Annotated in this window: 121 protein-coding genes and 1 other RNA gene (2 of these 122 cut by a window edge); 76 read left to right on the top strand and 46 right to left on the bottom strand. The window is 31.1% G+C overall.

The window, feature by feature from the left end:
• Nucleotides 1-2,638, bottom strand: the 5' portion of a protein-coding gene (locus tag FHG05_RS12635) for a PAS domain S-box protein (RefSeq protein WP_140998389.1). Its footprint begins 203 nt before the window's first position; only the first 2,638 of its 2,841 coding nucleotides appear in the window; the start codon lies at nt 2,636-2,638; the stop codon falls past the left edge of the window.
• Nucleotides 2,639-2,839: 201 nt separating this feature from the next.
• On the opposite strand from FHG05_RS12635, the gene FHG05_RS12630 reads away from it, so the two are divergent.
• From FHG05_RS12630 to FHG05_RS12610, 5 genes are all read left to right on the top strand, one after another.
• Entirely contained in the window at nt 2,840-3,559 is a 720-nt protein-coding gene (locus FHG05_RS12630) for a YebC/PmpR family DNA-binding transcriptional regulator (RefSeq protein ID WP_140998388.1), read from the top strand.
• A gap of 135 nt (nt 3,560-3,694) precedes the next feature.
• Entirely contained in the window at nt 3,695-4,348 is a 654-nt protein-coding gene (locus FHG05_RS12625; protein WP_140998387.1) for a TetR/AcrR family transcriptional regulator, read from the top strand.
• Nucleotides 4,349-4,406: 58 nt separating this feature from the next.
• Nucleotides 4,407-5,723: an ABC1 kinase family protein gene (locus FHG05_RS12620; protein WP_140998386.1), complete on the top strand. Its 1,317-nt coding sequence runs from the start codon at nt 4,407-4,409 to the stop codon at nt 5,721-5,723.
• Nucleotides 5,713-6,147: a hypothetical protein gene (locus FHG05_RS12615; protein ID WP_140998411.1), complete on the top strand. Its 435-nt coding sequence runs from the start codon at nt 5,713-5,715 to the stop codon at nt 6,145-6,147. The genes FHG05_RS12620 and FHG05_RS12615 overlap by 11 nt, the downstream gene beginning before the upstream one ends.
• The gene (locus tag FHG05_RS12610; protein WP_140998385.1) at nt 6,125-6,403 is read left to right on the top strand and encodes a TIGR03643 family protein; all 279 of its coding nucleotides are present in this window, start codon (nt 6,125-6,127) and stop codon (nt 6,401-6,403) included. The genes FHG05_RS12615 and FHG05_RS12610 overlap by 23 nt, the downstream gene beginning before the upstream one ends.
• A gap of 1 nt (nt 6,404) precedes the next feature.
• On the opposite strand, the gene FHG05_RS12605 is transcribed toward FHG05_RS12610, so the two are convergent.
• Nucleotides 6,405-6,977 carry a dual specificity protein phosphatase family protein gene (locus FHG05_RS12605; RefSeq protein WP_140998384.1) on the bottom strand — a complete coding sequence of 191 codons (573 nt, stop codon included), beginning with the start codon at nt 6,975-6,977 and terminating at the stop codon, nt 6,405-6,407.
• Between the two features lie 2 nt (nt 6,978-6,979).
• The gene (locus FHG05_RS12600; RefSeq protein WP_140998383.1) at nt 6,980-8,920 is read right to left on the bottom strand and encodes an LTA synthase family protein; all 1,941 of its coding nucleotides are present in this window, start codon (nt 8,918-8,920) and stop codon (nt 6,980-6,982) included.
• A gap of 339 nt (nt 8,921-9,259) precedes the next feature.
• On the opposite strand from FHG05_RS12600, the gene FHG05_RS12595 reads away from it, so the two are divergent.
• The 7 genes from FHG05_RS12595 to FHG05_RS12565 all read left to right on the top strand — a co-directional run bounded on the left by FHG05_RS12595 (nt 9,260) and on the right by FHG05_RS12565 (nt 18,336).
• The gene (locus tag FHG05_RS12595) at nt 9,260-11,035 is read left to right on the top strand and encodes an AMP-dependent synthetase/ligase (RefSeq protein ID WP_140998382.1); all 1,776 of its coding nucleotides are present in this window, start codon (nt 9,260-9,262) and stop codon (nt 11,033-11,035) included.
• 104 nt (nt 11,036-11,139) lie between these two features.
• Nucleotides 11,140-11,907, top strand: a complete 768-nt coding sequence (locus FHG05_RS12590; protein ID WP_140998381.1) for a DUF4382 domain-containing protein — start codon at nt 11,140-11,142, stop codon at nt 11,905-11,907.
• 80 nt (nt 11,908-11,987) lie between these two features.
• A complete protein-coding gene (locus FHG05_RS12585) occupies nt 11,988-12,446 on the top strand; it encodes a MarR family winged helix-turn-helix transcriptional regulator (protein WP_140998380.1) in 459 nt (152 codons plus the stop codon).
• An 8-nt stretch (nt 12,447-12,454) separates the two neighbouring features.
• Nucleotides 12,455-14,845 (top strand): 3-hydroxyacyl-CoA dehydrogenase/enoyl-CoA hydratase family protein, encoded by a 2,391-nt coding sequence (locus tag FHG05_RS12580; RefSeq protein ID WP_140998379.1) that lies wholly within the window; start codon nt 12,455-12,457, stop codon nt 14,843-14,845.
• Between the two features lie 77 nt (nt 14,846-14,922).
• Nucleotides 14,923-16,110, top strand: coding sequence for an acetyl-CoA C-acyltransferase (locus tag FHG05_RS12575; RefSeq protein ID WP_140998378.1), 1,188 nt, complete (start codon nt 14,923-14,925; stop codon nt 16,108-16,110).
• 39 nt (nt 16,111-16,149) lie between these two features.
• Nucleotides 16,150-16,500, top strand: a complete 351-nt coding sequence (locus FHG05_RS12570; RefSeq protein WP_140998377.1) for a four helix bundle protein — start codon at nt 16,150-16,152, stop codon at nt 16,498-16,500.
• A 45-nt stretch (nt 16,501-16,545) separates the two neighbouring features.
• Nucleotides 16,546-18,336 (top strand): acyl-CoA dehydrogenase family protein, encoded by a 1,791-nt coding sequence (locus tag FHG05_RS12565; RefSeq protein ID WP_140998376.1) that lies wholly within the window; start codon nt 16,546-16,548, stop codon nt 18,334-18,336.
• An 85-nt stretch (nt 18,337-18,421) separates the two neighbouring features.
• On the opposite strand, the gene FHG05_RS12560 is transcribed toward FHG05_RS12565, so the two are convergent.
• The gene (locus tag FHG05_RS12560; RefSeq protein WP_140998375.1) at nt 18,422-19,642 is read right to left on the bottom strand and encodes a cation:proton antiporter; all 1,221 of its coding nucleotides are present in this window, start codon (nt 19,640-19,642) and stop codon (nt 18,422-18,424) included.
• Between the two features lie 90 nt (nt 19,643-19,732).
• On the opposite strand from FHG05_RS12560, the gene FHG05_RS12555 reads away from it, so the two are divergent.
• Nucleotides 19,733-20,929, top strand: coding sequence for an LETM1-related biofilm-associated protein (locus FHG05_RS12555; protein WP_140998374.1), 1,197 nt, complete (start codon nt 19,733-19,735; stop codon nt 20,927-20,929).
• A gap of 5 nt (nt 20,930-20,934) precedes the next feature.
• On the opposite strand, the gene can is transcribed toward FHG05_RS12555, so the two are convergent.
• From can to FHG05_RS12535, 4 genes are all read right to left on the bottom strand, one after another.
• Nucleotides 20,935-21,570, bottom strand: a complete 636-nt coding sequence (can, locus tag FHG05_RS12550; RefSeq protein ID WP_140998373.1) for a carbonate dehydratase — start codon at nt 21,568-21,570, stop codon at nt 20,935-20,937.
• Nucleotides 21,571-21,588: 18 nt separating this feature from the next.
• The gene (locus tag FHG05_RS12545) at nt 21,589-23,166 is read right to left on the bottom strand and encodes a SulP family inorganic anion transporter (protein ID WP_140998372.1); all 1,578 of its coding nucleotides are present in this window, start codon (nt 23,164-23,166) and stop codon (nt 21,589-21,591) included.
• A 43-nt stretch (nt 23,167-23,209) separates the two neighbouring features.
• Nucleotides 23,210-23,506 (bottom strand): hypothetical protein, encoded by a 297-nt coding sequence (locus FHG05_RS12540; protein WP_140998371.1) that lies wholly within the window; start codon nt 23,504-23,506, stop codon nt 23,210-23,212.
• Between the two features lie 64 nt (nt 23,507-23,570).
• Nucleotides 23,571-24,047, bottom strand: a complete 477-nt coding sequence (locus FHG05_RS12535) for a Dps family protein (RefSeq protein ID WP_140998370.1) — start codon at nt 24,045-24,047, stop codon at nt 23,571-23,573.
• 107 nt (nt 24,048-24,154) lie between these two features.
• Here FHG05_RS12535 and FHG05_RS12530 point away from each other — a divergent pair, with 107 nt between their 5' ends.
• On the top strand, nt 24,155-25,096 hold the full coding sequence (locus FHG05_RS12530) for a LysR substrate-binding domain-containing protein (protein WP_140998369.1): 942 nt from the start codon (nt 24,155-24,157) through the stop codon (nt 25,094-25,096).
• A 24-nt stretch (nt 25,097-25,120) separates the two neighbouring features.
• Here FHG05_RS12530 and FHG05_RS12525 read toward each other — a convergent pair whose 3' ends face one another.
• The 4 genes from FHG05_RS12525 to FHG05_RS12510 form a co-directional block, all read right to left on the bottom strand.
• Nucleotides 25,121-25,315 (bottom strand): hypothetical protein, encoded by a 195-nt coding sequence (locus tag FHG05_RS12525; protein ID WP_140998368.1) that lies wholly within the window; start codon nt 25,313-25,315, stop codon nt 25,121-25,123.
• Nucleotides 25,316-25,467: 152 nt separating this feature from the next.
• A complete protein-coding gene (gene mnmD, locus FHG05_RS12520; protein ID WP_140998367.1) occupies nt 25,468-26,133 on the bottom strand; it encodes a tRNA (5-methylaminomethyl-2-thiouridine)(34)-methyltransferase MnmD in 666 nt (221 codons plus the stop codon).
• Nucleotides 26,134-26,184: 51 nt separating this feature from the next.
• Entirely contained in the window at nt 26,185-26,610 is a 426-nt protein-coding gene (locus FHG05_RS12515; protein WP_140998366.1) for a hypothetical protein, read from the bottom strand.
• The gene (locus FHG05_RS12510) at nt 26,610-27,113 is read right to left on the bottom strand and encodes a DUF4920 domain-containing protein (RefSeq protein ID WP_140998365.1); all 504 of its coding nucleotides are present in this window, start codon (nt 27,111-27,113) and stop codon (nt 26,610-26,612) included. Before FHG05_RS12510 ends, FHG05_RS12515 begins: the two co-directional genes overlap by 1 nt.
• Before the next feature lie 194 nt (nt 27,114-27,307).
• Between FHG05_RS12510 and FHG05_RS12505 the strand changes: the two genes are divergently transcribed.
• From FHG05_RS12505 to FHG05_RS12350, 33 genes are all read left to right on the top strand, one after another.
• Nucleotides 27,308-28,375, top strand: a complete 1,068-nt coding sequence (locus FHG05_RS12505) for a branched-chain amino acid aminotransferase (protein WP_140998364.1) — start codon at nt 27,308-27,310, stop codon at nt 28,373-28,375.
• Between the two features lie 629 nt (nt 28,376-29,004).
• On the top strand, nt 29,005-30,657 hold the full coding sequence (locus tag FHG05_RS12500; RefSeq protein WP_140998363.1) for an ATP-dependent nuclease: 1,653 nt from the start codon (nt 29,005-29,007) through the stop codon (nt 30,655-30,657).
• Nucleotides 30,658-30,820: 163 nt separating this feature from the next.
• Complete coding sequence (locus tag FHG05_RS12495; protein WP_157504249.1) at nt 30,821-31,330, top strand: SMI1/KNR4 family protein; 510 nt, start codon at nt 30,821-30,823, stop codon at nt 31,328-31,330.
• Nucleotides 31,331-31,526: 196 nt separating this feature from the next.
• A complete protein-coding gene (locus FHG05_RS12490) occupies nt 31,527-32,003 on the top strand; it encodes a DUF3805 domain-containing protein (protein ID WP_181369175.1) in 477 nt (158 codons plus the stop codon).
• A 69-nt stretch (nt 32,004-32,072) separates the two neighbouring features.
• The gene (locus FHG05_RS12485; RefSeq protein WP_140998361.1) at nt 32,073-32,696 is read left to right on the top strand and encodes a hypothetical protein; all 624 of its coding nucleotides are present in this window, start codon (nt 32,073-32,075) and stop codon (nt 32,694-32,696) included.
• Between the two features lie 210 nt (nt 32,697-32,906).
• Entirely contained in the window at nt 32,907-33,410 is a 504-nt protein-coding gene (locus FHG05_RS12480; protein WP_140998360.1) for a hypothetical protein, read from the top strand.
• Between the two features lie 56 nt (nt 33,411-33,466).
• Nucleotides 33,467-34,096: a hypothetical protein gene (locus FHG05_RS12475; protein WP_140998359.1), complete on the top strand. Its 630-nt coding sequence runs from the start codon at nt 33,467-33,469 to the stop codon at nt 34,094-34,096.
• A 164-nt stretch (nt 34,097-34,260) separates the two neighbouring features.
• Complete coding sequence (locus FHG05_RS12470; RefSeq protein WP_140998358.1) at nt 34,261-35,019, top strand: DUF6882 domain-containing protein; 759 nt, start codon at nt 34,261-34,263, stop codon at nt 35,017-35,019.
• 349 nt (nt 35,020-35,368) lie between these two features.
• Nucleotides 35,369-36,178, top strand: a complete 810-nt coding sequence (locus FHG05_RS12465; RefSeq protein WP_140998357.1) for a HEAT repeat domain-containing protein — start codon at nt 35,369-35,371, stop codon at nt 36,176-36,178.
• Nucleotides 36,179-36,458: 280 nt separating this feature from the next.
• The gene (locus FHG05_RS12460) at nt 36,459-36,914 is read left to right on the top strand and encodes a hypothetical protein (RefSeq protein WP_140998356.1); all 456 of its coding nucleotides are present in this window, start codon (nt 36,459-36,461) and stop codon (nt 36,912-36,914) included.
• 166 nt (nt 36,915-37,080) lie between these two features.
• Complete coding sequence (locus tag FHG05_RS12455; RefSeq protein ID WP_140998355.1) at nt 37,081-37,773, top strand: hypothetical protein; 693 nt, start codon at nt 37,081-37,083, stop codon at nt 37,771-37,773.
• A 147-nt stretch (nt 37,774-37,920) separates the two neighbouring features.
• Nucleotides 37,921-38,652: a M949_RS01915 family surface polysaccharide biosynthesis protein gene (locus FHG05_RS12450; protein WP_140998354.1), complete on the top strand. Its 732-nt coding sequence runs from the start codon at nt 37,921-37,923 to the stop codon at nt 38,650-38,652.
• Between the two features lie 312 nt (nt 38,653-38,964).
• Nucleotides 38,965-39,345: a hypothetical protein gene (locus FHG05_RS12445; RefSeq protein WP_140998353.1), complete on the top strand. Its 381-nt coding sequence runs from the start codon at nt 38,965-38,967 to the stop codon at nt 39,343-39,345.
• A gap of 308 nt (nt 39,346-39,653) precedes the next feature.
• Nucleotides 39,654-40,265, top strand: coding sequence for a CpXC domain-containing protein (locus FHG05_RS12440; protein WP_140998352.1), 612 nt, complete (start codon nt 39,654-39,656; stop codon nt 40,263-40,265).
• A 206-nt stretch (nt 40,266-40,471) separates the two neighbouring features.
• Nucleotides 40,472-40,882, top strand: a complete 411-nt coding sequence (locus FHG05_RS12435) for a hypothetical protein (protein ID WP_140998351.1) — start codon at nt 40,472-40,474, stop codon at nt 40,880-40,882.
• Between the two features lie 172 nt (nt 40,883-41,054).
• Nucleotides 41,055-41,471 (top strand): hypothetical protein, encoded by a 417-nt coding sequence (locus FHG05_RS12430; RefSeq protein WP_140998350.1) that lies wholly within the window; start codon nt 41,055-41,057, stop codon nt 41,469-41,471.
• Nucleotides 41,472-41,712: 241 nt separating this feature from the next.
• Nucleotides 41,713-42,141, top strand: a complete 429-nt coding sequence (locus FHG05_RS12425; RefSeq protein ID WP_140998349.1) for a hypothetical protein — start codon at nt 41,713-41,715, stop codon at nt 42,139-42,141.
• Nucleotides 42,142-42,216: 75 nt separating this feature from the next.
• The gene (locus FHG05_RS12420) at nt 42,217-42,765 is read left to right on the top strand and encodes a hypothetical protein (protein ID WP_140998348.1); all 549 of its coding nucleotides are present in this window, start codon (nt 42,217-42,219) and stop codon (nt 42,763-42,765) included.
• A 120-nt stretch (nt 42,766-42,885) separates the two neighbouring features.
• Nucleotides 42,886-43,272, top strand: coding sequence for a hypothetical protein (locus tag FHG05_RS12415; protein ID WP_140998347.1), 387 nt, complete (start codon nt 42,886-42,888; stop codon nt 43,270-43,272).
• Between the two features lie 51 nt (nt 43,273-43,323).
• The gene (locus FHG05_RS12410) at nt 43,324-43,824 is read left to right on the top strand and encodes a hypothetical protein (RefSeq protein WP_140998346.1); all 501 of its coding nucleotides are present in this window, start codon (nt 43,324-43,326) and stop codon (nt 43,822-43,824) included.
• 105 nt (nt 43,825-43,929) lie between these two features.
• Nucleotides 43,930-44,061: a hypothetical protein gene (locus tag FHG05_RS18645; RefSeq protein WP_262710452.1), complete on the top strand. Its 132-nt coding sequence runs from the start codon at nt 43,930-43,932 to the stop codon at nt 44,059-44,061.
• Entirely contained in the window at nt 44,058-44,432 is a 375-nt protein-coding gene (locus tag FHG05_RS12405; RefSeq protein WP_140998345.1) for a hypothetical protein, read from the top strand. Before FHG05_RS18645 ends, FHG05_RS12405 begins: the two co-directional genes overlap by 4 nt.
• 17 nt (nt 44,433-44,449) lie before the next feature.
• On the top strand, nt 44,450-44,791 hold the full coding sequence (locus FHG05_RS12400) for a hypothetical protein (protein WP_140998344.1): 342 nt from the start codon (nt 44,450-44,452) through the stop codon (nt 44,789-44,791).
• Between the two features lie 41 nt (nt 44,792-44,832).
• Entirely contained in the window at nt 44,833-45,954 is a 1,122-nt protein-coding gene (locus FHG05_RS12395; protein ID WP_140998343.1) for an ankyrin repeat domain-containing protein, read from the top strand.
• Between the two features lie 367 nt (nt 45,955-46,321).
• Complete coding sequence (locus FHG05_RS12390) at nt 46,322-47,164, top strand: hypothetical protein (RefSeq protein ID WP_140998342.1); 843 nt, start codon at nt 46,322-46,324, stop codon at nt 47,162-47,164.
• Between the two features lie 12 nt (nt 47,165-47,176).
• Nucleotides 47,177-47,620, top strand: coding sequence for a DUF1801 domain-containing protein (locus tag FHG05_RS12385; RefSeq protein ID WP_232338091.1), 444 nt, complete (start codon nt 47,177-47,179; stop codon nt 47,618-47,620).
• A gap of 78 nt (nt 47,621-47,698) precedes the next feature.
• Nucleotides 47,699-48,331, top strand: coding sequence for a LysE family translocator (locus FHG05_RS12380; protein ID WP_140998341.1), 633 nt, complete (start codon nt 47,699-47,701; stop codon nt 48,329-48,331).
• A 146-nt stretch (nt 48,332-48,477) separates the two neighbouring features.
• Nucleotides 48,478-49,356, top strand: a complete 879-nt coding sequence (locus FHG05_RS12375) for a mechanosensitive ion channel family protein (RefSeq protein ID WP_232338090.1) — start codon at nt 48,478-48,480, stop codon at nt 49,354-49,356.
• Between the two features lie 8 nt (nt 49,357-49,364).
• Nucleotides 49,365-49,727 carry a hypothetical protein gene (locus FHG05_RS12370; RefSeq protein WP_140998340.1) on the top strand — a complete coding sequence of 121 codons (363 nt, stop codon included), beginning with the start codon at nt 49,365-49,367 and terminating at the stop codon, nt 49,725-49,727.
• A gap of 22 nt (nt 49,728-49,749) precedes the next feature.
• Nucleotides 49,750-50,223, top strand: a complete 474-nt coding sequence (locus tag FHG05_RS12365) for a hypothetical protein (protein WP_140998339.1) — start codon at nt 49,750-49,752, stop codon at nt 50,221-50,223.
• An 11-nt stretch (nt 50,224-50,234) separates the two neighbouring features.
• Entirely contained in the window at nt 50,235-51,200 is a 966-nt protein-coding gene (locus FHG05_RS12360; RefSeq protein WP_140998338.1) for a hypothetical protein, read from the top strand.
• 105 nt (nt 51,201-51,305) lie between these two features.
• Nucleotides 51,306-51,515, top strand: coding sequence for a hypothetical protein (locus tag FHG05_RS12355; RefSeq protein WP_140998337.1), 210 nt, complete (start codon nt 51,306-51,308; stop codon nt 51,513-51,515).
• 21 nt (nt 51,516-51,536) lie between these two features.
• Nucleotides 51,537-52,613, top strand: coding sequence for a ligand-binding sensor domain-containing protein (locus FHG05_RS12350; RefSeq protein WP_140998336.1), 1,077 nt, complete (start codon nt 51,537-51,539; stop codon nt 52,611-52,613).
• Between the two features lie 174 nt (nt 52,614-52,787).
• Here FHG05_RS12350 and FHG05_RS12345 read toward each other — a convergent pair whose 3' ends face one another.
• Nucleotides 52,788-53,171 (bottom strand): pyrophosphohydrolase domain-containing protein, encoded by a 384-nt coding sequence (locus FHG05_RS12345; protein ID WP_140998335.1) that lies wholly within the window; start codon nt 53,169-53,171, stop codon nt 52,788-52,790.
• A 75-nt stretch (nt 53,172-53,246) separates the two neighbouring features.
• On the opposite strand from FHG05_RS12345, the gene FHG05_RS12340 reads away from it, so the two are divergent.
• Both FHG05_RS12340 and FHG05_RS12335 read left to right on the top strand, forming a co-directional pair.
• On the top strand, nt 53,247-53,435 hold the full coding sequence (locus FHG05_RS12340; RefSeq protein ID WP_140998334.1) for a hypothetical protein: 189 nt from the start codon (nt 53,247-53,249) through the stop codon (nt 53,433-53,435).
• Between the two features lie 37 nt (nt 53,436-53,472).
• A complete protein-coding gene (locus tag FHG05_RS12335; RefSeq protein ID WP_140998333.1) occupies nt 53,473-54,558 on the top strand; it encodes an SRPBCC family protein in 1,086 nt (361 codons plus the stop codon).
• On the opposite strand, the gene FHG05_RS12330 is transcribed toward FHG05_RS12335, so the two are convergent.
• Nucleotides 54,555-55,067 (bottom strand): NUDIX hydrolase, encoded by a 513-nt coding sequence (locus FHG05_RS12330; RefSeq protein WP_140998332.1) that lies wholly within the window; start codon nt 55,065-55,067, stop codon nt 54,555-54,557. The two genes, FHG05_RS12335 and FHG05_RS12330, sit on opposite strands and share 4 nt — an antisense overlap.
• Before the next feature lie 109 nt (nt 55,068-55,176).
• Between FHG05_RS12330 and FHG05_RS12325 the strand changes: the two genes are divergently transcribed.
• Entirely contained in the window at nt 55,177-56,409 is a 1,233-nt protein-coding gene (locus FHG05_RS12325; protein WP_140998331.1) for a glycosyltransferase, read from the top strand.
• Between the two features lie 68 nt (nt 56,410-56,477).
• Here FHG05_RS12325 and miaE read toward each other — a convergent pair whose 3' ends face one another.
• The gene (miaE, locus tag FHG05_RS12320; protein WP_140998330.1) at nt 56,478-57,059 is read right to left on the bottom strand and encodes a tRNA-(ms[2]io[6]A)-hydroxylase; all 582 of its coding nucleotides are present in this window, start codon (nt 57,057-57,059) and stop codon (nt 56,478-56,480) included.
• A gap of 179 nt (nt 57,060-57,238) precedes the next feature.
• Between miaE and FHG05_RS12315 the strand changes: the two genes are divergently transcribed.
• Complete coding sequence (locus tag FHG05_RS12315) at nt 57,239-57,475, top strand: hypothetical protein (RefSeq protein WP_140998329.1); 237 nt, start codon at nt 57,239-57,241, stop codon at nt 57,473-57,475.
• Nucleotides 57,476-57,543: 68 nt separating this feature from the next.
• Here the strand turns inward: FHG05_RS12315 and FHG05_RS12310 are convergent, their stop codons facing one another.
• The 7 genes from FHG05_RS12310 to FHG05_RS12280 all read right to left on the bottom strand — a co-directional run bounded on the left by FHG05_RS12310 (nt 57,544) and on the right by FHG05_RS12280 (nt 63,721).
• A complete protein-coding gene (locus tag FHG05_RS12310; protein ID WP_140998328.1) occupies nt 57,544-58,587 on the bottom strand; it encodes an o-succinylbenzoate synthase in 1,044 nt (347 codons plus the stop codon).
• 117 nt (nt 58,588-58,704) lie between these two features.
• The gene (locus tag FHG05_RS12305; RefSeq protein ID WP_140998327.1) at nt 58,705-59,382 is read right to left on the bottom strand and encodes a metal-dependent hydrolase; all 678 of its coding nucleotides are present in this window, start codon (nt 59,380-59,382) and stop codon (nt 58,705-58,707) included.
• Between the two features lie 27 nt (nt 59,383-59,409).
• Nucleotides 59,410-60,300 (bottom strand): 1,4-dihydroxy-2-naphthoate octaprenyltransferase, encoded by an 891-nt coding sequence (menA, locus tag FHG05_RS12300; RefSeq protein ID WP_140998326.1) that lies wholly within the window; start codon nt 60,298-60,300, stop codon nt 59,410-59,412.
• A 14-nt stretch (nt 60,301-60,314) separates the two neighbouring features.
• Nucleotides 60,315-60,698: a hypothetical protein gene (locus FHG05_RS12295; protein WP_140998325.1), complete on the bottom strand. Its 384-nt coding sequence runs from the start codon at nt 60,696-60,698 to the stop codon at nt 60,315-60,317.
• A 13-nt stretch (nt 60,699-60,711) separates the two neighbouring features.
• Nucleotides 60,712-62,217 (bottom strand): PH domain-containing protein, encoded by a 1,506-nt coding sequence (locus tag FHG05_RS12290; RefSeq protein WP_140998324.1) that lies wholly within the window; start codon nt 62,215-62,217, stop codon nt 60,712-60,714.
• Complete coding sequence (locus tag FHG05_RS12285; RefSeq protein WP_140998323.1) at nt 62,198-62,821, bottom strand: PH domain-containing protein; 624 nt, start codon at nt 62,819-62,821, stop codon at nt 62,198-62,200. The genes FHG05_RS12290 and FHG05_RS12285 overlap by 20 nt, the downstream gene beginning before the upstream one ends.
• Before the next feature lie 60 nt (nt 62,822-62,881).
• Nucleotides 62,882-63,721, bottom strand: a complete 840-nt coding sequence (locus FHG05_RS12280) for a 1,4-dihydroxy-2-naphthoyl-CoA synthase (protein ID WP_140998322.1) — start codon at nt 63,719-63,721, stop codon at nt 62,882-62,884.
• A 133-nt stretch (nt 63,722-63,854) separates the two neighbouring features.
• On the opposite strand from FHG05_RS12280, the gene FHG05_RS12275 reads away from it, so the two are divergent.
• The 4 genes from FHG05_RS12275 to FHG05_RS12260 are packed head-to-tail and all read left to right on the top strand — an operon-like array spanning nt 63,855 to nt 66,994.
• Entirely contained in the window at nt 63,855-64,973 is a 1,119-nt protein-coding gene (locus FHG05_RS12275) for a C1 family peptidase (protein WP_140998321.1), read from the top strand.
• Nucleotide 64,974: 1 nt separating this feature from the next.
• Nucleotides 64,975-65,421 (top strand): PH domain-containing protein, encoded by a 447-nt coding sequence (locus FHG05_RS12270; protein ID WP_140998320.1) that lies wholly within the window; start codon nt 64,975-64,977, stop codon nt 65,419-65,421.
• Entirely contained in the window at nt 65,411-66,580 is a 1,170-nt protein-coding gene (locus FHG05_RS12265) for a serine hydrolase domain-containing protein (protein WP_140998319.1), read from the top strand. Before FHG05_RS12270 ends, FHG05_RS12265 begins: the two co-directional genes overlap by 11 nt.
• Before the next feature lie 30 nt (nt 66,581-66,610).
• Nucleotides 66,611-66,994: a VOC family protein gene (locus FHG05_RS12260; RefSeq protein WP_140998318.1), complete on the top strand. Its 384-nt coding sequence runs from the start codon at nt 66,611-66,613 to the stop codon at nt 66,992-66,994.
• A gap of 15 nt (nt 66,995-67,009) precedes the next feature.
• Here the strand turns inward: FHG05_RS12260 and ygiD are convergent, their stop codons facing one another.
• The 9 genes from ygiD to FHG05_RS12215 form a co-directional block, all read right to left on the bottom strand.
• Complete coding sequence (ygiD, locus tag FHG05_RS12255) at nt 67,010-67,843, bottom strand: 4,5-DOPA-extradiol-dioxygenase (RefSeq protein WP_140998407.1); 834 nt, start codon at nt 67,841-67,843, stop codon at nt 67,010-67,012.
• A gap of 112 nt (nt 67,844-67,955) precedes the next feature.
• Nucleotides 67,956-70,655, bottom strand: coding sequence for a T9SS type B sorting domain-containing protein (locus FHG05_RS12250; protein WP_140998317.1), 2,700 nt, complete (start codon nt 70,653-70,655; stop codon nt 67,956-67,958).
• 228 nt (nt 70,656-70,883) lie between these two features.
• Nucleotides 70,884-72,317, bottom strand: a complete 1,434-nt coding sequence (locus FHG05_RS12245) for a TolC family protein (RefSeq protein ID WP_140998316.1) — start codon at nt 72,315-72,317, stop codon at nt 70,884-70,886.
• Between the two features lie 22 nt (nt 72,318-72,339).
• Nucleotides 72,340-75,534, bottom strand: coding sequence for an efflux RND transporter permease subunit (locus tag FHG05_RS12240; RefSeq protein ID WP_140998315.1), 3,195 nt, complete (start codon nt 75,532-75,534; stop codon nt 72,340-72,342).
• Between the two features lie 24 nt (nt 75,535-75,558).
• Complete coding sequence (locus tag FHG05_RS12235) at nt 75,559-76,641, bottom strand: efflux RND transporter periplasmic adaptor subunit (protein WP_140998314.1); 1,083 nt, start codon at nt 76,639-76,641, stop codon at nt 75,559-75,561.
• A 147-nt stretch (nt 76,642-76,788) separates the two neighbouring features.
• Nucleotides 76,789-77,211, bottom strand: a complete 423-nt coding sequence (locus tag FHG05_RS12230) for a hypothetical protein (protein WP_140998313.1) — start codon at nt 77,209-77,211, stop codon at nt 76,789-76,791.
• A gap of 70 nt (nt 77,212-77,281) precedes the next feature.
• Complete coding sequence (locus FHG05_RS12225) at nt 77,282-78,250, bottom strand: YheT family hydrolase (protein WP_140998312.1); 969 nt, start codon at nt 78,248-78,250, stop codon at nt 77,282-77,284.
• Between the two features lie 8 nt (nt 78,251-78,258).
• Nucleotides 78,259-79,101 (bottom strand): CvfB family protein, encoded by an 843-nt coding sequence (locus FHG05_RS12220; RefSeq protein WP_140998311.1) that lies wholly within the window; start codon nt 79,099-79,101, stop codon nt 78,259-78,261.
• Nucleotides 79,102-79,150: 49 nt separating this feature from the next.
• Nucleotides 79,151-80,368, bottom strand: coding sequence for a porin (locus FHG05_RS12215; protein ID WP_140998310.1), 1,218 nt, complete (start codon nt 80,366-80,368; stop codon nt 79,151-79,153).
• Nucleotides 80,369-80,456: 88 nt separating this feature from the next.
• Here FHG05_RS12215 and prmA point away from each other — a divergent pair, with 88 nt between their 5' ends.
• Nucleotides 80,457-81,293: a 50S ribosomal protein L11 methyltransferase gene (prmA, locus tag FHG05_RS12210; protein ID WP_140998309.1), complete on the top strand. Its 837-nt coding sequence runs from the start codon at nt 80,457-80,459 to the stop codon at nt 81,291-81,293.
• Nucleotides 81,294-81,324: 31 nt separating this feature from the next.
• Nucleotides 81,325-81,600 (top strand): ATP-dependent Clp protease adaptor ClpS, encoded by a 276-nt coding sequence (locus tag FHG05_RS12205; RefSeq protein ID WP_140998308.1) that lies wholly within the window; start codon nt 81,325-81,327, stop codon nt 81,598-81,600.
• A 51-nt stretch (nt 81,601-81,651) separates the two neighbouring features.
• Here FHG05_RS12205 and FHG05_RS12200 read toward each other — a convergent pair whose 3' ends face one another.
• The 3 genes from FHG05_RS12200 to FHG05_RS12190 form a co-directional block, all read right to left on the bottom strand.
• Nucleotides 81,652-82,071, bottom strand: coding sequence for a lipocalin-like domain-containing protein (locus tag FHG05_RS12200; protein ID WP_140998307.1), 420 nt, complete (start codon nt 82,069-82,071; stop codon nt 81,652-81,654).
• A 176-nt stretch (nt 82,072-82,247) separates the two neighbouring features.
• On the bottom strand, nt 82,248-82,661 hold the full coding sequence (locus FHG05_RS12195) for a DUF6691 family protein (protein ID WP_140998306.1): 414 nt from the start codon (nt 82,659-82,661) through the stop codon (nt 82,248-82,250).
• Nucleotides 82,662-82,663: 2 nt separating this feature from the next.
• The gene (locus FHG05_RS12190) at nt 82,664-83,221 is read right to left on the bottom strand and encodes a YeeE/YedE family protein (RefSeq protein WP_140998305.1); all 558 of its coding nucleotides are present in this window, start codon (nt 83,219-83,221) and stop codon (nt 82,664-82,666) included.
• A gap of 87 nt (nt 83,222-83,308) precedes the next feature.
• Here FHG05_RS12190 and FHG05_RS12185 point away from each other — a divergent pair, with 87 nt between their 5' ends.
• The 4 genes from FHG05_RS12185 to FHG05_RS12170 all read left to right on the top strand — a co-directional run bounded on the left by FHG05_RS12185 (nt 83,309) and on the right by FHG05_RS12170 (nt 86,033).
• Nucleotides 83,309-83,791 (top strand): DUF4199 domain-containing protein, encoded by a 483-nt coding sequence (locus tag FHG05_RS12185; protein WP_140998304.1) that lies wholly within the window; start codon nt 83,309-83,311, stop codon nt 83,789-83,791.
• Nucleotides 83,792-83,794: 3 nt separating this feature from the next.
• The gene (locus FHG05_RS12180; protein ID WP_140998303.1) at nt 83,795-84,241 is read left to right on the top strand and encodes a 2-dehydro-3-deoxyphosphooctonate aldolase; all 447 of its coding nucleotides are present in this window, start codon (nt 83,795-83,797) and stop codon (nt 84,239-84,241) included.
• A gap of 109 nt (nt 84,242-84,350) precedes the next feature.
• On the top strand, nt 84,351-85,169 hold the full coding sequence (gene kdsA / locus FHG05_RS12175; RefSeq protein ID WP_140998302.1) for a 3-deoxy-8-phosphooctulonate synthase: 819 nt from the start codon (nt 84,351-84,353) through the stop codon (nt 85,167-85,169).
• Between the two features lie 18 nt (nt 85,170-85,187).
• A complete protein-coding gene (locus tag FHG05_RS12170) occupies nt 85,188-86,033 on the top strand; it encodes a hypothetical protein (RefSeq protein WP_140998301.1) in 846 nt (281 codons plus the stop codon).
• A gap of 51 nt (nt 86,034-86,084) precedes the next feature.
• Here the strand turns inward: FHG05_RS12170 and FHG05_RS12165 are convergent, their stop codons facing one another.
• Nucleotides 86,085-86,435 carry a DUF1801 domain-containing protein gene (locus FHG05_RS12165; RefSeq protein ID WP_140998300.1) on the bottom strand — a complete coding sequence of 117 codons (351 nt, stop codon included), beginning with the start codon at nt 86,433-86,435 and terminating at the stop codon, nt 86,085-86,087.
• A gap of 269 nt (nt 86,436-86,704) precedes the next feature.
• Entirely contained in the window at nt 86,705-88,081 is a 1,377-nt protein-coding gene (locus FHG05_RS12160) for a M20/M25/M40 family metallo-hydrolase (protein WP_140998299.1), read from the bottom strand.
• A gap of 149 nt (nt 88,082-88,230) precedes the next feature.
• Here FHG05_RS12160 and FHG05_RS12155 point away from each other — a divergent pair, with 149 nt between their 5' ends.
• The 9 genes from FHG05_RS12155 to FHG05_RS12115 all read left to right on the top strand — a co-directional run bounded on the left by FHG05_RS12155 (nt 88,231) and on the right by FHG05_RS12115 (nt 93,369).
• Nucleotides 88,231-88,842 carry a hypothetical protein gene (locus FHG05_RS12155; protein ID WP_140998298.1) on the top strand — a complete coding sequence of 204 codons (612 nt, stop codon included), beginning with the start codon at nt 88,231-88,233 and terminating at the stop codon, nt 88,840-88,842.
• Nucleotides 88,843-88,853: 11 nt separating this feature from the next.
• Nucleotides 88,854-89,477, top strand: coding sequence for a SanA/YdcF family protein (locus tag FHG05_RS12150; RefSeq protein WP_140998297.1), 624 nt, complete (start codon nt 88,854-88,856; stop codon nt 89,475-89,477).
• Nucleotides 89,478-89,495: 18 nt separating this feature from the next.
• Entirely contained in the window at nt 89,496-89,792 is a 297-nt protein-coding gene (locus tag FHG05_RS12145) for a winged helix-turn-helix domain-containing protein (RefSeq protein WP_140998296.1), read from the top strand.
• Nucleotides 89,793-89,936: 144 nt separating this feature from the next.
• The gene (locus FHG05_RS12140) at nt 89,937-90,389 is read left to right on the top strand and encodes a hypothetical protein (RefSeq protein WP_140998295.1); all 453 of its coding nucleotides are present in this window, start codon (nt 89,937-89,939) and stop codon (nt 90,387-90,389) included.
• Nucleotides 90,390-90,393: 4 nt separating this feature from the next.
• Nucleotides 90,394-91,044: a DUF1361 domain-containing protein gene (locus FHG05_RS12135; protein ID WP_140998294.1), complete on the top strand. Its 651-nt coding sequence runs from the start codon at nt 90,394-90,396 to the stop codon at nt 91,042-91,044.
• Nucleotides 91,034-91,336: a hypothetical protein gene (locus FHG05_RS12130; protein WP_140998293.1), complete on the top strand. Its 303-nt coding sequence runs from the start codon at nt 91,034-91,036 to the stop codon at nt 91,334-91,336. Before FHG05_RS12135 ends, FHG05_RS12130 begins: the two co-directional genes overlap by 11 nt.
• Before the next feature lie 4 nt (nt 91,337-91,340).
• Entirely contained in the window at nt 91,341-91,661 is a 321-nt protein-coding gene (locus tag FHG05_RS12125; protein ID WP_140998292.1) for a hypothetical protein, read from the top strand.
• 20 nt (nt 91,662-91,681) lie between these two features.
• Nucleotides 91,682-93,043 (top strand): cell envelope integrity protein CreD, encoded by a 1,362-nt coding sequence (creD, locus tag FHG05_RS12120; RefSeq protein WP_140998291.1) that lies wholly within the window; start codon nt 91,682-91,684, stop codon nt 93,041-93,043.
• 11 nt (nt 93,044-93,054) lie between these two features.
• Nucleotides 93,055-93,369 (top strand): hypothetical protein, encoded by a 315-nt coding sequence (locus FHG05_RS12115; protein ID WP_140998290.1) that lies wholly within the window; start codon nt 93,055-93,057, stop codon nt 93,367-93,369.
• Nucleotides 93,370-93,395: 26 nt separating this feature from the next.
• Here the strand turns inward: FHG05_RS12115 and FHG05_RS12110 are convergent, their stop codons facing one another.
• The 10 genes from FHG05_RS12110 to FHG05_RS12065 form a co-directional block, all read right to left on the bottom strand.
• Complete coding sequence (locus tag FHG05_RS12110) at nt 93,396-94,241, bottom strand: endonuclease/exonuclease/phosphatase family protein (protein WP_140998289.1); 846 nt, start codon at nt 94,239-94,241, stop codon at nt 93,396-93,398.
• Complete coding sequence (locus FHG05_RS12105) at nt 94,242-96,005, bottom strand: discoidin domain-containing protein (RefSeq protein WP_140998288.1); 1,764 nt, start codon at nt 96,003-96,005, stop codon at nt 94,242-94,244.
• Between the two features lie 62 nt (nt 96,006-96,067).
• Nucleotides 96,068-98,371: a beta-glucosidase BglX gene (gene bglX / locus FHG05_RS12100; protein WP_140998287.1), complete on the bottom strand. Its 2,304-nt coding sequence runs from the start codon at nt 98,369-98,371 to the stop codon at nt 96,068-96,070.
• Between the two features lie 22 nt (nt 98,372-98,393).
• Nucleotides 98,394-99,083 carry a carboxylesterase family protein gene (locus FHG05_RS12095; RefSeq protein ID WP_232338088.1) on the bottom strand — a complete coding sequence of 230 codons (690 nt, stop codon included), beginning with the start codon at nt 99,081-99,083 and terminating at the stop codon, nt 98,394-98,396.
• Nucleotides 99,084-99,091: 8 nt separating this feature from the next.
• Nucleotides 99,092-100,450: a glucoamylase family protein gene (locus FHG05_RS12090; protein WP_140998285.1), complete on the bottom strand. Its 1,359-nt coding sequence runs from the start codon at nt 100,448-100,450 to the stop codon at nt 99,092-99,094.
• A 49-nt stretch (nt 100,451-100,499) separates the two neighbouring features.
• On the bottom strand, nt 100,500-101,363 hold the full coding sequence (locus tag FHG05_RS12085) for a LamG domain-containing protein (protein ID WP_140998284.1): 864 nt from the start codon (nt 101,361-101,363) through the stop codon (nt 100,500-100,502).
• A gap of 35 nt (nt 101,364-101,398) precedes the next feature.
• Complete coding sequence (locus tag FHG05_RS12080) at nt 101,399-102,880, bottom strand: RagB/SusD family nutrient uptake outer membrane protein (RefSeq protein ID WP_140998283.1); 1,482 nt, start codon at nt 102,878-102,880, stop codon at nt 101,399-101,401.
• Between the two features lie 11 nt (nt 102,881-102,891).
• Nucleotides 102,892-105,888 carry a SusC/RagA family TonB-linked outer membrane protein gene (locus FHG05_RS12075; RefSeq protein ID WP_140998282.1) on the bottom strand — a complete coding sequence of 999 codons (2,997 nt, stop codon included), beginning with the start codon at nt 105,886-105,888 and terminating at the stop codon, nt 102,892-102,894.
• A gap of 256 nt (nt 105,889-106,144) precedes the next feature.
• The gene (locus tag FHG05_RS12070; protein WP_140998281.1) at nt 106,145-108,892 is read right to left on the bottom strand and encodes a helix-turn-helix and ligand-binding sensor domain-containing protein; all 2,748 of its coding nucleotides are present in this window, start codon (nt 108,890-108,892) and stop codon (nt 106,145-106,147) included.
• A gap of 92 nt (nt 108,893-108,984) precedes the next feature.
• Nucleotides 108,985-110,190, bottom strand: a complete 1,206-nt coding sequence (locus tag FHG05_RS12065) for an NAD(P)-dependent oxidoreductase (protein ID WP_140998280.1) — start codon at nt 110,188-110,190, stop codon at nt 108,985-108,987.
• 196 nt (nt 110,191-110,386) lie between these two features.
• Between FHG05_RS12065 and ssrA the strand changes: the two genes are divergently transcribed.
• The 6 genes from ssrA to FHG05_RS12035 all read left to right on the top strand — a co-directional run.
• Nucleotides 110,387-110,785, top strand: a transfer-messenger RNA (tmRNA) gene (gene ssrA / locus FHG05_RS12060).
• Between the two features lie 247 nt (nt 110,786-111,032).
• Nucleotides 111,033-112,292, top strand: a complete 1,260-nt coding sequence (locus tag FHG05_RS12055; protein ID WP_140958935.1) for a site-specific integrase — start codon at nt 111,033-111,035, stop codon at nt 112,290-112,292.
• Between the two features lie 104 nt (nt 112,293-112,396).
• Nucleotides 112,397-113,233, top strand: coding sequence for an RteC domain-containing protein (locus FHG05_RS12050; RefSeq protein ID WP_140958933.1), 837 nt, complete (start codon nt 112,397-112,399; stop codon nt 113,231-113,233).
• Nucleotides 113,234-113,457: 224 nt separating this feature from the next.
• Nucleotides 113,458-113,760 (top strand): helix-turn-helix domain-containing protein, encoded by a 303-nt coding sequence (locus FHG05_RS12045; RefSeq protein ID WP_140958931.1) that lies wholly within the window; start codon nt 113,458-113,460, stop codon nt 113,758-113,760.
• 220 nt (nt 113,761-113,980) lie between these two features.
• Entirely contained in the window at nt 113,981-114,850 is an 870-nt protein-coding gene (locus FHG05_RS12040) for a transcriptional regulator (RefSeq protein ID WP_140998279.1), read from the top strand.
• Nucleotides 114,834-115,343, top strand: the 5' portion of a protein-coding gene (locus FHG05_RS12035) for a P-loop NTPase family protein (protein WP_157504247.1). Its footprint extends 150 nt past the window's final position; only the first 510 of its 660 coding nucleotides appear in the window; its start codon is at nt 114,834-114,836; the stop codon falls past the right edge of the window. Before FHG05_RS12040 ends, FHG05_RS12035 begins: the two co-directional genes overlap by 17 nt.

Here is a 115,343-nt window from a genome sequence, read left to right as displayed (position 1 = left end):
CAATTATTTTAAACTCATTCTCTAGATAATATCGTATTGTAATTGTTGGTTTACGGTCTGGATGACTGTAACGAATAGCATTGGAAAGAATATTATAAAGTATACTTTCCATGTAAGCCGAATTATAATTTACTTCAATATGCGGACTAATTTCGTGTATTACACTTACTTTTTTCTCTTTAATTAATGGCGCTAACAATTGCAAAGTTGCCTCTATATAATCTAAAAGATTAATTTTTTCAATAGTCAAACTAATATTTGTCTGAATATTAACCACTTCATTTAAATTAACCATCGTCTCATTTAAGGAATCCGAAACCGTTTTTAGCATTCCTAACATTTCTTCTTTTTCCTTTTCATCTTCTGTAACTTCAATTAATCCTATCAAAGAAGTTATATTACTCGTGTGTGATCTTAAATTATGAGAAACAATATACGAAAAATTTAAAAGTCTTTTATTTTGTTCCGAGACCAAATTAAAGGAATTATGCAAATCTTTCTCTATTTCTTTGTTTTTGGTAATGTTAATCATAATCCCTCTTAAACTCACTACGTTATTATTTTCAGAAACGACATTAATAATATCTCGCAACCAAACAACCGAACCGTCTTTGGCTATCATTCGGTATTCAAAATCATGATCTAAATTATTTTTGGTTTGTTCTGAACAAAAATTAATGACGGTTGCTCTATCCTCTTCATGAATATGATTTTTCCAAAAATCTTTTTCAGACAACCATTCTTCTGCTGTATAGCCTAAAATATGCTCTACTTTTTTGCTAATAAACGTAAATTCAAAAGTCATTGCATCACATTCCCAAACAATACCATCAATTGTATTAATTAAAGATGCAATACGTTGTTGGGAATTTAATATAATTTGTTCATTAGACTTTCTATCTGTAATATCTTCAGTTGATACAATAATTCTATTTAGAGAGTCTTCATAACCCCGAATTACATTCCATCTTAAATCGATATATCTTAATTCCCCTTGAGCATTTTTAATTATTGTGTCTAGTACAAATTGTTTTTTATTTTGAGTAATCGCTATCAATTGATTTTTAAAATCGGTAAAAGCTCTTTTATTAAACAAAGCGGGTTTATAGGAAATAAGTTCTTGAATCGTCTTCACTTGATATAAGTTTAAACACGCCTGATTTACATTATTCAATCGAATTAAAGCATAAGCTTCTTCTACCACTTTTTTATTCTTTTCTAAATAGTTATTCACAAAATCGACATCCTTTCCTAATAATTCTAAATTTTTCAAATACTTTTTTACTTGCGAAAAATTTTCTTCTCTTAAGGGTAAAGGAGAATCCTCAAAAAGACTTTTAAAGTGATTCTCGCTCTTTTTTATTAATTCTTCTGTTTCTTTTTTAAGGGTTATGTCTTCAACAATTGAAATTAATGTAAAAGTATTTGAATCATTATCAATTAATAAAGGAGTCACGGTCAGATTTACCCAAACAATTTTTCCTTCACTATCAAAATATCTTTTTTCTAGAGAATATTGTTTGATTATTCTTTTATTTACTTTCTCAAGTAATTCTAAATCTTTAGGTAAGTCATCAGGATGCGTTATTTCTTGAAAGCTCTTTTCTTTCATTTCACTTTCAGTATAACCCACTATTTTGCAAAATTTATCATTAATTTCAATAAATTTACCAGTTGCTCCATCAACATTTGCAATTCCTAATGCAGCTTGTTCAAAAATAGTCTTAAAGCGCAGTTCACTACTTACTAATTTATTGGCCTGTTCTTTTACCAATTGTTCCAATTGCTCAGGTTTTTTCAATAATAAAATGATAAAAAAAGTAAACGTTAATGCCAGTAAAACACCTAATGCAATTTTTAACAAAAAACGGTAAAACAACATATTAGCTTTCTTATCCAAAATGTATAAATTCCAATCGCCATCAGGAACAAAACTACTCACATAATTGTCTTTTTTGAAAGGAACGCTTTGCTGTAAAAAAAAGACTTCTTCTTCCGTTTTAGGATTAATTTTAGACAATTGAAAACTAAAATTCTGACTATTGATAGCATTAATCCCTGAAGTTTCAAGTAGCCTATCCATTTTAATAATTACAGCAGAAAAACCCCAAAATTTATCTTTTATATATACAGGCAGCCTTCCTACAATGCCTTGACCACCTTGTTTGAGTTCAAAAGGTCCAGCAAAATACATTTTTTGAGTTTCAATAGATTTTAAGGCTTCCTCTTGTAAGTAATCTGATTTTAAGATATCCAATCCTGTAGCTTTTTCATTACCTGCTAAAGGATAAGTGTATTTAATGATACCATTAGGAACCATTTGTACCGCATTAATACTACTATTTGATGCTAAAAGCTTTCTTCCAATTACATCAAAATCTTTAGGAATTCCATTACTATCAATCGTTAAAGCTAATGTTAATGTGGTAGTGTAACAATTTTTGAGGGTTTGATCAATATTTTGAGTAATCGCATGCAACGTATTTGTCATTTCTACTCGTCTATTCTCTTTATCGATTTTATATTGTTGAAAAGCGATATAGCTAAAAATAAGAGATAAACTAATAAAAACGATTAAACCCGAAGCTCTTGGTTTTCTAAAAAACCAATTGATTAAATTGTAAATATTTTTACCCATTCATTTTTTATTTATCGAAATTATTTGCCAATAGTATAAAATTATTTAAAAAAAATGGATTATTTGCATTTAATCTATTATTGAATTAGAATAACTTTCTTTCAAATTACCTTAAAAGTATCCAAACATGCTTTATTTTTTAACTTATTTTGATATTGACAGTAAAAAAATTATTTTTGCTGCGATTAAAACAATTTAGAAATGGGAAGAGCATTTGAATTTAGAAAAGCACGTAAAATGAAACGTTGGTCTGCAATGGCTAAAACGTTTACTCGAATCGGAAAAGATATAGTTATTGCTGTAAAAGAAGGTGGTCCAAATCCAGAAACGAATGCTAGACTAAGAGCCGTTATACAAAATGCTAAGGCTGCAAATATGCCTAAAGATAATGTTGAACGTGCTATCAAAAAGGCATCTGATAAAGATACTGCTAACTATAAAGAAGTATTGTTTGAAGGCTATGCACCTCATGGAATTGCCATTTTAATTGAAACAGCAACCGATAATAATAATAGAACTGTAGCAAATATTAGAAGTTACTTCAATAAATGCAATGGAACTATGGGAACTCAAGGTTCCGTTGAATTTATGTTTGATCACACTTGTAATTTTAGAATACCAGCTGAAGGTCAAGATGTAGAGGAACTAGAATTAGAAATGATTGACTTCGGTGTAGAAGAAATTTTTGCTGATGAAGATGGCATTGTAATGTATGCTCCTTTTGAAAGTTTTGGGGCTATCCAAAAAGAATTAGAAAATAGAGGTTTAGAAATTTTATCTTCTGGTTTTGAACGTATTCCTCAAGTTACCAAAGAACTTACAGCTGAACAAGTTGCCGATGTGGAAAAATTATTAGAAAAGATCGAAGAAGATGATGATGTGATGAATGTATATCATACGATGCAAGAAACTATGGAATAAAATTCTTTCTATTTATAAATTCAAAGCTCAGATTGCAATCTGGGCTTTTTTTATCTACAAAATTTATACTTTGTTTAACTGTTTTTAAATTACACTTAAACAATTATTTCGTATCTTTGAGATAAAATATCGGTTATGGCAAAGAAATTAAATCTCACCAAAGAACGCATTCTTTCAGAATATTCAAAGTTTGTATTAACTGAAGGAAAAAAACCAAGTTCTATTTATCAGTTCTGTGAATATCTTAAAGTTGATGAAAGTAAATTTTATAGCTTTTTTACCAATTTTGACCAATTAGAAGCAGCTGTTTTTACCACTTTTTTTGATTCCACTTTATCTCTTTTGGAAGCCAGTGAAGAATATGCAACTTATGATGCAAAAACTAAATTATTAAGTTTCTATTATACTTATTTTGAACAAATGACTGCTAATAGAAGTTTTGTAATGCAGTTACTTCATGAAGATAAAAACCAGTTAAAAAATCTTAAGAAATTAAGTCTTCTTAGAATTCAGTTTAAAAATTTTGTGGATGCATTGGGTATTGAAACTTTAAAAATACCGCAAGAAACCCTTGAAAAATTCCAACAAAAAAGCATTTCGGAATTGAGTTGGATTCAATTTTTAATGACTTTAAAATTTTGGATAGACGACACCTCACCTTCTTTTGAAAAAACGGATGTGTTTATTGAAAAATCAATTCATGCCAGTTTTGACCTTATCGATATGACGCCGTTGAAAAACATTATTGATTTCGGAAAATTCCTCTGGAAAGAAAAGGTTTCCATATAACAACTTCATTTATTTCACTCGTTTAATTTTTTAAAACGTAATTTCAAAAATAGCCTTTATGAAATCTATCGATAGTATACCAACTTCCAAAATACAACGTGCCTCAAAATTAATTCAAACCGGAGCAAAAGTTGGTGTGAATTATTTGAAATATTATGGTGATAAACTAACAAAAACAGAAGAAGAAGCTAAAGAGAATTTAAACCTTTCTAATGCGGAAGATATTTATGACAGCTTGAAACAAATGAAAGGAAGTGCTTTAAAAGTGGCACAAATGCTCAGTATGGAAAAAAGCATCTTACCTAGAGCTTATGTAGAGAAGTTTTCATTATCTCAATTTTCTGTACCTCCTCTTTCCGCTCCACTAGTTTTAAAGACTTTCAAAAAGTATTTTGGTAAAAGTCCAAATGAAATTTTTGATGCATTTAATTTAGAAGCCATTAATGCTGCTAGCATTGGTCAAGTACATCAAGCAACATTAAATGGAAAAAAATTAGCTGTAAAAATTCAATATCCTGGTGTTGCTGAAAGTATTTCCTCCGATTTAGCTTTGGTAAAACCGATTGCAATTAAAATGTTCAATATTAAGGGAAAAGATTCTGATAAGTATTTCAAAGAAGTGGAAGAAAAACTTATTGAAGAAACCGATTATATCAACGAAGTAAAGCAAAGTAAAGAAATAGTAGGAGCATGTCAACATTTACCCAATCTTCAATTTCCAAATTATTATGAGAAATGGTCTTCGGAACGAATCATAACTATGGATTGGATGAGTGGCAAACACCTTTCAGAGTTTAGTATTTCAAATACGAATTCAGAATTAGCAAATACTATCGGACAAGCTTTATGGGATTTTTATATGTACCAAATACACATACTTAGAAAAGTACATGCTGATCCTCATCCAGGAAATTTTTTGGTATCTGAAGAAGGAAAATTAATTGTTCTCGATTTTGGCTGTATGAAAACGGTTCCTAATGACTTTTACATCCCTTATTTTGAATTGGCTAAAAAAGAAAATATAGATAATCCCGTTGTTTTTGAAGAAAAACTATACCAACTTGAAATTTTAAAACCAGAAGATACAGCTAAAGAGAAAAAATTCTTTTCCGAACTTTTCCATGAAATGTTGAGTCTCTTTACACAGCCTTTCCATCAAGAAACATTTGATTTTGCTGACGAAACTTTTTTTGGTCAAATTGCCGAATTAGGTGAACGTTATTCTAAAAGTACAGAAATAAGAAACATGAATGGAAATCGAGGTTCTAAACATTTTATTTATATCAATAGAACCTTTTTTGGCTTATATAATTTAATGCATGACATAAAAGCAAATGCAATTCAAATTAATAACTTTAAGAATTATGTTGTTTAATACCACTTATGTAGATAATGCTATAACAAGAGAAATCAATACCTTATTAGGTAAACCTTACTCTTTTTTAAAAGCGATACAATTAAAAGGGACTGGTTCGCATCGAATGATGATTGAAGAAGTGAGTCCTCATTTTAGGAATGTGTTAAATACCAATTCAGATATTAATTATGCAAATATTGAACTAAGACCCAAAGGCATCATTTTGCATATTAATAAAGGCTTACAAAATTACTCTTGGATCATTCCTTATTTCAAACTTGCTCTTTTTCAATCTGAAACACTAAGCATTCACGCAGATGGCATGTTCATCAAATTTAGAAACAATCAATATGTAAGAAAAAACTATAGTTTTTTAGCGAAGATTTTACGTTTAAAAGAACAATTCATTCAATCTGATTATGTCAATATCTCTAACACCTGAACAAATTGATCGTATTATAGAAATGGCTTGGGAAGACCGAACTCCTTTTGAAGCCATTACATTTCAATTTGGTATAACCGAAATGGAAACCAAAGCATTAATGCGCAAAGAATTAAAACGTTCTAGCTATGAATTGTGGAGAAAAAGAGTTACCAATCGTAAAACCAAACATCAAAAATTAAGAAATTTTGAAGAAGGCAGATTTAAATGTACCCGACAAAGACAGATTTCAAATAACAAAATCGCAAAAAGATAATTTACTTTACGCTATCTTTTCTTTTGGTATAATTGAATAAATAATCGCCTTTAGGTTTTCCTAAATCAAACGAACTCCATTTGGTTAAAAAACGTGTACTTTGTCTTGCTTCATTTGGGTCCATTCCTTCATATTCAATTCGATAAATAGCAGAATACATTTCCGCTCTACCTACTCCATGGTAACAGTGTATTAAAACAGGATAATTATCTGGGTTATCCATAATTTCAAAAAACATTTTTAAATTATGTTCTTGTGGTACTTGGTCTGAACCATTATTAAAATATTGAACACCATCTAGTTTTGCAATGGCTTCTTTTTCGGCAGTTAATTCTTCTGGAATTTCAGGATTATTCACATCATCACCAGTACCAGGAAAACGTAAATCCACCACACTTTTAATGTGATGTTCTTTAATATATTTTGGTAATTCATCAGGTGGAATAACCCCACTCTTATATACTTTCCCTTCAGTAATTGTCTCAAAATTATGATTAATATGCATATCATAATAGTATTTCCCACCAAAAATGGCAGCTACTACAATTACTAAAATTATTATTTTCTTTTTCATTTTTATTTTTGAGTTGTTAAGTTTTTATCTAAAATTCGATCAAAATAATCTTGAATAAATGCTTTACATTGTTGCTCTAAACGATTCATTTTTTCATTTCTTTGATTAATGAGATTATGAGATAAAGTAACATCTTGTACCTCATAAAAACCAATAGCATTAGTTCCATCAAACAAACAAATATATCCATCTTTCATAAAATAATAAATGTTTGAATTGAAATTAATTAAATAAGGTTCAATATCGTCCTCAGTAGTTAACAAACTTCTGCCCCAACTTCTAAAAGGTTTATCGTAACCAATCATATCCATTACTGTTGGGTAAATATCGATATGTTGTGCAATTTCATTACTTTCTCCAACAAAATCACTATTTGGTTTATAAATTAATATCGGAATTGCGTTTCGATTCATAATATTATCGTAAAAATGCTCTTTATAACTTACTTGGTTACAATGATCTGCAGTAATAATAAAAATAGTGTTAGAAAACCATGGCTCTTTCTTAGCGGCTTCAAAGAATTTCTTAAAAGCGTAATCGGTATATCCAACACATTGATGCATTTGTACATTCCCTTTTGGAAACTTTCCTTCAAATTCTTTAGGAATAACATAAGGTTCATGAGAAGTAACTGTAAAAACGGTACCAAAAAATGGTTGCTGTTTTTTACTTAAAGTAGCATTCATGAACTGTAAAAAAGGTTCGTCCCAAATTCCCCAAGAACCATCAAAATCGGCATCATTCCCATATTCTGTTTTGCCGTAATAATGATCAAAACCTAGAATATTACTGTATCCTAAAAAGCCCATAGAACCATTTGGTGCACCATGAAAAAAAGAAGTATCATAGCCTTTACTATTCAAACAAGAAACCATCGACTCAATTTTTTGCTGTGCAAAAGGTGAAGAGGTAAAAGCATCTTTAAATGAGGGTATTCCAGAAATAATAGAAGACATACCATGAATGGATTTATATCCATTAGAATATGCATTAGTAAAAATCATACTATGCTGTGCTAAAGAATCTAAGAAAGGTGTATAACTCACATAATCCTTAATCCCTGCATTTTTATTAAAAGCTCCAATATATTCTCTCCCCATACTTTCAGTTATAATCAGAACAATATTAGGTTTTGAAGGCGAATTAGAATGATAGAATTTAATAGGTTTAAAATTTTCTTCAATCACATTTTGAGCAATATTAAAATCTTGCTTTTTGAATGATTTTACTCTAATGGTTCGCAAAAAAGTAAAAGGAGAATTTAATACTAAATCCGCTTGCTTAATTTTCTTAACATGTCGGTTGGCATCCACTAAATTAATAGGACGCGTACTTTTTTTAAAGTCTCCACGAATACCTCCAACACATAAAGTCGTAATGATTAAAACACCAATTACAGATTTCATAATGTATTTCACTTTAGAATCCTCTCTCAAGTTATGTTTTATCTTAACTTTTTTGTAAAGGAAAATCCATAATACAGCCATTGCAACATATAGTAAAAATACATGCCAATACGTAATTAAAAACCTAAAAAGCATACTTCCTTTTCCTTCTTCGTGTTTAATAATGTCCCAAGCAGCTAATGTTAATCTTGCAAAATTATACTTGTAATAAATAAAGTCAATAAAATTCAAAGCATAAAAAACAAGATTTGTGATGAAGTAAAACCAAAATAAAAAGTTTTGGTAACTGGCTTTGGTATTTATAAAAAAAGGAAAAATCGAGAGTAGAATAAAAAGTCCGTTTATATATAAAATTGCAGTAGTATCAAATGCCAAACCATGATAGGCAATTTTTAAAAACTCTCCTATTGAATCTACTTCAACAATGTTTGCATTATAAATATAAAATAAAATTCGGGCAATAAAATAAAATAAATATACTAATCCTACTCGATATAATACTACTTTGTATTCCTCTAATCTAAAAAATGACTTCATTAATTATTTAATCTTAATTTAATGCAAAAATAATAATATATAATGAAGTTACTGATACATTTAACGTAGTATTTAAAATTTTAAAACGTAGGAATGAAAGCTAAAATAAAATAATCTGTATTGTTACAATTGCATAAAATGACCCTAATTTTTTCATTAAAATGATTTTTTTATAGTTTTTTATTTTAAAAATAGGGTACAAAATAAATTTATCAAAAATACTATGCATGCATAATATATTAACTATCAAATAATTAATTAAAATATTTAACATATTCATAAATAATTGGTTAATTAATAATAATTTTATAATTTGCATACTATTAAAAATGTAAATTTATGTCTACCATTACCCGCTTGTTTGATTTCCCTTATCATCAACTTGAAAAATATAATTTATCGGATGCATTAGTAACAAAATATGGTGAAGAATGGATCAAAACTTCTACAAAAGAATATTTAGTTAAAGCCAATACCATTTCTAGGGCTTTCCTGCGTTTAGGAGTTCAAAAAAATGATAAAATTGCTGTTATTTCTTCTAACAATAGAACAGAATGGCATATTTGTGATATTGGTATTTTACAAACTGGTGCTCAAAATGTTCCTATTTACCCTACTATTACTTCTGAAGATTATGAATATATCTTAAATCATTCTGGTTCATCTTACTGTTTGGTTTCTGATGAAGAAGTTTTTGAAAAAGTAAAGTCAATTAAGAACAATGTTCCTACTTTAAAAGAAATTTATTCTTTTAATACTATTCCTGGCTGTAAAAATTGGAATGAATTATTAGAGTTAGGTAAAGATGAATCGAATCAAGATGTTGTTGAAGATAGAAAAAATAATGTTGTTACTACAGACTTAGCTACTATTATTTATACTTCTGGAACTACTGGTAGACCAAAAGGTGTTATGTTATCCCATCAAAATATTGTTTCAGATGTATTACTAAGTTCTTCTAGGGTACCTTTACATTCGGGAAATTCAATAGCATTAAGTTTTTTACCTATCTGTCATATTTTTGAAAGAATGCTTACTTATTTGTACCAACATCATGGTATATCCATCTATTTTGCAGAAAGTATCGAAAAAATAAGCGATAATTTAAAAGAGGTGAAACCCCATGTAATGTCGGTTGTTCCCAGACTTTTAGAGAAAGTATATGATAAAATCTATGCTAAAGGAGCTGATTTAACTGGAATTAAGAAAAAACTTTTCTTCTGGGCTTTAGATTTAGGTATGGATTACAAACCTTATGGTGAGAATGGATTCTTATATGAACTAAAATTAAAAGTTGCCCGAAAACTTATTTTTTCTAAGTGGCAAGAAGGATTAGGAGGTCGTTTAGAATTATTAGTGTGCGGAAGTGCCGCTTTACAAACGCGATTATCCAAAGTTTTTTGCGCTGCCAACATTCCTGTTATGGAAGGATATGGTTTAACAGAAACCTCTCCAGTAATATCAGTTAATGATATGAGAAATCATGGTTTTAGAGTTGGAACTGTCGGAAAAGTACTCGATGGTGTTGAGGTGAAAATAGCAGAAGACGGTGAAATTTTATGCAAAGGCCCTAATGTAATGATGGGATATTATAAAGATGAGGAGAAAACCAATGAAGTACTAGAAAATGGCTACTTCCATACGGGAGATATTGGAGAAATAGACCAAGATGGCTTTTTAAAAATTACAGATCGTAAGAAAGAAATGTTCAAAACTTCGGGTGGAAAATATGTAGCCCCTCAAATTTTAGAGAATGCTTTTAAACAATCTCGTTTTATTGAACAAATAATGGTTATTGGTGAAGGTGAAAAAATGCCAGCTGCTTTTATTCAACCAAATTTTGAATTCATTAAAGATTGGGCAAATAGAAAAAATATTTCCATTGGTGCTACAGATGCAGAAATTGCTTCTAACGAAAATGTAATTCAAAGAATACAAGAAGAAATTGATCATGCGAATGAAAAATTTGGAAATTGGGAAAAAGTAAAACGTTTCGAATTAACTCCAGATGTGTGGTCTATTGAAGGAGGTCATTTAACACCAACTATGAAATTAAAGAGAAAAATAATTATTGAGAAATATAAAGATTTATATACTAAGATATACGGAAATTAATTTTTTTGTTATTAGAATTATATAAACATTGATAAAAATACTGTAAGGCAATTTGTTGCAAATTAAATGACCTTTGTATCATTAACATTTAAAAACAAATTGCAATGAAAAAGATTTTTTTATTATTTACAGCAGCAGCATCCTTATTTTTAGCATCTTGTAACGACGATGATTCAAGTTCAAATGCGCAATATAGTTATAAAGTAAGAATGACAGATGCTCCTGGCCCATATGATGCAGTATATATTGATGTAAGAGGCGTTGAAGTTATTGGTTCAAATGGTACAACCATGACATTAGATACTGAAGCACAAGTTTACAACTTATTAGATTTATCTAATGGTGTAAGCATAGAAATTGCCTCAGACATGGTAGAAACTCCAAATGTAAATCAAGTACGATTAATATTAGGTACAAATAACTCAGTAGTAGTTGACGGTCAAACCTATCCTTTGAGCACTCCTAGTGCACAACAATCAGGTTTAAAAATCAATGTAAATCAACAGTTAGAAGCAAATGTAGCGAATACTTTATTAATAGATTTTGATGCACATCAATCAGTAGTTGAAGAAGGAAACGGAACCTACTCATTAAAACCAGTTTTAAGAATGGTTGAGTCAGACATTCAAGGTTCAATAAGTGGTTCTTTATCTGTTACCGCTGTTAATGCAACCATTACAGCTGAATCTACTACAGGAGCAACATATACAACAGTAGTAAATGAAAATGGAGCTTTTCAATTGGTAGGATTAAATGCAGGTACATACACCGTTACAATAACACCGGAATCGCCTCTATTACCTGAAATTATTACAAATGTTCAAGTTACTGCTGGCTCAGAAACCGCATTAGGAATAGTTAGTTTAGACTAATCAAAAAAATATTTAAAATAAATTAAAAAATACTATGCATGCATAGTATTTTTTTTTATATTTGCTAAAACGTTTTCGAAATGCAAGATAAAACAATCGATTATATTTTAAGATATACATGGCAAGCAGTAGCAAGAATGTATAACGAAGAAGCTTCTAAATATGGAGCAACAATGGCTACTGGTTTTGCTTTACTAAGTATTGATAAAGAAAAAGGAACTCCTTCTACTATGCTAGGTCCAAAAATGGGAATGGAAGCTACAAGCTTAACTAGAACCCTAAAATCTATGGAAGAAAAAGGGTTAATTACTCGTAAAAAAAATCCTTCAGATGGTAGAGGTGTAATTATAGAACTCACAAAAGAAGGTCAAGAAAAAAGAGAACTTTCTAAAAATACCGTATTAAAATTCAATGAAACCATTAAAGAACATGTTTCAGAAGAAAAACTGATTCATTTTATGCAAGTGGCAGAAGTGATTAATGAATTAATTGCGGATAAGAAAATTTATTCAGAAAAGGAATTTGAAAACAAATTATAACCAAGTATATGAAACGTAATATTAAAAAAGTTGCTGTTATTGGTTCTGGAATTATGGGAAGTGGAATTGCTTGCCATTTTGCAAACATCGGTGTAGAAGTATTATTATTAGACATCGTTCCAAGAGAATTAACAGAAGCTGAACAGAAAAAAGGATTAACTTTAGAAAGTAAAGTGGTTAGAAATCGTTTAGTAAATGAACATCTAGCAAACGCTTTAAAATCGAAACCCTCTCCTATTTACCATCCAAGCTTTGCCAACAGAATTACTACGGGTAATACTACTGATGACATGCCAAAAATAGCAGATTCTGACTGGGTAATTGAAGTAGTTGTTGAAAGATTAGATATTAAAAAATTAGTCTTTGAACAAGTTGAAAAATACAGAAAACCAGGTACCTTAATTACGTCTAACACTTCTGGTATTCCTATTCATTTTATGAGCGAAGGAAGAAGTGAAGATTTCCAAAAACACTTCTGTGGCACACACTTCTTTAACCCTGCGCGTTACTTAAAATTATTCGAAATTATTCCTGGACCAAAAACGTCACAAGAAGTATTAGATTTCTTAAACGCTTATGGTGAAAAATTCTTAGGAAAAACTTCAGTTGTTGCAAAAGACACTCCTGCTTTTATTGGTAACAGAATTGGAATTTTCGGAATTCAAAGTTTATTCCACCAAGTAAAAGAAATGGGATTAACTGTTGAAGAAGTAGATAAATTAACGGGGCCAGTGATTGGTAGACCAAAATCAGCTACTTTCAGAACAGTTGATGTGGTTGGTTTGGATACATTAGTACATGTGGCTAACGGTATTTATGAGAACTGCCCGAATGATGAATCTCACGAATTATTCAAATTACCTGCTTTCGTACAAACCATGATGGATAACAATTGGTTAGGAAGTAAAACAGGACAAGGTTTCTATAAAAAAGAAGGAAAAGATATTCTCACTTTAGATTTAGATACATTAGAGTACAGACCTAATAAAAAAGCTTCTTTTGCTACTTTAGAATTGACTAAAACTATCGATAAACCGATTGATCGTTTTAAAGTATTAGTAAAAGGTAAAGATAAAGCGGGAGAATTTTACAGAAAGAATTTTTCAGCAATGTTCCAATATTGTTCTAACCGAGTTCCTGAAATAACAGAAGATTTCTACAAAATCGACGATGCAATGAAAGCTGGTTTCGGTTGGGAAAATGGTCCTTTTGAAATTTGGGATGCCATCGGTGTTGAAAAAGGTATTGAATTAATGAAAGCAGAAGGTTATGAACCAGCTGCTTGGGTTACTGAAATGATTGCTTCAGGAAACACTTCTTTTTATTCTGTTAAAGATGGAGCAACTTATTACTACAATATTCAGTCTAAAAAAGCAGAAAAAATTCCAGGACAAGATGCTTTTATTATCTTAAATAACATTCGCGAAAGCAAAAAAATATGGAATAATAGCGACTCTATTATTACGGATTTAGGAGATGGAATCATCAACTTAGAATTTACTTCAAAAATGAATTCTATTGGTGCTGGTGTACTTCAAGGTATTAATAAAGCAATTGATATAGCTGAAAAAGAATATAACGGTTTAGTTATTGGTAACCAAGGAGCGAATTTCTCTGTTGGAGCTAATTTAGGAATGATTTTCATGATGGCTGTAGAACAAGAATATGACGAATTGAACATGGCTATTAAAATGTTCCAAGACACCATGATGCGTTGTCGCTATTCTGCAATTCCAGTTATTGCTGCTCCTCATGGCATGACATTAGGTGGTGGTTGTGAATTAACAATGCATGCTGACCGCGCTGTTGCAGCTGCAGAAACATACATTGGTTTAGTAGAATTTGGTGTAGGTGTCATCCCTGGTGGTGGTGGTTCTAAAGAAATGGCTTTAAGAGCTTCTGACTTGTTCCGTAAAAATGATGTGGAATTAAATGTTTTACAAGAATACTTCTTAACTGTAGGTATGGCTAAAGTGGCTACTTCTGCTTATGAAGGATTTGATACAGGAGTTCTTCTTAAAGGAAGAGATATGGTTGTTGTAAACAAAGATCGTCAAATTGCTACTGCGAAACAAGTGGCTTTACAAATGGCAGAACAAGGTTATACGCAAGCTCCTAGAAGAAAAGACATTAAAGTATTAGGGAAGCAAGCTTTAGGTATGTTTTTAGTTGGTACTGACAGTATGGAAGCTGGAAAATACATCTCAGAACATGATAAGAAGATAGCCAATAAATTAGCTTACGTAATGGCTGGTGGTGATTTATCTGAACCAACTCTAGTTACGGAACAATATTTATTAGACCTTGAAAGAGAAGCTTTCCTATCCTTAACTGGTGAAAGAAAATCTTTAGAGAGAATTCAATACATGTTAACGAAAGGGAAACCTCTTAGAAATTAGAAACAAGAAAAAAGAAGCAAGAAAAAGTAACTCTCTTTTCTCTTTTCTCTTTCTTCTTTCCTCTAAAAATAAAAATTATGAAAACAGCATATATAGTAAAAGCGTATAGAACTGCAGTAGGTAAAGCACCTAAAGGTGTTTTTCGTTTCAAAAGACCAGATGAATTGGCTGCAGAAACTATAGAACACATGATGAAAGAATTACCTAATTTCGATAAAACACGTATCGATGATGTAATGGTAGGTAATGCAATGCCAGAAGCAGAACAAGGATTAAATGTAGGTCGTTTAATTTCATTAATGGGATTAAAAGTAGAAGATGTTCCTGGTGTAACTGTAAACAGATATTGTGCTTCTGGAATTGAAACAATTGGAATGGCCACAGCCAAAATTCAAGCTGGAATGGCCGACTGTATTATCGCAGGTGGTGCAGAAAGTATGAGTTATATTCCAATGGGTGGTTATAAACCCACTCCAGATTATAAATTGTCTAAAGAAGGGCATGAAGATTACTACTGGGGAATGGGATTAACAGCAGAAGCTGTTGCAAAACAATTTAATGTTTCTCGTGAAGATCAAGATGAGTTTGCGTATCATTCTCACATGAAAGCTTTAAAAGCACAAGCAGAAGGACGATTTGATGACCAAATCGTACCGATTACAGTAGAAGAAACTTTTGTAAATGAAAATGGAAAGAAAGAAACACGTTCTTACGTAGTAACAAAAGACGAAGGTCCTAGAGCAGGAACTTCAGTTGAAGCTTTATCAAAATTAAGACCTGTATTTGCTGCAGACGGAAGTGTTACAGCGGGTAACTCATCTCAAATGAGTGATGGGGCTGCTTTTGTTTTAGTCATGAGTGAAGAAATGGTAAAAGAATTAAATTTAGAACCTATTGCTCGTTTGGTAAATTTTGCTTCAGCTGGTGTAGAACCAAGAATTATGGGTATCGGACCTGTAAAGGCTATTCCAAAAGCCTTAAAACAAGCTGGTTTAAAACAATCAGATATCGATTTAATTGAATTAAATGAAGCTTTCGCTTCACAATCATTGGCAGTAATTCGTGAGTTAAATCTTAACCCTGAGATTATCAATGTAAATGGTGGTGCCATTTCCTTAGGACATCCTCTAGGTTGTACAGGTGCAAAATTATCCGTTCAATTGTTTGACGAAATGCGCAAACGTGGTAATGCAAAATACGGAATGGTAACTATGTGTGTAGGAACCGGACAAGGTACTGCAGGAATTTATGAGTTTTTAAAATAAAAAACAGAAAAAAGAGGCAAGAAGAAAGATAAAAGACTGATGAAGCATAACTTTAAAAATCTTAAAATATGGATTTTAGCAATGGAGATTGCACATGATATTCATAGTATAAGTTTAGATTTTCCAAATAATGAAGTTTATGGTTTAACCAATCAAATGAAAAGGGCTTCGGTTTCAATACCGTCTAATATTGCTGAAGGATCAAATAGAGAAAATACTCATTTTAAACATTTTCTAAATATTAGTTTAGGCTCTTCTTTCGAATTACAAACTCAATTATTAATAGCATTACAAAACAATTATATAACTCAAGAAAAAACGACTGAAATAGAAAATAAGATTATTGAATTCCAAAAAATGACAACTGGTTTTATCAGTAGATTGGAATAATCTTTTTTCTTGTTTCTTTCTTCTTTTCTCTAAAAAAAATAAAATATGTCAGATATTATCAGAGGAGGTCAATTCCTAGTTAAAGAAACAAAATGTGAGGACATCTTCACACCTGAAGATTTCTCAGAAGAGCAAGTTATGATGCGTGATTCTGTTATCGAATTCGTAGATAAAGAATTATGGCCAAATAAAGAGCGTTTTGAGAAAAAAGATTATGCACTTACTGAAGAAGTAATGCGTAAAGCAGGAGAATTAGGTTATTTAAGTGTTGCAGTTCCTGAAGCATATGGAGGAATGGAAATGGGGTTCACCAATACCGTTTTAGTTTGTGACTATATTTCTGGAGCAACCGGATCTTTTTCAACAGCTTTTGGAGCTCATACAGGAATTGGAACAATGCCAATTACTTTATATGGAACGGAAGAGCAAAAACAAAAATATGTTCCTAAATTAGCTTCTGGGGAGTGGTTTGGTGCCTACTGTTTAACAGAACCAGGAGCAGGTTCTGATGCTAATTCTGGTAAAACAAAAGCGGTTTTATCTGAAGACGGGACTCATTATAAAATTACAGGTGGAAAAATGTGGATTTCGAATGCAGGTTTCTGTTCGGTTTTCATCGTTTTTGCACGTATTGAAGATGATAAAAACATTACTGGTTTTATCGTTGAAAACGACCCTTCAAACGGAATTTCTTTAGGAGACGAAGAGCACAAATTAGGGATTCGCTCCTCTTCTACGCGTCAGGTTTTCTTCAACGAAACCAAAGTTCCTGTAGAAAATATGTTAGCAGGTCGTGGTGAAGGATTTAAAATTGCTATGAATGCTTTAAACGTAGGACGTATTAAATTAGCTGCAGCTTGTTTAGAAGCGCAAAGAAGAACAATTTCTGGCGCAGTGAACTATGCAAATGAAAGAATTCAGTTTAAAACCCCTATTGCTAACTTTGGTGCTATCCAATCTAAATTAGCTGAAATGGCAACCAATGCTTATGCTGGAGAAAGTGCTACTTATAGAGCAGCTAATGACATTGAAAAAAGAATTGATATTAGAGTAAATGAAGGAAACTCGCACCAAGAAGCAGAATTAAAAGGTGTTGAAGAATTTGCAATTGAGTGTTCTATCTTAAAAGTAGCGGTTTCAGAAGATGTACAAAGCTGTACAGATGAAGGAATCCAAATTTTTGGAGGTATGGGATTCTCTGAAGATGCTCCAATGGAAAGTGCATGGAGAGATGCACGTATTGCTCGTATCTATGAAGGAACTAATGAAATCAACAGAATGCTTTCTGTAGGTATGTTAGTGAAAAAAGCTATGAAAGGTCATGTTGATTTATTAGGTCCTGCAATGGCTGTAGCTGAAGAATTAATGGGTATTCCATCTTTTGATGTGCCTGATTATTCAGAATTATTTGCTGAAGAAAAAGAAATGATTGCTAAATTGAAAAAAGTATTCTTAATGGTTGCTGGTGCTGCTGTTCAAAAATTCGGACCAGAATTAGAGTCACACCAACAATTATTAATGGCTGCTTCTGATATTTTAATCGAAATTTATATGGCAGAAAGCACGATTCTTAGAACTGAGAAATTAGCTAAGAAAGAAGGTGCTGCTAAAGTACAAGAACAAATTGCTATGGCTCAATTATACTTATACCATGCGGTTGATACCGTGAACCAAAAAGGAAAAGAAGGAATTGTTTCTTTTGCTGAAGGTGACGAACAACGCATGATGTTAATGGGTCTTAAGCGTTTTACAAAATATACCAATATGCCTAACGTAATTGGTTTAAGAGAAAAAATTGCAGCAAAATTAATTAGCGAAAATAAATATTGCTACTAAAAAACAACTGTAATTTTTTGGTTTAGTTTGTTTAAAAATCCACTTTTATAAAGTGGATTTTTTTTATTCTTTAATTTTTAGTCACCTATATTGGAACATCCATATCAATGGTTAGGTTCTCTCCTTTTCCACCTTCTTTTGGATCTTCTTTCTTATTAAAGATTAAACCAAACATCATAATTAAAGCTGTTAAAACAATAACTTGAATAATTAAAGCTTTATTAACCAAAGGAATTTTACTATCGTCTGGAATGCTTAAAAATAATAAAATGGTAATTAATCCTCTTGGAGCAATGTACAATAAAGGCATTAACTTTACTTTAAATATTTTTAATTGAATGGCTCTTACTAAATAAATTAAAATCACAATTCCTATCGCTAACTCCAAAGTATGTGGATTTAAAATATCTTCTGTTTTCATTAGAAAACCAAACAATAAAAAGAAAAGTGAACGTACTAAAAAGGCTGCTTCAATAATTAATTCTTTAAATTTTTTAACCTCTTTATCTAACGAACGTGGTTTTAAATATTGAATGGCTCTAAAGCGCTCTAACTCATCAAAATTTCCAATAAACAAACCAAATAGCATAATAAAGATTAAAGCTGGCAAATGATAAATTTCAGAAATAGCAAAGATTAAAATAATTAAAAGTACAATGGGTGCAAACTTAATATGATGGTCTATTCGACTTAATAAAAATGCCAAGAATGCGGATGCAATAAACGAAATCAATAACATCAATAAAATTTGTAAACCAAAATGCCCTAATGTATCTAAATTAATTACCGAGTTTAACGCAATAAAGTTAAAAAACAATACTCCAATAATATCGGAAAGACTACTTTCGTAAATTGCAAATTCTTTATTGAATGCATTTAAATGTCCTACACTGGAAATCGCAATTGCACTACTTATAATACACAACGGTACCGCATTGATTAAACCGTCTTTATAACTGGAATCTAAAAAATAATAAAAGAAATGTCCAATGACAAAAGCGGTTACAAATAAAGGAATAATTGCCGTAACCAATGTTTTCCCTACAAAAGGAAGCTTCTTTTTATTTAATTCTAACTCTAAGGAACCTTCTAAAACAATCAACACTAATCCTAATGTTCCAAAAAAGGGTAATAAGGAATTCAAATCGGGAATAACAATATGAAAAACATCTGTAATTTGTTTTACTAACCAACCCAATAGCAACAATAAAATTACTGAAGGAATTTTAGTTTTAGAGGAACTTATCGTAAACGCATAAGCCAATAACAGTAAGACACAGATAGTTATAATTATGGCAAAATTCATACAAGAATATTTTTTAGCAAGATATAAATACTTTGCAAATTTAACAGTATAGAAACAAGAAATTTTTAACTTTGCTTCAATATTTTTAAAATGATAAACCCTTCAATTAACGGTTGGATTGACAAATTTTTTACAGAAAATCAAAGTAATTTTAAAGCTTATTTTGATTATGAATCTTTTTATCAAGATTTAAGAAATTCTGGCTTCATTTATGGACATCCCGTAAGCATCATTTTAAAAAAACCGATTGACCTTTCTGGACTTTCGTTAGACGAAATTACAAAAATTGCTTTTTTAAATACGTTGTATGCTACTTTTTGTCTCAAAACAAATGATACAGATACTTCCGTATTTCTAAAAAGTATTAATTCTTTCTATAAATCAGTACAAAATGAAAATTATACATTTCTAACCAAACTACTTCCTACAGCTTCTAAAAGTTCGCAATTAGAAAGTATCATTAACGATCGTATTCAAACCAATCAAAATATCATTACGAAAAGTTTTTCACACATTGTTATCAATGCCATGCTTTTCGTAGACGTTTTAGGCTATGCTAATTTTATAAATAATCCTGATTTTTCAGATAAATATTTAAAAGATTTTGAATCGAGTTGCATGAAAGTCGTTTCAATCGCTTTTAAAACCAAGGTAAATAAATCAAAATACGATGAACTTTTAGTGAAGTTATTTGAAAACTCATTGCGGTACACTAAGTTTCAAAATATTGAAGAGTTAACGCTAGAAGAAATTAATTTCAAACGATTCGAATCTATAATTGAAAAATTATATCTTTTGGATGTAGTCGAAATGGCGATGTGGAGTGATCAAAAATTAGAAGCTAAGGAACTGGATTTATTACACGTATTGGTTGACAAATTAAACTTAAAAAAAGTGTATTTAGAAACTAGTTTACTTGCTATTGAACATTTCATTACTACTTATAAAGATGAAATATCGTATTTCAATTTTTCAAATCCAGTAAAGCATTTCTACGATCAAACAAACAAAACGGTTACCAAATTAATTACACGCAATAAAAAAAGACTGATTAAGGAAATTTCAGAAAGCAAAGAATTAATGGTGCTTTTAGCAAAATCGACCACGAAAGAATTGGATAAAGATGAAAAAAAGAAAGTAAAAAAACAGTTACTCGATATTTGTAAAACCATACCATCGTTAACTATCTTTTTACTTCCTGGTGGCGGTATCTTATTACCTATTTTAGTAAAGTATATTCCGCAACTCTTACCTTCTGCTTTTAATGAAAACTTAGAAGAAGACTAAGTTATTTAAAATTTTAATTGGTATACTTCATCCAAATCTTCGTTTGAAGTAATATTTACCCCTAAATCGGTTACATAACCCGAATTTAAACCGTACACCCAACCGTGTAAAAATAATTTTTGCCCATTTTTCCAAGCGCCTTGAACAATTGAGGTTTTGGCCAAATCATATACTTGTTCTTTAACATTTAACTCTACAAAACGATTGAATCGGTCTTTTTCATCTGTAATAGCATCTAATTCTTGTTGGTGAAAACGATACACATCTTTAATATGACGAATCCAATTGTCAATTACGCCAATGGAACTATTTCCCATCGCCGCTTTTACACCACCACATCCATAATGGCCACAAACAATAACATGTGTCACTTTTAAAGCATTTACAGCGTAATCCAAAACACTCAACATATTCATATCGCTATGTACTACCATGTTTGCAATGTTTCTATGTACAAAAACTTCTCCTGGCTCAGCACCAATAATTTCATTTGCAGGAACGCGACTATCTGAACATCCAATCCAAAGAAGTGGTGGTTGCTGGCCTTCCGCTAAATGATTAAAATAATCAGGGCTTATTTTTAGTTTATCTTCTACCCATTTCTTATTGTTCTCTAGTATTTTTTTATAAAATTCTGCCATACTATTTTTTCTAATTATTTATGTTGATTGTTTTTTTAATTTAAAAAATTCGATAAAACTTGCTGGATTATCTACTATTCCTCGCTCTGATTTTAAATGTACAAAAATGTTTTTATTCTTAGCTTGTACCACAAAATCCTCTAAAATTTCTACAATATCATAATCTAAAAAAGTAGTCTTCCTAATGTCTAATTCCAAACGTGAATTCTCAGGCAAATTAAACAATTCTTTTTGAATGGAAGCCTTATTTAAGAAAGTTATTTCCTCAGCAAAGGTCATTTCGATGATATTATCGGTTTCCGATTCTTTCTTATTTAAAAACATCGAATTTTGATAACTTTTTACCAAAATTACAATTACTCCAATGGCTAAACCAGTAAAAATTCCAATCAATAAGTTTGTAAAAATAATTACGATTACGGTAACTATAAAAGGAACAAATTGGGTCCACCCCAAAGCGAACATCTTTTTGAACAAAGAAGGCTTGGCCAACTTAAATCCTACTAAGATTAAAACGGCTGCTAAAACCGATTTTGGAATATGATTCAATACATTAGGAATGGCTATCACAGCCACTAACAACAGGATACCATGCAGTATTGCCGATAATTTTGTTTTAGCATTGGATTGCACATTGGCAGAACTACGCACAATTACTTGGGTTACAGGTAAACCTCCTATCAAACCCGAAACCATATTTCCAACTCCTTGTGCAAATAATTCTCGATTGGGTGGTGTGATATTTTTATCGGGATCCAATTTATCAGTAGCTTCCACACTCAATAAGGTTTCTAAACTGGCAACCAAAGCCAAGGTAAACGCAACTACAAATACATCCATTGTAAAAACTTGTTCAAAATTAGGAAAACGCAATAAGCTCCCAAATTCTGAAAGGTTTTCTGGAACAGGTATTTGAACCAAATGCTTGCCTTCAATTGCAAGACCTTGGGTCTTACTAAAGAGTATTTGTAAAATGGTGCCAATTAAAACGGCTACTAAAGATCCTTGTATGATTTTAAAAATGGCATGTTTTTTTGATAAAATAGTGTCCCAAAATAAAATCAAGACTAAACCTAAAACACCAATAATTAAAGAACCTAATGTAATATTATCAATTACATGAGCGATTGCTGAAAAAGTATTCTCTCCTGATTGTTCTAAAAAACTATCTGCACCTTCTGCTTCTAAATCGTAACCAAAAAAGTGAGGTATTTGTTTCAAAATAATAATGATACCAATTCCAGTCAACATGCCTTTGATAACACTATTCGGAAAATAATATCCAATAACCCCCATTTTTAGTATACCAAATAGAAGTTGGATCACACCTGCTAAAACAACAGCTGATAAAAATATTTCAAAGCTACCTAAAGAAGCAATTGCTCCAGCCACAATAGCCGCTAAACCCGCTGCTGGTCCACTCACTCCAATTTTGGATCCACTTATAGATCCTACAACAATTCCTCCAATTATACCCGCTATTAATCCAGATAAAGGAGGTGCATCACTCGCTAAGGCAATACCTAAACATAAGGGTAATGCTACAAAAAAGACAACGATACTCGCAGGAATATCATTTTTTAAATATTTAAACATAAAAATTCATTTTAAAAAAATAGTACTAATTCAACATATTTTTTTAAACGAAATCAGGTGGTGGAATAAAAATAGAAGCCTTGTACCGACACAGCAGTGCATCATCCATTAAAGCAAAACGAGGTAATTGAAATTCAAAAGAAGGAAGAGTAAATTGTAGCGTTTCATTTTGTGTAATGAGTTTTATTTCATCAAAAGAAATATCAGAACCGCTTTCCTCTTCTTCATTTAATTCGTAAAAAGATGCCAAAGAAGATTTCTCTTCAACTAAACTAATAATTGTAGGTGTCGCTAAAAACGCTAAAAAAAAGACGAGACTTAACTGACATAAAAACTTCATATCACAAATATAAAGTGATTTTATGTAGGATAAGACTATTTTGCTTTATTTTTTTAATAGGTTTTTACTCCTCTTCCATCCAAGCTTGCATCATCCAAATGGTTTTTTCCTGCTCTTTGATAAAGTCGCTCATCATAGCATTGGTTCCTTCATCATTATGTGAAGCTGCTGCTTCTAGAATCACTCTTTCAATTTTTAATAGTTCGGTTAACGAATCGATAACCAATTGTACCGCTTCTGTATCTTTGGAAATATCTTTCCCTATTTTTAAACTATTATTCGCTAAATATTCAGTAAAAGTATGCATGGGTTTTCCGCCTAAAGTAAGCACACGCTCTGCTATTAAATCGATTTTTAACTGACTGTCATTATATAGTTCTTCAAACTTAACATGTAAATCGAAAAAACGTTTCCCTCTAATGTTCCAATGTAAGCCTCTCAAATTTTGGTAATACACTTGAAAGTTAGAAAGCAATACATTTAATTTTTCTATGATAACTTCTGATTCTTGAACGGATAAACCTAAGACATTGATTTTCATAACACTTTGTTTTTATTAATTTATACACAAAATTATTTCAAAAAAATGTGGTTTTTATTATAAATCAAATTGATAGTTTTTATATTTTTATCAAAAATATTTATACAATGACAATTACACAATTATATTATGTTTTAGCAGTTGCGGAACACAAAAATTTTACCCTTGCAGCGGAAAAATGCTTTGTAACCCAACCGACTTTAAGCATGCAAATACAAAAATTGGAAGACGAATTAGACGTTTTGATTTTCGATCGAAGCAAAAAACCAATTCTTTTAACGGAAGTTGGACAAAAAATTGTAAATCAAGCGAAAAATATTGTGAATGAAGCGGGACGAATTAAAGATATTGTCGACCAGCAAAAAGGATACATTGGTGGGGAATTTAAAGTGGGTATCATTCCAACGATTATGCCTACCCTATTACCTATGTTTTTAACCAATTTCATCTCTAAATACCCAAAGGTGAATTTAGTTATTGAAGAAAATACAACGGAAGAGATTATCCAAAAACTGAAAAACGGTCATTTGGATTGTGCTATTGCAGCTACTCCTTTAGAAGAGGAAAACATTAAAGAAATTGTGTTGTATTACGAACCTTTTGTAGCGTATATTCCGGATACGCATAAAAGCTTTGACAAAAAGGAAATTGAAGTAAGTGATTTAGATTTAGACCGCATTCTTTTATTACAAGACGGACACTGTTTCAAGAATGGAATTCTTAATCTTTGTAAAAACAATGCCTATATTAATGAGAATCATTTTCAAATTGAGAGTGGTAGTTTTGAAACCTTAATTAAATTAGCAGATGAAGGTTTAGGCACTACCCTTTTACCCTATTTGCACAGCTTGGATTTAAACGAAAAAAATAAAGTCAAGTTGCGACAGTTTAAAAATCCGAAACCTTCTCGAGAAGTAAGTTTGATTTATCCGAAAAACGAATTAAAAATTCATATTATCAATGCACTACGCGATACTATTTCAGGTGTCGTACGAGGTGCGATTGCATTTCATGACGTAGAGATTATCAGTCCGAAGGCTGCAAAATAAAAAAGGAGCAAATTGCTCCTTTTTTTAGTTTATATACGTTAAACATTGCCTTAATTCAGGTTTTTCTTTGGTAAATTGTAATAACCAATCTCGTAATTGGTCAATTTCATAAGGCAATAATACTTTTATTGCTTTTTCTAACTCTTTACAAAACAGTTTTGGGTCAAAACTAACTCTTTCAAGTATAGATTTTGAATAAGAAAACATTGATCTTGCCATTGTAATTCAATTGATGTTTGTTAGACTTTGGGATAAGAACGTATGTAAATATACCCTTTTTTTCTAAACTATAACGTTATAGCATTTAAAAATAATGCTAATATTATGCTAAAATTTCAAAAAAAATAAGTAACAAACTATAAATCAGTTTATTATTTTTTAATCGCACGAAGCATTTCACGCTTGCCTGGAGCTCCTGGAAGCTTTTCTACTGTAAAACCACTGGCTTTCATGGCATTTTTAATACTGGTTCGGCAAGCATAAGTGACCAAAACTCCTTCTGCTTTTAAGGCTTGGAACATCTTAGTAAAGATACTTTCCGACCATAATTCGGGTTGGACACGAAAACCAAACGCATCAAAATAGATTAAATCAAAAGCATTTTCATCGTTAATGGTATCAAAGAATTGTTTTCTTTTGGTTAACCCAAAATACTCCGACAGCATTTCCTTTTGTTCCCAATCGGATTGGTGCATGACATGAAACTGTTGTGTTTGCTCCGTTGCCTGTAATTGGTCCGCATAATTCAATTGTTGGATTTCCGAAAACGCAACCGGATACGCTTCAATACCGGTGTAGTCTATGTGTTGTTTTCTTTGTTCGGCTTCCAATAAGGTAATCAAAGCATTTAAACCGGTACCAAAACCAATTTCCAATATTGCAATTGCAGATTGCTCTTTAAAAAGATCCAAACCATTTTTGATAAAAACGTGCTTGGCTTCTTGAATGGCTCCGTGTTTTGAATGATAACTTTCATTCCATTCGGGTAAATGAATGCTGGTGGAGCCATCCTCTGTCATAATAATTTCTCTTTTCATAGCTAGCCTTTCAAAAGAAAAGAGTTTAAGATAACCTTAAACTCTTACTCTTTATTGAATATATAGTTTCTTAATTCTTGGAATAGGTCCCAAACACTTTTGCTGATGACAAGCAATGCACGCATCAATAGCTGCATTGAAATGTTCTTTTCGGTTCAAAGAATCGGTAAAGATCAATTGTTCCGCTTCAATGAATTTTTGCGCTTGTTCGTTAAAGAAGGCATCTCTATCGGAAGCCGTTGTTAAATCAGCGGTATGAATGCTTGCAAAATAAGAAGGAAAAGACCCCAACGCGTCACCGTTAGTAATTTGTTGTTTCAGTTTGTTGTTTTCTGCATAAAACTGTTCCATCAATCCGGCCATTTCGGAAAACTCATACATTTTGAATGCTTCCTCTTCTTGCTTTTCAGTAGCCGCTTCCTTTTGGTTACAACTACTTAAAAAAAGAACCAGTATTCCTAAGTACAACTGTTTCATTATTTCGCAATTAAAACCCCATCAGCCATAAAAGAATACGTCACTTTTGGCTCGGTGATACTATCAATGGCTTCTTGCGATTTCCCAGCGTCTTTTGCATAATGCTGTAAATCTTCTACACTTTCTACACTTACAAAGGCTTTACCGTTAACGATAACTTCTTTATCGGTAGCGTTCATGGGTACAAAGAAACCGTAATCTTTAAATTTTACAAACGTCTCTTTATCGTCTGCCAAGTCTAAGGTCATCCAACATCCTTTTTTCTGACATACATTATGAATGGTTGATTTGAATTTTACATCGATGGTATCCCCTTCTTTTAAACCGTTGAATTTTTGCATCATCTCTTCAGAAGACAAAGCCCCTTCCTCATTGATGGTTGCTCCAAAAGAAGCATAGTTACTTTCATTAGTGGTTTCAGCAACTGTTGTTTCTTCTTGTTTTTTCTCTTGGCAACTGAAGTAAAAAGCGGCACATACAGCCACTAGCATTATTTTTTTCATGGAATTCGTTGTTTTATTTACTACAAAAATAAATTAATTGTTTAAAAATAAGTATTTTTTGTTGATAATACCACTATTTATTTTCTTTGCCATGTTAAAAGAACAAATCTTTTTTTGCTAAATTTGCAATGAAAATCGGCGAGGGAGAAATTCCGTTGATTTTTTTTTAATAAAACTAAATAAACAACTAAAATATGGAAATTAAAACTATAGCAGATATCGATATTAAATTGGCTTCTGTATCAAAGATTAAGGATGTTGATTTTGAAACCCTAAGTTTTGGAAATGTTTTTACCGATCATATGTTGGTTTGCGATTATGAAAATGGCGTTTGGAAAAAACCATCGATAGAGCCCTATGCTCCTTTTATGATTGATCCTTCTGCTAAAGTATTTCATTACGGTCAAGCAATTTTTGAAGGAATGAAAGCCTACAAAGACGAGCAAGATGATGTGTGGCTTTTTAGACCCGACCAAAATTACGAGCGTTTTAACAAAAGTGCTGTAAGAATGGCTATGCCAGAAGTTCCTGAGGACGTTTTTATGGGCGGTTTGAAGCAATTATTAGAAATTGAAAAAGACTGGGTTAAAAAAGGAAAAGGAAGTTCGTTATACATACGCCCTTTTATGATTGCAACGGGTAAAGGTGTGGTTGCTGCACCAGCCGTCTTCTATCGCTTTATGATTATTTTATCACCTGCTAAATCCTATTATTCAGGAGAGGTAAAAGTATTGATTGCTGAGCATTTTAGTCGTGCCGCAAATGGAGGAATTGGAGCGGCTAAGGCAGCAGGTAACTATTCTGCGCAGTTTTACCCAACCAAATTAGCCAATGAGAAAGGCTACCAACAAATCATTTGGACCGATGATGCGACGCATACCAAATTAGAAGAAGCCGGTACGATGAACGTATTCTTTAGAATTAACGATACCTTATATACAGCACCTACGAGCGAGCGTATTTTAGATGGTGTGACCCGTAAGAGTTTGATTGACCTTGCAAAACGAGAAAACATCAACGTAGAAGTACGTCCGGTTTTAGTAACTGAATTAGTTGAAGCGGCACAAAACGGCACCTTACAAGAGATTTTTGGAGCGGGAACAGCAGCTGTGGTTAACCCAATTGTAGGATTTGAATACCAAGGTACCTATTATGAGTTACCAAAGTTAGACCAACCCGTTGCTTTAGCATTAAAAGAAAAATTGAATAACATTCAATATAAATTAGAAGAAGATACTTTTGGATGGACGGTAAAAATCTAATACTAGGTTTTTAGTTCCTCATTTCCAATACCTTATAGCCACCCTGCGCTTACTGTACCCACAGTAAAGGCAGGGTTTCTTTTTGGTAAACAGTACCATTTTCATACAATTATTAGGAAAATGGGGGTTTACTTAAAAATTTAGGGTATTTCGCTTTAAAAATTACTTTTTCAGCAACTACACCCCTGTTTTTAGGAGGTTAAAACCCCATTAGAGTTCGGGAAACGCCATCTGAGTAAGGGAAAACAGAATCTGAGTACGGGCAACGCCGTCTGAGTAGGTGAAAACGCCATCTGAGTAAGGGGAAACACCATCTGAGTACGAGCAACGCCGTCTGAGTAGGTGAAAATGCCATCTGAGTACGGGAGTAGACCGTCTGAGTAGGAGTTAGACCCTCTGAGTAGATGGAAAAGCGTTTGTAGGGTTTGTTTTCTTATCTTGGGGAGTGATTGTTACTTATAAGATAAAAATAGGTAGAAATACCTGTTTTTTTGTGGTTGATATGGGTTAGATTTGGAAAAATGATGAATGTGAGAGAAACATTTATATATACATTCAAAAATGTACAAATTGGCGTTATAAAGTAGTGTATATATACTAGTTACCGGCAAGCATAAAAAACGACACTAATGAAAATATCAAACATAAGAATAGAAAATTTTCGTTCAATTGAGACAACAACATTTGACCCGACAGACTTTAATATCTGTGTTGGACAAAATAATTGTGGTAAAACAAATTTCTTTGAAGCAATTGAATTCTTTTTCAATGGCATTGGACGTGGAGGTAATATAAATGATCTTAGATTCAAACGTGAAGCCGATAGAGAAATCTTGGTTGAATTGACTTTTACTGAAGCGTTGCACGGTGCTGCCCAAATGCAACACGAAGGAAATAGAACGAAAATTGAGAATGTGTTGAGTGGAAATGACGTAGTGACTGTGAGGCGTTCAAGTTCTAACCCGACAAAAAGAAAGATTTTTGTAAATGGGCAAGAGGTCAATCCAGGAACAGGATTTGATGCTGCATTGAATGATTTCCTTCCTAAATTTGAATATGTAAATACAAAGCAATATTATGACAGTGTTGCAAAGTATGGAAAGTCTACACCTATAGGAATAATGCTATCAGGAGTATTAACAGCAATATTAGAAGATAATGAACAATACCAACAGTTTCAGGAAAAATTTAGAGAGCTATTTGAAGATGATGACTCTCAAATAAAAACAGAATTTGAAAACATAGGAAACCGAGTTAAAATCCATTTAGAAAAACAATTCCCTGATTGCACAAAAGTAAAGTTTGAAGTTTCCGCACCTGTTTTTGATGACCTTTTAAAAAACTTTGAAACCACGGTTGACGATGGTATAGAAACTTCAGCAGAAGAAAAAGGTGATGGAATGCAGAGGGCTTTAATGCTTGCTATAATTCAGGCATATGCAGACTTTAGAAAAACTAATGAAGATTTAGGGAAATCTTTTATTTTTTTCATTGATGAAGCTGAGTTGCATTTACATCCCACAGCCCAAAGGAATTTAAAAAATGTGCTTCATCAACTTTCGACACATACTGACCAAGTCTTTATAAATACGCATTCATCTGTTTTTGTAGCTGACAATTACCCTCATCAAACAATTTTTAAAGTAGAAAAAAACAACGGAGCTACTTTAATAACCCAAGTTTCAGACTTTGAAAAGCCTTATGTGGTTTTTGAATTACTTGGTGGCAGTCCAGCAGATTTGTTACTTCCGCGCAACTTTTTAATTGTTGAAGGTCAAAGTGAATTTGAACTGTTGACAAGAGTAATTAGAAGGTTTTACGCAGACCGACCGCCAATTCAAATAATAAAGGCAAATGGAGATATTGACCAAGTTGTAAGAACAATTAATGCTATTGAAAAAGCATTCATACCTTTGGGTGCAAGTATTTACAGAGACAAGACTGTAATTTTTATCGACCAACCAAGTGAACAGACACAAGGCGGTGTGACACAATTTTTACAGACGCACAACAATTTACAACAAAACAATCAATTCTTCCAACTTCCTGCAAGAGACATTGAACAGTGTTACCCGAACCAGCCCGACACAATCTATGGAAATTGGAGAAAAACTCAGGCAGACCTTGACGCTGTAAATGAGAATGGTGAAAAGATAATTACAGGAAAAAAGAAAAAACAATTAGCTAAACACGTTGGAGAAAATATTACTCAACAACAATTTGAAACTGACTTAATATACTGCTTTAACGCACTTAGTAGATGTTGGGAACTAGCATATTGACAGAGGTTAAGACAAGAATGCCAGCCGGTAACAAGCGTTTGGCAAGATTGTTAATTTTGTAGTAAATTCACGTTTATTTTTCGCGATAAATTTTATCTTTAAAAATCATTAGAAACTATTTCAATCACTAAACCAAAACAATAAGCTTATTAACCTATTCTCTATGAAAGAAATCCTTTTAACTTTATCACTTGTTTCCATAGAACTGGGTGACGTTGCTTATTCAGAAAAGCAATTGCATGAAAAATGGATTGGGTTTGAACCGGCAACTAATAATCAAATCCAAGCTGCCGAAAAAAGACTTAGTGTTGATTTTCCTAAAGATTACATTGATTTTTTAAATATTACAAATGGTTTATCAGTCACAAATGATGTTCAACCTTCTTTTATGAAAGTTGAGGATATCGATTACTTAAAAATTATTGATCCCTTTCTTGTTGAAGTTTGGTCAGGTCCTGAAATTTGGAAAATAGGTCAATGTTTAGAAAGAAGTATTCTTATTGGCGGAAAAGAGGAAGAACAATATTTTCTACTTATTCCACCTAAAGAAAAAGATGATAATTGGAGGTATTGGACTTTTGCATCTTGGCGTCCAGGTGAAGAGGAGTTCTTGGATTTAAAAAGTTATTTTGAGAGTGTTATTGAATTCAATAAAAACTATCTAAAAAATTAAAAGATTACTGTTAACAACTCCGCTCCGCAAAGTCTCCTGACTTTGAGGTTGAGTTAATAGCACTTTTAGTTATAATTTACTAACACAAAAAAAACATTTATAAATCGTTATATGAATGTTTTTTATAATTTAGCTCAAAGTCGGGAGACTTTGCGATGCTGGGTACCGGAACGTTATGAACAAGTTTAATACAGAAATGAAATACACAATTCTTTTAATGTCGTTTTTATTTATGAGTTGTAATTCTCAACCAAAGAATAATATTTTTACTTCCGAATTTGGATACTCAATAATACTTCCAGAAAAATGGGCAGAATACGAAGACGAAGAAAATTTAAATGCATTCTTTGACACAGAAAATTGGACTGGTAATTTAAGAATTACTGTAATTGAATTAGATAGAAACATTGATGACAATTATATTGAAAAGGAATATATAAGATTGACAAACGCCGAAAAAATTATTACTCAAAATGGTTACACTGGATTTAAGTATTTAGAAAAATCTCAGGACGGTTTAATGTATTATTGGCAATTATTTCATAAAAATAAAATGTTTGTTTGTTCATTCGTATTGAACCTAGAAAATAATACAAAGCTAAAAGAAGCCGAAATTGAAAAAGTTGAAAAAATAATAAACTCAATAAAAGCTTTTAATAAAACCAAACCATAACAGAGTTTGCATCAATGGCTACTTCGTTTTCAAGTCATTTCACCTTAAGATCATACTTATGCAATAACAATGAAAAAAATCATTTCAATATTTACTTTAGTAGTTTTGGTCTATTCTTGCACAAAAAAAGAAGCTAAAATTGAGATTTATTTGTTACAACAAAACATTCAAAGTATTGAAGGAATACCTGTTATAGAATATTTAAAGCTTAAAAAAATGAATAGTGTAATCGACAGTTCAAAAGCTAATCAACTAAATTGGAACTATGATTCTATAAAAAAACAATACATACAAGGTGGTAAATTTGTAGTTAAAAATGAAAACTTACAAAGACTGCCTTTAATTGTAGATGCTGATATTTTAGGATTAAACCTAAAAAAAAGTGAGTTGATTTTATCTGATAACGCTAAAAAAAGAATTTCAAATTTGAAACTTGGTAGAAATCAATTTGCAATTTGTGTAAATGGCGAACCTGTTTTGACTGGTTATTTCAGGTATAATTTTTCAAGTGTTATTTACAGTTGGAATTACATTGGCTACAATCATAATAATGAAAACTTTCAAAAAACAGATACAACATTTGTAATCCGACAAAATCCAGATTATGAAAATTGGAACCCCATACTTACAGATTTGACCGATTATCCAAAATTGGTAAATGCATTTGAAGAAACTGGTCGCCTCAAAGAATAAGCTTTTTTTGAAATTACAATTTATAAACTATATCTAAAGACTTTTATATTTTGAGCTTATTTTTAAAAATATTTGACACAAAACTATTAAAAATAAAGCCCTAAAACTTTATATTAAATATAGCCTATTTTAATACTACGTAAAAAGATTGCGTATGCTAAAGGTAATTTTGAGTTGTAATTGGTATTATTAATTTAAAAGATTAATAGGATGAAAAATTTTGAAGATTTACTTTTTTTAGATGAGATTGTTCTTCAAGTTAAAATTGCTAGAAAAGCGGTTGAGCTATTAGAAACTACCAAAACTACTTTTGACAAAATTGAAGTTTGGGGTTCTATTCAATCTATTCTTGTAACTGCTGGAAATGTTTCAAAAATTCTTTGGCCTTCTGATAATAAATATAAATCAAGAGGAGAAAGATTAAGAGAACTACTTAAAATAGATAAAGACAATATTTTATCAAACCGAAAATTTCGAAACCATTTTGAACATTACGATTCAAGAATAGAGGAATGGTTTAACAATCAACCTAGTGCTGTTTATATAGATTTAGCCATGAATCCATCATTTTCAGGATTGGATCTAAATACACATCGTGGGTATAATTCATTTAATAATACTCTTCAATTTAGAGAAGAAATATTAGATTTGAATCATCTTTTAGAAGAAATGGAAAAAATATTGGAAAGTTGTAAACCGTATACTCTAATCTAGAATAGTAATTGTGCGTAATAAATTAAATTTAAAAAAATCATATCGATATAATCACAATGAAACAAATTAAAATCGTATTCTTACTCCTATTCTGTAGTATCACTTTTACAGGTTGTCAAAAGAAAGAAGTAAAAGAAATAAAAGAGGCAAAAGATGTAATAGAAGAAAGCCTTCTCGAAACTGAACTAAAAGCCATGAATGCTGTTTTTAATCAGGTGGTTGATTCTGTTTATTTGAAATCAAAAGAAAATACAACTATTACTGATGATCTTAAAGATAAGACTATAGTCATTTATGATAGTCTTATCTTTGACAAACCCGGATACGTTCAATTCCATTCCAAATTTAAGACAATTAAAAATTTCTATGTAGATACTATTAATGAAACTATTACTCAAAAGATAGATCTAACTAAATTAGAGAAAAAAGCCGGTTTTACATATTTATCCAAATTATCTATCAGTAAAGATTCCATAAAAAAGAGCTTTTGGAGTTCAAAAAATGCACTCTCTGGAGTTTTACTATTTTCCAAAATTATCTTTGATAGTGAAAAAAAGTTTGGAGCCTTTAACTGTATTTTTTCTGAAGGAAATATTTATACAGCAAAACATTTTTTAGTCTACATTAAAAAAGAAAACGAAAATTGGAAATTGGACGAAGTCACGAAATTCAGTAGGATGTATTAAAAATACTACTGCTAATCACCGTTTATAACAATTGCTAATTATGTGATTTATTTACTGTTCTTTTCAGCTAGAAATTTTATCTTTATCAGAAAATAATCAGTTACGAAGCACGTAACCAAACAAAGTGTGAGAACGTTGTGGTCAATGTAAAAAAACTAACTCAATTGATATTTAGAACACTGAAATACGAAAAATATGCGGACAAAATTTGTCAAAAGCTGATTGAATTTCAAAACGAGTTCAGAGCCGAATATGACCTTGACAATTATGCAAATTGGTTCTACAATCAATCTAGCGAAACATTAAGGCTGTATTCAGACGACAAAGAAATTTATTTCAAATATATACCTGTTGGAACTTTTTCTCAAAAGACAAATACTTGGGTGTGGGCTTGGGCAAACGAATATTCTGTTGAACCAAGAAAATTCAAGACTTTACAAGTTAAGGAGTTTGGAGAAAAGAAAAAATATGAAAACCTGACCAACGCACATTTTGAAGGAGATACATACACAGGTTGGGAATTGACTTCTATTGCTTTTGAAATAATTGGTGGAATTGGAACTTATCGAGTTATATCTGACCAATTAGAAAAATACTTTTTACTCACAGAACAAATCTCAAAAGAAGAAGTTCAGAAAATAGAAAGCGAATTAATTGAATGTGGAATTCATGGAAAATTAAGAAAAGCATTTATATGTCAACATTTGAATAATCAAACCAAAACTGGATTTGAAGAAGCATTTGAGACATATAGAGGAATGGAATTAGACGAGGAAGACGATTTTCAAGCTTGGTGCTCTAAATGCGAAAAAGAACGACTTAAAACAGACGGTTGGAATGACGAATCAATGAAATTTGCAAAGATTAAATTGGTTTGCGAAAACTGCTATTTTGAGATAAAAGGATTTAATTTAAAAGAATAAAAACACTAACCACAACAATGGCTATTAGTAATTGATTGTTCCCCAGCTCCGCAAAGTCTCATGACTTTGAGGTTGAGTTAATAGGGCTTTTAGTTAATTTACAAACTCAAAAAAATCATTTATAAAATCGTTATATCAATGATTTTTATAATTTAGCTCAAAGTCGGGAGACTTTGTACAGCGGAGTAATTTTACCTATTGTAAGTAGCCATTAGAAATGTTATATTTGAAGCATAATAAAAGCACAACAAACAATTCGCATATACCTCCAAAATGAGTAGATTGGCGCTATAAAGTAGCGTAAATATGCTAGTTGTGTGTCATTTAAGAAAAAGCTCGAAAAAGAAAAATGAGTCGAAAAAAATGGACATCTGAAAAAATATTCACTCGACTGTTGAATAATAGAACGCAAAAAACTTTTTGGGAAAACATTCGAGAATTAAGAAACCGTCCAAATAAAGACGTTTATGATAAAGCGTTCAAACTCGCGAGTTCTGAAATTGAAAAGGAGAAAATTATTGGAATTTATGTTTTGGCTCAATTAGGTTTTGACCCAAGATTTCAACAGGATAAAACAGTAGATTTATATTTTAAATTATTAGAAAATGAGAAGTCACCAAAAGTGATTTCAGCAATTTTGTCATCTATAAGTCATAATAATGAGAATTTAAATGAGAAACAGATTTTAAAGTTAATTGAATTCAAAACTCACAAGTTTGTAAATGTCAAGTTTGAATTAACTCTTGCTCTTTCTTGTTTAGAAAATGAGAATGCAATAAAAACTTTAATTGAATTATCTAATGACAAAGACTCTGATATTCGAAATTGGGCAACTTTCGGAATCGGAACGCAACTAAATAACGATAGTAAAGAAATCAGAAATGCACTGTGGAATAGAGTCACAGACAATGACGAAGCTACCAAATTAGAAGCAATTTCAGGATTAGCAAAAAGGAAAGACAAAAAAGTAAAAAACATTTTAAAAACCGAACTTGAAAACATTGACCAAAATGGTTTGTTGATTTTAGAATCTATTGAAGTATTTAATGATCAAGATTTCATTCCTTTGTTGGAGAAAAAAATTATTGAGAATAAAGTATCAAAAAAAGTTAATGAAAATTGGCTTTTAGATACGCTGAGTAAATTGAACGAAAAATAAAAACGAACACACAACAATGGCTATAAATAATTGCTTGTTCTCGCCTAACAGCAAAGTCTGAAGTTTCGAACTTTGCGCAGTTGAGTAATTTTACCTGTTGTAAGTAGCAATTAGAAACGTTATATTTGAAGGACAATAAAGCACAACAAACATTCGCATATAATTCCCAAAATGGGTAGATTGGCGTTATAAAGTAGTGCGTATATACTAGTTAGGCGTCATTTTAAATACATACCCGATATCGAAATACAAAATGGACAAAATAAAAATATTTATAATTATGGCAGGACTATTTTCTTGGCTGACAGGTTTCAAAGAACAGCAATCTGATAAAACCAACTTTCAAGACGACAAATTTAAAGCAGGACAAGTATGGAAATATAATACGAGGATTGGAGAAGAAAATTCAACAATTACAATTTTGAAAGTTGAAAAATATGAGAAAGATGGAATTGTAATACACATTTATGTTAATGGACTTAAAGTTAAAAATCCACACAAACCAACAGGTTTTTCGGACGAAATCGGACACTTACCTTTATCAAAAGATGCTGTATTGAAAAGTGTAACGACCCTAGTTTCTGAAAACAATAAATTACCTGACTATAAAGAAGGTTATAACAATTGGAAAGAAGCATTTGACAATAATAAAGGTGGAATATTTTCTATTACTGTTCAAGAAGCTGTAAAATATGTTGAGGAAGCAATGAGTAACGCAAAACAAGTTAAAGAATAAAAAACGAACGCCCAACACGGGTCTTGCGTCATGCGTGCTGACGTGCAAACTTGAAACTTTGTGCTTCTATTGAACTTTAGTAATAAATTGAACCTTTTTGCTCGGAAACCCGCCCGAACGCAAAGCCCGAAAACGTTGTGCAGTATTTTACCTAAAAAACGTAAAAATGAAAATAACCCAAATTTTAGTTTTAATTTTTCTCTTTATTTGTTTTTCAAATTGTAACAATAAAAACCCAGAAAATGACAAAATAGAATATAGTGAAATTGAAATAAAAGATAAATTTACAAATAAACTAAAATTAGATTATGCAGATAAGTTAACCGTTGCAGAAATATCTCCATTATATATTGGCAAAATATCTAAAGAAGTGAAAATATCGTATCAGAATTACAAAACGGTTGAAAAAAATAAAGCTTTAAAAAAATATAAATTTCCAATACAAAACTCATTAGAAATATTTATTGACACAACAAGAATAATTGGAATTCCAATGGGATTATATGAATATTCTAAAACAGAAAAAAGAAATGATAAAATTGCAAATCCAATTTTTATAAAAAACATTAGTAATGATACTTTAACTATTGGTTATGCAGAATATTTACCTATAATTATTGAAGCGAAAAATAGAAATGGAGAATGGCAACCAATTCAAGAAAGAATGAGATTTGAGTGTGGAAATGGAATTGTAGATTTTTATTGTCCACCGAACAATATTGTCATTTGTGCAATGCAAAAATATGGCGGAAATTTTAAAACCAAACTTCGACTTAAATATGAATCATTTGCTTCAAAATCAAGTATATTTTCAAATGAGATTAATGGAGAAATTAATGAAAAACAATTCGTGAAATAAAAAACATCGCACAACAGGCGTTTCTCGCAATTGGGAATTTTGTGGTAAACACAGTTTATATTTCGCAAGAAATTTTATCTTTAACTAAAAATAATTGGTTCAGAAGTTTGCAACCTCGCTAAGCATAAGAACGTTAGTTGTAATTATATGAAAAACTACATTTTAAATATATTTTTAATTGCTTTTAGCATTGGATTTGGGCAAAGTAAGAATCATTCTGAAAAGTTCAGAAAACTTGAGCCTGATGTTTGGTTAGGTATTTGGGACAAACAAAATTCAGAAAGCGCTTTAAAAATAGATACACTTTTTTATGACGAAATTCCAAAAAATTTAGATTTTAAAGGAACTGTAGTTGAAGCTTTAAAATGGAAGGATGTTTTGGGTGAAAATATTCTTATTCAAACAGTTACAGGTCATTTTAATTGGAAAGATTATGAAGAGAATTCGAAAAGCTATATGTTACAAGATAAATCAGAACTTTACGCTTATCTATTCAGAAAGACAAACTCCGAAAGTGAATTTGTTAGAGTTTGGAAAGTTTATGATTTTAATAAATGTTATGGTGTTGATTGGTTTACTGGTTTTATACCAAAAGCAACAACAATTACTGATGTTAATAACAATGGAATTTCTGAAATAACTTTACCCTATGTTTTAATTTGTCGTGGCGGTGTGGATCCAGGAGAAATGAAAATTATTATGTATGAGGAAAATACAAAATACGCATTAAGAGGATCAACAATGTTAATGTGTAAAAGTGAAAATCCATATGGTGGAGAATATACTTCAAGTGAAAATCTAAAAAATAATACAATCTTTTTGGACTTTCTTGTAAAACGTTGGAACATACATAAATGTGAAAACGGAAAGTATTATTAAAAACTGCTGGTAGCAGCGGTTTGTAACAATTGCCAAGCATGGTTAGTATTCGGAATTTTACTTCGTCAGTTCGCACTTTGTGCTCGGGTCTACGAAAATTCCACTAGGAGTTTTGTACTTGTACTCTTTTGGTATAAATTTACACAACTGCTACAAGCAGCAAAGCGTTAGCACTCATAAAGTAGACACCCGAAAATGGCACAATATAAAACACTAAAAAGTGTAACACACAATTTTGTACATTCTTTTTTAAGTCTTATGAATTTTTATAAGGAGGATTATACTCTTGGACATATTCAAAAACAAATGATTTTGACTGGACTGAACAAATTAGAGATTGACATCCTGAAAAATGAAATAAAACCAATAGAATTATTAACTGAGCCAATACAAAAATCAATTGATAGCTATATAAAATGGTTCCCTTTACTCATTAAAGATTCAAATTCTGATTTGGATTTGATTAAAGAGGCAAAGTTGACAATCGAATTTGATCTATCAAAAAGCAGGATTTGTTCATTTGCGCCAGAGAACATGGAAAATCCTTACACCTGTACTTCCAGTATAATCGATGATCGAGACAAAGAATATAAATATGAATTTAAAGATTGGTGGTTTCCAGAAGCATTGGTAATTGTGCAGAAGGAGACAACATGGTGGACAAAATACATTCAATGGATAAGAAAAAAATAAATGCGTGCTAACACCAAATAAGCAAAAGTGCCAAAAAGATTAAATTTGAAAAGGCGACTTTGCCTATTTGGAAAACGTTATACGACATTTAAACAAACTTTGTTGTAAACCACAACATGAAAAGTAAAAACAAGAAGGAAATAAAAACTACCGCTAACTGGCATTTGGCAACATTGGAATTTTGTGGTAAACACAGTTTACATTTCGCAAGAAATTATATCTTTGATTGAAATCAATAGGTTCCGAAGCTCGCAACCTTGCCAAGCGCAGGAACGTTATACAACATTTTAAAAAAACATTACATAAATATGAGTTTATCTACAACTATTAGCGAGAATTGTCCACATTGTAATTCAATCCAAGAAATTGAATATTATCAAACAGTAAATATCACTGCGGATCCTAATTTAAAAGATAAAGTCTTAAACGGAACACTCAATAGTAAAATCTGCACGGATTGTCTTAAAGAAATAAATATATTTTCGGGATTTCTTTATCATGACATGAAAAATCGCTTAATGTTTGAAGTTAAAGTTTCTGACAAGCAGGACGAAAGAAAAACAGAAGTTATCAATGAATTTAAAAAAAATGGATATATATACCGTGAAATATACTCTTATCCTGAATTAGTTGAAAAAATTCACATATTTGATAACAATTTAAATGATTCTGTAATTGAAAATATTTCTAATAAATTAAAAGCAATGTTAGATGAATCATTAAAACAAATAAAAGAACCAGATTCAGAAATCAATTTCAATGTATTTTTTAAAAAAATAGAAAACGGCTTTTTTAAGAAAAAAATTGTCTTTTATTGTTTTTCACACCCAAGTCAAATGATGGAAATGAAATATGACTTTAAAAATTTAACTGAAAGTGAAAAAAAGAACTTATATAATATAGAAATTCTTAGAAGTTAGAAAAACGCTGTATAAAAGCGGTTTTGTGAAAGCGGGGTTAGGATTTGCATCGGGGTGAACTAGTGTTTACACCTCTCTCCTTTTTATAAAATTTTCCTTTCAATCTTTTCGGTATATTTGTAAAAATCAGTAATAAAAAAAAGCCTTCACAAAGGTGGTGGAAAGTTATCTGCCATTAAACAAAACTCGACGTAAACTCAACTTAGATGAAAAAAATTTTCTTATTGCTACTTACTTTAAATTTAAATTTGGGGTTTTCTCAAACGACCAAAGAAAAGAAAATCATTGAAAAAGCAGAAAACTATATAAAACAAAATGGGTACACAAACGAAGAGTTTAAGTTTGACAAAAAACAATTTAATGTGGATATTGTTGACCCAGACAATCTTGATGAAATATTAAAAAAGCGCAAGGGACGATTAAATTCAAAAGCTGTCTATTTCAAAAAACAGGATACAGATTACATCGTAGGTTTTGAATATTCAAAATTAGATTTAAAAGAAAGAGATTCAATAGCTTTGAAAGCGGTATCAATTGATAAAAAAACTGGCAAAATGAGGATATTTCATGAAAATATTCTAGTACCATTTTTAGATTTAAAAAAAACTAATTATTAACGGCAAATAACAGTGGTTTTGAGAAATGGCTTCTCCACTCAGCTAAGTAATTTCACCTATTGTAAGTAGCAATTAGTAACGTTATATTTGAAATACAATAAAAGCACAACAAAGATTTGCACATACCTCCCAAAATGGATAGATTGGCTTTATAAAGTAGCGCATTTTAGAAATGAGTAATAAAAAACGAAATTTATATTTAATCATAATCGGAATTTTATTGATATACGGAGGTATATTCGCTTGGAATTATTCGACTTTTAGTGGACTTAAAAAAAACACAGGATATACTTATGGAAAAATAGTAGCTAATTTTCAATCTGGAAAAAATAACTACCAATATTCAAGATACGAATATCAAGTTAACGATATTATATTTCAAGGTAGACAAGGAGGTAAATATTCTAAAGAAAAATTAGTTGTTATTGTTTATGACAAAGAGAATCCAAAATATAGTATGATTGCGGAATATCCTTTTGAATTAATAAATGAACAAAACAATACATTAAAAATTGAAGAAAAATTTGTAAATTATAGTTGGTGGAATTATATACCAGTTGACAAAATTTCAGATTTATGGGAAAAATAAAATTAAAATTTAACTAATTAAAAACGCACCACAATAATGGTTTTTAACATTGGCTTGGCTTGTATTCGGAATTTCACTTACGCCAGTTCGCACTTTGTGCCCGTGTCTCCCAATTTTCTAAAATAAGTTTATATTTGTTATTGAGAGTTTTTGGTTTATCGCCACTACTTATAGGCGCGAACGGTTAAATGCTGTTTTAGAGCGACAGAACACTGAGATAAATAGAAATAGAAATAAAAATATGAATGAAGAATTAGAAAATCAATTTTATTTTCTTCGCAATTTTATAGTTGAGGGTTTTGAAAATTACAAAATAGATAAAATATTAATTTGTGAAAATTTAAAAGACAAATCTGTAATATTTGTTTATCTGAAAATTTATGAAAAGAATTGGCAAAAATATTTTCTTGATTCTGGAGCCGGATTTTGGGAAGATACTGAAACAATAAATTATTTAGATTTGGAAAATATTGAAGATGATGAAGACTTTATATTGAAGGATTATTCAAACAAATTTAATATAAAAAACAAGGAAATATCTAAAATTTATTGCGAACCAAATGAGGAAAATTGTCAAATAATAATTCAGCTAAAAAATAGCGAAAAAATACTTTTGAGATGTAGAAATTCAAAAATATTTGATAGTGAATGTGAAATAGTCTTTGAATAAAAAAACAGCTTACAACAGCGTTTTGTTTCAATAAGTAATACTAATTTCCCTATTACTAACCCTCTAAATAATTTCATGACATTTAAAAATACGAATCATACCTATACCGTTCTCGGAATCTTACTCCTTCTGATGAGTTGTAAATCGAATCAAAAGTTAGAAAAATCTGAGTTTCAACAAAACGATGATTCTGTCAATCTTTATGCTTTTATTGGAGAGAAAATTGCTGTAAAGGAGTTTGATCCCAATGAAAATAATACGGAAATTGAAATAGACTCAATCACTGGAGATACCATACGAAAGGCATCCTATGTTATGGATTATGGTTTTAAAAATAAATACAAGGTGGTGCAAAATGTATTTAATGACTTAAAAACTGACACTATTGAATTTATGGCTTATGATCATTCTGGACGACCTAGATTTGAAAACTATGACTACGTACTCTTATACCTTTCTTTAAACAAGGAAAAAGGATATTTCTATCATCAGAAATACCAATTTGATCCTGTGCTAAAAACAAAAAACGGAACTTGGAAAGGAAGCCATGGTGAAAGCATTGAAAAGTTGTTTAACGAAAAGAAAAAAGGAGTATTCACTGCACGTGGGCTGTTTGATAAATAAAAATGAGTTGGTAGTAAGTATTTCGCAAGAAATTATATCTTTAACTAACCTGAGATTTAAAGCTGAACGGATGAAATAAATACATCCTACCGTTTCAAATAAAATTACATAACATACCTAATGAAAACTTTTTTAACCTTCCTATTTCTAATATCACTTGGATTCGTTAATGCTCAAGAAAAGCATGAAACTAAAAAGGATTCACTTGTTTGGACATTAATAACTTGTGAAAAAGGTGTTGAAGATGCAAAAATTGACGCTGAAAAGGGAATTTATGAGTGTTTGTCATATGGGCTTATTTTTGAAACCAATCCAGAATTAGACAAATTTATAAATGAGTATCGTGAAAAAAAATATGGTATAATTACTCGAAATGGGAGTTGTGTAATTACAGAATACTCGCAATGTTATTCAAAAACTATGAAAGAAATCGTATTTAAAAAATTTGGAACTGATATCTTTGAAAGAAGTCGAAAAGAAGCTGAAGCGTTGTATTTAAAAAAATAACTCATAGAAGTAATGCAATCCAAAAATCCAATTTCACTATAAATCTAATTTATGAATCCAAAGAAACATACCTTTTTAATTACTTTACTTCTGCTGTTTTCGTCTTCGCTTCTTTTTGCACAAAACTATATTTTACCCAATGAAGTATTAGTCTACAGTTTTGAAACTCAAAAAGGCAAAAAGCTTGTTTTGGCGAAAGATAAAAACAATCAATACCTCATCTATCGCTTTGGTACAGCCACTATTATTGAATTGGAGTATCCCAATACAACCAAGGAAAGTTGGAGTAAATTTACCTACTCGTATTATTCACGTGGAGGTGGTATTCAAAATGAAGGAATGGATTTAAATTATGTTACTTTTACCAATGGTAATTATCAATATGTAATCTATGACACTTATTATGCTGTTGAAGACACATCCGAAATTGGAATCAAAATAACCAACCTTACAACCCATAAAACAACAACTATAAGAGGCAATTATGCTACTAAAAAGGGAAGTTTAATAGATTTTAGAACGAATAATTTATTGAAAATTGATGATGAATAAGAATTGTTTTTATTAAATTGTTTTAGAACGTGAAATTACTATTGGAGACTATATCTATTTGGTTGTAACGAACAATTATTGGAGTAAAAAATTAAAGAAATTGATGTGGGCAGAAGATGTAATGTAGCTTCTTCAAATTTGGGAATTGTAATGGAACGTATAACTGAAGCTAAAATTGATGCTTTAAAAGATTGGAAACCCAATTTCACTATTGGAAAAATAGGCTCAAAAAAATGAAATCTGAATTAAAATATATCGAACTCAAAAGTGGTTATGCTAACAATGGTCCCGCTTGGATTGGAATGGTAGAGTTTTCAAAATCGGGACGAACCATTTATTTTAATGGCAAAGCACTTAAAAGTTCAAAGGGCCGTGGAATTGCAGGTAATTATTATGATATGGAAAATGGAGATGAATACTGGGTTTCAGGAGTTAAAAAAGATGGTTCAGACAGACATAAAAACGGTGGCGGAAAAATTTGGATTGATCGAAAAGTGGTAAACGTTTACTTGAGTCTGATTGAATGTAAGGAATTGGACAGAAAACGCTATGAATTGACAGACATACAACCCACAAACAAACAGTTATTTTCGGAATTAGAAAATTAAAATTAAAAAATATTGAAATGACTGATACAGAAATTGAGTACCGATTTTGGTTTTTGAGTAATAAATTGATTGCTATTATTACTATGCTTTCTGCGTTAGTTGAAAGTAAGCTTACCTTAGAAGAAATAGAGTATCTAAAGCAAGAAATTAGAGGAACAAATGATGAAAAAGGCCTATGGACAACTTATCAATTAAATGGAAAATTAAAAAATATAAGCCTGTCACTTGCTTATGATGGTGAAGAAGGAAATGATATGATTCATATTAGAATAATAACTTCAGCCGATTTAAAACCAAAACTCGAAGCACTTGATTTATTTCAAGCTTTATTTAAAAACCTAGAAGTGAGTGATTTTTAAAATAGAATGGAGTAAATACGAATTATTAAAAATTAGAACATATGTCATTTTTTAAAAAATTTTTTAGCAATAATAAAAAACAACAAACCGACACTTCTGAAAATGATTTACCTTGGATTGCTGCTTCTGAAAATCCATGGAATGTTAAATTGCTAGATTTAAGACCCATAAGTCAAACCATGATTTCTACTTCTCAAAATCAACAAATGGCAAAAAACGCGGTGTCTTATGGTACAGAAAATGGAAGAAATTTTTGGGATATAAAACCTGAAAGTGATAGAACTATTGCATCCAATCTAACTTTTACAATTGATGGCTACCTAGCTCCAGGAGTATTATTTACACCTAATACTATGGAGCATAAATGGGCCATTTATTATGATGGTGAATATTTGATATTTGTACGTAGTTGGCTCAGAGAAGTATTCGTAATTGCTAAAACTTCACAAGCAAAGAACCAGTTGATTATTGAAAATATTACAGGAGAATTTACTGAGGATGAAACCAGTGCATTTACCAATTCCTTTTTAAATTTTCTTCTTATAAGTCACTCTATAGGAGAAGTTGTTCCTGCTCCTTTACCAAAAACATTAATTAATAATACTAAGAATGCTGGATACTGGGCGTTTTCTAGTTACGGAAATATGGCTAACTTGGGCATATTCGATGATAATTTTATAGCTCAAACTAACAGTGCACTACGTACGCATTCTTTGTTACATATTGCAGTAGCTCAATCCAATTTAGAAGAAATTGAAAATCAAGTCAATAATGGAATTCATATTAATTCTTTAGCTGGAGACGGATTAGCTACGTTACATTGGGCTATTGCATCAGAACGTATAGAAGTCATACAAAAATTATTAGAATTGGGAGCTGATCCAAATGTTAGATCCATACAAGGTGCAACACCTATTATGAATGCAGTACAATCTAATAAAATAAAACATACAATGACATTATTAGATGCAAATGCTGAAGTAAATGCAAAAGATAATAGAGGGTTTACAGCGCTACATAGAGCAGCCGAAATGGGACATGAAGAAATAGTAGTCCTATTGTTAGAACATGGAGCTGATAAAAGCATACAAGCTGAAGGTTATACTGCTCTATCTTTAGCTGAATCAAGAGAAAATAAAGCAATCGTGAAACTTTTAAAATAGATAAAACTCATATGTTAAAATGAAAAATAGAACTGTATTTGTTATACTAATTTTGATCCTTCATTTAATAGCATGTACCGATTTCAAAGAAAAAAGAAGTACTTATTAGAACTTTTCAAATGATACCTCCAAAAGAAGTTCTAGAAACTGGAATAGATTGGGATTCTTTTTAGTTTTTTAAGGTTGCTTATTCATTTCTGACTATTAAAAATAGTTTATATTTGAAAATCTATACACTTGATAAAGTTTATTAAGATTAATAAAAAATTAAAAAAACTAACGCATAAGTTAACTATAAAATAGATCAATTAACAACTTTTTATTTTTAGTAAAGAATCAATATTAAAAAATAAAGAACCTACTTCCCATGAAAAAACTATTCTACACTTCCTTTTTACTACTAACTAGTATATACTCTTTTTCACAAAGTAAGATTGATAAACTTAGAGACGCAACGCTCATGGAAGGTAAAAAACTCTATGAATCTGAAATGGCATCATGGTATGGTACTGATATTTTTATGGAGAATTATCCTACAAGAGAATCTATGGGTGGTTATTTTTCTTATTCAGATAAGGAAGTAACCAAATGTATTTTCTTTTCAAAAGATGAAAAACCGAAAGTCATAGGAACCATTACCTTTGATAAGACATTTGCTGTTAAAAATGCAAATCTTGATTTAGTAGAAAGAGGTTTTACATCTTTGGAACAGGATTTATATACCCTTCGAAAAAATGCTTTAGTTGCCATTAATTCAGATACCATTTTTAAATATTATCCAGACACCAATTTTAATTTAGTGCCACTTATTAGTAATGGAGAAAAAAAAGTATATGTTTTAACAGGATCAACAAAGAATGGTGTGGTTATTTTTGGAAATGATTATTTATTAATTTTTGATAAAAAAGGTACTTTTAAAAAAACAACAAAGCTTCATGCAGGTATGATTCGTCTTGAGTATGAAAATTTTAATGGTGATGCAAATAGTAAAACAACAGCAGCTATGCATACCCATTTACCTGAATATTTAGAAATAATGACCGCCACAGATATTTGTACCACGATGTTGTATGAAAAATTTACGGATTGGGAGTCTAATATTGTCATTTCAAAAAAATATGTTTCCCTATGGGATTGTAAATCGGATCAATTTGTGGTAATGACTATGGAAGCTTGGGAAAAAATGCTCTCAAATCAATCAGAAGAATAAAACAAACAATTATTGGATGCTTCAAAAATGACAGTTACCAATCAAATCAAAGAATATTTAGCTTCTTTACCGGAAACCAAACGGGATGATATGGTAATTTTGCACGAAAACATACTACACGTTTTTCCAAAAGACAGTTCATTATGGTTTTTAGATGGAAAAGATGCAACAGGGAAAATCGTTACGAATCCTAATATTGGTTACGGACATTTAACGATACACTATGCGAATGGTACAACCAAAGATTTTTACCAAGCTGGAATTAGTGCAAACTCTACTGGAATTTCCGTTTACATTATGGGACTTGAAGACAAAAAATATTTAGCTGAAACTTACAAAAACACTCTAGGTAAAGCCACTATAACGGGTTATTGTATTAAATTTAAAAAACTTCAAGATATAAATTTGGAGGTACTTAAAACAGCCATTCAAGATGGTATTAAGCAAACTTCTTAAAAGAGTAAGCTTTACCAAAATTATGGTGTTTTATAAAAGAATAGTAGGAATTAAATAGTCAAACCTAAACTCACAAACATGATCCCTTTTAGCGACTTACTTTTATTCGGATTTGCTGCCTTACTAATGGTACTTACACCTGGCCCAAACATGATTTACTTACTTTCCAGATCCTTATCTCAAGGCAGAAATGCTGGCATTATTTCGCTTATGGGAGTAATTTGTGGTTTTTTATTTCATATTTTTATGGTATCTTTTGGATTAACGGCTATCTTTTTTGCTATTCCTTATGTTTTTACAATAATTAAGATTCTTGGTGTAGTTTATCTACTCTATTTAGCTTATCAATCTGTAAAATCGGGTAGTAAAATGTTTGAACCTAACTCAAAATTGAAATCAGACAAACCCCTACAATTATTTCAAATGGGACTTATGACCAATGTTTTGAATCCTAAAATGGCGGTCTTTTACCTTTCTTTTTTTCCTCAATTTATAAAACCTGAATACGGTTCCATCTTAAGTCAGAGTTTTCAATTAGGAATCGTTCAGATCATAATAAGTTTCAGTATCAATTTTTTGATTGTCATTTCTGCTGCAAAAATGGCAAATTGGTTTGCTAAAAAACCAATTTGGTTACGCCTTCAAAAATGGTTTATGGCTTCGGTCTTAACGGGACTTGCAGTTAAAATGGCGCTTACTAAGGCAAAATAAAAATAAATCGTGTCTTAAAATCCTTTAATTCGATACATTTAGTAAACTAAACCATCCTTTTTGATATTACTTCTCTTTACTTTGTAAGAAAGACTAAAACGATTATCTTTGAAAGTAAAGATGAATACAAGTAATCGTTTATTAAATTGAACATACAACTATTGGTACCAGCACTTATGATACAATCCCTCTTTTCGGATTTTAAAACCCTAGTAATTATTGGAATTATTGTGGGTTTAACCACTTGTTTTGCCTTATTATTTAAGTTTATATCGCGAAGAAAAATCAATCGGCTGATTGCAACCAAGCATATCGATCCTACGAGTTATCTTTTTGCGACCAAATTAATCACTGCTATTATTTTTATTATTGGAATTTCCTTTGCTTTGGTACAAATACCTGAAATGAAAATTTTAGGCCATTCGATATTAGCAGGAGCAGGAATTTTATCCCTTATTGCGGGTTTGGCATCCCAACAAGCCTTAAGTAATATTATGAGCGGTTTTTTAATTGTTTTGTTCAAACCTTTTAAGTTGAACGATCGAATTACCTTTAATGATACCTATACGGGTATTGTGGAAGAAATTAATTTAAGACAAGTGGTTCTCAGAGATATTGAAAACAATAGAATTGTGGTTCCCAATTCGGTTATTAGTTCCAATGTGATTGTGAATTCCAACTTAAATGATTCGAAGGTTTGTAAAATCATTGAAATTGGAATTGGTTACACGGCCGATATCGGCAAAGCCTTACAAATAATGGAAGAAGAAGTTTTGAAACACCCTTTACACATTGACATTCGTACACCAGAAGAAAAAGAAAACAATGTACCGGAAGTCGTTTCTAGAGTAACCGCTTTAGAAAATTCGGCTGTAAAGTTGAGTGTTTGGGCTTATTCCGATCATATGCTTAATGGTTTTACCATGTATTGTGATTTGTTGCGTTCCATAAAAGAACGTTTTGATCATGAAAACATTGAAATTCCTTATAAGTATCAGAATGTAATTATTAAAAAAACGGAGTAAAATTTTATATGGAAGAAAAATTTTGTTGGCGTTGCAATACGAAAGTCAAAATGCTTTCTGATGCCGAATTCAGTTTGTGTCAAGCAGCTTTATTTGGTGGAAAAAAAGTTGTTGAAGAAGAATTAATTAAAAGAAATTATACAAATTATATATGGCTAGAACATTTGGAGACATTTGAAAAATTTAGATACTTTGTTGAAATGTATCGTTTACTAACAGGTGTATATGAACCCAATCCAAATGCCATTTTTCACCATGTAAGTAGTCAGCATGGTATGGATTGTCCAAACTGTACTAAACCCTTTAGAACACCTCAAGCAAAATATTGCGCCAGTTGTGGTTATGGTAATGAACAACTCACCAAAATCTAACTTCTTTAAACGATACAATTTAATGCACAAACCTTTTCCTATCCTATCCATTATTCTCATAATCTTAATTGTATTATTATTCATTGGATTTCCAATTGAGTTCAAAGAGTATACTTCTGAAAGAATAGCAAGAGGTTGTGTTTCGCTTTCCATTGTTTTACTCTTTTGTTTCCTTTTTATTCGCTTAAAAAAATTAAAACCTGGAAAAATAAACGCAATCTTATTAAGTGTTACTATACTACTTCTTATTCCTTATTTACTCCTTGTTATTTATAATATCTCATTTGCACTTTCCAAAAATGGTGCAATAAATCGTTGGAAAGATTTAACTATTTATGAAGATAAGAATGGTCATAGCATTGCTTATCAAATGAGAGAAACCAGTGGTTCCATTTACGATTATCGATTTAGAAAAATATTTTATGAAAATAATTCTATAAGAATTTCTATAAATTGCAACTTCAACACACCAATTGGCTGGACTAATAAAGATTAAATTTATTTATCATGATTAAAAATATTCTCTTATACATTCTCCTTATCCCCTTTCTTTTGCAATCTTGTAAAGAAAATAAAAGGAATTCTTCTATACCCAAATCAATTATAACAGATTCGATAAAAACAGAAAGAAAAATCTCAACAAATACAACCAGTTCAATTAATTCTGATAATCAAAATAACACACCCATTTCAAATACTTTAAATGAAAACAAACATTACATAGGTTTTGTAAAGCAATTTAATTTTTCAAATGAAAATGAAAATGAAATTTATATTGAACTCTATTTTCATAAAGACAGCATTGATTATAACGAATATACAAAAATTGAAAAATTAGCTGACTCTTTAATTTATCAAGATGATGATACGAACAGGTTAGTGTTCTCAGCTCGTCATTCTAATAATAACTTCGATCTTAGTGGACTTTCAAAACTTAAAATATATGACAACGAACATCATTTTATTTCTGATGCAACATTCTTACATGTAGAATATTTAAATAAAAACATTTCGCCTTGTTTTATTGCGGTGTATCAAACAGAAAAGAAAATAGAATCAGAGGATTATTATTGCATTAGTAATTATAATGAAATTTTACAAAAATCTAAATTTACCGTCTTTAAGGATACAACTTTTACACAAAAAATTCTAAATGAACTTAATACTAGTTTAGATGCATTCTATAATCAACAAAATGTACATATTCAATTGGAAAATAACACAACAATTTCAGTAGTTAATTCAAATGATTATGCTTATATTGTGTTATCCGAAAACAAGGCTTTTAAAATCCTTTATAAAAATGAATATCCAGAAAACATAATTAGTTTAAAAATTTTACCTGTAACTAAAAACAATTACCCTTATATTTTGGCAGGTTTTGTTGAACCAGAAACAGATGTCATGTGGGATGCACTATTGTTTTTTGACGGTGAAAAATATATTTCTTCCAGACATCAACGAATGGAATAAGTAACACATATTTAACAGCATATAAGATGATCGTTTAAAAACTATATTTACGGAATTTATATTTTTATTCAGAATGTTTTGTTCTATTGCTATACATCAGAGAAAATGAAAAAAAGAAAAATAATTGCAATTCATTTTTTAATATTTCTTGTTTTAACAGTTACCTTATTCTTTGGATCTGAAAACTTATTAAAGAAAGTTGCTCCAGAGTTTAACAATGTTATGTTTTGGATTGATTTAATTCTTTTTGGAACCATCGCAATCTTTATTTTAACTGTGATTTCGTCTATACTATTTATAAAATATAAAAAGTAAAATCGCATTAATTCAATTTATATGACCAAAAATATTCTCTTATACACTTTCCTTCTTACCTTTCTTTTGCAATCATGTACAGGACAGCATAAAAAGGAGTCGGTAAATAAAACCACTGCAACAGATTCCATAAAAAAAGAACAACTAGTTACGCCAAATAATACGGCTCCTTTTTCTTTTGTAAGCAACGGTCCTATTAGTCAAGTGGTACGCACCATTTTTCAAGATAGCAAAGGGATACTTTGGTTTGGTGGTGAAGGCGGTGCTTTTAAATTCGACAATAACCTGTTACTGTCTATGGCTGGCATTCAAAGTGAAACTGGAAAAGGAGTTACGGTTAAAGCGTTTTCTGAAGCAAAAGACGGTACGATTTGGATAGCACATACGGACGGCATTAGTAGTATTAAAGGAGAAACGGTTCATAATTATTACAAATCGGATGGTTTGATAAGTACTGATACTTGGTGTATTGCGGTTGATGCGCAAGATAAAATATGGATTGGAACGATTGATGGCCTTTGTATTTTTGATGGTACAACATTTACTACGTTAGAATTGCCTGAAGGTGTGAAAGATACTTCTGTTGGTATTTCCAGTACCAAAATGATTCATGCTATTTTAGAAGATCATAACGGAAAAATATGGATTGCTTCCAATGCAGGTCTTTTTTCTTATACCGATAATCAATTGGTAAACGAATCGAAACAATTCGGTATTACAACGCCTTTTGTAACTAAGCTTTTTGAAGATAGTAAAGGTAATTTATGGATTTCTACCAAAGAAGGTTTGTATGTTGCAAAAGAGGGTGTTGCCCAAAATCTAACTCGTGTAAAAATTGAAATTGGCAAAGGAATAGGAAGTGTTGCTGAAGCTAAAGACGGAACGATTTGGATTGTTGCCAACCAACATTTTTTATATACCTATGATGGTAAAGAACTGAAAGAATTTGAGCAAAAAGAAGAAGAAGGTATTAAAAGACCTGTTCCTTTTGAAATTTACAAAGATCAAAAAGAAAGATTATGGTTGGTAGGATTTGGTGGTGCTTCCCGATTGGAAAATGGAACTTTTATTCCAGTGACGAAGAATGGTCCTTGGTAAAAATAGCAACTTTAAAACAAATCGTCAATTGAGCCCCGATAGTAGTGGCATCCTTTTTTATTTTTCTTTTACATGGATAATAAATTAGTTGCAAAAGAAAAATAAAAAAGATACAACGGATAGCGGGTAGAGTTTTCTTATAAATGCAAAATAAGTGCTCCTAAATAAACCTAATTATTTCAAAATAGGTTCGAAATTTGGTTTAAAGTAATTAGGTCCTTTCATTACTTTACCATCTTCTCTATAAATGGGTTTACCATCTTCACCTAGTTTACTCATATTACTTCTTTGAATTTCGTCAAAGACTTCTTCGATTTTATGTTGCAAACCATGTTCCAAAATGGTACCACAAAGTATGTATAACATATCGCCTAGTGCATCGGCAATTTCAACTATATCATTATTTTGAACCGCTTCTAAATATTCTTCATTTTCTTCTTTCATTAATTCGAAGCGCAATTGGTTTTTTTTCTCGCCTAGATCAGCTTTCAATTCGTTACTAACACCTAAACCATAAGTAGTGTGAAATAAAGCCACAGCGTCTAATTGTTTTTTCATTTTTATTCCATTTTATTTTGGTAAATGTATTTAATTGCTTTTTTCATTTCTTACTTTTGTAAAAAATTTATAATTATGTTTTCAACAGGTCAATGGTATTTTGCTTTATTTTTTGTAATTGTCTTCATTGCAACCATGATTTATGTGTATCGTAAAGATGTAAAAGAATTAAAATCACACTACAGAGGTATTTACTGGATATTATTTGGCTTTTTGCTGTTTATAGGTTTATTATTTTTTATAAAATTCTATTTGAAAGATTAATTTTATATATTTGGAAAACCACAAATCTTCCCTAACAATGAGAATAGCAAAATATATTTTTCTACTTTTATTACTACTATCTATTGCCTTTATTGTCTTTATCGCTACCCAACCCAATCAATTTAATTACCATAGCGAAAAAACCATTGCAAGTCCGAGAAACACGGTTTACCAATACATCAACGATTATAAAAATTGGCCGAGTTGGCATCCCGATTTAACTTCTAAATCAAAAGTTAGTATTTCTGAAATTAGTTTTGGAGAAGGTGCCAGTTTATCTTGGAATACTTCTAAAATTACTACCACAAGAGTTTTTCCTTTAGATTCTATTTTTCAGTCTAGAGCAGAAAATGACAAAAAATACGACTTATATTGGAAATTTGAAGAAGTAAATGGAGCTACCAAAGTTACTTGGGGCATTAAAGGAGATTTATCTTTTAAAGAAAAGTTTTTTAGTTTTTTAAAAGGTGGGAATGAATTTATCTACACTTCAAAAATAGAACAAGGTTTAGAAGATATTAATGACTTTTTAGTAAACGAACTAAGCAGTTATAACATTTTATTGAACGGTGTTATTCAAGTTCAAGCCAGTTATTATATTCAACACAAAGATTCTTCTAGTTTAGCTGAATTTTCCATTAAAACGAATGATGCTTTGAACAAAGTACAACAATTTGTAAAACAAAATGACATTGTAAAGAATGGAGAGCCGTTTATCCAATTTAACTCTTGGAATTTAGAAAGCGAACCTTTGTATTTTGCTGCTTGTATTCCTATAGAAGATGAAATTTTAACCACGCCTTTAAGTGATATTACCGGACATTTTCAAGAAGAATACCAAGCTTTAAAAATTACACTACAAGGCAGTTATTACCATAGAAAAGAAGCTTGGAAAAAAGCCCTCGACTTTATTGCGGAAAACGAAGTGTATCAATTGGATAAAAACTATTCTATTACAGAAATACATAAAAAAGGTCGTGCTGTTACCAGTCAACCTTCTGAATTTATTACTGAAATTTTAATTCCTGTTATAAGTACAGTTGGAACTACAAAACCAGCAGTAACCCAACCTGTTGCCCAACCAAAACCTGTTGTGACACAGAAAAAAGATTCGGTTAATTAATAAATGTAATAGCTTTCAATCACCTTTCGAATAGAAGTAAAAGCAATTTTTTCTAAGTCAATTTGTTTTCTATTGATCCAAATTAAATCTTGGATTTCATCTTTAGCAGTGACAGAAACCGTTTTGGAGACTAAGGGACATTCGTAAAAGATATCCATCGTACGATACGGTACATTCTTATACAAATAATCGTTGGGTGACGTGGTAATGTATTTTAAATCGTTTGGTGCTACTGTGATTCCCAATTCTTCTTTAATTTCTCTACAAGCCGCTTCTTCCGCTGTTTCTTTAGGGTCGATAAAACCTCCTGGTAAATCGAGTTTGCCTTTATCTGGATCTACATTTCGAATCGTAAACAAAACCGAGTCTTCAAATGTAAAAATAACAGCAACTGCAGCAGCAATATTATGATAATAAACAAAATCACAAGCGTGACATTGAAATCTAAAGTTGTTTTCAAAAGTAAAATGCGTGGATTTGCAATTCGGACAATAAGTAAAAAATGACATGGAAATAAATTATAGTTCCAAAATTACGAATTATCAATTACGAATTACGAATCACAAAAAAATATTCATTTCCTTCTAAATTCTAGGTTCTAAATTTTAAATTTGCCTTATGCAAAAACACCTTGTCATTATAGGAACCGTTTGGCCTGAACCGAATTCAACGGCTGCAGGAAGCCGAATGCTACAACTCATTGCTTTGTTTCAAAAAGACAATTATAGCATCAGTTTTTTATCTTCTGCAAAAAAATCAGAGTTTAGTTCCCCATTAGAATCGCAAGATATTGATTGTTATTCGATTGAATTGAATGAGGATAGCTTTGATACCTTAATCCAAACCTTACAACCTTCTATTATACTTTTTGATCGCTTTATGATGGAAGAACAATACGGTTGGCGAGTAGCCGAACAGTGTCCTGATGCTTTGCGAATTTTAGATACGGAAGATGTACATTTTTTAAGAAAAGCCAGAGAAACAGCATACAAACAAAATCGGGAATTGGTTTTTGAAGATTACCTCTCAGATGTTTTTAAAAGAGAATTTGCAGCGATGCATCGTTGCGATTTGAATTTGATTATTTCCGAATACGAAATGGAATTACTTACTGAAACCTTTCAAGTTAACACTTCTATTTTACAGTACTTGCCTTTTTTGGTGGAACCCATTTCAGAAAACTTTACAAATGAAATACCTCCATTTTCACAAAGAAGTCATTTTATAAGTATAGGCAACTTTTTACACGAGCCGAATTGGCAAACAGTGCTCCAACTCAAAAAATGCTGGAAATCGATTAAAAAAGCCCTTCCTGAAGCTGAATTACATGTTTACGGTTCGTACGCAACCCAAAAAGCCCAACAATTGCATAACGAAAAAGAAGGATTTTTAATAAAAGGACGAGCTTTAGATGTTGCTACAGTTTTTAATTCGAGTAAAGTTTTATTGGCTCCAATTCCTTATGGTGCGGGTTTGAAAGGCAAATTATTAGAAAGTATGCAATTCGGTTTACCCAATCTTACAACTGAAATAGGCGCTGAAGGAATGCATGGAAATTTAAATTGGAACGGATTTATTACCCAAACCGAAGAAGAGTTTGTACAGAAAGCCATTGCTTTATATCAAAATGAGGTCATTTGGAAACAAGCACAACTCAACGGAATTGCAATTATTAACCAAAGATTCACAAAAACTTTATTTGAAACCGATTGTATAACCAAAGTCAATCACTTGAATCAACATCTGAAACAACATCGCCTTCAAAATTTTTTAGGACAAGTATTCCAACATCAAACTTTGCAAAGCACCAAGTACATGAGCAAGTGGATTGCGTTGAAGAATGGGAATTAGAGATTAGTTGTCGGTTGTTGGTGCAAGCTAAGTTAAAAAACTGTAAACTGAGAACCGTTAGCTATAAACTACCCATGTATCGCTTCACCTGTTCCATAACTAGCAATTACTTTCGCTTCGTGTTCCAACCATTCTTCCCAACGTTTTTTTACATCGTAGCCTTTTTCTGCTAGATCATGTGCAAATTGTAAAAATGCAGTATAATGATTGGCTTCAGAAATCATTAATTCCCTGTAAAAAGTTGCTAGTTCTTGATCTTTGATATTTTCAGACAATACTTTAAATCGTTCACAACTTCTAGCTTCAATCATGGCTGCAAAAAGCATCCGTTCCACTATGATATGTTTCCGATTACCTGGTTTCATGAATTTGAATAAATCGTTCACATAACTGTCTTTTCTTTCGCGACCTAAAACCCAACCTCTTGCCTTTATAATTTCGTGAACCTGTTCAAAATGATCCAATTCTTCTTTTGCAATTTTGGTCAGTTCAGTTGTAATTTCAGTAAATTCTGGCAACATGGTAATCAACATAATTGCATTAGAAGCTGCTTTTTGTTCGCACCACGCATGATCCGTTAGAATTTCCTCTAAATTTCCTTCAGCTATATTAGCCCATCTTGGGTCGGTTGGTAATTTTAATCGAAACATGGTTTTGTATTTGGAGTACAAAAATACATTATTCTAATTAATCTTTTAAATCATATAAGTTTTCTTAACATCAACAATACGAGTAAAATGGGAATTATATAACAATCAAAAAAAATGAAGTAAGGGCTAAGAACCAAAACCAAGGTATCTTGCACCTATAATTTTAAAAACAAATAGTAATGAAAAAAGTAACAGTAATTATAGCTTCCTTAGTTATTTTAGCAAGTGTAAGTTGTAAAGAGCAAAACGAAGAGCCACAAGTGGTGGAAAAGACGGAAACCGTTGTAATCGAAAAAGAGAAACAACCGGAAGAAAATGATGGAACTTCATTAAGTATCAGTAATGATGGTGTTGAGTTCTCAACTAAAGATGGAGAGAAAAAAACAGAAGTTGACATTGACACAGAAAACAAATAAATAAAATAGTATAAACTATTACAATGCGAAATAATTAAAAAGAGCCCGTAACTAGTTACGGGCTCTTTTTATAATAGTATTCCATTGAGTTGCCAATTCTTATCAACATTATAGCGAATACAACCTTGAGTAATCTCTAAAGGACAATCAAAGTTATTAGTATACAAACCCCCAGTTCCTAATCCTTGTGGTAAAGGGTTTTGTAAAGTATAGGTAAATTGTGTAATCGCATTTAAACCAATATTACTTTCTAATGCAGAAGTAATCCACCATTTTATATTCATTTCTTCTGCTATTGCAATCCATTCTAAAGTACCTTTGAATCCACCGATTAAACTAGGCTTTAAAATAATATATTGGGGTTGGATTTTTTTTAGTAAATTCGTTTTAGCAGCTATTCCAAATACGCCAATTAACTCTTCATCTAGAGCAATGTCTAAAGGAGTTGTTTTACATAACTCTGACATACTGTCAGTATTGTTTTTTGCAATCGGTTGTTCAATGCTATGTAATTCGTATTCAGCTAATTGATTTAACTTACTTAAAGCATCATTTAAACTAAAAGCACCATTAGCATCCACTCTAATTTCAACCGTTTTATCATCAAAATGGTTTCGAATAAAGGCTAATAAACCCAATTCTTTTTGAAAATCAATAGCCCCAATTTTTAATTTTATACAGCGAAAACCCTGAGTTAGTTTTTCTTCAATTTGAGCTTTCATAAAAGCTTCTTCCCCCATCCAAACTAGGCCGTTAATTTCCATTTTTTTTAACCCTAACGTAAATTCAGAAGGAAATAATTCAAACGGTGTTTTGGAAGCTAGAGACAAAAAAGCCATTTCTACACCAAATTGAATGGAAGGGAATTCTAGTAAAGCATCCCATAATTGGTCTTTACCTAAATGGATGTTTTCACAAACCCATTGGAGTTTTTGTTCATAGTCGGGTCGATCATCTACTGAAAGCGTTCTGAGAATACCACACTCACCGATGCCTATTCTATCGTTTTCCTTCAAAATAAGAAACCAAGTCTCTTTTTCTGTTAAAACACCTCGAGACGTACTGCTGGGTCTCTTAAAAGTAAGTATATGCTTTTTATAGATTGCTTTCATATTGAATTACACTATCAAACTCAATGTTTATAATAAATTTAATCTTGACGTTGACGTTGATATTGACGTTGATATTGATATTGACATTGATATTGACATTGATATTGACATTGTTTTTTAAAGTTCAATAGACTCTCCTATTTCTAACAGCATCAAATCTTTATTTTTATCGAAAAACTTGCGCTTTGCATCATCATGATTGATTTCAATATACCCAAAAGTATCAAAATGATATCCTAAAATTTTATCACATTGTACAAAATCGGAAGCAATAATAGCATCTTCAACATCCATCGTGAAGTTACTTCCTATAGGAAGAATGGCTAAATCCAACTGTGTACGCATCGGGATTAATTTCATATCCATTGTTAAAGCAGTATCACCTGCAATGTAAATATTCTTTCTTTCGCCTTCTATTACAAATCCCCCTGGTTGTCCGCCATAAGTTCCATCTGGAAAAGAAGATGTATGCAAAGCATTTACGTACTTAACGGTGCCAAATTCAAAATCCCAACTACCTCCATGATTCATGGGATGATACGAAAAGCCTTTATTCCCATAGTAAGAGGCAATTTCAAAATTAGAAACAATAACTGCATCGGTACGTTTCGCAATAGCTTCAACATCCAAAACATGATCTTGATGCGCATGTGTTAGTAAAATAAAATCAGCTTTCAGCGTATCAATATTAATATGTGAAGCTTTAGGATTACCTGTAATAAAAGGATCTACGAGAATAGAAACCTCACCGACTTCTATTCCTAGGCAAGCATGCCCGTAAAATGTTATTTTCATGTTATTTTAGATTGAGTTGTTTACAAACTATTTTAAAAAAACTAAAGTTAACCAAAATAATACACTTAATGCAAATGTACTTAAAGCTACTTTTTTTAATTCGGGATCGAAGTCTTCATAAGATTTTGCTTTATTTACTTTATTAATATGCATAATAATTGAAATATTAACCAATAGAATCGGAATTAAAGAAGTTTTCGTTAGTAAATTAAAAATCATAAAACTGATGGAAGCAATTACCAATAAAGCATTATGATATTTTTTGGCGTTAGCCAATCCCATTTTAACCACCAAGGTAATTTTTCCCGCTTTTCTATCGTTTTCAATATCCCGCATATTGTTTAAATTCAATACGGCTACACTTAACAAACCAATAGAAGTTGCTGGCAAAAACAATTTCCAATCTATCATTTTGGTAAACAAAAAATTAGATCCAAGAACAGAAACAAAACCAAAAAAGATAAAAACAAATAGATCTCCTAACCCATTATATCCATAAGCATTACTTCCTACTGTATATTTTATAGCTGCTACAATTGCACTAATTCCTAAAAGAATAAAAATCATACTTAAAGCAAAATTCTCTTTTCCAAAAGCAACATAAATTAAAGATACAGCTAAAAATAATGTCAATATAGCCAAACTTATAACTCCTCTCTTCATTTGCTTGGCTGAAATAACACCAGCAGCTACCATACGCTTTTCTCCTATCCTATTTACATCTGTCCCTTTTACACCATCTCCATAATCATTGGCATAGTTGGATAAAATTTGTAATCCTAATGTTGTAAAGAATGCAAGTGTCAGAATTGTGTAATTAGCAAAACCTTGATAATAAGCATACGCACTACCAACAATAATTCCGGATAACGATAAAGGTAATGTTCTTAATCTAGCTGCCTGAATCCAATGTTTCATGTTTAAATTAGTTTTTAAAAAGCTGTTAATAATACTATTCCAAATAAAACAGAAAACAAAGCACATACTTTTAAATGATTAGGCTGTAAACTTGCTGCTGCTTTTTTAGAAAATTGATTGTGTTTTTGAATGGGTAAAGCCATCAATACTAAAGCGGATGCCATTAAAAAATAGCCGATAATTTTAAAAGAAAACGAATACTTACTAATTTCAGAAGCCCAAACAAAGGCAATTCCTATGAGGAATCGTATGCCTAGTTCTCCATAATTAATGAGATAAGTACTTCCTGCTTTTGCAATTATTTCTTTTGTTTTATAAGGCTTAAAAAACATTAAATACGCTGCGTAAATTAAAAACAAAGCGAAAATAAAAATGCTATATTTTGCTATTAGTATCATATTATAGTTTGAATTACATCCAGTTTCGTTTTGAAGTTTCTACTTGATACAACCAAACATTCACTTCTTTTTTTATGGCGGTATAATTTGTTGTAGAAAAAGAAATTCTTCCACCAGCAGTATATAAAACTACAGAACCAATATCGGTCCATTTTTGCCAAAAAAATTGATGTGTCTTTACGGCTTGAATTTTATAGGGTTCAATAATTTCGCGATCAATATCCCAAGCACCGCTTTGTTTCATAATAAAGTCATCACTTACAAATAATCGATAATTTTTATAAGAAAAAAGCAAAATAACTCCCATAAAAAAAACATACAAAAGGAGGATAACAATCATTGTGCTTAGAGAAAATCGTTGCACTATTCCATTGATTACAAAGCCTAATACAACAGGTAATAAGACAAAAAAGAATATTCCAACAATTAATTTTCTGATATTGGGATACAAAACCTTATCAAAAGAAGGTATTTTATCTAATAACAAAGCAATAATTTTTTCTTTTTCATTTAAATTACAACCTGGAATTTTAGTTTTATCTTTAGCACTAGCTCTTTTCATTTCACTAGAAGCTTGAAAAATCTCAATCGTATTGACATTTAATTTCTTTTGAAAAAAGTTTTGCGTCCATTTTACAATTTGCACTTTTTCAGGGCTTATTATGGTATTTTTGACATTTAGCAAACCATAATTTAGTACAAATGATTTTCCATCCTTTCGAATATTGAAATTAAAATATTTTACTAAAGTAAGTACTAAATTTATAACTAACACAGCTGTTATGATGAAAAACAAAAAGCCAAAAAACAAACTTGAGATGGGTAGTTTTTCCAATTGGCTCATATTGTTTTCTATTACATCTTCTCTACCTATTTGTTTTAAATTTTCAGAAATAGTTGAAAAAACTAAAATAAGATACGCAAAACTAGCGAGATAATTGGCTGTTATACCAATTTTTAACAAACTTGCAATTGAAATTGAAATAAGTGATTTAGGTGAACCAACTTCTTGGTATTGATTCTCTTCTACAAAAGTTTTCTTAGGATCATTTTGAACTAAACTACTTTTTAATTCCAAAGCCATTTCCTCAGAAATTGCTTTTATTGAAGCTTCTTTTTTATCACTACCTGCAGTATCTAACTCTAATTTATAAACCTTAAAAATTCTTTGGATTAAACTTTGATCGATAGTGACTTTTTGTATTTTATGGAAAGGAATAGTAGTTTTTGTCTTATTAAAAATTCCACTTTCGATAACAAATTCGTTTTGGGAATAATCAATATAAAATTGAAAAAACCAATAGCGCAAAAAAGCAATAAGGACAATACAAAAAACAATTCCAAAAATTCCTGAATAGATTTCTAACAAACTGGTTGTTGTCTTATTTCGAAACAAATAAACCAAAATAATTGGCCATAAAGCTCGAACTGATTTTTGTAGTGTATTTACAAACAAGACTACAACTCCTATTAAAGATTGCCGTTGAGGCTTAGAAAAATCAAAATTCCTTTGTTTCATTATCCTCTTTATTATCACCTTCTAATTGTAATGCTTCATTTGTTAAAGAATCGTAAGTTGGAGCTTCTTCTTTGAATTCTTCAGTTATTTCAATAATTTTTTCTGAAACACTTTCTTTTATTTTTTTAGCATCTTCCAATAACAAACCATTAATTTTTAAATCACTAGAACTTCCTCCTGCGGTAAATAATTCTATAGAGGCCAATCCGAAATACCTAGAGAGCAATCCTTGATGCAAAGCTACATGTTGCACTCTATTATTGGTTACTATAACTGTAGTTTCGCTTACAACACCCGATTTAAAAATTACATCATGTTCGCGTAATGCAAAACCTTTTTTGGTAAAACTTATTCTTAAATAGAGAATCCCAAATAAAACTAAAAAACTCCAAATCCCTAAAAAATACATCAATTTATCCTCTAAAAATGAGTCTTTAGAATTCATAAAATAAATAACCAACAACACTCCTAATAACATCATGTAAAATAAACTTCTTTGCAATACCATTACAAAAAAGTACTTTTTTTCTAAAGGTTGCAATTGGGTTTCTTCAAATTTAGGTAAAGCGGAAATATTTAGTGTTTTATTTGTAAAATCTTCCATAGTAATTTAAAGTAACATTCCTTTCTAAAATTCTCAAAAGTGTTTTAAAATAGTCCCTTTTTATGGCAAATATTTCTTTTCAAAATTTGGTTTACGTTTTTCTAAGAAAGCATCTCTACCTTCTTTTGCTTCATCAGTCATATAGGCTAAACGAGTCGCTTCACCGGCAAATACTTGTTGGCCCACCATACCATCATCCGTTAAATTCATGGCAAATTTTAGCATTTTTATAGATGTTGGTGATTTTGCTAATATTTCTTGTGCCCATTCATAGGCCGTATCTTCTAATTCAGCATGTGGAACAACTGCATTTACCATTCCCATTTCAAAAGCCTCTTGTGCTGAATAATTTCTTCCTAAAAAGAAAATTTCTCTTGCTTTCTTTTGACCTACCATTTTAGCTAAATAAGCAGAGCCATAACCGCCATCAAAACTGGTTACATCAGCATCCGTTTGTTTAAAAATAGCGTGTTCTTTACTGGCTAAAGTTAAATCGCAGACTACATGCAAGGAATGACCTCCACCTACAGCCCAACCAGGAACCACACAAATAACAGCCTTTGGCATAAAGCGAATCATTCGTTGTACTTCTAAAATATTCAAACGATGATATCCATCTTCACCAACATACCCTTGATGACCGCGTGCTTTTTGATCTCCACCACTACAAAAGGACCAAATACCATCTTTAGAACTAGGACCTTCAGCAGAAAGTAAAACCACCCCAATAGAAGTATCTTCTTGTGCATCATAAAAGGCTTGAATTAGTTCTTTCGTTGTTTTGGGGCGAAAAGCATTACGTACATCAGGTCTATTGAAGGCGATACGAGCTACTCCATCACATTTTTTATACGTAATATCTTCAAATTCTAAAGCTGTTTTCCAGTTTATAGTACTCATTTCTAATAATTTATTGTATTTGTTATTTTATAAAAACCAAGTAGAAGTTTATTTTTCCTTTCAATTTTATCTAATTTCAGGTAAAAATAATTCATTTTTTGCATTATATTGCACTAACAAAACAAATACTATCATGAAAAAATTATACTTAGGAATCCTTTTAAGTATAGGGGCCTTAACCGTTCACGCTCAAAACCATGAATTTCAAGAGGTTATCAGTATTGATTGCTTGCCTGTAATCTCTCAAGATAAAACAGGAACTTGTTGGAGTTTTTCTACCTCTTCATTTTTGGAATCTGAGATTATTCGTTTAACTGGAAAGAAAATTGACTTATCTGAAATGTATCAGGTACGAACTACCTATCCTAAAAAAGCGGAAAACTTTATAATGAGACAAGGTAAAGCTCAATTTAGTGAAGGAGGCTTAAGCCATGATGTCATAAAAAGTGTTGCCTCAAATGGATTAGTACCCGTAGCTGTATATAGTGGTTTATCTGAAGAAGAAAAAATACACAATCATGCAGAATTAGTAGCTGTATTGGAAGGAATGGTAAACACTTATGTATCTAATCCCGGAAAACAGCTTTCGAATCACTGGAAAAGTGCTATTGATGCAGTTTTAGATGTTTATTTAGGTGAAATTCCAAACTCTTTTACTTATGAAGGACAAACATATACGCCTAAGAGTTTTATGGAAATGACTAAAATAGAACCTTCCAATTATGTTACTTTAACTTCATTTACACACCAACCTTATTACACATCCTTTATTTTAAATATTCCCGACAATTTTTCTAATGGTAGCATGTATAATTTACCTTTAGACGAATGGATTGCAGCTATAAATTATGCTTTAGAAAAAGGATATACTTTAGCCTTAGATTGTGATGTTTCAGAAAGCACATTTTCTGCAAAAAATGGAATTGCCTTTGTACCTGAAAAAACAGAAGATAAAGAAAAAGGACTTAAAGAACTCGTTACTGAAAAGAAAATAACCCCTCAATTTCGCCAAGAAGAATTTGAAAACTACAATACTACCGATGATCATTTAATGCATATTGTTGGAATTATGAAAGATCAAAATGGTACTTTGTATTATAAAGTTAAAAATTCTTGGGGAACTGATGAAAAGAAAGTTAAAAATGGAGGTTTTGTTTATATGAGTCAAGCGTACCTAAAATTAAAAGCCATTTCAGTATTACTTCATAAGGATGGAATTGATAAAAAGACTAAAAAGAATTTAGGTTTATAAAATGATTTACAAATCATGCATTAGTACCGCCAATAAAATCATTTTTGGTTTTGTTTTTTTTATACTCATCTTAGCAACTATTCCTATCTTCTATTGTAATGATTTAACTTCTTTTATAGTAGTAGTTTCTATTAATTTAGCAGCCTTATTCTTCTTGGCTTGGATTCTATTTGACACTGAATATAGTATCGATAAAACGCATTTATATTGTAAGTCTGGTCCATTTCAAAAAAAGATTGCAATAGCTTCCATTCAAAAAATTAGTCATCATAAAGGTGTTTTGGTACCTGTAATGTTAAAATTAGCGTTAAGTCATGAAGGACTAATTATAAGTTATAATACTTATGACGAAATTTATATTTCACCTGAAAATCAAGTTGAATTTTTAGAAATCCTACAAAAATCAAATCCAAATATTAAAATTATACCTACTAAGAATGAATTATAGACTCTTTTTATTTCTGTTAACACTTCCCATTTTATCTTGTAAAAAAGAAATTACACCTCCTATTTCCGAAAAAAGAGAAATTAAAAAAGATTCCCTTGTTTTACCTCAATTTAATCCTTTAGATGCTTCCTACATCAAAAATAAAAAAAAGGCTATTTCCAATTTTTACGAGGAAAACATTGCTATTGATGATTTTAGTGGTTCCTTTTTAGTAGCTAAAAATGGTCAAATTTTATTTGAAAAATATTCAGGTTATTCCAATTACAGTACAAAAGAAAAAATAACAGCATCTTCTTCAATTCATTTGGCTTCTATAAGCAAAGTAATGACCGCAACCCTTATTTTGCGATTAGTTGATGCTAAAAAATTAACTTTAGAAACCACTTTAACCAGTTTTTATCCTAAATTTCCTTATAAAGATATTACCGTAACTTCTTTATTAACCCATCGAAGTGGTTTGCCCAATTATCTTTATTTTACAGATAATGATACCATTTGGGACAAATCTAAAACGTTAACAAACAAGGATATACTAAATATAATTTCTTCTAAAAAAGTAGCTTTGGATTTTATCCCAAATACTAAATTTAGTTATAATAATACCAACTATGCGCTTTTGGCTTTAATTGTGGAAAAAGTAACCCAACTTCCATTTCCTGAAGCGATGAGAACCTTATTATTTGAACCGTTACAAATGAAAGATACTTTTGTATTTGAAATTGAAAAGCAAAAAGATAATGTTGGTAAAAATTATAAAAGTACTTGGGAAGAAATTCCGTGTAACTTTCAAGATGGTGTTTATGGAGATAAAAATATTTATTCTACTCCAAGAGACATTTTAAAGCTCGATTTGGCCACTTATTCTGATGATTTTTTAAGTAAAGAAATCAAATCAAAGGCTTACAAAGGCTATAGTTACGAAAGAAAAGGTGTTAATAATTACGGTTTAGGCATTCGATTAAGGGAATGGGAAGATGGTACCACTATGTTTTATCATAACGGGTGGTGGCATGGAAATAAAACGTCTTATATCACCTTGAAAAAAGATACGGTTACCATGATAGCTTTATCGAATAAATATACCAGTAAAGTATACCAAATCAAACGCTTATCGAGTTTATTTGGTGATTATCCATTTACTATTGAAGATGAAGAATAAAATCGTATTTTTATAAGAAAATAGTATCATATGAAAACTTATAAACCTGAAAATTACAATTCTTTATCCCCTTATTTAATTGTAGATGAGGCTCAAAAATTAGTGGATTTGCTAAAAATTGTATTTAACGCTACCACTTTAAGACGTTTTGATCATGAAAATGGTACTATCGCTCATATTGAATTACAAATAGAAGATAGTGTGCTCATGATTAGTAACAGTACAGAAACTTATAAAGCACATACCACTATGTTACATGTGTATGTTCCAAATACTATAGACACCTATCAAAAAGCAATAGCTCAAGGTTGTCAAAGCATTGAAGCACCTATTCGTAAAGAAGGAGATTCAGATTTGAGAGGTTCCTTTTATGATTTTGCAGGAAATTATTGGGCCATTGGTACGCAACAATAATAAATACTAGTTTATTTAACCAATTTTTACCGATGTCATGGTTAAAGAACCACCTACTGCTTTATCATTAAAAAATTCAACTTCATCAGTATCGGTTTGTAAAGCTAAAATATACAATAATGGATAATAATGATCTGGTGTTGGAATAGCTAAACTAGCGGCTTTATTGAGTTTTTCATAGACAATTAAGTCGGAATGATTTCTAGTACTAATTTTTTCCTTAAAAATGGCATTCATTTCCAAAGCCCAATCATAACCGAATTCTGGTTCGCTTAATTTGTTCCAAGCTACCATTCTCAAGTTGTGAACCATATTACCACTACCAATAATTAACACCCCTTTTTTTCGTAAAGACAATAATTGTTTTGCCAATTCATAATGATATTTTGCGGGTTTATGATAATCGATACTGAGTTGTAACACCGGAATATCAGCATTGGGATACATATGCTTTACCACGGACCAAGTTCCATGATCTAAACCCCATTCATGATCTAAAACTAAGGATGGATTCGTAACTAATTTTTGAATCTCAGTAGCTAAATTTGGATCACCTGGTGCAGGATATTGCACATCAAACAAAGCTTGTGGAAAACCTCCAAAATCGTGAATTGTTTTAGGCTGAGACATGGCAGTTACAGCTGTTCCTTTGGTTAACCAATGAGCCGAAACCACAACTACTGCTCTCGGTTTAGGTATTTCTTGACCCATTTTTTGCCAACGTTTTGTAAACTCATTATCTTCAATAGCATTCATAGGCGAACCGTGACCTATAAATAAGACAGGCATTTTCTGATCTGTTTCCAATAAGGAATTTGACCAATTATAAAAAGAATTGATATTTGACATGATGATACTTCCAGTAATTATTTTAATAAAATTAAGTCTATTCAAAACCAACATTTGTATATACAAATATAATTTAAAAATATAATTTTAATATAAATAAGAGTTAAAAAAATTACCGTTTTAGTGTAAAATGACCTCTTTTTTGAGTAGCGATTCCTTCTGTAGAAATTAAAATAAGGGAATACCAATAATCTGATGAAGGCAATGGTAAATTGTTATAGTTCCCATCCCAACCAGATTGAGAATCTAACAAATCGAATGAATAGATAATTTTTCCGTATCGATCAAAAATAGAAACTTGTGCAGTTGTATAAAGTCGCTCTAAAGGACCTTTAATTCTCCATTTATCATTTATACCATCTTGATTTGGAGTAAAAAATGCTGGATAATTGAGTATTAAAATATTTTCAATTATAATGGTATTACAATCTTTATCGTCTTTAATAAATAATGTATACACATCTGGTTCTAAATTATTGAATACATGATAGGTTCCATTGCCATAAAAATCAACTCCATTTACAGAATAGGTAAAGTTTCCCAAACCATTCATTGTCACACTTAATTGACCATTATCAACTTCAACAGTTTTAATAGTAGGTGTTTCTGTACTTAAAACACGGAAATCTTTACTTCGTGTACAAGTTTTTCCATTCTCTTCTTTAGTAACCTCTAGAATATAAAAACCAATTTGATTTATTTCAAAAAAACGATCATTGGATAAAACAGTACCGTTCCCACTTTTCCATTGCCAAGTATCATTGGTAACACCTCCATCTAAAACTAAAGCATTTGTTGGGCTTTCACAAATGATGTATTCATCATCAATATTTAAAACAATTTCTGAATTAACAATTGCCTGAAATGTTATAATCCCAAAACAATTAAAATTATCATCTTCAATTCTAACCCATATTGTAGAAGATGCAGCAAGATAATAACGATCTAATCCATTCAATTTAGTTTGTGCATCTATTAAACTTGCGTAAAAATTTATGGAATAATTGGCTGGTAAATTTAGCTCCGTAGCTATTTGTTGCTTCTTTCTTACTAAATCAAATTTACCTTGAGTATTTCCATCAATATTATCTGAATTTTCACAAACATAAATAGGAGCTATTTCTTGAGGAGCTGTTTGTATATTTTCAATAAAAAAACTACTTATTCCGGAGCAACCTTTATCACTTATAATCTTAACAAAAATCTCTTCCAAATTGGATGAATTGATATAATTTTGATAATTTTCTATCCCATTCAAATCGTTTGTAGCATCATCAAGACTTCTGTAAAAATAAAATTGAAACTCAGGTGTATAACGAACTAAAAAATCTTTGATGTTCTCTAAATTAAAAATTGATTGTCCATCATTATCCGTATCACATTGAGTTAGTATTGTATTCATTGGAAGTACTGGCAATGGATAAACTTCAATGGTTTTAAATAGGTTTCTAACAGAACCTTGTATTGTTATTGTAGCTTTTACTTTATAACTCCCTGAATTTAAAAAAACATGTTCAGGCTCCAAGTCATTTGATAAATTACCGTCAGCAAAATCCCATTGTACAGATTCAATGGGAGCATAAGCATCTAAACTAAAATTAAAAGCTGCATTTACACAAGTAGTATCTGAAGCTATAATTCTATTTCTTAAAAAAGATGATACAAAAATAGGAAGTCCTTTTTTAGCAATTCCCGTACCTAAGTTTATGGCATTATTTTCATATAGACACGCTACTCCTTCTTTTTCAGGCTTATGAATAACACTTATAAAATGATTTTGATTAGTAGTATCATCACTAGCAATATAGATTTTTCCGTTTCGAGCTAATTGGATTGATTTTGCATTTGGACAATCCATGATATACGATTCAGCAGGTTCCATCCCTCCTATTTGAGTAAAAGGAAACTGAACTACATAATTACCTCCAGAATAATAAAAGTTTTTTGAATCTTTTGAAAATTCAATACTGTAAGGACTAATAAAAAGACCAAACGCAGGGACTGTAGGTAATGTAAAGTAATGATTAAAACTTACTACTAAATTGTCAAATTCATAAAAGAACACTTTTTTAAGTGTATGATCAGCCACGGCTACATATTTCCCATCAGGAGATATTTTCATGGCTCCAAAATCTACAAACTCTTGATCAATAGATTGAACAACTGGAGTAATATTGATTCCATTTGAACTAATTATAAAAACTCTAAAAGCTACATCCAATCGTACTCCTCCCGTACCATAAATTGGAGTATCGGAATTAGTTAAAGTTATTAATCGGTAAGAATTACTTTCATAATGGTAAAGAGCGGCTAATCTTGCAGTAGCAGTGTTTGCAATCCTTTCATTTTTAATTACTACTTCTCCTAGTGGATTTTGAGATGAAAATTTTACTTCTGAGTAAAAAATTCCTCTTACATAAATACGTGGTGTACTAGCATTAAACTCTCTTGTATAAAAAACATAATAGGTAGTGGGATCATTTGGTTTTGGAACAATTATAGAAGTTTGAATTCCTTCTAAATCACCTTCTAAATCATCACCATTATCCATAATCAGATGATTTTTATTCCAAATAGTATGTCCATTAGTATAAAACAATAAATCTCCATTTTCATCGGAAATACTAGAACAACCTGCAGGAGTGTTCATACTTCCGTTTATTGGAGAAACTACATCCTGATCAAAATTAATTCCAGAATTTCCTCCAAAAAGCCAATTATTAGTTTCATTTTGAGCTTCTATTCTACAACTTACTATAAATAGGAAATATAGAAATAATAAAGGGTAATATGTTTTAGTTTTAAATTGCATAATTTTAAAGAAAATTAATTTAAAAAATTAATTTTCAAATAGTTAATAACGTTTAGAATATCAAAAATAGCTTTTAAAAAAACACCTACAAAAAATTATCATAATTTTAACTTAGTTTATACAATATGTGATTGCATCTCAAGCAAAATAAAATGGAACTATAAAAAAAGTCCCAAACATTTTTAATGCTTGGGACATTCTACTAAAAAAAATTAACAACTATAAAATCTATTTCCAACCGCCACCAAGCGCATGATAGATACTTACCATTGCATTCATTTGTTGCATTTTGGCTTCTACCAAGTCAAATTTCGATTCTAAAGCATCTCTTTGAGTTAAAAGAACTTCCATATAATCTGCTCTAGCAGAACGGAATAAATCATTGGAAATAGTTACCGACTGATTTAAAGCATCCACTTGCTTTGACTTTAACTCATAAATATTTTTCATGTTTTCAATTTTAGCCAATTGATTTGCTACTTCAACATAAGCATTTAAAATTGTTTTTTCATAATTATAAACTGCTTGAATTTGTTTGGCATTTGCTGTATTATAAGTTGCTTTAATCGCATTTCTATTAATTAAAGGCGCCACTAAATCTCCAGCAATAGAATACAATAAAGATTCTGGAGTAGTAAATAAGTACTTAGAATCAAAAGCTCTTAAACCAATACCTGCTGAAATACCTAAAGAAGGATAAAATCTTGCTTTAGCCACTTTAATATCTAATTTAGCAGCTGCTAGCTCTAATTCTGCTTGTTTTACATCGGGTCTATTTTCTAACAATTGTGAAGGAATTCCAGCATGAATTGCATTAGGAACCATCTCTATAAAAGTATCTGTACTTCTGTCTACTTTTTGTGGAAAACGTCCTACTAAGAAATTAATTCTATTTTCAGTTTCAATTATCTTTTGCTGAATTTCAAATTCTAACCCTTTTGTATCAAAAACTTGTGCTTCAAAACGTTTTACCGCTAATTCTGTAGCACGAGCAGATTCTTTTTGTAACTTAACAATCTTAAGCGCATTTTCTTGAATCTCAATATTGTTTTTTACAATAAGTAATTGGTTATCTAGAGCCAACAATTCATAATACGAATTTGCTATTTCAGAAATTAAATTAGTGACCATGAAATTCTTACCTTCTACAGTAGCTAAATAATTACTAATAGCTGATTTTTTTGCATTGTGCAATTTATTCCAAATATCAATTTCCCAAGTTGCGTAGGCACCAACCATATAATCTTGTAACGGTTCAGGAGTTTCTACACCTGGTTTAATCTCTGTATTCGCGTCATTAGCCCCTTGACTAGTATATCTTCCCACTTTTTCAACGCCAGCACCACCTTTTAATCCAATAAAAGGAAGGTATTCTCCTTTACGTGCTCTAATTTCATTTTTAGAAATTTCAATTTCTTGTAATGTAATATTTAGTTCCTGATTATTTTGTAATGCTGTCTCAATCAAAGAATTTAAATGAGCATCAACAAAATAGTCTTTCCAATTCATAATTCCAGAATTAAGAGTGTCCTTACTAGCGGAATAACTTTCTGGAACTGTAGTATTGGCTTCTTTTTGTGCCAAATTACCTGTTTTACAGCCTGCTAAACTCAATATAATTATAAAAGCCGTTACAGGTATATAATACTTTTTACGAAGCATATGTTTTATTTTTAAATTCATTTTATTCTTCCTCCTCTTCTTCTGGAAAACGATCCAATTGATGCACAAAATCTTCACTTAATGAACTATCATCTTCTACATCAATTAATTTTCTTCCGCTAGCCAATGAACCAAAAATAAAGTACAATCCTGGTACAATTATAACTCCAAATATGGTTCCAAATAGCATTCCACCTAAAGCAGCAGAACCTAAGGTTCTGTTTCCAATAGCACCTGCTCCAGAAGCGACCATTAATGGAATTAATCCTGCAATAAACGCAAAAGACGTCATTAAAATTGGTCGGAAACGCACCTTAGCACCTTCAATCGCTGCTTCTAATATTGTAAGCCCTTCATGATGTTTTTGTACTGCAAATTCTACAATTAACACGGCATTTTTACCGAGTAATCCTACTAACATAATCAAACCAATTTGCGCATAAATATCATTTTGAAGTCCCATTAATTCTAATAAGAAGAACGTACCAAAAACTCCGACTGGCAATGAAAATACTACCGATAAAGGAATGATAAAACTTTCATATTGTGCAGATAACACAAAATATACGAATACTAATACAATTAAGAAGATGTAAATAGACTCATTTCCTCTACTCGCTTCATCATACGAAAGTCCTTCCCAAGCGATATCATAACCTTTTGGCAAAGTTTCTTTGGCAACTTCTCTAACAGCATCAATTGCTTCAGCTGTGGTATATCCTTTTGCTGGTAAACCTTGAATAGCAGCAGAATTGTACATATTAAAACGAGTAATCTCATTTGGTCCTTGTGTCTTTTTCAATTTCATAAAAGCTGAATAAGGTACCATTTCACCATGATCGTTTTTAATGTATAAATTCAATATATCAGAAGGTAATCTTCTGAATTTAGGATCAGATTGAACATATACCTTGAAGAAACGTTCAAATCGAATAAAACCTTGTTCATAGGTACTACCAATTAAAATATCTAGGTTTTCCATTGCTTTACCAATAGACACACCTTTTTGCATCGCTAATTGGTTATCGATTTCTAATTCATATTGAGGATAGTTTGCCGCAAAGAATGAGAAAAGACCCGCTAACTCTTTACGTTTTTCCAAATTCTCCATGAATTTCTTATTGATTTCATCAAAATCTTTATAATCTACTGTGGTACTTTTATCCAAAAGACGCATAGAAAAACCTCCTGATGAACCAAATCCTGGAATTGCTGGTGGTTCAAAAAACTCAATTTTTGCTCCTAAATCTTTCGATTTTTCTTCCAATTCTTCCATAATCTCAGTTACTTTATGCTCTCTTTCAGACCATGGCTTTAAGTTGATCAAACAAGTACCAGCATTTGAACCACGACCTTCCGTCATAATTTCATAACCTGCCAAAGAAGATACAGACTCCACTCCTTCCACGTCTTCACAAATTTTTTGAAGTCTTTGCGATACTTGATTGGTAGTTTCTAAGGTAGAACCTGGAGGTGTCTGAATAATCGCATAGATAGTTCCTTGATCCTCACTAGGAATGAACCCAGATGGAAGTATTTTACTTACAAAAAATGTTCCAGCACAAAATGCGATTAACACAAAGAAAGTTAACCATCTTCTACTTACAATCGATTTTAATAATCTTACATACTTTCCAGTTAATTTGTCAAAAACACTATTAAACTTATCAAGAGATTTTGTTAAAATATTCTTTTTCTTTTCTTTACCATGATGATTTTTAAGCAACATGGCACATAAAACAGGAGTTAAAGTCAAGGCAATAATCGCAGAAATAACTATCGAACTTGCCATTGTAATTGAAAACTGACGATAAAAAGTTCCTACAGGTCCTGACATGAATGAAATAGGTACAAATACCGATACCATTACCGCTGTAATTGCTATAATTGCACCACTAATTTCTCCTAATACTTTTTTAACCGCTAAATAAGGTGTAATATGCGGAAATTCCTCAAACTTTGCATGCACAGCCTCGACGACGACTATGGCATCATCTACCACAATACCAATTGCTAATACCAATGCAAAAAGTGTTACCAAATTGATGGTTATACCAAAAAATTGAATCACAAAAAAGGCTCCAATTAAGGAAACGGGTACTGCCAAAATAGGAATCAATGTCGAACGCCAATCCCCTAAGAATATGAAAACCACAAGTGCTACTAATATAAAAGCATCTCGTAAGGTATCGATTACTTGTTCAATTGAAGCATCTAAGAATTTAGAAACGTCATAACTAATTTTGTAATCCAAACCTGGAGGAAAAGTTTCCTTCATTTCCTCTAATTTTTCTTTTACTTGTTCGATTACGTCATTGGCATTACTTCCATAGTTTTGTTTTAATACAATAGAAGCCGATGGATGTCCATCCAAATTAGAATAAATATCAAAGAATTCACTTCCTAATTCTGCGCGACCAATATCTTTCAAACGAATACTTTCTCCATCTGCATTGGCTCTAATAATGACATTTTCATATTGTTCAGGCTCACTAAACCTACCTTTGTAAGTTAACACATATTCCAAAGATTGCGCTTCTATACCTGAACTTTGACCGATACGACCTGGACGTCCTACAATACTTTGTTCTGCCAAAGCATCCATAACTTCATCTGTAGAAACATTATAAGCTCTCATACGGTCTGGATTCAACCAAATACGCATCGCATACGTTCTACTTCCTAAAATTTGAGATCTCGCTACTCCTTTAATACGATTAATTTCAGGGAGCATTTTCACATTCGCATAGTTGTATAGGAATTTTTCATCCATATTCTTACCAGTAGCATATAAATTGACATACATCAACATACTCGGTTGAATAGGCGTAATAACAACTCCTTCTCTTTGAACCAGTTCAGGTAATAAGGGCATTACTTGGTCTACCCTAGTTTTTACCCTAATTACTGCTTGGTTAGGATCTGTACCTGGTTCAAAAATAATTCTTAAGGTTGCTTCACCTGCACTCGTTGCATCTGTAGCCATATAACGCATACCTTGTACCCCATTAATAGAGTTTTCAAGTGTAATTAACGTTGATTTTACTAATACATCAGCACTCGCTCCAGGATAAGCAATAAAAATATTAACTGTTGTGGGCGCAATATCTGGAAATTGCGAAGTAGGCAATTTTAAGATAGAGAGCGTTCCCATAAAGACAATCATAATTGAAATTACAATTGCAAAAACGGGTCTTTGTATAAATTTACTAAACATGTTTTTATCTTTTTATAATTTCAATTATTCAGCATAAAGTTCTAAATGCTCTAAAACAGTTTCAGGCTTTTCTAACTTATATTCAATCTTTTCATTTTCTTTAACCAATCGCAATCCTTCTAAAAGAATTTTATCATCTTCTGATAAACCTTCGCTTACAATAAATAAATGCGGTAATTCAGCAGCTAATTTAATTTCTCTAGAAACTACTTTATTTTCTTTATCAATTACATAAACATATTTCTTATCTAATACTTCGAAAGTAGCTTTCTGAGGAATTAACATTGCATCTTTATAAGGTAAAGTAACATGGATATTTCCAGTTTCTCCATGACGTAATAAACTCTTTGGATTTGGGAAAGTTGCTCTAAAAGAGATATTTCCGGTTTCATTGTTAAAATCAGCTTCAATTGTTTCAACAACTCCTGGATATTCAAAATATTTATTATTTGCCATCAATAAATTAACCGTTGGCTTTACGCTTCCTTGTTGTTCCGCTTTAAAATCTAAATATTCAGCTTCAGGTACATTATAATACACCCACATTTTACTATTATCAGAAAGATTGGTTAATAAATCTCCTTCTTCCACTAAACTTCCTAAACGAACATGGAATTTATCCACTATACCATCAAAAGGAGCTCTAATTTGCGTAAATTGTAAATGTACTTGCGCTAAAGCTAACTCAGCATTCGCTTTATCTAGTTTCGCTTTTGCCATTGCTAATTCATTTGGTGCAACAACATCACTATCCGCCAAACGTTTTGTGTTTTTGTATTCGATCTCAGCAAAGCTAGCTTCTGCCCTTGCTTTTTCCATTTCTGCTTCATATAATTTAGGCATAATTTGGAATAATATTTGACCTTGTTTTACAAATTGACCTTCATCAATAAAGATTTTTTGTAAATAACCTCTTTCTTGAGCTCTTAACTCAATGTGTCTACTCGATTGAATTTGGGATACATAATCTTTCGTAATTAAAGTATCTTTTTTTATTGGGTTAGTAACCAGAAAATGGGTATTTTCCTCTTTTTTTTCAACTTCTTTTTTGCAACTTGTGTTTAATAACAACGTGCAGATACTCATAAAAATGAGAACTTTTTTCATAATAATATATATTTAAATAAAATGAGTGTGATTAATGGAGCAGTGAATAATAAAAAAAGTTTATTATTGTAAAGTTCCTTTAAATTGTTAAGTGTGGTAACTTAAATGGAGAAAAGCAGTACATGAAAATGCCTGCTACATTTTAAATCATATTCTAAAGACTCTGAATACGATAAATAATTTTTTTATTGAAATATGAGAAGTAACTTCTCCTAAAAAAAGTTTTCCCTTTTGTTCTGATAAAAGGATTTTTTGTTTGGAACTACAAAGAAATTTATGAAAAAAAGAAACTGAATCAAGAGTTTTTTTAGAAGAAGAAATTTCGTCTTCTTCTATTTCAACGTCAATTCCGTGAATTTTATGAGCTTCAATATCTCCTACATTATGAATATAATCATAAAAAAACAGATTATTAATTAACTCATTTTCAACTAAAACTTCTCTAGAAGTATTTTGAGAATCTAATGTAGATAAGGAGTTACAATCATTTGCACCAGCAAATAATTGGGTGTAACCAACAAGTAAGGTTACTAAAGTAAGGAAAAAATATTTCACCGTCTTTCTTATCATACAGAGGACAAATGTAAATCATTTTTTGATTTTAACAAATAATACTATGTTTAATAATCTGTTAAAATATTTATTTTTGTGATAATTCTTTAATAAACGAAAAAGCTCTTATTTCTGCATAAGAGAATGTATTGTTTTTAAGAGGAAAAGCACAATGTCCACCATATTTAGGAGTTTCCAAATGTATGAGATTACTTTTAGAAGCCAATTCTTTTGGATAACAATCTGGTCCTAAAAAGGGATCATCTAGAGCATTTAAGATAAGAACGGGTAATGTTATATTGGTAATACTTCTTGCTGGAGAAACTTGATAGTAATAATCTTCTCTATCTTTAAAACCGTGCAAGGGTGCTGTAAAATGGTCATCTAAATAATCGAAACTGTCGATGTTTTTAATTTTACTCCAATCCATTAAATCTGGAAACTGTTTGGCTTTTATTTTTAGTTTTTTGGTTAAATCGTACATAAAGTTCTTCATATAAACTCGATTAAACCCTTTTTTTAAAGATTCTGCACTCGATTTAATTTCTACGGGAACAGATATAGCTACTCCAGCTTTAATTCTGGAATCTACTGGTTGCATTCTACCCAAATAATTTAAGGTTTGTGCACCACCCATAGAATAACCTATTAAATAAACTTCTTCTACTTGAGTTAAAACAAATTGTATCACAGCATCTAAATCTTCAATAGTGGCATGGTGGTATAATCTAGGCAATCGATTCATATCTCCACTACAACTTCTATTATTCCAAGCAAAAACTGAAAAACCTTGATTTAAAAAGTAAGTTGCACAACTATTCATGTAAGTCCGCTGTGAATTCCCTTCTAGACCATGACATAAAACAACGGCTTTTCTTTTATTTTTCAGGTTAAAATCAACTACTAAAAAATCCCCATCATTTAATTCCAAAATTTCTCTTTGATAAACAGGACTTGGAAATTTTTTAAACATGCCTGCATAGATTGTTGAGACATGCTTATGTTTATATAGTAAAGAAACTGATTCGTTGTATGAGGAATAATCAAGTAATGGCATTATTCAATTCATTTACCAATTAAATAAATTCCATCCTCTTTGATTTCAATCAATTTCTGACGGTATAAATTACCTACTGCTTTCTTAAAAACTTTTTTACTCATTTTCAAAACAGTTCGAATATCTTCTGGGTTCGAATTATCATTCAAACCTAAAAAACCTCTATTAGATTTCAGTTCGTCTAAAATTTGTTGGGCAGAAGGCTCAATAGCTTCAACTCCTACTTTTCGCAGTGACACATCAATTTTACCATCAGGTCTCACATTTTTGATGTAAGCTTTCATCTTCAAACCAGGCTTAACGTCTTCAAAAACTTCGTTTTTGTAAGCCAAACCTCTGTATTTTTCGTTTATAATAACATTGATACCAGCTTCAGTTATATGAGATACAATAACATTTACTTCTTCTCCATTTTCAAGATCTACCTCTTCATTACTTAGAAATTGCTGCGTTTTACTAGAACCTACTAATCTATTGGTTTTTTCATCCATAAAACAATATACTAAATATCGTTTCCCTTCTTCCATGGGTCGGGCTTGTTCTTTAAATGGAACAAACAAGTCTTTTTCCAGTCCCCAATTCATAAAAGCACCAAACTTATTAATATAATTCACTTTTAAATGAGCAAATTCATTTAATTTAATGTAAGGCTTTAAAGTAGTTGCAACGGGACGTTCTTCGTGATCTAAATATACAAACACAGTTAATTCATCGCCTATAGCATATTCTCTTGGAACATATTTATTAGGTAATAAAACATCATTTTGTTCCTCAACTCCATCACCTAAAAACAATCCGACTTTTGTATTTCTTAATATTTTTAAGGTATTATATTGACCTATCTGTAACATATTTAAATTGAATTATGCTGCAAAGGTAATTAAATGCATCGTAAAAAAATTAAATTCCTATTTCAATCTGAAAACGAGCATACCAATTTGAAGATGAAGAACTCCAATTATAATCTAATTCATTATAGCTGAGTTCCGCTTGCAATTTAAAAGTGTGTTCCCATAAATAGCGCGTTAATCCAATACTATATTGCTTAGAACTAGGTGCCAAATCCTTTATTTCATTGGCTACATGTTGGGTTGAAAACCTTCCGATTATTTCATAATTGGATGGAAACACATAACTCATTTGGTAATCAAAACCTTCTCCTGCAAAAACATAATTAAAATTGGTTACATCATTTGCATCATAAGTAATTATATCTTTAGCTTTTCGATTCATGTAAGCACTCATAAAACTCCAGCCATTGTATTTTAAAAGGGCATCAAAAAATGTGGAACGAAGGGTTCTTGGTTGAAAAAGTTCCTTACCTAATTGTCCTTGTGTTCTCATGGCTCTATTATTTTGTTGAAAAGCACCTGATAGAAGTAATTTAGGACTTTCTTCTCGTAAAATATCGCCTTCAAAATAAATACCGTTCTTTTTAAAAGTCCCAAAAGGAAACAATTCGATTTTACCCGTCAAAGCGACCCCATCGTCTGATGTTTTTGTCCAATTTCTTCCTTCACCAGTGGAAATCGCAGTTTTTATATTATAGGAAAAAGCATCTTTCTTTTCGTTTAAATAATACGCTTGTACACCAAAATCTCTGTCAATAGTAAATTTTGCGTTATTAATGGTTCTATCGGTGAGTTGCAACGCTCCAGAAGAATTCACTCTTTGTCTATTTCCTGGTAATTTAGTTTGTCCAAAAATAAAATTCCAATTTTTATTAGGTCTGTAAAAAACAGCCGCATCTCTAATAATATTTATGTTTTCTCCATCTTCGATTACACCCACATCACCAGGTGCAAAAGAAAGTTGGATAACATATAAAAACTTTGGATCACCTACATAACCATCAAAACGCAAACGCAGCCTTCTAATTTGTGCTTCATATCGATTAGCTTCATTTTCTTCATTAATATAAGTTACTCTGTTTTGCATTCTAAAACGAATATTCAATTGAAAAATACTATCTGGAGAAGTAACTCCCAAACCCTTTCCGTAACTGTAATAAGGTAAAGCCGCTAATTTTATATCGTTATTATGTAAGGAATCTTTTTTGAATTGCGCAAATGAATACTGGCAAAGAGCTAGTATTAATAGAATTATTATTTTTTTCATTAAAATGTAGTTGTGTTGAATTGCCCGCAAAAATAAAATATTTTAAAGAATATCTTTTGCTTTATTTACCTTTGCAAAAAATTACATCATGTCAAATATTTATATAGGCTATTATTTTACTATTGAACCTAGAGAATTAGGTTCGGAAATTTTATTAGCTGAATTGGGAGAAACTGCATTTGAAAGCTTTGTTGAAACAGAAACAGGTCTTGCTGCTTATGTACAAAAAGATCTTTGGAATGAAAACATATTGGAAGACATATATATTTTAAATAATGAAGAATTTAAAATATCCTATACTTTCGAAGAAATTGAACAAGTGAATTGGAATGAAGAATGGGAAAAGAATTTTGAAGCAATTGATGTTGATGGAAAATGCCATGTAAGAGCACCTTTCCATGAAAAGACGAATGCAGAATTTGATATTGTTATTGAACCTAAAATGAGTTTTGGTACAGGACATCATGAAACGACACACATGATGATTCAACATTTATTAGAGACAGATGTTACTGATAAAAAGACCTTAGATATGGGTTGTGGAACGGCAATTTTAGCCATTTTAGCTGAAATGAAAGGAGCAAAACCAATTGATGCTATTGATATTGATAACTGGTGCTACTTAAACTCTATTGAAAATGCAGCTCGAAATAATTGTGAAAATATTAGTGTTTACGAAGGTGATGCTTCACTCTTAAAAGGTAAAGAGTATGATGTTATCATTGCAAACATTAACAGAAACATCCTTTTAAACGACATGCAACAGTATGTAGATTGTTTAAACGAAAACGGAATTTTATTTTTAAGTGGCTTTTACACAGAAGATATTTCTGTTATAGATTCTTGTTGTACTGAAAAAGGACTGACTTATGTTAAAAAATTCGAAAGAAACAATTGGGTTGCTTTGAAATATGTAAAACAATAATTATTTTTGTTTAAAATTTAAAAAGCTAAAAATGAGCACGATAGAAAAAAATAAAGAAGAAGTTTTAGTTGAAGAATTAGTGAGTTTAAACAATGAAATTGTTTTATATAATGATGATGTGAATACATTTGATCATGTTATAGAAACACTAATACGCGTTTGCAATCATGAAGCATTACAAGCGGAACAATGTGCTTTACTTGTACATTACAAAGGACAATGTGCTGTTAAGACGGGAAGCTATGATGAATTAAAACCACAATGTTCTGCTTTACTAGACGCTGGTTTGAGTGCGGAAATACAATAAATAAAAAATCCCGATTGAATCGGGATTTTTTTATTTTAATATTATTATTTCTTATAATTTCTTATAAATATAAATCACTTCTTTTCCTTCTACTTCGGCTTTCACTTTTAAAGTAGTCGCATCTAATAGTAAAATTTCACCTGTTTCTTCACCAGCATAAGGAAAATTAATAATTAGATGATTCTCCTCTTTTTTCCAAGTACCGCTATCAACAGACATTTCACAATTTCCTGAACCATAGTAAAAAACATCATTTACTTTACCATCTTCAAAAAATTCTACATAATCATTACCACAATTTTCTTCATGTTCATAAGAAAATAAAAGTTCAGCCTTACTCATTCTTTTTCCTTCTTGATAGTACTTCCATTTTCCAACAAGAGATACTTCATTAGAAGTTACATTACGAAACGATGACATTACAGTTCCTAACGCCAATACTGAAACCAAAGCAATTGCTAATTTTTTCATAATTAATAGTTTTATTTGTTAAGTTTATACCAAAAAAACAATAAAAAAATTAATTTTAAAAATATTTTTTAAGAAAACGATGTAGAATAATGAAATTATTAAAACTCCAATTAAAAAATTAAAAAATTAATTTTTTAAGGTAAAAAAAATATGAATTTAATAATCAGTAAATGAGATTAATGAGGAATTTTATCTTTGAAAATTCCATAAATATAATTTCCAATTAAAGCACCAACAAGTACTACTGCGATGGTAGCAACTCCTGTTCCTAAAAGTACAAATATCGGACCAGGGCAACAGCCTACAATTCCCCAACCTACTCCAAACATAATTCCTCCTACGATATATCGAAAACGTGCTTTTTCTTTATCTAAAATCTCTATTGGTAAACCTTTATAATCTTTAATTTCTTTCTTTTTAAAAATACGAATACCTACAACTCCTGTAACAATAGCTGTAAAAATAATTCCGTACATATGAAACGATTGAAATTGAAACATTTCATAAATTCGATACCAAGAAATCGCTTCTGATTTGGTTAAAACTACACCAAATATAAAACCAACCAATACAAAACGTAATAATTTCATTTTTAAAAAATTAATGGAATTAAAAAATAAGACGCGATTAAACCTCCTATAAAGAAACCAATTACTGCTATCAAAGAAGGTAATTGTAAATTACTCAACCCTGTTATAGCATGACCTGAAGTACAACCACCAGCATAAGGCGTTCCAAAACCTATTAGAAATCCACCTAGTAACAGAATCAAAAAGCCTTTAAGAGTGAGCATGGCATCGAGACTAAAAATGGCATCAGGAACCATTTTCCCATTAGGTAAATCTATATGAAGTGCATGTAATTGTTGCAATGTCTTGGGGTTCAATTGAACAATATCAGTACCGTTTAAAAAATGTGTCGCAAAATAACCACCTAAAATAGCACCTAAGACCACAGCTAAATTCCATTTTTGCTCTCTCCAATCAAAATTAAAATAATTGGATCTATTTTTTGCTCCTAAAATCGTACATAACGTTCTCAAGTTAGAAGACATTCCAAAAGTTTTTCCAAAATAAATTAGAAGCAACATGGTAACTCCAATTAAAAAACCTGAAATAGACCAGTGCCAAGTACCATAAAGTATCTCCATACAATTATTTTTGGCAAATATAAAAAATAGCAACGTTTAATTCCAATTATAATATTTTATATTAATTTTGAATACAAATTATACAATATGTTACAAAATTTCAGAATTGAAATCAAATGGGCCATTATTTACACTATTGCTTACACGTTATGGATGTACTTTGAAAGTAAAATGGGTTGGCATGATAGTAAAGTATTATTAGAACCTTTGTATAATCTTTTATTTTTACCCATAAGTATTTTTCTTATTGGTTTAGCTCTTTTTGACAAAAAAAGAAACCATTACAAAAATGAAATGGATTGGAAAAAAGGATTTACCTCTGGAATTATTCTTTCTGTATTGATTACGGTTTTAAATCCGGTTGCTTTGTATATTACACATCACTATATTTCTCCAGGTTTCTTTGACAATGCCATTAATGCTTCTGTAGCAGAAGGATTATCTTTAGAAAAAGCAACCGCTCGTTATAATCTGAATACCGCTATTTCCAATAGTGTTTTTGATAGATTATCTTTTGGAGTTGTGATTTCTGCGGTAGTTAGTTATTTTATACGAACCAAAAACAATTAAAAAATGAAAGCACTTACCACTTTGTTTTTACTACTACTTCTATATTCTTGTACCAGTACAAAATCAACCCTTAAGAATATCGATCCCAATGCTATTCGTCCTAAGGTAGTACATAATGCATTTGTGATTACTGAATATGCCAAAGATTCACAATATGGTTATGATGCTGATTACCCAATTAATTTAGGCCCTCTATATGACAAGCAAGAAGAACAAAACATTGCTTATTTCTTAAATGCTTTAGAAGGACCAAAAGGAGAAAAATTAGTCTATCAAAAAACAGCAACCTGTTGTCCTTTCCCTTCAGACACTCATGGGATTGGTGCCGGAACTTTATCCATTTATGAAGTTGAATTAGAAGGAACTTCAAAAAAGATAAGTTTATATTTCAATATCTATGAAAAAGGACAAATTGTATGTCCGAAAGGCCTAAATATAAAAAAACAATAATTTTTGACTTAAAAAAAATCAAAAATCTTAATTCTATCTTAATGAACCTTTTAAAGCGTATTTTAAAAGGTTTTTATTTTTATCTTTGCACTCGAAAAATAACTACAAAATGAACTTAAAAAACATACCTCAAATAAAACATACACAAAGCGGTAATTTCTTTTTATTATCAGGCCCTTGCGCCATTGAAGGTGAAGAAATGGCCTTGCGAATTGCAGAAAAAATCGTAACTATCACTGATAAATTAGAAATCCCTTATGTATTTAAAGGGTCTTTTAAAAAAGCAAATCGTTCTAGGATAGACAGTTTTACAGGAATAGGTGACGAAAAAGCTTTAAAAATATTAGCTAAAGTATCAAAAGAATTTGGTATTCCAACTGTGACAGATATACATACCAATGAAGATGCAGCAATGGCAGCAGCTTATGTTGATGTTTTACAAATTCCCGCTTTTTTAGTACGTCAAACCGATTTAGTAATGGCTGCTGCTGAAACTGGTAAAACCGTTAATTTGAAAAAAGGACAATTTATGAGTCCAGAAAGCATGAAACATGCGGTACAAAAAGTATTAGACTGTAAAAATGAAAACGTAATGGTAACCGATAGAGGAACCATGTTTGGTTATCAAGATATGATTGTAGATTATCGAGGAATTCCAACCATGCAACAATATGCTACTACAGTTTTAGACGTTACCCATTCATTACAACAACCCAATCAAACCGTTGGTGTAACAGGTGGAAGACCCGATATGATTGAAACTGTAGCTAAAGCTGGTATTGCTGTAGGTGTGGATGGTATCTTTATAGAAACTCATTTTGACCCTGCAAATGCTAAAAGCGATGGAGCGAATATGTTACACTTGGATTATTTTGAAGATTTAATGACCAAATTAGTCGCTATCCGAAAAACTGTAAATCAATTTTAAATTACTTAAATTAACCCAATGAAACAATCATTTCTAATGGTTGTACTATCTTTTTGTGTTTTTTCACAGTACACCTTTTCGCAAGAAACAGTTGAAACACCTGAAAAATACACCAGTCATAACAAAGGTAAATTCTTTATCTTTTGGGGTGGAAACAGAGAGTCTTTTACGAGATCTGATATTCATTTTCAAGGAGAGAACTACGATTTCACCTTATATGATGTAGCAGCACATGATAAACCTAAAGGTTGGCATGTTGATTATGTAAACCCGGGAAGAATGACAATTCCACAAACCAATTTAAGGATTGGATATTTTTTAAGTGACCATTATTCAATCGCCATAGGAGTTGATCATATGAAATATGTCATGTATAATAATGTTAGATCAAATTATTCGGGTTATTATCCCAATGCAGGAAACTATGGAGAATTACCTTCAAGCGATCAACTAACTCTCACAGAAGATTTCTTATTGTTTGAACACACAGATGGTTTGAATTACATACATACTGAATTATCAAGAGTAGATGATCTTTCAAAATTTATTGGTTTACCCAATACGGACAAATTTCAAATTAATGTAACCGAAGGTTTTGGTGCAGGAGTATTACTTCCCAAAACCAATACCACCTTACTCGGTAAAGAAAGATATGATGAATTTCATTTAGCAGGTTATGGTTTATCTGCAAAAGCAGGATTAAACTTTACCTTTTTCAAACACTTTTTCATTCAAGCTGAAGTAAAAGGGGGTTATATTAATATGAATGATATTCGTACGACAAACAATTCAGCTGATAAAGCTTCGCAAGATTTTTGGTTCTTTCAACGTATTATTGCTGTAGGAGGCATTTTTAGAATTTAAATGTTGAATTAATACAAATAAAAAAAGCACTTCAAGAAGTGCTTTTTTTATTTAAATATATAATGTTTTTGCTTCTTCTATAACCGATTTTAAAATACTATTATCTATACCCTCTAAAGTAGTATATCGTAGAGATTTTACTGTATTCCTCTTTTCATCAACCAAAGATTCTTGGTTTTTAAGCAATTGAAAGCCTTTAGCAAAACCAACATCAACAAATTTACGTTTGTGATTGGGTGCCAAATAACAAAAAGGCTTTTTCTTATAATAAAAATAAGGAATTCCCCATTTGAAAAGTAATTCGGTATCTCTCAATTCATGTTCTACCACTGTAATAATATGCAGTAGTATTTCACGATACATTTCTGGCTGTCTAAAGATATATTCTTCTGCAGGTTTCATTCGTTCCCAATTTCACTTATTTCATTATTTGTTATTGTGCTTTTTATCAACTTCTTTCCGAATTTAAATAATTTATACACTAACCAATAATAAAGTGATGAACCAACTAAAAATCCGAAGTAATATACTATTATAAAAGAGGTCTCTTGTTGATAGTGTTCCTTATAAAGTAAGTTTCCAATAAAATTTAATATTAATAATAAAAATAATAATATAGATATAATTTGTATGAAATATCCAAAAACAACTTTCATTTGCAATTGTAAGTATTAATTAATCCCATATTGATCCATCAAATAAACTAACGAAGCCATTGTGGCCGCTCCAAGTTCCAATTCTCTTTTATTAACAGCATCAAAAGTATCATTGGCAGCATGATGATAATCAAAATAACGTTGGGAATCCGGTTGTAATCCTGCTTTAACAATATGTTTGGATTGTAATGGTCCGATATCAACTCCAGTGTGACCTTCCACGAAAATGTGGATTAAATAAGGCTCAAATAAGGTTTTCCAATTACTAATTTTTGAAAAATTGGCGGAATCAGCTTCAAATGAAAAGCCTCTAGGTGAAAAACCACCAGCAACACTTTCTAATGCAAAAATGTGGTTTTCTTTATTACTTTCTGCTAATGCTGCATACTTTTTACCACCTCTATTACCATTCTCTTCATTCATAAATAAAACCACCCTAATCGTGTGCTTTGGTTTATAACCTAATCTTTTAAATATAGAAAGAATTTCCATACTTTGAACCACTCCTGCTCCATCATCATGAGAACCATCTCCTAAGTCCCAAGAATCTAGATGGCCACCTATCACCATAATTTCATCTGGTTTTTCTGTACCTTTTATTTCACCCACCACATTATAAGACACTACATCTGGTAAAGTTTCACAGGATTGCTTAAAGAAAAATTCAAGGTTTGGGTTACTTTTAAGTGAATCGCTCAATAAATTAGCGCCATTCGTACTTATTGCTGCGGCTGGTATATACTTTTCTTTTGGCAAATCACCATAATTTGTATTCCCTGTATGTGGAAAATCATCTAATCTTAAGTTCATCGATCGTACAATAACGCCTACAGCTCCTAATTTTGCTGCTTCACGAGCTCCAGAAGAACGTTGGTCAATACACCCACCATAGGCTTCAAAGGTGCGAATATGAATGGGTGTCATTGGTCTATTAAAAAAGACAATCTTTCCTTTAATTTTTTCAGCACCTAAAGCAATCATTTCATCAATCCCCATTACTTCAATTATAGGAGCTTTAAGTCCGTTTTTAGGGGTTGCAACCGAACTACCTAGGGCACAAATAGGAACCTCTACCTTTTTACCATTGTTTTCAAAATAGGCTTTTTCTTTTTCCCCTCTTACCCAATGTGGGACCATTACTTCTTGTAAAAAAACACGATCTAAGCCCAATTGTTCCAGTTCCGATTGTGTATACTGAACCGCTTTTTCTGCTGAAGAAGAGCCCGATAATCTTGCTCCTATCGTATTCGATAAATAGTCTAACCAATCATAACATTGTGAATGGGTTAAGGCTTCATCATAGATGGATCGTAGCATTTTTTCATCATTGGATTGTGCATTCAAAGAAAAAGTAGTCCAAAGACCTAAGACTAAAACAAAAGAAAATCGCATTACTGAAAGAATTAAATGTATTAAAGTATAAAAATATTACAATTATTTTACTTTACGGTTACTGCTTCTTGAAATGGGAATTATTTAACAAAAAAAAATTTGGTCAATAGAAAAATATTAATTTACTTTGTATTTCAAAGTACTTTAAAATGGAAGCAAGTAAATATTTAAAAGACATACAAGATATTAAAGAAATGATGAGTAAATCCACTCAATTCATTTCTTTAAGTGGTTTATCTGGAATTTTAGCAGGAATCTATGCTCTAGTTGGTGCAGCATATGTAAATTATTTAATCAATTCTCATTATGGGCGTTATATCACTTTGGAGAGTAAGACTTTTAAGCTAATTCTTTTAACCGCTTTTATTGTACTTGTACTTTCATTAGGAACTGCCTATTTGTTAACCGCTAAAAAAGCTAAAAAAGCAGGAGAAAAAATTTGGAATCCTACTTCAAGAAGAGTCTTAATTAATTTTTTAATTCCTTTAATCACAGGTGGGATTTTTGCTTTGCTTTTACTAAAAAACAAACATTATGGTTTAATTGCCCCAGTTACCTTATTATTTTATGGTTTGGCATGTTTAAATGCCAGTAAATACACTTTAAGAGATGTACGTTATTTAGGTATCACTCAAATTATTTTAGGATTAATTGCCGTTGAATTTTCAGGCTATGGTTTGTATTTTTGGGTAATTGGATTTGGTTTGTGTCATATTTTATATGGAAGTATGATGTATTATAAATATGATAGAAACATCTAATACAAAATAAAATGCGAAAATTTTTATTTCCAATAAGCATCTTCATTCTATTTTTTATTTCTGTTGCGCATACAAAAATTAAAAATGGCGCTAAAAACAAAACATTTTCTGATGCAAACTTACTTCCAAATAATAAAGTTGGTGTAGTCTTAGGAACCGGAAAATATTTAAAAAATGGAACTTTGAATCTTTATTTTAAGTACCGTATAGAAGCAGCTGTAACTTTATATAAAGAATGCAAAATTGAATATATTTTAGTTAGCGGTGATAATAGCCGTTTCGATTATGATGAACCTACCGATTTTAAAAATGAATTGATTGCGCAAGGGATACCAGAAGATAAAATTGTTTTAGACTATGCTGGTTTTAGAACATTGGATTCTGTAATTAGAGCAAAAGAAGTTTTTGGATTAACCAATTTTACTCTAATTTCGCAAGAATTTCATAATGAACGAGCGTTATATATCGCTTCAAAAAACAATATGAATGTGATTGCATACAATGCAAAAGATGTCTCTAAAAGATATGGTTTTAAAGTACACGTTAGAGAATACTTAGCACGTACAAAAGTTTTTATAGATCTCCTTTTTAAGGTGAAACCAAAATTTTTAGGTCCAAAAATTGCAATCGGATAGTAATAAAAATCAATTATTGTGAAAAACATTATTCAAAATATTAATAAAGCCTTTGATCACCGAATTCGTTTGGGAATCATGTCGGTTTTAATGGTAAATGAAAATGCTGATTTTTCTACTCTAAAAGAATTGCTAGGTGTTACCGATGGTAACTTAGCCAGTCATGCCAAAGCTTTAGAAAGTGAAAATTATATTACGGTTGAAAAACAATTTATTGGTAGAAAACCAAACACCAAATACATTGCTACCAAAGAGGGAAAAAAAGCGTTCCAAGAACATATTGAAGCACTCGAAAAATTAATATCCAAAAGTTAAAGCTATTTTTTTATCTACTAACTTTGAAATACAAAGTACTTTTAATTATTATTATGAAATCACAACAAATAATAAGATTACAAATGCCCACACGAATAAAAAAAGGGATAACATATGTGACCGCTAAAAATAAAATCTCACCAGATGAAAGATAAAATAATCGAATTTTTATACAAAACCATTAAAGTTCCTTACGAGTATTTTTTTAAAAATACGCAACCTTGGGGTTTAAATGTGGACCAACTCTTATGTTTTGAAGCGGATAGTTTAGGATATGAATTGGGCACTTTTTTAAAAACCAATCATTATGAAGTACAAGATAGTTTGGAAGAACATGATGTGTTTCATGTACTAACAAAAATTGGTACTACTGTAAAAGAAGAAGTGGATTTGCAATTCTATTTATTAGGAAACGGAAAAAGAAGTCCGTTTGTTTTTATTGTAATACTGACAGGAATTTTATTTTATCCAAAAGCCTATAAAAGCTTTTATTCTAGTTACAAAAGAGGCAAAAAAGCACATCAATTCTATTATCTAGATTTTTATAAAATGCTAACTATTCCTGTCATAAACATTCAACAAACCTTTAATATTTAATACTATGCAAGCGATAATCAACCTGTATTTATCCAACAAAAAAACGAATAGTGTCTTACTTATTTTGAGCTTTTATTGTGCTCTTTTGTTACTTTTCCGTGTTAAAATAACACAATCTATTTTCTATTTTTTCTTGGTATGGAATCTCTTTTTAGCTGCCATTCCCTATTTACTTTTACAAGTTGCAAAACAAAAGATTCAACTTTTCGAAAATGGAAAAATAAGACTATTGTTATTTGTCTGTTGGCTGTTATTTTTACCCAATTCCTTTTACATAGTAACCGATTTTGTTCATTTACCAAAAGGCAATCCTGAATTATTTTGGTTCGATCTAATTTTGTTGTTTTCGTTTGCGAGCTTAGGCTTTTTATTTGGTTTATTGGCCATCCAAGAATTTAAAAATTACTACTTACTATTTCATTGTTCGAAGTTCATTCAAACTAGCATCCCTATAATCAGCATATTATGTGGTTTTGGTATTTATTTAGGTCGTTTCCTTCGATTTAATAGTTGGACTATTTTAACCCATCCTTTCCAATTGGTAATAGATGCTTTTCAATCGTTACTATCAACTGAAGCGGTCCTTTTTTCAGTTTTATATGGCAGTTTTATTTACCTCACCTATCAAATTAAAAATCAATTTTATGGAAACTAATTATCAATTCAAAGATTTACCTTTTTCGACACAATTAGCTATTGTCTCATTTGGTTTTGGAACTATTCTATTTGTTACACATTTTATTTTCCCAAATTATTTTCCAATTCTGGTTATTGGATATATCTACTTATTAATAGCAATACTAATTAATACCCTTACTTTTTTTTATTTGGTATACCTGTTCTCTAAAGAAACGAATGTAGAAGATCTTACTATAAGAATTCTGATTTTGTTATCTAATATTCCCATAGCATTCTTATATGCTTATGTCGTACTTAATACCATTTAAATGTATGGAAGAGACTTTAGAAATAACAGTTAAAGATGGTAAGCTAGCAAGAATAGTCGCTCTAATTTCATTTATAATTGGAACTATAATCTTATTGCTTTACAAAATAACAAATGTTGATGTGATCTTTTTTATTGGCTTTCTCTATGTAATTACAGCTTTATTTTTAAATGCGATTGTATTCTTCAAACTCATCTATAATCTCACAATCTGCAGACAACGCATTTTATTTCAATTAGGAAATATTTTATTTATGCTACTTAATATACCTATTACCTTGTTCTATATGTATTTAGTTTCTATCAATTTCAATATTCATTTTTAAAACAATTAAAATCTTATCTTATGGAAAACCCAATCGAATTACACAAACCTAGCAACGCTCCAAAACCTTCCTTTTTACAAAGCAATACAGCTAAAATGATTATGGTAGGTATGCTAACCCTTTTTTTATTAATTCCTCTTAATTTAGTACAAAACTTAATTAGAGAACGCTCTGAACGTAAAAATGATGTCACGCAAGAAGTGACCGAAACTTGGGGTGAAAACATTCATTTTTATGGACCAATATTAAAAATTCCATACAAAACCTATTCCGAAACAGCTATTGTTGATGAAAAAAGTCGGGAAACCATCATTCAAAAAAGTGCCTCTATCCAATATGCTTATTTCTTTCCGAACACTTTAGAAAATAAAACGGAAGTTACTAAAGTAGATGACATTAAAAGAGGAATTTATAATCCAATTGTATTTAAAGCCAATATGCAGTTCAACGGAAATTTTGAAAATGCAGCGCTTGATAAATTAAATATTAAAACAGAAGATGTGCTTTGGGATAAAGCAACTGTTTTAATAAAAACCACCAATTTGAAAAGCATAAAAAGTGATTTAAAAATTACGCTAAATAAAAAGAAGTTCAGCTTGGAATCGAAACCCGATGAAGACAACTACTTTGGTACATTGGAAACCGAAACTTTTACATATGTCCCCAATCAAATGATTGCTTTTAATTTTGACATGAAATATAATGGTAGTGATAACATTCAATTTGTGCCTGTTGGGAAAACGACTACTACAAGTATCAACGCTAATTGGGATTCACCGAGTTTTATAGGTAGTTTTGCTGCCAATGATACCACAAAGCAAATTACTTCCAAAAACTTTCATGCCGATTGGAAGATTTTACATATTAATCGTCCTTTTTCACAACAATATGATACGAAAATCCCAGATTTAAACAATTATTCTTATGGCGTTAAATTGATTGAAACCGTTGATCAATACCAACAAAACGAACGTGCTTCAAAATATGGTTTCTTAGTGATTGGACTTACCTTTTTAATCTTTTTTTTAATACAAACCATTAGTAAAAAAAGCATTCATATTTTTCAGTATACGATGATTGGTTTAGCTTTAATTATGTTTTATACGCTATTAATATCAATAACAGAACACTCCAGCTTTACAATAGCGTATACTATAGCAGCTAGTGCCGTTATAATCATGCTTTTACTCTACTCTATTTCGGTTTTAAAAGAGAAAAAATTTCCTTTATTTATCGCAGCATCCTTAACCGTTTTATATAGCTTTATTTTTGTGATTATACAATTAGAAAACTATGCCTTATTAGTAGGAAGTATTGGATTATTCTTAATTTTAGGAGCCGTAATGTATTTTTCTAGAAAGATTGATTGGAATAACAATTAAAATGTAAGAATATGAATAGGCTACATTTTTCCAATGCTATACAATTTGCAATTGCTGGACCTGTTTTAGCTTTAGTATTAATTTCCATGTTAGTATTTACGGTACCCAATCCAAATCCAGCATGGGGCAATTTTTGGTTCATCAAACCTTTAATTATTACGCCTTTTATCACTTCAATTGGTGGTGTTTGTTTTTATTTTATAAATACGAAGAAAACAAAATCAAAATTTTTGAATTTACTTTTATTCTTAAGTAGTGCTTTGATTCTCCTTTTCTTTCTTTGGATAGGAACTGTCTTAGGTTTAGATGGCACCCTTTGGAATTAAAAAAAATCCTGATTACGCTTATGTAATCAGGATTTTTCTTTTTTAAAAGTAACCAAAACAGGTAAATGATCACTTGGGTACTTAAAATCATAAAAATCATCTATAATTGCAATTTTTTGGACTTGCAAGTCATTTACTTTCGAATAGAAAATATAATCGATTCTATTGGTAATCTTTTCTTGAAAATGAAACGCATTCCAAGTTCCTTTTGGTCCATACGGTTTTTTAATTGCCTTTTCGTATGTATCCCATAAGTTGGCTTTCAAAAGAGTAATTGTTTTTTCTTCTGGAGCCGCATTAAAATCTCCAGTTAAAACAAAAGGAATTGCTTGTTGATGGTTCAATTCATTTGCAAGTTTTACTAACAATTCAGCTGATTTTTCTCTCGCTTCTAAACCTTGATGATCCAAATGCGTATTGGCTATCCAATATTGTTTTTTGTCTTTTTTATCTTTAAATCTTCCATAAGTTACTATTCGATGACAAGCTGCGTCCCAACCTTTAGACATTTTTTCTGGAGTTTCGGACAACCAAAGCGTATGCTGCTCTTCCACTGTATAGCGTTTTTCATGGTATAAAATACAGGAATATTCAGCAAATTCTCCTTCTTCTCTTGGTAAACCAATAACTTTATAATTAGTCAAATGAGTAGTTATATAATCCAATTGAAATTTTTGAACTTCTTGCAAACCAATAAAATCTGCTTCATAATAGTCTAATAAAGCGACTAGTTTCTCTTTTCTGGTTTCCCAATTATTTGCTCCATCTTTAGCTGAACCCAAACGAATGTTATAACTCATTACATTCATTTCTGTTTGTGCCATGATAAAATGGCTTACTAGTGTTACAAAAAGCGTTACAAAAAATTTCATTTATTCTACTTTTATTGTTTCTGTCCTTTCACTTATTCCATTCACATTGAAGGCTTCAATTTGGAAATAATAGGTGTCTGTTCGATCCATTCCTGTAAAGAAATAATCGTTTTTTCCATAAACCATAATACTTCCATATAATTTATCTGGACTTTTACCAAAATAAATAACATAACCATCAGCTCCCTCATTTTGTTGCCAACGAATCCACGAACTTCTTCTTTCTCCAAATTTATTCTTATCTGCTCGAAGTACCATAAAGTTTTCTACTTTTTTAGGAGCAACTCCATTTCCTTTACCAAAAACTCGAAAACCACTTAACGCAAATTTTCCGGTAGGCATTTTTATGTTTTCTAATTTAAGGTAGCGTGCTGTTGTAGGTTGTACCAATTCTACATAATCATGAGGAACATCGGTTGTATTATTGCTTTTATCAACAATTACTTTCCATTTCTTTCCATCTAAAGAGCCATAAATTTTGTATTGATGAAAAACACCTAAACTTTTACCTGTAAATGTGGCATCTTGATCTGCATAATTAATCTGAATAGCATTTATGGTTGCTATTTCACCTAAATCGGTTTGAAACCATTCTCCTTTATCTCCAGTTGTAGCACTCCAATAAGTTTTCATATCTTCATCAACTGCAAAATTAGGTTGGTAGCCACCCAAAGTTGAAGAAACTTGTACAGGTTTATTGTAGTTTAGCAACATCCAACCACGAAATAATCCTTTGGTAAAGTCTTTTCCCTGTGCAAATTCTGGTAAGAATGTAGGGTAGTCTCCATAAGCGGTATTGCAATACAGCACATCGTCTTGGTCAAAACCTGAAGGCCAAATTCCAATACGTCGTTCAAAATTATTTTTTTGTCCCAAAATTAGTGTTGAAATATGCCACCAATTTCCAAAATTATCTTGATAGGTAGCACCATGACCCGCACCTCGTGCAAAACCACCTGGTTTATAAGAAAACGGATTATGTGATTGATAAGCAAAAGCATCTAAAGGATCTTTACTCGTAAAAACACCATCAGCATATCCGCTAAACTCGGTAGCTGGAGCTCCATATTGTAAATAATATTTCCCATTATGTTTTGTCATCCAAGCACCTTCCATAAAAGGTTGTAAAAAAGTATTGTCGTTATATTCCCCAAAACGCTCCCAACCATGATCTTCAGGATGTAAAGATATCATCGGTTTTACAAATCCTTCAGATTGCAATGTTTTCGTATTGATTTCTGTTCCCAAAATAGGAAACTCATTACTTGAACCCCAATACAAATACAACTTATCTTGCTCTTCATCATATAAAAACCCAGGATCCCAAGCACCTACTTTAAAATCTTCTACTGCTACTTCCCAGTCATCTGTAGTACCGTCTTTAGTTTTAAACAAAGAAAAATAAGGTTTATGAGTGGAACCTATTAAATACATTTCGTCTTTCATTACAAAAGCTGCTGGAGCACATAATTCGTCATACACTTTGGCATCTGCTTTTAAAAATTTTCGAGAAACAAAATTCCATTGTAGCATATCGGTACTCCACCAATAACCCCATTGATTAGTGGAAAATAAAAAGTATTTTCCTTTAAAATTTACAATTACTGGATCTGCAGTAGCTCTATGCTTTCCTTGAGCATATAAATTAGGTATAGGTGTATATCCATAATCAATATTTATAGGGTTACAAAAGGTTTTTTGTTGTGAAAAACCATAGGTTACAAATACTAAGAAAAGTATTGCGTTGTAGAATTTGTTTGTCATGATATAAAATTAAAAAATACCCTCAAAAGATTCTTTTGAGGGCATAAGAAAAATAAAAACAGTTAATTAACTAACTCAAATAACATCTTATTTTGGGTGTCTGAATTGGTCCCAATAAAAACTTCAAATTGCCCTGGTTCTGCTACAAAATTCAAATCAAAATCATAAAATTTTAAGTCTTCTTCTGTAATTGTAAAGGTTATGTTTTTTGTTTCCCCTTTTTTAAGAAATACTTTTTGGAATCCTTTTAATTCTTTTACTGGTCGAGTTGTAGAACCAACTACATCTCTAATATATAATTGTACAACTTCTTTTCCATCATACTTACCTGTGTTCGCAACTTTTACACTAGCATTAATAGTACCTCCTTTAGTTAACTTAGCATTTGAAATCTTTACTGAAGAATAATCAAAAGTGGTGTAGCTAAGCCCAAAACCGAAAGGATATAAAGGGGTATTCGCAACGTCCAAATAATTCGATTTAAACTTTTCAAATTCCCCTTTTATCGTTTTTTCTGGGCTTAAAGGTCTTCCTGTATTTTTATGATTGTAATAGATCGGTACTTGCCCTAAATTTCTCGGAAAAGTCATGGATAATTTCCCAGAAGGATTAACCTCTCCGTACAAAACTTCTGTTATAGCTGGTCCTGCTTCCGTACCAGGAAACCATACATTCAAAATCGCGTTTGCTATATCAGATTCCTCAGTAATAGCTAAAGGTCTTCCTGTAAACAATACGAGAACAATGGGTTTATTTAAAGTGCTTAATTTTTCTAACAAATCTTTCTGTGCTTTTGGAATTGTAATATCAGAACGACTACTACATTCCCCACTCATTTCAGCAGCTTCACCAATAGCAAATACTACTACATCTGCTTTTTTAGCTGCATCCATTGCTTCTTGATGCAATTCTTGATCAGAACGACCGTCACGTTGAATTGCTTTTCCAAAGACACCTACTCTTTTTTCAAATTCTAAATCATAATCTAAATTACATCCTTTTGCATATAACAAATTAGTTCCTAATTTTTCTGAAAGACTTGTTTTTAAAGCAATTGCATTTTCAAATTTGGTAGCCACACTCCAGGTTCCTGGCATGTTTTCTTTGGCATCAGCTAGAGGACCTACTAGAGCTACTTTTTGATTGGCTTGTAAAGGCAACACTTGATTTTCATTTTTTAATAATACAAAAGATTCTGTAGCAACTTGTTGTGCAAATGCTCTATGTTCTTTGGTAAAAATCTCTGTCTTCGCTCTATCTTCATCACAATATTTATATGGATTTTCAAACAATCCTAAATCGTACTTGGCTTCGAGAATACGTTTTACAGCTGCGTCTAATTGGGAGATACTGACTTTACCCTCTTCCACAGATTTTTTAAGGGTTTTTAAAAACCCTTCTCCTACCATATCCATGTCAATACCAGCGTTTATAGCTAATGCAGAGACAGTAGTTAAATCACCCATTCCATGATCAATCATTTCATTAACACCTGTATAATCAGTAACAACAAAGCCTTTAAAATTCCATTGATTACGTAAAACTTCAGTCATTAACCATTTATTACCCGTTGCAGGAACACCATCAATTTCATTAAATGAAGCCATTACTGAACCTACTCCTGCTTCAATTGCAGCTTGATACGGTTTGAAATAATAATTATACATACTCGTACGACTCATATCTACCGTATTATAATCTCTTCCTGCTTCTGAAGCACCATATAATGCGAAGTGCTTTACACAAGATAAAATTGTATACGGATCAGATAGATCTTCCCCTTGATACCCTTTTACCATAGCTTTAGCTATTGCCCCACCTAAATAAGGGTCTTCACCTCCACCTTCTGCAACTCTACCCCATCTTGGGTCTCTAGATAAATCAACCATAGGCGAAAAAGTCCAGCAGATTCCATCAGCGCTCGCTTCTTTTGCAGCGGTTTGAGCCATTTTTTGAGTTAGTTCCATATTCCATGTGCAAGAAGTACCTAATGGAATAGGAAAAGTAGTTTCATAGCCATGTATAACATCCATTCCAAAAAGCAAAGGAATTTTTAAACGGCTTTTTTCAACTGCCACACGTTGTACATCTTTAATTTTAGCAACCGATTTGATATTAAATAATCCGCCGACTAAACCCTCTTCAATCTTTTTACCAATGTCTGAATTAGTAGCTTGACCTGTTGTAAAATCACCAGCACTTGGTAAATTTAATTGTCCTATTTTTTCTTCTAGAGTCATTTTTGCTAACAATTCTGCAATAAATTTTTCTCTAGTATTCTCTTTCTTTGTATTCGTAACTTGTTTCTGAGAACAACTCAAAAACAAACTTAAAGTTAGGATAGGTATAAAGTATTTTAACTTCATTTTTTAATTCGTATTTATAGTATTAATTGGGCTTTTTTTGTTGGAACATCCATTTGTAAATGGCATCATTATCATAAACTCTTGTCCAACTATCATGATTGGCATCATCAAAAATGGTTAATTCGATATCTGTACTACAATTTTTCAATTTTTTATAGATATCAATAGAATAGCGCACATCTACCACATCATCCACTAAACCATGAAAAATGCGCGTTGGAATATCTTTTATTTTACAATTTTCAAGCATTGGTACACGATCTACAAAACCTGCTATAGGAACTAATGCAGCAAACATTTCTGGATGTGCAAAGGCTAAATTCCATGCGCCCCAAGCTCCCATACTTAATCCCGTTAGATAGATTCGATTGGTATCAATATTTTTATTTTGCTTGATAACGTCTTGAATTAATTGGTACAAAGATTCTGATTCCCAGTACACCTCTTTTGGGCATTGTGGTGCTAAAACATAAGCATCCAATTCGTGTGTTTTAAGGTATTTAAAAGGTCCGTGTACTTTTACCAATTCTACATCTGTCCCTTTTTCACCTGAACCATGTAAAAAAATGAGCAAAGGTTTTTTTGCATCACCTTGAGGTTTGTGTAACGCGTATTGATATTCATATTTCAATTGAACACTAGTTTTAAAAGTTTTATGTGTGGTTTGTGCCAAAAGGAATTGGCAAAAAACAAAACATACTATATACATCATTTTTTTCATTAGAAGCCGTGTTGAGTGGATGAAAATCCTAAGTTTTGTAATCCATTTTGTATTTCAGGAGCTTGCATGAATAAATTCCATAAAAGTCCAGTTCTATGATTTTCAATCATAGGAGCTATTGTTCCTTGATCGATAGCTAAATATCTTTGGGTTACCCAGTTAAATTTTGGAGAAAAAGCATCATATGGACCTGCAAAACCAACATATTGATTTTTCTTTTCTTCATATAAAAAGCGCAGAAAATGCATTGCAGCATCTGGTTTATAAGGAAACGAAGACAATGCTGCAGTAGGAGAAATGACACCTTTATCGTTATTGGGTTGATGAGCTGCATAACCTGTTGACCCATCCGAATTTCTAGTATAACTAGCGGTTAAACCCCAACATTTTTCATTGTAACCGGTCCAGCCTTGTGGATTAATCACACAATAGCTGTACATAATTTCGGTATGATTTTTAGTTAAATCCCAATAATTTGCATACTGATCTGTTAACCCTCTTGGATCTAAACCTAAATAAGAATAATGTGCCCAAAACATTGGTCCTACATTTCCTGGAGCACCGTTATGATTCAATACCAATGGAAAATCATACTTAGACGCAGCGCTTACTATTGCTCCATTTCTAGCCCAGCCTTGTTGATACACTTCTGGAGTAATTGGATGAGTAGGTGACGCAGCAGCCATAATATACGTAATTAAACATTCATCATATCCTTGAATCTTATGATTGAGTTGCCATTCATAATTAGGTGACCAATGCCAATACAGTACATTTTCACCTTTGGTATACCAATTCCATTCTACACCTTTCCACAATTCATCTGCTTTTTGAGCTAATGCTTGCTCTGAAGCATCACCATTTTTAAAATATTCTCTCACAGTCAGCAATCCTTGGCATAAAAAGGCAGTTTCAACTAAATCGCCTCCATTATCTACTGTTCCAAAAGGAATTACTTCTCCTGTTGTTCCATTAATCCAATGCGGCCAAGCACCATGAAATCTATCTGCAGTTTCTAGAAAATGTAATGCAGTAGTTAGTCTAGAAACAGCTTCTGCACGAGAAACAAAACCTCTCTCTACACCTACTAAAATTGTCATTAAACCAAAACCTGAACCACCTGTAGTAACAATATTGGCTTCAAAACTTGGATTTTCAACCAAATATCGTTCACGTGCTAATTTAGAATTGGGGTTAGCCCAATCCCAAAAATATTTGAATGCATCTTGTTGTACTTGAGTCATTAATTCTTCATCTGTATACGTTGGATGTTCCGTTTCAGTTGTAGTAGTAGAATTATCGGTACAACTTACTGATGAGAATAAAGTAAAAATAAATATAAGAGGTAATAATTTCATGATATTAAAAACAACCAGACTATTTCTTATAGTCTGGTTGCTGTATTTTTTATTGATTAGTAGTATAAAGTTCTTGTACTTCTGAGGCTGACAAAGCGATATTATATAATCGGAACTGATCCAAAGCACCTTTCCAATTAGAATATAACCAATTGTCTCCCGTCGAGTTTTGAGATTGAGGTCCGTTACCAATTCTAAAAGAAGATACTTTAGAATTATCAAGAGTTAAACCACCGTGAGTTCCCCAAGTTTTAGTACCATATGCTTGACCATCAATAAATAAAGTCATAGTAGAAGTGTTTGCATCGTAGCAAAAAGCAAAATGATGCCATTGATTATCGAGTAATCCTTCTATAGAATTAGCTCCTTCCCAAGTCATCCAAGTATCGCTCATATCGGCATCGATCATAACAAATTTAACTGCAGCAGCTGTAGAAGAACCAGAATATTGATCAAAAATTAAAAACATAGTTGAACTAGACCAATGTCCGTTTGTAGAAGGAATACTGAATATATGTTCGGCACCTGGATTTGATCCATTCATCGTTTGTCCATCATGTTTTTCCCAAAAAGCCACAGTAAAACTACTTACTGTTGATGCCCAATCATTTGGTTTTGCATATTGAATTTTTGCATCTGCAACACCGTGAAAAGCCTTTCCATTTACACCGTCAACTTGATTGAAGCCATTTTCCGTTGGAAATTTAGCTCTAATAACATCTACAGCATTAAAAAGATTACTCTCATTATCAAAATTAAAAGGTACATAGAATTTTAAAGGTCCTCCAGCAGGATTTTCATCTTTTGGATAATCTCCCAATGCGGGTTCATCCATGTTTTGACACCCAATTAATAAAAGAGTATACATAAGCAACAAGCTTATTTTACTATTATTTTTGAAACTATTTTTCATACGTTTAAAAATTTATTTTTTAATTGTAATTCCGATTAATAATTTGGATTTTGAACCAAAACTCCTCCTGATTGGTCAATAGCGAATTGCGGGATTGGATACCACGCATTTCTTGCTTGATAGCCTAAAGGCCCTAAAACGGAAATCGCATCTCCCCAACGTACTAAATCATAGAAGCGTTCTCCTTCCATTGCAAACTCTACTCTTCTTTCTTGCTTGATTGCAGTTCTTACAGTAGCTTGATCCGTTGCTACAATATCTGGCAAAACAGAGGCATTTCCATTTCTAGCTCTTGCTCTAACTTGATTAATATAATCCACGGCAGCAGAAGATTGTCCTTGTTCATTGAGTGCTTCTGCATACATCAGTAATACGTCTGCATAACGCAATACCTTTATGTTTGCCCAATGGTTTTTGTTTTCTGAGTACTCCGTTCTTTCACTAGGCAAAGTATAGGCTTTTTTATTCCAATAAGGTTGCGCTAATGGTGGACTTGCTGGTACTGTTAAGCCATAACCATCCGTTTGGCCTGAATATAAAATAGTAGCCTCTCTTCTTGGATCTCCTGTTTCAAAAGCATCCACTAAATTTTGCGTTGGTACATTAAAACCCCAACCTAAATCCCATGATCCAGAACCTCTAACACCTTGTGTTTCCCAATAATTATTAGAATAGTTAACACCCGCTAAACGTAAAAATTGAACTTCAAAAACAGATTCACTTGAGTTATCCCCTTCTTGTAAGAAAAGCGTATTAAACTCGGGGTACAAGCTATAACCATAGGACATCACTTCAGCTAATTCATTGGCAGCCATTGCCCAATTTTGTTGGTATAAATATAATTTTCCTAATAATGTTTGTGCAAAACCTTTGGTTGCTCTACCCGGATAGTTTGCCCAAGTCATGGGTAAATATTGTTTTGCAAACGTTAAATCTGCTACAATTTGAGCATCAATTTCTGCTATCGTTGCTTTTGGTGCAATTTCATCTGAAGGATTAACAACTTTGTGCAAAATTATAGGTACTTCACCAAAATCTCTTCTTAAATCAAAGTAGGCAAATGCACGAATAACAGTTGCTTCCGCTTTATTAATCATGGTTCCTTCATCAGTTAAACCTGATTCTTCAATTGCTGCAATCAAATCATTACAAGCATAAATAAGTCGATAATGTCCTTGCCAATTTCCTTTGGTAATCCAACTTTCTGCTGCATCATAATTAAAAGAATCGAACATATTTCCCAAAGAAGCTGCATCTGTAACTGTACTCCCTTTTGCTGCATCATCTGAGCGTATACTTTGGAACCATACTTTTGAGAAATCAGTAATACCTCCTTCTGTTCTTAATTTACCGTATAGCCCAAAAGCTGTTTCTTCAAATCCTCCTGCACCTAAATCACCTTCAGCTGCAACACCTAAGGGCTGTTTATCTAAGAAATCATCTTCACATGAAGTAGTAATTGCAACCATTGAAAGTAGCGCAAGAGATCCTATTTTTATAAAACTTATTCTTTTCATAATCAATTTAATTAAAATGTTACATTAATTCCTAAAGTAGTTATAGCCGCTACTGGGTAAGAACCACCATCTACTCCAAAACTTGTTGGGCTACCACCAAACTCAGGAGTAAATCCAGAATTATTTTTCCATGTTATCATGTTCTGCGCATTGATAAACATTTTTAAATTCTTAATTTTCAAATTATTTAAAAATTCATTTTTAAACGTGTAACCTAATTGAACATTACGTAAACGCAAGTAACTACCATCTTCAACCATGTAAGATGATGTTAATCTATTATATCCTGATGCATCGTTCATTCTAGGTTCCCAATTAGAGGTACCTTCACCTGTCCAAGCGCCTAGACGATCTGATCTAAAATTAAACTGAGCAAAAGAAGATCCGTTTCCCCAATTTCTAAAAACCTCATTTCCATAAACTCCTTGAAAATCAACACCTAAATTCCAACTATTATAGTTAACAGCTGCAGAAAAACCGTACGTAAAATCAGGAGTCGGATTACCAATATTAGTTCTATCTTCCGGAGTGATTTGTCCATCACCATTTACATCCTTATATTTGAAGTCTCCAACGGTATAATCTCCTACCGTACTAATGGGTGAATTTAAGACATCAGCATACGTTTGATACACTCCTTCAACTACATATCCATAGAAATAACTAATAGGTTGTCCTCCAGTAGTTCTTGTTGGGTCAGAAACATAATCATATCCCTCATCATTTAAATAATGAACTTTATTGTTTAATGTAGTTAGATTCCCAGAAATCGTATAATCAAATCCTTCTCTAATAGTATTCTTCCAAGAAGCAACAAATTCAAGTCCATTATTAGAAATTTTACCTAAATTTCCATAAAAGTTATCCGTTCCTCTTATAAAAGCAATCAAACCATTAGTAGTTTTATCATAATAATTTACTTCTAAAGACAATTTATTATCAAAAGCACCCAATTCAAAACCTATTTCTTTAGAGGTAACCGTTTCCCACTCTAAATTAGGGTTATTTCTATATGCCAAGATATAAGCTGGTACCAATTCTTCTCCAAAAACGGCACTTTGACCAGGTATATATAATGGATAAGTAGGATAATGCAAATCAGAAAATTGATTTCCTTGTTCTCCCATTGAACCTTTAATTTTTAGATAATTAACATATTTATTAGCGAAAAAACTTTCTTTTGAAATCTCCCAAGCAGCACCCACTGCCCAAAAATTTTGATCTTTTCTTAATTCTGAAGAATCATCATTTCTAAAAGACGCATTCAACATATATTTCCCATCGTAATTATAAAGTATACGAGCTAAATTTGACATAGTAGCTCTATCCCATTGTGTTGAATTTGAAAATCTTGTGGTTGGATCACCATATGGGAATACGTTCAAATACCACCATCTTGGATCATTAGGAATTTGATTCGTATCTATTCCATCGTCATCATAACTTGGTGCATACTGAGAAACCGTACCGCTCATATTTTCTAAATATTCATTATAACGCGTATGACCTGCTAATAAGGTAATATCATGTTTACCGAATTCTTTTTGATACGTTAAAGTATAATCTTGCTGTAAGTTCTGTTTAAAGTTACTAAACTGATTCACTTTTGTTAATACATTACCCGAATAATGAACCAATTCATCAGTTTCTGCAGCGTAAACATCAAAAACAGGTAAGTATCCTCTTCCTCTTAAATAATCTAAACTCGCTAAATAGGAACCTCTAAATTTAAGATTTTTAAGTAGTGCCACTTCTGCAAATACACTACCAACTATTTTGGTATTTCTATTTAATTGTGTTCCTTTTTTACCTTCTACTTCTAGCAATGCGTTACCTAATTGAGCTGCACCCATATCTGTTGGCAACTGATTATATACACCTAATTCGTTATTAAAAGGTGCTACCAAAGGAGTTGTATTTAATGCTGTATTAAAACCGCCTAAACGAGGTAATCGAGCATCTAAAAAATTAACATTAACCCCCAATTTTAAATAATCTGTAACTTGTAATTCGTCATTCAAAGAAGCAGTAAATTTTTTATACAATTCATTTTTAATAAGTCCTTCTTCATTAGAGTAGCCAAAACCTGCATAAAATGAATTCTTTTCTGAAGCATTTGAAAAGGAAATGTTATGATTGTAAAACAAGGCATTATCATTAGCAATTTCATTTACCCAATCGGTATCCGCATTATACAAATTATAGTAAGGATAAGGAGAAGCACCTTGATTAGCACGTTGCATATCATATAAATACTTAAATTCTTCAGCGTTTGTCATATCAGGTTTTCCAGTGATATTTTTATAACCAACAGTAGTATTATAGTTAATTTGAGTTTCACCATTTCTAGCTCTTTTAGTAGTAACCAAAATAACACCATTCGCTCCACGAGCACCAAAAACAGATAGAGATGAAGGATCTTTAAGCACTTCTATCGACTTAATATCGTTTGGGTTTACAAAATCCATAGTTTCAGAAAAAATACCATCGATTACATATAAAGGTTTAGTTTGATACAAACTAATGGTACCTCTAATACGTACATCTGGTTCAGATCCAGGTTGTCCAGAATTAACAACACTTAAACCTGCTACTTTACCTTGTAAAGAACTTAATACATTATTATTAGGTTTGTCTGCAACTTCTTCCCCTTTGATACTTACGATAGATCCAGTAAGATCTCGTTTTTTAGCTGTTCCATAACCAATCATAACTACAGTTTCTAATTCGGTTACACTTTGCAACATCGTAACGTTCATATTTTGAGAAGCTTCCACAATTAAATCTTCCATTCCTATCATTGAAAATTTAATTTGTTCGCCAATACTTCCTTGAATAGTAAAGCTTCCATCAAAATTTGAGGTTGCAAATTTATTCGATTTTAAAGTTTGAATATTTACACCTGGTAAAGCGTTTCCAAACTCATCAACAATAGTTCCATTGATTTCTTGTGCAAAAGAAAAGATGGAGCACATTATTGTGATTAATAAAAAATAAATTTTTCTCATTTTTAAATATTAATTTTTTGTTAAGGTTGATGTATCAAATGTACAGCTACAACGTTATAATTACTAGTCAATTTCACACTACAATACTACATCAAAACAAAATTAAATAAAGTTAAAATATTGATTTAAAACAACTTAAATAAATAATTCAAAATAAAAAACACATCATATAAATCAATCAATGATGTATAAATGATGTGTTCTAAAATGATATTTTTTTGATTAAAAAAATAAAATATTCTTAAAAAATAACCTTTTATAATATATTATTCATAAATACATTTAAATTTATAGTAGAATCTAAACCTAATTTTTTTCGCAATCTGTATCGGTGCAATTCAACACCTCTGTATCCAATATTCATTAAAGGTGCTATTTCTTTAGAAGATAAGTTCATTTTCAAATAGATACACAGTTTTATATCCTTTGACGTTAAATTTTGATATTCATGTGCTATTTTTTTAACGAAATCTTCATTACTTTTTAAAAGATTATCTTCAAAGGACTTCCATTCATTTTTATTGATACTGTTAATTTTAATCGCTTTATTAATTTTGGACTTTAAAGATCCAGAAGATGTTTCAGAGTCTAAAATTTTTTGAATGCTATCTATTAATTCTGTTTGCTTTACTATGGAAAGAGATTTACCAGCTAGTTCATTTGCTTTAGTCTTCACCTGATTTTCTAAAATATGCTTTTCATATTCTTGGATTTTCAATTTATTTTCTGCTTGGATTTCTAGTTTGATAATTTCATTTTTATGACGTAATTCTTCTTCTTTAAGTTTAATTTTTTGTCGGTATTTCATTTTATTCCAAGCATAATATAAAAACAAAATAAAAACAATCAATAAAACATAAATTAACTTCATCCATAGGGACCAATACCATGGATTTAAAACCGTAAATTTATACCGTTGCACTTCTACATAATTACCTTTCTCGACAGTAAAAATCTGAACGATATGATTTCCACTAGATAAATTTTTCAATTCTAACCTTCCGTTCCCAACATTTTGCAATGTTTCATCATCTATACGGTAATAAAGGATCGCTTTCTTACTCCCAAAGAATTCTGAAATAATATATAGTGTTACTTGTTCTTTAAATGGAATGGATTGATTATTTGCAATTAATTTATTTTCAGAATTATAGGCTTCAATAGAAATTTGTTGCTTTTCAAAATTATAATCTAAAGACTCTATTTGAAGAAAACCATCGTCCATATTAACCAAGTATTTCCCATCAATATTAAATACTTTAGTTTCATTATTTATTAATTTACCTTTATAATATTGAACAGGAATAGGCATCCAAGTGAAGTTCTCTTTATACTGATTAATGATATATAAACTCCCTTGTTTATTTACCATGAAAGAGTTATTATCTATTGGAATAATTTCCTGTATGTCTTTAAAATTAGCATTAAATACCGCATGTGGTAGTAGTTTATCATTCACTTTATCTAAAAAATACCACATGTCATTAATATAAAACAATTCGGTGCCTTTATATTCAAAAAGTGTCACGCCATAATCGTTTTTAATATTATTTTTTTCGGTTAAACTGATTACTCTACTAAAAGTATTATTTTCCAATTCAAGTTTATACAAACCTCTATATCCGTCGGTAAAAAGTAGAACTGAATTAGTTAATTGAATAAAATCTTTTACAGGTTTCATTTTTTCATTTAACTTTTGATACGTCTCAAAGTTATCATCCTCAATTTTATATAAACCAATATAATTCGCTTGAATATAACCTTTAGAAAAAAGATCGGGTTTTAGTTCCCATCCACCTACTAAATCATTTAATTTTGAATAAGCTCCATTATTAGATAGTTTAAAAGTACCTTCATTATGCCCAATAATATAATCATTATTAGAAGGTGTTATGTTCCACACTTGACCTTGCGAATTGGAAATTAGGCTTAATTGATTATCAATTGCTTTAAACACTCCATGATTGGTTCCTAATAAGTAACCTGAATTAAATTTAGCAATACTATATACCGTTCCTAATTGACCTGTATTATCTAAAAAAATTTGATAGGGAGAATTTTGAATCACATGAGAAATGCCATTATCTAAGCCTAACCAATAATTCTTTTCCTTATCAATAAAAATACTTAATACCGAATTATTGCGAAGTGCGTTAGAGCGATTGATATTGTAATAATCTTTTTGTTTTAAATCGATTACATACAAACCATTAAAAGCAGTACCAATTAGCATTTTATTCTCAAAAATAGTTGCAGAGATAATGATTTGCTTTTTCAGTTTTTCATTAATTTCATGCTTCCAATCGGTTAATTCTTTATTCTTCTCTTTTATATAAACACCGCTTTTTTGGGTAAATACATAATAATCTGTGTTACTTTTTTCAATACCATAAATGATGTTATTTGCAATTAAATCGAAAGAATGGTCTTGATAAAAATGTTCTCCATCAAATTTGTAAATTCCTTTTCTAACAGTAGCTGCGTAAATTTGGTTATCCACAACAAAACAATAGGAAATTTGGGAAGGAAAAGTAATATTATGAATGGTTTGTTTATTGTAAACAAAAAGCTCGTTAAACGTTTGAAAATAGATTTTTGAATCTACAGCAAAAATTTTCCAAATTTCTTCGCTTTTCGAATTGTTCTCAAAAAAATTATTGGATTGAGAAAGAGAAGTATAATACATCTTTCCATCCTTCCTCTCCCAATATCCAAATTCATTATAAGAACCTGTATATATCCTATTTTCGAAAGAAAAAACCGAACGAATAATTGATTTATTTGGTAACGTATATTTTTCCCATTTTACACCATCAAAACGAAGTAAAAAACTATTGTTAGCAAAATACATCGCATTATCATCTCCTTGAGTTAAACTCCATATTTGGTTATCACCTTCATAATCTTGTTTCGAATAATTTTCAACAAAAGGCAATATTTCCTGACTTCTACTAGTTAAAGGTTGCAGCAGTATAAAAAATATAAAAAAGAAAGTAGTTCTCATCAGCTCATTTTATACTCAAATATAATACAACTTCTTGTAAATGAAAAAATCCTAAATTACTTTAGGATTTTTCAAATATTAGGGAATAAAAATTATTCTTTATCGTCTACAAAATCTTGCAAGTAGGCAAAACGAGGTGTTAACTTACCATTTTCGGTAACTTTGGCTCTAGCCAATACGCCATTAGCGTCGTTATTATAAAAAGCTGGAATGACATATTTTAAAAACATTTCTCCAAAACCTTCACTCGCATCTTTGGGTAATTCACAAGGAAGATTATCAACTGCCATAACCCAAATTGCCGCTGGATGTGTCAAAGATACCTCTTTATGTTCTTTTGGTAAATACCCATAAACAGGATCTGCAATAGTACTTGGTCGTAAAGTACAAGCAACTGGTCCATCAATATCACATGAAATATCGGCCACAACTTTTATACTACATTTGGGAGATTGTAGCATTTCTTTAGATAAAATCACGGGTGCATTATTTCCATGAAAATGACCTGCTAGGAATAAATCAGAAACCTCAGCAAACTTTTCAAAATCAGATTCATATTCTTTTGGATTAGTGTAAAAATCATATTTATCTAATTTTTGTCCGTCTTTTCTTTTGTTATAATCCAAAACGTCTATCATTGTATAGACAGGTTCAGTATATTTTTTAGTCAAATAATTTTCAACAGAAACTTGTTTGATTTTCATAGCATCTAACATTTCTTTAGCGCCATGTGCCACTTTCCCACTACCAGTTAAAACAATTTTAATATAAGGTAAAGGATATTTTCTCAAGCGTTGAATTAACGCATTTTGATCGGGCAAGGTTTCCGCTTTAGGCAAATTGAACAGTTCAAATTTAATTCCAAATGTTCTAATTCCGTTGTATGCACCAACAATTCCTGCATAACGACCAAAACCAATTAAACGCGCATTTTTTTCATCTACAATCGTTTCATGATCGTATAATGTAATATTTTTATCTAAAACTGCTTGTAATAATTTACGATTATAAGGTTGCTTTTTAATCGTATGTGAAAAAAAGAAGTAACTTTTATTGGGAATTAAATTGACAATAGGCACTTCTTTTACACCCAATAAAACATCACAACCAGATAGATCTTGAGCTATTTCAAAACCTTTTTCCTGATAGCGTTCGTCAGAAAAAATACGAATATCAGAAGATTCTACGGTAATATCGGCTTGGGGAAATTGATTTTTAAATTGTACTAATTCATCTGGTGAAAAAACCACACGACGATCTGGTGGATTTTTACGTTCCTTTATTATTCCGAATTTCATTTGTTATTTTTATCTTAAGTTTAGTCAGCAATGTTACAAATATAACTTTATAGATTTCTAAAAACAACTTTTTTTTAATGGAAAAAATAATGTAATTTTGGCACACTTTTTAGAAGCATTTACTTAGAATAGTGAAAAGGTATGATTTTTGTATTATACATTTCTAAATTCTGATTTCTAAATTCTAATTTCATTTGGGGTCGACTGGTTTTGACAGCGAGTGGAATTGAAAAGTAAGCATGCCGAGCATTGTACTTTTGGCTCGTAAATCATAATCGTACAACCTTATAAACGGCGAAAATAATTACGCTTTAGCTGCTTAATCCGAAGTTTAGTACGATTTGCCTAGTTCCAACAAGGTTGGAAAGCTAGATTCACCTCAACATCCTTGGTTTATGGAGTTTGATTCAGGTGAACCGTAAAAGTAAACCTAGGAAAGGTAATGCTTTAAATCCTTTCTGACACTGATAAAGCTAAGCAAGAAGTGGTTGTTTTTGGCCTTGCTTTTTGTCGAAAATTCAAGCAGAAACTAAGCATGTAGAAAGCTCTTCGATTGCTTGTTTGGACGAGAGTTCGATTCTCTCCGACTCCACTTTTTAAAATTCATTTTAAGCTAAAAGCCTTTAAATCATATGATTTAAAGGCTTTTTTGTTTTTCATAGTATTCAAATTATTCATAAAATCTCAAAAGACTGGTGCTATAATCGGTTACCCTAAAAAATTCAAATCTTGGGTAACCGAATTTTAAGCTAGCCCAATTATAGCAAGCTGTTCAAAAGATAAACATCTTGACTATAGAAGAATAAAAAACTAATTTGATAACTATAATAAGTCACCACAAAATGAAACACAAAATGTCAATCCTTTTCTACGTGAAAAGTTCTAAAGCAGCCAAAAACGGCTTATTACCCATTTACCAAAGAATAACCATAAATGGAACAAGGATAGAATTAAGCATTTCAAGATTTGTAGAAAAATCAAAATGGAATACAGCTGCAGGTAAAATGAAAGGTAATTCTGAAGAAACCCGATTAATAAATAGTCATCTAGACATTCTAAGAAACAAAGCTTACGAAACAGAAAAATGGATGATTAATAATAATCAGGAAATCAATGCACAAACTTTTAAAAACAAACTTTTAGGCATTGAAGAAAAAACCAGAAAACTAATTGTAATTTTTGAAGACCATAACAAAAAAATGAACGAATTGGTCGGTAGAGAATTTTCAATTAATACCTTTAAAAAATATGAAACGACCTTGAGTCATACCAAAGAATTTTTAAAAAACTGCTATTCAATTAATGATATATCAATAAAGCAAGTTGATATTGCCTTTATAAACGACTTTGATTATTATTTAAGAAACTCCAAAAATTGTAATAATAATTCGACTATAAAGTACATTAGAAACTTTGGAAAGATAATCAAACAATGTTACTTTAACGGATGGATTGACAAAGACCCATTCCTAAATTACAAAGGAAAAGTTAGAGAAGTTGAAAGAGTTTATCTAGACCAGGAAGAAATAGAAACTTTGCTTAACAAAGAATTCAAAATAAAAAGATTGGATTTAGTAAGAGATATGTTTTTGTTTAGTTGCTTTACCGGACTAGCTTATATTGATGTTTTCAACTTGACAAAATCACATATTATAATCGGAATCGATGGAGAAAAATGGATTTCAACTCATCGTCAAAAAACAGAATCAGCTTCTAAAATTCCCATATTACCTGTTACCCAATCGATTATTGAAAAATATGAAAAACACCCACAATGCTTAAATGAGAATCGCTTACTCCCTATCCTATCCAACCAAAAAATGAATGCCTATTTAAAAGAACTTGCAGACATATGTGAAATTCCTAAAGAATTGACGTTTCACATTGCTCGTCATACTTTTGCTACAACTGTAACACTTACAAATGGTGTTCCTATAGAAAGCGTAAGTAAAATGCTAGGACATAAAAATTTAAGAACAACCCAGCATTATGCAAAAGTTTTAGATAAAAAAGTAAGTGAAGACATGATGGTCCTAAGAGCTAAATTTGAATATAAATATAATAAAATCGACAAAAGTCTTAAATATTCGCATAAAATTTAGTAAAACATTAGAAACATTTTAACAATAAAATCAACAAGTTTTAGTTTTATTTGAAGTTGTTTGTTACATATTATGTTTGTTTGTTTCATTTTAAGTTTGTTATTATGGATAACTATTCCTATGACTTTTTTACCGAGTTTGAAAAAGAATTCGAGAGCATTAAATCTAAAAATAGTAGTATTATTAAAAAATGTCATGCAGTAATAGCCTTTATAGAGCAAGAACTACAAGAACTATTTTCATGGTTAAAAAAATATAAATTTAATACTCCAGAAGAAGAAATACACTTCTTTAAAATAATTAAACCTAGCATAGTTGCTAAACTAATTTACTACAAGGAGATTTTAAATATCGAAAGTAATTTACCAGCTTCAAAGAAAAATAAAATTAAGCACTATGAGAAGTCTTTAAATAAGATTCATAAACATTCAAAAAGCAACAAACAGTTTTTTGAATATTATAGAGCTAGAGCCTCTCATAATGACCAACTTTACTTTATTAGATCTAATAGTAGAAACATTCTGCATGATGATTGCATTTATATTAATTATGATTCAAAATTATCAACTAGTCATGATTATTTAATAGCAACGATGATAGCTTACGATACATTAACCACATATTTAGAAAACAGAATTGAAGAATTAGAAACTAATTGCTCAATTATACACCCTAGTAATGACAACCTTTTAAACTGGTCTGGTTCAAAAGTGGACTTAGTAGAACTTGTGTATTCATTGCATCATACTAAGTCATTTAATAATGGGAATTCAGATATCAAAGAAATAGCTGCATACTTCAGTAAGATGTTTAATATCGAAATTGAAGAATCAATTTATAGGAGCTATTTAGATATCAAAGCAAGAAAAATAGATCGAACCAAATTTCTCACCCAATTATCAGACACACTCAATCACAAAATAAATGAAGAAGAAAAGTAATTCCCAACCTCTTACCAAGTTGGGAATTCTCTATTATGACGCTTTTTAAAATCACTTTTTGAAATTACTTCTAATCACATCAATACAACTAAAGTTGTAAAGCTACACGGCTACTAACTTTCTTTCCATTTGTATAAAAATCGTTCCCAACTTGGGAATACCTTGGGAATAAAAATCACTCAAATGAGGTTGTTTTGTCTTGTAACAATTTAAACAATTTCATTATGAATTTACAGGCTAAAAAACTCTTCCCAGAAATCGAAAACATCGAATTATTAAATCATCAAATAGTAACCAAAAGAGACCTACTAAATTTTGGCAATGTACTACTAAATGAAATTAATAACAGCACAAGCAAAGTAGAAAAACCAGCACAATGGCTAAAATCTGCTGAGGTTAAAAAACTCTTACGCATCTCTCCAGGTACTTTACAAAATCTTAGAGTAAATGGAACTTTAAACTACAAACGCATTGGAGGCATACTGTACTACAAACACGAGGACATAGAAAAAATGCTAAACCAATAAAAGTTAAGTAGGTAAGCACTAATGAATCGTCACTTCGAGGTATCATTTTTACGCTAAAAAAAGGAATATAAAATGACGTTTTAAAATATTTTAAACAATTGATTTTCAATATATTAAATTAAAACGTCAATGGAAGTGATTTTTAAAAGTAAAAATGCCAATTTTTTCTTTTAAAAATAGTATCGAGAAGCTCAAAAAAGAATAACTAATAACTCACAAAATGAATTACATAAAACACCTCACAGGATTCTTTGAAAAAGTAACCACAGATTACGACCTCAACCCTACACACATAAGTCTATACATGGCTATTTTTCAATTATGGAATCAAAACAGATTTCAAAACCCTATATCAATTTCAAGAGATGAGTTAATGCGTATTAGCAAAATTTCATCAACAGCAACGTATCACAAATGCATTAAAGAGTTGCAAGAAAGAGAATACATACAATACAACCCTTCTTTCAATCCATTTAAAGGATCAACGCTCAATGTGCTAAGCCTTGATTTTTATACGAAACCACTAGTGAAAAAAGACATTAAAAACTTCATAAATAAAGAAGCAACCCTATTAAAAAACAACCTAGTCAATGAACAGCTTAATGAACAAGCTCTAAACAAGCACCAAACAAGTATTAAACAGGTACCTTATATAAACAATACAAACAATATAAACCTTGCAAACGAACAAATTCAAAAAAATGAAAAATTGAATTTTAAAATAGAAGAGGATACAAATGAAAAAGAGACCCAAAAAAAGTTGCTCGAAAAAAAGGTAATCGCGCAGCCTAGTCAAACTGGTATAAAACAGCAATCAATTCCTCCTGACAAAAACGAAGTAATAACATATTTCCATGAAAAAAATGCACCAGAGATTGAAGCAGAGAAATTTTACAACCATTTTGAAAGTAATGGATGGCTCGTAGGTGGAAAAACAAAAATGAAAGATTGGAAAGCAGCCATACGCAATTGGCTTCTAAACAGTCAAAACTTTAATAAAAGACCTACACAAAATTTCGTAGGAACACAAAAACCACAACCACAACATTTACAAACTTCAACACACAAAAATTATGGAGAACCACTTTAAAATAGAAAATACATTCGAAATCAAAAAAAGTTATAAAATTTATGACTTAATACAATGCTATAATTACTTAGAATACCATGGAAAACAAACCTATGGACACAGCTTTAAAATTCAAGAAGAAGACAAACCAGTAATCTTAAAACTATTAATATATGCTATTAGAGACAAAACCAATGCTTTAAAACTAGGTATAGATGTCAATAAAGGCATTTTATTATCAGGTCCTATAGGTTGTGGTAAAACTTCAATTATGCATTTACTTAAACCGTTCATGTATCAGAAATACGAATACAAAATCAAAACCTGTAGAGAAATATCCTATGAGTTTGCAAAACAAGGTTATGAAGCACTACAACCATACACCATGAAAGCGATGAATCAAACTAGATTATCAGGCTTTTGTTTCGATGATCTAGGAGCAGAACAGCAGATAAAACATTTCGGTAACGATTGTAATGTAATGGCAGAAATACTTATAAGTCGTTACGAAAAT

It is taken from the genome of Flavobacterium profundi, assembly GCF_006491645.1.
In the GTDB taxonomy this organism is placed as follows: domain Bacteria; phylum Bacteroidota; class Bacteroidia; order Flavobacteriales; family Flavobacteriaceae; genus Flavobacterium; species Flavobacterium profundi.
This window is presented reverse-complemented; position numbering and strand designations above follow the sequence as displayed.

Coding starts and splice junctions, on each gene's coding strand:
- FHG05_RS12415 (WP_140998347.1), top strand. CDS start 42,886: ATGAAAACTTTTTTAACCTTCCTATTTCTAATATCACTTGGATTCGTT.
- FHG05_RS12310 (WP_140998328.1), bottom strand. CDS start 58,587: ATGAAAGCAATCTATAAAAAGCATATACTTACTTTTAAGAGACCCAGC.
- mnmD (WP_140998367.1), bottom strand. CDS start 26,133: ATGAAAAGAGAAATTATTATGACAGAGGATGGCTCCACCAGCATTCAT.
- FHG05_RS12280 (WP_140998322.1), bottom strand. CDS start 63,721: ATGAGTACTATAAACTGGAAAACAGCTTTAGAATTTGAAGATATTACG.
- FHG05_RS12245 (WP_140998316.1), bottom strand. CDS start 72,317: ATGCTTCGTAAAAAGTATTATATACCTGTAACGGCTTTTATAATTATA.
- FHG05_RS12165 (WP_140998300.1), bottom strand. CDS start 86,435: ATGAAACCTGCAGAAGAATATATCTTTAGACAGCCAGAAATGTATCGT.
- FHG05_RS12565 (WP_140998376.1), top strand. CDS start 16,546: ATGTCAGATATTATCAGAGGAGGTCAATTCCTAGTTAAAGAAACAAAA.
- FHG05_RS12495 (WP_157504249.1), top strand. CDS start 30,821: ATGAAAGAAATCCTTTTAACTTTATCACTTGTTTCCATAGAACTGGGT.
- FHG05_RS12410 (WP_140998346.1), top strand. CDS start 43,324: ATGAATCCAAAGAAACATACCTTTTTAATTACTTTACTTCTGCTGTTT.
- FHG05_RS12595 (WP_140998382.1), top strand. CDS start 9,260: ATGTCTACCATTACCCGCTTGTTTGATTTCCCTTATCATCAACTTGAA.
- FHG05_RS12600 (WP_140998383.1), bottom strand. CDS start 8,920: ATGAAGTCATTTTTTAGATTAGAGGAATACAAAGTAGTATTATATCGA.
- can (WP_140998373.1), bottom strand. CDS start 21,570: ATGGCAGAATTTTATAAAAAAATACTAGAGAACAATAAGAAATGGGTA.
- FHG05_RS12260 (WP_140998318.1), top strand. CDS start 66,611: ATGAAAACTTATAAACCTGAAAATTACAATTCTTTATCCCCTTATTTA.
- FHG05_RS12515 (WP_140998366.1), bottom strand. CDS start 26,610: ATGAAACAGTTGTACTTAGGAATACTGGTTCTTTTTTTAAGTAGTTGT.
- miaE (WP_140998330.1), bottom strand. CDS start 57,059: ATGTTTCGATTAAAATTACCAACCGACCCAAGATGGGCTAATATAGCT.
- FHG05_RS12420 (WP_140998348.1), top strand. CDS start 42,217: ATGACATTTAAAAATACGAATCATACCTATACCGTTCTCGGAATCTTA.
- FHG05_RS12455 (WP_140998355.1), top strand. CDS start 37,081: ATGAAAATAACCCAAATTTTAGTTTTAATTTTTCTCTTTATTTGTTTT.
- FHG05_RS12275 (WP_140998321.1), top strand. CDS start 63,855: ATGAAAAAATTATACTTAGGAATCCTTTTAAGTATAGGGGCCTTAACC.
- FHG05_RS12505 (WP_140998364.1), top strand. CDS start 27,308: ATGGAAATTAAAACTATAGCAGATATCGATATTAAATTGGCTTCTGTA.
- FHG05_RS12045 (WP_140958931.1), top strand. CDS start 113,458: ATGAATTTACAGGCTAAAAAACTCTTCCCAGAAATCGAAAACATCGAA.
- FHG05_RS12295 (WP_140998325.1), bottom strand. CDS start 60,698: ATGATACTAATAGCAAAATATAGCATTTTTATTTTCGCTTTGTTTTTA.
- FHG05_RS12215 (WP_140998310.1), bottom strand. CDS start 80,368: ATGAAAAAAATAATAATTCTATTAATACTAGCTCTTTGCCAGTATTCA.
- FHG05_RS12390 (WP_140998342.1), top strand. CDS start 46,322: ATGAAAAAACTATTCTACACTTCCTTTTTACTACTAACTAGTATATAC.
- FHG05_RS12105 (WP_140998288.1), bottom strand. CDS start 96,005: ATGACAAACAAATTCTACAACGCAATACTTTTCTTAGTATTTGTAACC.
- FHG05_RS12220 (WP_140998311.1), bottom strand. CDS start 79,101: ATGTTACAGATAGGTCAATATAATACCTTAAAAATATTAAGAAATACA.
- ygiD (WP_140998407.1), bottom strand. CDS start 67,843: ATGTCAAATATCAATTCTTTTTATAATTGGTCAAATTCCTTATTGGAA.
- FHG05_RS12430 (WP_140998350.1), top strand. CDS start 41,055: ATGAGTAATAAAAAACGAAATTTATATTTAATCATAATCGGAATTTTA.
- FHG05_RS12365 (WP_140998339.1), top strand. CDS start 49,750: ATGCACAAACCTTTTCCTATCCTATCCATTATTCTCATAATCTTAATT.
- FHG05_RS12080 (WP_140998283.1), bottom strand. CDS start 102,880: ATGAAAAGAATAAGTTTTATAAAAATAGGATCTCTTGCGCTACTTTCA.
- FHG05_RS12265 (WP_140998319.1), top strand. CDS start 65,411: ATGAATTATAGACTCTTTTTATTTCTGTTAACACTTCCCATTTTATCT.
- FHG05_RS12090 (WP_140998285.1), bottom strand. CDS start 100,450: ATGAAATTATTACCTCTTATATTTATTTTTACTTTATTCTCATCAGTA.
- FHG05_RS12335 (WP_140998333.1), top strand. CDS start 53,473: ATGAGAATAGCAAAATATATTTTTCTACTTTTATTACTACTATCTATT.
- FHG05_RS12285 (WP_140998323.1), bottom strand. CDS start 62,821: ATGGAAGATTTTACAAATAAAACACTAAATATTTCCGCTTTACCTAAA.
- FHG05_RS12170 (WP_140998301.1), top strand. CDS start 85,188: ATGAAACAATCATTTCTAATGGTTGTACTATCTTTTTGTGTTTTTTCA.
- FHG05_RS12555 (WP_140998374.1), top strand. CDS start 19,733: ATGATAAACCCTTCAATTAACGGTTGGATTGACAAATTTTTTACAGAA.
- FHG05_RS12340 (WP_140998334.1), top strand. CDS start 53,247: ATGTTTTCAACAGGTCAATGGTATTTTGCTTTATTTTTTGTAATTGTC.
- FHG05_RS12225 (WP_140998312.1), bottom strand. CDS start 78,250: ATGCCATTACTTGATTATTCCTCATACAACGAATCAGTTTCTTTACTA.
- FHG05_RS12440 (WP_140998352.1), top strand. CDS start 39,654: ATGAGTTTATCTACAACTATTAGCGAGAATTGTCCACATTGTAATTCA.
- FHG05_RS12480 (WP_140998360.1), top strand. CDS start 32,907: ATGAAAAATTTTGAAGATTTACTTTTTTTAGATGAGATTGTTCTTCAA.
- FHG05_RS12395 (WP_140998343.1), top strand. CDS start 44,833: ATGTCATTTTTTAAAAAATTTTTTAGCAATAATAAAAAACAACAAACC.
- FHG05_RS12530 (WP_140998369.1), top strand. CDS start 24,155: ATGACAATTACACAATTATATTATGTTTTAGCAGTTGCGGAACACAAA.
- FHG05_RS12460 (WP_140998356.1), top strand. CDS start 36,459: ATGGCAGGACTATTTTCTTGGCTGACAGGTTTCAAAGAACAGCAATCT.
- FHG05_RS12315 (WP_140998329.1), top strand. CDS start 57,239: ATGAAAAAAGTAACAGTAATTATAGCTTCCTTAGTTATTTTAGCAAGT.
- FHG05_RS12450 (WP_140998354.1), top strand. CDS start 37,921: ATGAAAAACTACATTTTAAATATATTTTTAATTGCTTTTAGCATTGGA.
- FHG05_RS12425 (WP_140998349.1), top strand. CDS start 41,713: ATGAATGAAGAATTAGAAAATCAATTTTATTTTCTTCGCAATTTTATA.
- FHG05_RS12040 (WP_140998279.1), top strand. CDS start 113,981: ATGAATTACATAAAACACCTCACAGGATTCTTTGAAAAAGTAACCACA.
- FHG05_RS12500 (WP_140998363.1), top strand. CDS start 29,005: ATGAAAATATCAAACATAAGAATAGAAAATTTTCGTTCAATTGAGACA.
- FHG05_RS12205 (WP_140998308.1), top strand. CDS start 81,325: ATGAGCACGATAGAAAAAAATAAAGAAGAAGTTTTAGTTGAAGAATTA.
- FHG05_RS12615 (WP_140998411.1), top strand. CDS start 5,713: ATGTTGTTTAATACCACTTATGTAGATAATGCTATAACAAGAGAAATC.
- FHG05_RS12525 (WP_140998368.1), bottom strand. CDS start 25,315: ATGGCAAGATCAATGTTTTCTTATTCAAAATCTATACTTGAAAGAGTT.
- kdsA (WP_140998302.1), top strand. CDS start 84,351: ATGAACTTAAAAAACATACCTCAAATAAAACATACACAAAGCGGTAAT.
- FHG05_RS12585 (WP_140998380.1), top strand. CDS start 11,988: ATGCAAGATAAAACAATCGATTATATTTTAAGATATACATGGCAAGCA.
- menA (WP_140998326.1), bottom strand. CDS start 60,300: ATGAAACATTGGATTCAGGCAGCTAGATTAAGAACATTACCTTTATCG.
- FHG05_RS12490 (WP_181369175.1), top strand. CDS start 31,527: ATGAAATACACAATTCTTTTAATGTCGTTTTTATTTATGAGTTGTAAT.
- FHG05_RS12150 (WP_140998297.1), top strand. CDS start 88,854: ATGCGAAAATTTTTATTTCCAATAAGCATCTTCATTCTATTTTTTATT.
- FHG05_RS12115 (WP_140998290.1), top strand. CDS start 93,055: ATGAATAGGCTACATTTTTCCAATGCTATACAATTTGCAATTGCTGGA.
- FHG05_RS12155 (WP_140998298.1), top strand. CDS start 88,231: ATGGAAGCAAGTAAATATTTAAAAGACATACAAGATATTAAAGAAATG.
- FHG05_RS12125 (WP_140998292.1), top strand. CDS start 91,341: ATGGAAGAGACTTTAGAAATAACAGTTAAAGATGGTAAGCTAGCAAGA.
- FHG05_RS12195 (WP_140998306.1), bottom strand. CDS start 82,661: ATGAAATTATTACGTTTTGTATTGGTTGGTTTTATATTTGGTGTAGTT.
- FHG05_RS12605 (WP_140998384.1), bottom strand. CDS start 6,977: ATGAAAAAGAAAATAATAATTTTAGTAATTGTAGTAGCTGCCATTTTT.
- FHG05_RS12235 (WP_140998314.1), bottom strand. CDS start 76,641: ATGAAAAAAGTTCTCATTTTTATGAGTATCTGCACGTTGTTATTAAAC.
- prmA (WP_140998309.1), top strand. CDS start 80,457: ATGTCAAATATTTATATAGGCTATTATTTTACTATTGAACCTAGAGAA.
- FHG05_RS12270 (WP_140998320.1), top strand. CDS start 64,975: ATGATTTACAAATCATGCATTAGTACCGCCAATAAAATCATTTTTGGT.
- bglX (WP_140998287.1), bottom strand. CDS start 98,371: ATGAAGTTAAAATACTTTATACCTATCCTAACTTTAAGTTTGTTTTTG.
- FHG05_RS12190 (WP_140998305.1), bottom strand. CDS start 83,221: ATGGAGATACTTTATGGTACTTGGCACTGGTCTATTTCAGGTTTTTTA.
- FHG05_RS12070 (WP_140998281.1), bottom strand. CDS start 108,892: ATGAGAACTACTTTCTTTTTTATATTTTTTATACTGCTGCAACCTTTA.
- FHG05_RS12230 (WP_140998313.1), bottom strand. CDS start 77,211: ATGATAAGAAAGACGGTGAAATATTTTTTCCTTACTTTAGTAACCTTA.
- FHG05_RS12050 (WP_140958933.1), top strand. CDS start 112,397: ATGGATAACTATTCCTATGACTTTTTTACCGAGTTTGAAAAAGAATTC.
- FHG05_RS12355 (WP_140998337.1), top strand. CDS start 51,306: ATGAAAAAAAGAAAAATAATTGCAATTCATTTTTTAATATTTCTTGTT.
- FHG05_RS12535 (WP_140998370.1), bottom strand. CDS start 24,047: ATGAAAATCAATGTCTTAGGTTTATCCGTTCAAGAATCAGAAGTTATC.
- creD (WP_140998291.1), top strand. CDS start 91,682: ATGGAAAACCCAATCGAATTACACAAACCTAGCAACGCTCCAAAACCT.
- FHG05_RS12360 (WP_140998338.1), top strand. CDS start 50,235: ATGATTAAAAATATTCTCTTATACATTCTCCTTATCCCCTTTCTTTTG.
- FHG05_RS12135 (WP_140998294.1), top strand. CDS start 90,394: ATGCAAGCGATAATCAACCTGTATTTATCCAACAAAAAAACGAATAGT.
- FHG05_RS12400 (WP_140998344.1), top strand. CDS start 44,450: ATGACTGATACAGAAATTGAGTACCGATTTTGGTTTTTGAGTAATAAA.
- FHG05_RS12075 (WP_140998282.1), bottom strand. CDS start 105,888: ATGAGAAAAATTTATTTTTTATTAATCACAATAATGTGCTCCATCTTT.
- FHG05_RS12130 (WP_140998293.1), top strand. CDS start 91,034: ATGGAAACTAATTATCAATTCAAAGATTTACCTTTTTCGACACAATTA.
- FHG05_RS12510 (WP_140998365.1), bottom strand. CDS start 27,113: ATGAAAAAAATAATGCTAGTGGCTGTATGTGCCGCTTTTTACTTCAGT.
- FHG05_RS12405 (WP_140998345.1), top strand. CDS start 44,058: ATGAAATCTGAATTAAAATATATCGAACTCAAAAGTGGTTATGCTAAC.
- FHG05_RS12330 (WP_140998332.1), bottom strand. CDS start 55,067: ATGTCATTTTTTACTTATTGTCCGAATTGCAAATCCACGCATTTTACT.
- FHG05_RS12085 (WP_140998284.1), bottom strand. CDS start 101,363: ATGAAAAATAGTTTCAAAAATAATAGTAAAATAAGCTTGTTGCTTATG.
- FHG05_RS12590 (WP_140998381.1), top strand. CDS start 11,140: ATGAAAAAGATTTTTTTATTATTTACAGCAGCAGCATCCTTATTTTTA.
- FHG05_RS12435 (WP_140998351.1), top strand. CDS start 40,472: ATGAAAAAAATTTTCTTATTGCTACTTACTTTAAATTTAAATTTGGGG.
- FHG05_RS12055 (WP_140958935.1), top strand. CDS start 111,033: ATGAAACACAAAATGTCAATCCTTTTCTACGTGAAAAGTTCTAAAGCA.
- FHG05_RS12610 (WP_140998385.1), top strand. CDS start 6,125: ATGTCAATATCTCTAACACCTGAACAAATTGATCGTATTATAGAAATG.
- FHG05_RS12110 (WP_140998289.1), bottom strand. CDS start 94,241: ATGAAATTTTTTGTAACGCTTTTTGTAACACTAGTAAGCCATTTTATC.
- FHG05_RS12580 (WP_140998379.1), top strand. CDS start 12,455: ATGAAACGTAATATTAAAAAAGTTGCTGTTATTGGTTCTGGAATTATG.
- FHG05_RS12140 (WP_140998295.1), top strand. CDS start 89,937: ATGAAAGATAAAATAATCGAATTTTTATACAAAACCATTAAAGTTCCT.
- FHG05_RS12350 (WP_140998336.1), top strand. CDS start 51,537: ATGACCAAAAATATTCTCTTATACACTTTCCTTCTTACCTTTCTTTTG.
- FHG05_RS12240 (WP_140998315.1), bottom strand. CDS start 75,534: ATGTTTAGTAAATTTATACAAAGACCCGTTTTTGCAATTGTAATTTCA.
- FHG05_RS12625 (WP_140998387.1), top strand. CDS start 3,695: ATGGCAAAGAAATTAAATCTCACCAAAGAACGCATTCTTTCAGAATAT.
- FHG05_RS12540 (WP_140998371.1), bottom strand. CDS start 23,506: ATGAAGTTTTTATGTCAGTTAAGTCTCGTCTTTTTTTTAGCGTTTTTA.
- FHG05_RS12095 (WP_232338088.1), bottom strand. CDS start 99,083: ATGATGTATATAGTATGTTTTGTTTTTTGCCAATTCCTTTTGGCACAA.
- FHG05_RS12485 (WP_140998361.1), top strand. CDS start 32,073: ATGAAAAAAATCATTTCAATATTTACTTTAGTAGTTTTGGTCTATTCT.
- FHG05_RS12185 (WP_140998304.1), top strand. CDS start 83,309: ATGTTACAAAATTTCAGAATTGAAATCAAATGGGCCATTATTTACACT.
- FHG05_RS12575 (WP_140998378.1), top strand. CDS start 14,923: ATGAAAACAGCATATATAGTAAAAGCGTATAGAACTGCAGTAGGTAAA.
- FHG05_RS12250 (WP_140998317.1), bottom strand. CDS start 70,655: ATGCAATTTAAAACTAAAACATATTACCCTTTATTATTTCTATATTTC.
- FHG05_RS12180 (WP_140998303.1), top strand. CDS start 83,795: ATGAAAGCACTTACCACTTTGTTTTTACTACTACTTCTATATTCTTGT.
- FHG05_RS12545 (WP_140998372.1), bottom strand. CDS start 23,166: ATGTTTAAATATTTAAAAAATGATATTCCTGCGAGTATCGTTGTCTTT.
- FHG05_RS12345 (WP_140998335.1), bottom strand. CDS start 53,171: ATGAAAAAACAATTAGACGCTGTGGCTTTATTTCACACTACTTATGGT.
- FHG05_RS12200 (WP_140998307.1), bottom strand. CDS start 82,071: ATGAAAAAATTAGCAATTGCTTTGGTTTCAGTATTGGCGTTAGGAACT.
- FHG05_RS12305 (WP_140998327.1), bottom strand. CDS start 59,382: ATGAAAATAACATTTTACGGGCATGCTTGCCTAGGAATAGAAGTCGGT.
- FHG05_RS12620 (WP_140998386.1), top strand. CDS start 4,407: ATGAAATCTATCGATAGTATACCAACTTCCAAAATACAACGTGCCTCA.
- FHG05_RS12560 (WP_140998375.1), bottom strand. CDS start 19,642: ATGAATTTTGCCATAATTATAACTATCTGTGTCTTACTGTTATTGGCT.
- FHG05_RS12325 (WP_140998331.1), top strand. CDS start 55,177: ATGCAAAAACACCTTGTCATTATAGGAACCGTTTGGCCTGAACCGAAT.
- FHG05_RS12380 (WP_140998341.1), top strand. CDS start 47,699: ATGATCCCTTTTAGCGACTTACTTTTATTCGGATTTGCTGCCTTACTA.
- FHG05_RS12370 (WP_140998340.1), top strand. CDS start 49,365: ATGGAAGAAAAATTTTGTTGGCGTTGCAATACGAAAGTCAAAATGCTT.
- FHG05_RS12065 (WP_140998280.1), bottom strand. CDS start 110,190: ATGAAATTCGGAATAATAAAGGAACGTAAAAATCCACCAGATCGTCGT.
- FHG05_RS12570 (WP_140998377.1), top strand. CDS start 16,150: ATGAAGCATAACTTTAAAAATCTTAAAATATGGATTTTAGCAATGGAG.
- FHG05_RS12475 (WP_140998359.1), top strand. CDS start 33,467: ATGAAACAAATTAAAATCGTATTCTTACTCCTATTCTGTAGTATCACT.
- FHG05_RS12465 (WP_140998357.1), top strand. CDS start 35,369: ATGAGTCGAAAAAAATGGACATCTGAAAAAATATTCACTCGACTGTTG.
- FHG05_RS12290 (WP_140998324.1), bottom strand. CDS start 62,217: ATGAAACAAAGGAATTTTGATTTTTCTAAGCCTCAACGGCAATCTTTA.
- FHG05_RS12630 (WP_140998388.1), top strand. CDS start 2,840: ATGGGAAGAGCATTTGAATTTAGAAAAGCACGTAAAATGAAACGTTGG.
- FHG05_RS12160 (WP_140998299.1), bottom strand. CDS start 88,081: ATGCGATTTTCTTTTGTTTTAGTCTTAGGTCTTTGGACTACTTTTTCT.